This is a genomic window from Kitasatospora sp. NPDC088783 (genome assembly GCF_044750705.1).
GTDB lineage: Bacteria > Actinomycetota > Actinomycetes > Streptomycetales > Streptomycetaceae > Kitasatospora > Kitasatospora fiedleri.
In genome coordinates this window covers 734,245-843,938 of the sequence record NZ_JBIVKJ010000002.1, presented here as the reverse complement: position 1 = coordinate 843,938, position 109,694 = coordinate 734,245, and the positions used below count along the sequence as shown (strand labels likewise).

The window sequence follows — 109,694 nt, the reverse complement described above, 5'->3', positions numbered from 1 at the left end:
CGGACCAGGGCGCCCAGGGCGCTGCGGGGGTGCGCGTGGGCGTGCCGGAGGGCCTGGCGGCCGAGCCAGAAGCCGCCGCCCTCGTCGCCGAGCAGCCAGCCGAGTCCGCCGTGCTGTTCGACGGTGCGTCCGGCGTCGAGCCGGACGCAGATCGCGCCGGTGCCGGCGATCAGGACGGTGCCGGTGCCGTCGGTGACGCCGCCGGAGGCCAGCGCGGGCACGGTGTCGGGGACCAGCCGGACGGGCACGTCCAGGCGGAGGGCCGCACGGCAGCGGGCGGCGAGGGCCGCGGGGTCGGGCAGCGCCCGGTAGCCGGCCAGTCCGATCGTGCAGTCGGTGATCCGGCCGGGTGCCCGGTCGCCGAGGGCGGCGGCGGTGGCGGCGGCCAGCCGGGCGGTGACGGTGGCGGGGTCGGTGCCGGCGGCGTTGGCGCCGGGTGCGGTGCCGCGGCCGAGGACGGTGCCGGTCCGGTCGGTGAGGACGGCGCGGGTGTGGCTGCCGCCCGCGTCGATCCCGAGGCGGAGCGTCATCCGCCGGCCCCGGCCCGGGCGGCCGCGGCAGCGGGGTCACCCTCGATCAGGGCGCCGGTGGTGAGGGCGCGGACGGCGGCGAAGGGGCGGCCCCGGTGGGCGGCGAGGGCGGCGCGGGCCCGGGCGGGGGTGGCGCCGGTGGTGAGCGCGACCAGGGCGGTGGCGGTCTCCCCCGCGCAGGTGTCGAGGCAGGCGGCGGCCTCCTCGGCGGTGACCCGGCAGGAGGTGGTCAGGGTGCGGACGGCCCGTTCGCGGAGCTTCCCGTTGCGGGCGGAGGCGGCCACCATCAGGTTCGACCAGGTCCGCCCGGTGCGGACCATCAGCGCGGTGGAGAAGGCGTTGAGGGCGAGTTTCTGGGCGGTGCCCGCTTTCATCCGGGTGGAGCCGGTGACCACCTCGGGGCCGGTGGCCAGCACGACGAGCAGGTCGGCGTGGGCGGCGCCCGGCGCGTCGGGGTCGGCGGTGAGCAGCGCGGTGGCGGCCCCGGTGGCGCGGGCGGCGGCGAGGGCGCGCAGGACGTACGGGGTGCGGCCGCTCGCGGTGACGCCGATGACCAGGTCGTCGGCCCCGGGGCGGTTGGGGTCGGCCGGGTCGGGGCCGGTGTCCTCGGCGGGTTCGGCGGCCCGGCCGGCGGCGGTCGGGCCGCCGGCCAGGTGGGCGACCAGGGTCTCCGGGCCGACCCCGTAGGTGGGGCCGAGTTCCAGCGCGTCGCCGAGGGCGATCCGGCCGCCGGCGCCCGCCCCGTAGTAGTGCACCCGCCCGCCGCGGTCCAGGGCCCGGACGGCGGCGTCGACCAGGTCGGCGAGCCGGGGCAGGGCGGCGCGGACGGCGGCGGCGACGGTGGCGTCCTGGTCGTTGATCAGTTCCAGCAGGGCGGGGGTGTCGAGGGTGTCGAGCCCGGTGCTCAGCGGGTGCCGGTGCTCGGTCGGGGGGAGTGGACAGCGGGTGCCGGACGGGGTGGCCTCAGGCGGCGCGGGCTCGGACGACGTGGTCTCAGACGGCGTGGGCATCGAGGCTCCACAGCGAGTAGGCGTAGGCGGTGCCCCGGGTGGTGAGGTCGAGCCGCAGGTAGCGGCCGGTGCCGTGCAGGCCGGTGAGGTACTCGACGCCGCCGGTGCCGCCGGTCACGGTGCGCACGGTCGTCCAGGCGCTGCCGTCGGTGGAGAGCTGGACGCGGTAGGCGCTGCCGTAGCCGGTGTTCCACACCAGCCGGACGCCCTCGACGGTGCGGACGGCGCCGAGGTCGACGGTGAGGCTCTGCGGGTCGGCGTAGGCGCTGGCCCAGCGGGTGTACGGGCTGCCGTCGACCGCGTTGGGGCCGGTCAGGGTGGAGCTGTAGCTGCTGGAGACGGTGACCGGGCGGCCGAGGGCGAGGTCGGCGGCCGTGCCCTCGGGCCCGGCGGACCAGTCGAGGAACGCCCGGGTGGCGGGCAGCCAGCCCTGGCTGCCGGCGCCGCTCTGGCAGGCGGTGTCGCAGACGGCGGGGTTGGAGCCGCCCCAGATCACCGCGCCGGGCAGGCCGAGGTCGTGCAGGGTGGCGAGCTGGAAGGCGAACTGGGCGGCGGGCACCCAGGTGAGCGAGAGCGCGCCGGTGCCGTCGTGGTACTGCGGCCAGACGTAGGGCAGCACCGGGACCGCCGGGTCGATCTGCGCGGCGGCGGCCAGGTTGCCCTTCAGGGTGGTCAGCCAGCTGTCGTAGCCGGTGGCGTAGGTGTAGGCGGAGGGGAAGAAGGCGGTGTTGCGGTCCTGGGCGATCAGCTGCCGGTACAGGCCCTGGTGGGCGGTGGCGGTGTTGCCCAGCAGGCCGTACCAGCCGATGAGTTGGGTCGGCGCGACCTGGCGGGCCCAGGTCTGGAGGGTGGCCAGCCGGTTGAGGTGGTCGGCGGCGGTCGCGGCGTCCCCGGTGAGGTAGAGGCTCTCGCAGTCGAGCACCAGCGGCGCGTCGGGGTGGGTGTCGTACTGGGCGACCAGGGACTTCCAGGTCGCCTCGGCGGGCAGCGCGCCGCCGGCCACCAGCGGGGTGCAGACCCGGTTGGGCACCAGGTTGGCGGGGACGGCGCCGTGGCCGATGTCGACGCCGGCGTAGGCGGTGTCGTCGTACAGCGTGAAGGCGGCGGGGGCGGGGGCGGGGGCGGCGTGCGCCGGGTCCGGGGCGAGCGGCAGCAGGGCGGCGGCGACGGCCAGCAGCAGGGTCAGGACGCGGTGCGGCGCGGCGGCCGGGCGGGGGGTTCCGGTCGGGCGGGGGCTGGTCATCGGCGGTCTCCGTACGTACGGGGGAAGGTGGGCGAGGTCAGCGGGCGCGGCGCAGGCTGTGGCGGCGGACGGCGTCGTGGGCGCGTTCCAGGCCGTCCAGCATCCGGGCGTGGTCGTGCTGGGCGAGGGTGACGTAGAGGGCGTCCACGACGGTGAGTTGGGCGGTGCGGGAGGCGGTGCCGCCGCTGCGGAAGGCGGTCTCCCGGGCGGCGGTGAGCAGCACCAGGTCGGCGGCCTGGGCGGCGGGCGAGCGCGGGTTGCTGGTGACGGCGGCGGTGGCGGCCCGGGCGAGGCGGGCCTCCTCCAGCACCTCGACCACCTCGCGGGCCCGGCCGGAGTGGCTGATGCCGAGGGCGAGGTCGCCGGGTTCCAGCAGGGCGGCGGTCATCAGTGCGGCGTGCACGTCGCTGGCGAACACGGCGGCGTAGCCGAGGCGTTGGAGTTTCTGGGTGGCGTCGAGGGCGGCCAGTGCGCTGGAGCCGACGCCGACCACCAGGATGCGGCGGGCGCCGCGGACGTGGTCGCCGAGGGCGGCGAGGACGGCCAGGTCGAGGGCGGCGGCGGTCTCCTCGGCGGCCCGGGCGTTGGCCCAGCCGACCTTGCGGACCAGCTGCTCGGGGGTGTCGTCGGGGCCGAGGTCGGTGCCGAGGCCGAGGTCGGGGCGGGTGTCGGCGCGCAGCCGTTCGGCCTCGGCGGCCAGGCCGAGCCGCAGTTGGGCGTAGCCGCGCAGGTCGAGGCTGCGGCAGAAGCGGTGCACGGTGGTCTCGGAGGTGCCGGCGGCGCGGGCGAGTTCGGTGATGGTGCGGGTGGCGGCGGTGCCGGGGTCGGCGAGGACCAGGTCGGCGATGCCCCGTTCGGCCTTGGGGAGCAGGTCGCGGTGGTGGCGGATCCGGGCGAGCAGGTCATCGGGCACGGGTCGGTCCTTCCTGGGGGTGGTGCGGCGGGCGGGTGCGGGCCAGCCGGTCGGTGAGGACGTTCCAGCGGTCGGGCCCGAGGCCCTCGCCGGGGAACAGGCAGATGCTGCCCGATCCGGCGGCCAGGGTGTGGTCGAGCAGGGCCGTGAAGTCGGCGGTGTCGATCGGCGGCCCCCAGTCGGCGGGGCGGCCGAGGGCGGCGGCGGCGTCGGCGGTGGTCTGCACGACGGGCACCAGCGGGACGGGGAGGGCCGGGCCGCGCAGCAGCCGGGCGGGCCAGCGCGGGTCGCGGTGCAGGATGGCGTGGTAGGCCATCGGGAGCAGCAGGTCGAGCACCCGGGCGAGTTCGCGGGCGTCCTGGCCGACCTGGGCGCGGCGTTCGGTCTCGTCGGCGGCGGGGACCAGGAAGGCGCCGACGGGCAGGCCGGGGCGGGCGGTGCGGGCGGCGGCGGCGAGCAGGCGGGCGGCGCCGGTGACGGCGGCGGTGCGGAACTCCGTCCAGGCGTCGGCGTGGTGCGCGGCGATCCAGCGGGCCGCGGCGGCGCCGGGGCCGGGCGGGCGCAGGCCGGTGCGCGCGGTGAACTGCCGCAGTGTGTCGGGGTCGTAGGAGGCGGAGCGGGGCCGGGCGCCGGGGCGCAGTTCGAGCTCCCAGTGCAGCGGCCAGCGCAGGAAGTCCAGCAGCAGGCCGTCGACGGGGGCGGTGCGCAGCGCGGTGGTGAGCCGTTCGGCCAGGCGGGCGTTCCAGTCGGGGTCGTTGGGGCGTACGCCGGTGTACCACTCCATCGGCTGCCAGGGGCCGCCGTCCTGGTCGACGGCGGGCGGGCCGTCGGGGCCGCGGAAGCAGGCGAAGCTGCCGTGCAGGCGCAGGCCGCGGCGGCGGACCAGGTCGGCCAGGTCGGGGGTGACCGCTTCGAGCTTGGTGACGGCGGTGTCCAGTCCGGCCGCGGCGGCCCGGTCGAGCAGACGGGGCAGCCGCGGCGAGCCGGGGTCGAGGAGGTAGCAGGAGCGCACGGCGACCGACTCTAGTCAGCCGCCGGGAAAGTCGTAAATAACTTTCGCCCCGATCCGAAGGTTCGCAGGTCATCACGTAGCGTGGCGCAACACGGTGAAACATTTCCGCAATTCCAGCGGTGAAATCGAAAGATATTTACAGGATTTCGTTGACACCGGCCGAGCGGCGCGGCCAGGCTGAGGCCACCTCACCCCCTGCTCACACCGCCCGTTCGGGAGCTTCGCCATGCCCACGCACCGCCGCCCGTCCGCCCTCGCCCCGTCCGCTCCGTCCGCACCTTCCGCCTCGTCCGCTCCGTCCGCTCCGTCCGCCTCGTCCGTCCTCGCCCTCGGCGCCGCCCTGCTGGTCGCCGCCGCCCTCGGCGGCTGCGCCCCGAGCGCGGGGAAGGCCGCCCCGGCCGGGGCCGTCACCGCGCCGCTGCCCACCGCCGTACCGGCCGGCGTCACGCTGCGGATCGCCGACCAGAACGACCTGCTGAAGACCACGCTGGCCGCCGCCGGGCAGGACAAGGACCTGCCGTACCAGGTCAGTTGGTCCTCCTTCCAGGGCGGCCCGGCGGTGCTGGAGGCGTTCCGGGCCGGGGCCGCCGACGTCGGCTTCGTCTCCGACGCGCCGGTGGTCTTCGCCCAGGCGCACGGCCAGGACGCCCGGGTGGTCGGCGTGGTGCAGAACAGCCCGGACGCCGTCCACCTGTGGACCTCGCCCGGCAGCGCGGCCCGGACGGTGGCCGACCTGAAGGGGAAGAAGATCGCCTACACCGAGGGCACCACCTTCCAGCCCGCCGTCCTGACCGCGTTGAAGAACGCCGGGCTGAAGCCCTCCGACGTCACCCTGGTCAAGCTCAACCCGCCGGAGATCCCCGCCGCGCTGGCCGCCGGGCAGGTCGACGCGGGCACCCTGACCGAGCCGCTGGTCAGCAAGTACGGCACCGGCTACCAGGACAAGGGCGCCCACGAGCTGGCCGACGACAAGGCGCTCACCAGCGGCCTGCAACTGCTCATCGCCCCGGGCGCCGTCGTCGCGGACGGCGCCCGCAGCGCCGCCCTGGCCGACCTGGCGGCCCGCTTCACCCGCGCCGAGCTGTGGATCACCGCCCACAAGGACGCCTGGGTGCAGTCCTACTACGTGGACTCCCAGAAGCTGCCCGCCGAGGTCGGCCGGGCCGTGGTCGCCAACAACGGGACGGCCACCATCCCCGACTACACCACCGCCGCCGCCCGGCTGCAGCGGATCACCGACGTGCTGGCGGAGTCGGGCGCGATCGGGGCGCTCGACGTCTCCGCCGCCTTCGACCGCCGCTTCGACGCCGTCCAGGCCGCCGCGGCCAAGGGCTGAGCGATGACGACCACCACCACCGGGGCGCCCGCCGCCCGGCGCCGCTCCGCCCGGCCGCCCGGCCCGGGCGGCCGCCGCCGGGTCCCGTTCTCCCGCGCGCTCGGCCCGCTGCTGCTGCTCGCCCTCTGGCAGACCTGCTCCGCCACCGGCGTCCTGGACCCGCAGACCCTCGCCCCGCCCGGGGCGGTCGCCCGGCAGGGCTGGGAGCTGCTCGGCGACGGGCAGCTCGGCCACCACCTGTGGGTGTCGCTCCAACGCGCCGCCCTCGGGCTGGCCTTCGGCGGCGCCGCGGCCGTGCTGCTGGCGCTGCTGGCCGGGCTCTCCCGGCTCGGCGAGGCGCTGATCGACGGGACGGCGCAGCTGTTCCGGGCGCTGCCGATCCTCGCCCTCGTCCCGCTGGCCATCCTGTGGTTCGGCATCGGCGAGGAGGTGAAGGTCATCCTGGTGGCGCTCGGCACCTTCTTCCCGATCTACGTCAACACCCACGCCGCCCTCACCGGCCTGGACCTGCGCTGGGCCGAACTCGCCCGCACCGTCGGCCTGAACCGCCGCCAGTTCCTGCGCCGGATCGCCCTGCCGGGTGCCGCGCCCGGCTTCTTCACCGGCCTGCGGCTGGCCGTCACCGTCTCCTGGCTGGTGCTGGTGGTCAGCGAGCAGATCAACGCCGACAGCGGCATCGGCTACCTGATGGAACAGGCCCGCACCTTCGGCCAGACCGACGTCATCGTGGTCGGCCTGGTGGTCTACGGCCTGCTGGGCCTGGCCTCCGACACCCTGGTACGACTCCTGGAGAGGCGGGCCCTGCGATGGCGCACGACACTCGGCTGACCGACCCGGCCACGGCTCCGGCTGCGCCCCCGGGGCCGGCTCCGGCCACGACTCCGGCCGGCGGCGGGGTGCGGCTGCGCGGCCTGCGCCGCGCCTTCGACGGCCGCACCGTCCTGGACGGCGTCGACCTGGACGTCGCCAAGGGCGAGTTCACCGCCCTGCTGGGCCACTCCGGCTCCGGCAAGTCCACCCTGCTGCGGGCCGCCGGCCGCCTCGACGGCGGGGGCGAGGGCCTGGTCGAGGTGCCCGAGCCCAGCGCGGTGGTCTTCCAGGACGCCCGGCTGCTGCCCTGGAGCCGGGTGCTGGAGAACGTGGTGCTCGGCCTGCCCGGGCCCCGCTCCGCCGCGCTCGCCCGCGGCCGGGCCGCACTCGCCGAGGTCGGCCTGGCCGGCCGGGAGCGGGCCTGGCCCGGCACCCTCTCCGGCGGCGAGGCGCAGCGCGCGGCACTCGCCCGGGCCCTGGTGCGGGAACCGGAACTCCTGCTGCTGGACGAGCCGTTCGGCGCCCTGGACGCCCTCACCCGGATCCGGATGCACGCCCTGCTGCACGACCTGTGCGCCCGGCACCGCCCGGCCGTCCTGCTGGTCACCCACGACGTGGACGAGGCCCTGCTGCTCGCCGACCGGGTCCTGGTCCTCGCCGACGGCCGCTTCTGCCTCGACCTGCCCCTGCCCGGCCCGGCCGGACCGGACCGCCGCCGGGACCCGGCCTTCCCCGCCCAGCGGGAGCGCCTGCTGCGGGCCCTCGGCGTCCCGGAGTCGGAACCGGGGGCGGATCTCCCCTGACCGGCGGTCTTGACCGTTCGACCGGTGATCCTGACCGGACAAGAGCGCGCCCCCATCCGGCCGGGCAGCACCGGCGGCGCGCTGTCCTCCGCCGGGAGACCTCGACGGGTGAGGGGGCCGGCGGAGGTCGGCGCGGCCGGGCGGGTCCGGCGGCGCGGTCCGTCACGTGGCGGCGAGGGCGGGGATGTCGAGGATGGCGAGTTCGGCGGGGGTGGCCTGGCGTTTCCAGTCGGGGGCGAGGGCGGCGTAGGTCGTCACGTCGTGCCAGCAGCCCCGGGTGCGGAAGAGTTGGCGCAGGGTGGCTTCGCGGGTCAGTCCGGCGGCGTGCATGACGGGGGGCATGTGGTCGTGGTCGGTGCGGTGTCCGGCCCAGATGCGGTGCAGGCCCAGGGGGCCGAAGCCGTAGGCCATGAGGAGCCGGCCGGTCTCGTGCGCGTGGCCGACGACGGGTGATCCGGGAAGCAGGACGACGGAGGTCAGCATGGCGTTGCTGCCGTAGTCCTCGACCAGGAGTCCGGCGGTGCCGAGCATGGTGTCGTCGTCGGGTGCGCAGACGGCGAGGGTGTACGTGCGGCGGGGGCGGGCGAGGGGCTGGGCGAGGGCGGCGGCGAAGGCGTCGTGGGCCCGGGCGGCGTCCATCCGGTCGGTGCCGAGGTAGCGGGTGAGCACGCGGCTGGTCATGATCCGCTCGTAGCGCGGGTGGTCGCCCGCCCGGAGTTCGCGCAGCCGCAGGTGCTCGCCGTGCAGGTCGGGTACGCGGTTCACCGGGCGCCCGCCGGGTCCGCGGGGATCAGGGCTTCGAGGTCGACGTAGGAGCGGCCGGAGGGGACGGGGTGGCCGAGCAGGATGCGGCGGGCGGTGTCGGTGACGAGGGCGGCGCCGAGCATGACGCCGCTGGCCAACTGGGGCCAGCTGGAGAGGTCGGTGCCGATGCGGGTCAGTGCGTCGGTCATCGCCGGGCTCAGCTGTTCCCGATCGACGACCCGCAGCAGGAAGCGCATCTGCTCGCCCGGGTCCATCGCGCGCACGTCGTCGGCCGTCACGGCGCCTGCGCGGCCGTGGAAGAGCGGGCGCTCCGGTTCCAGGTCGAAGCGCTCGACGTCCAGCAGGCCGCGGTCGTTGGCGTCCATGAGGACGGGCACCCGTCGTTTCCGGGCGTGCTCGCGGGCCGCCGTCTTGACCCAGGGGGTGTCGCACTCCTCGACGAGCAGGTCCACTCCTCGGCCCTCGCCCCGGCACGGGGCGAAGAACTCCTCGATGCTCTCCTCGCTCACTCCGCGCCGGTGGACGGAGACGTCGAGGTAGGGGTCGAGCTCGTACAGGCGCCGCGCGCAGACGACGGTCTTCTCCAGGCCGATCTCGTGGACGCCGGCGCGCAGCCGGTTGAGGTTCGACAGGCTCAGCCGGTCGAAGTCGGCCAGCCGGAACGAGCCCCCGACGCCCTCCATCGCACAGGTCAGTGCCGCGCTGGAGCCCACCGACAGGCCGATGACCCCGATGCGGCGGCCCAGCAGGTGCCCCTGCTCCTCGCGGGTGATCTTGTCGCGGTTGCGGTCGGTGCGCACCAGCCGGAATTCGGCCTCGGGCAGGACCCGGACCAGGCGGCCCGACCACGGGTACCAGACCCAGGTCCCGTACTCGTCCGGCAGGAGGCCGCCGCGGGCCTCGTCGACGGCGCGCTCCAGGGCTGCGGGAGGAAACGGTTCTCCGGGGTTCAGACAGCGCACGAGCTCGACCAGCTGCTCGTCGACGCGGTCGTGGACCTCGCGCAGTGCGGGCGAGTCCAGCAGCTTCTTCAGTTCGGCGGCGTGGTCGGCCGAGGCCGGGTCGAGCAGGACGGGACGGAACGATTCGGCAGGCGAAACCGCCTGCCGGGGCCGGTCGATCGGGGCATCGGCGAGAGAGGGGGTGTGGGTCACGTCGTCCGACGCTAGCAACAACAAGATCGTCGGCCGCGGTGTCTTCACCCGCCCGGCGGCATCCCCACCAGTCCGTGTACGGGGGGACGTGTCCGATCGGGTGAAGGGGGTCGCAACTGCGCTCGAAGGGCGGGCGCGTGCGTGAGGCGGCCGGTCGTCGCCGCCGGCCGGGGGCGTCCGGGACCGTCCGGGACCGTCCGGGTCCGGAGCCCTCAGCGCAGCGGGGTGTCCCAGTCGAGCAGGCGCAGCAGCGCCTCGTCGGGGCGGCTGTCCGTCGGGCGGCGGGTGTCGCCGGGCGGGCGGGTGTCCTCGGAGGGGCGGGCGGCGGTCAGGCGGGCGCTGGCTGCCGTGTTCTGTTCGGCGCGGGGGCGGCGGTGGTGTTCGTAGCGGGCGAGCGCGGCCTCGGTGGTGGGGGTGTCCCGGAGTGCCTTGGCCAGGACGAGGGCGTCCTCCAGCGCCATCGAGGCGCCCTGTCCGGTGGCCGGGGAGGCGGCGTGCGCGGCGTCGCCGATCAGCACCGCGCGGCGGCTGCGCCAGCGGCCTCCGGGCGGCAGGTGGAGGGCGTCGGTGACCATGAGGTCGTCGCCCGTGGCCGCCACGATGTCCGCGCAGGGGGTGCGGTCGGGGCGCAGCAGCTCCTCCAGCCGGGCGCGCCACTGGGCGGGCGTGGTGCGGTCGCGCTCCTGCGGGCCGAGCGGCGGGCCGGGGACGCGGGCGAACCAGTGGGTGCGGCCGGCGGGCGGGACGAGGTGGCCGAAGGCGGCGGCGCTGCCGCGGACCATGGTGATCAGGCCGGGTGCGGCGGCGGGGCGCGGCGCGGTGTCGCTGTAGCCGTAGAAGACGCGCTGTCCGGCGTACGCGGGGCCGGGGCCGTCCGGGTCGAGCCAGGCCCGCACCGTGGAGTGCAGGCCGTCGGCACCGACCAGCAGGTCTCCGGTGTCCGCGCTGCCGTCGGCGAACCGGGCGGTGACGGCCCGGTCGGTCTCGGTGACGCCGGTGAGCCGGGCGGCGTGCCGCAGCACGATCCCGCGCCGGCGGGCCTCGGCCCGCAGGACGGCGGCGAGTGCGGCCCGGCGCAGGCAGCGGTAGCGGGTGAGCGGCCGGTCGTGCTCGCCGAGCGGTACGGACGCCAGTTCCGTTCCGGTCGCGTCCAGGACGCTCATCCGGGTGACGTCGAACCCGGTGCCGGCCACCGCCCGGGCGGCGTCGAACCCGGCCAGGGCGCGCATGCCGTTGCTGGCCAGGGTCATGAACGCGCCGATGTCCCCGTCGCTGTCGGGGTGCGCCTCGTGGACGACCGGCTGGTGACCGGCCTTGTGCAGGGCCAGTGCGGCCGCCGTTCCGGCGATCCCGCCCCCGACCACCACGATCCGCGCCATGGGCCGCCCCTCACCGTGTCCGCGCCGTCACCGACCGTCCCATCCTCGCAGAGCGGTCCGCGCGGACGGCGCCCCGGCGGGGACGGGAGGGAAGGACGGCCGAGAACCGGCCGCGCGCCCCGTCCGCTCCCGTCCCTCCCGGCTGCTCCCGTCCCTTGCTTCCCTTCCGTCCCTTCCGTCCGGGTCGGAGGATTCCGCGCGGGCTCCCTGGGCAACCGCTCGGCACGACAGGACGCGAGAGACGGACAACGCCCATGGCCGAGGTACCGAGCAGCCACCGCATGCTCACCATCTACCTGAACAACCACCTGGCCGGCGCCGAGGCCGGCACCCGGCGGGCCCGCCGGATCGCCGACGCCCACCCCGGCCCGGACCGGGGGGAGGCGCTGCGGCAGTTGGCCGCGGACATCGCCTGCGACACGGCGTCGCTGCGCCGGGTGATGCGGGAACTCGGCGTCCGCGAACGCCGCCCGTACGCCTGGCTGGGACGCGCCGGCGAACTGGCGGGCCTGGTCAAACCGAACGGCGCCGTGCTGCGCCGCTCCCCGCTGACCGACCTGGTCGAGCTGGAGGCCCTCCGGCTGGGCGTCCTGGGCAAGCGCCAGCTCTGGGCCGTGCTGGCCGACCGGTTCGGCGCCGACTCCCGCGTCGACCGGTCCCGGCTCGACGAACTCGCCGAGCGGGCCGACCGGCAGGCCCAGCTGCTGGAGGAGCTCCGGCTGCGCGCCGCCGGGGTGCTGACCACCCGGGCGTGACCGCGACGGCCCCGGCGGCGGGCCGCCCCGGGCGTTCCGGCGCGCGCGGGCGCCCCGCCCCCTGCCGAGCGGCGTGGCGGGGGCGGGGCGCCTGGTGCGGGCGGGGTCAGCTGCCGGGGACGGTGTCCTTGAACGCGGTGCCGGCCGTGCGGAGCGCGGCGACGTTCGTGGCGACCTGGGCGGGGCTGAGCACCTGGTCCTTGACGAAGTACACGTAGTCGACCTGCTGGTCGTACGAGCGCGGGGTGGTGGAGTACTGGCCCGCGAGGTCGATCAGCCAGTGGTTGAAGTCGATGAACTGCGGGGTCTCGGGCAGGTAGGGCTCGCCGTGGGTGGCGACGACCTGGCCGTCGATGTAGTAGGTGACGTTGCTGTTGTCGATGGTGAACTGCAGCAGGTGCCAGCCGTCGAAGGACTGGCGCTGCTCGCCGTGGGTGTTGACGGCGTTCCACGGGTCCGGGTTGTAGGTCTCCCAGGTGGTCTCGTACATGATGTTGCTCTGCTCGCCCCAGCCGCCGTTGGGCAGGTACTCGAAGTCCTGCTCGCTGTAGTTGGGGTCCATCGGGGCGTTGAGCGGGGTGAAGGCGAAGAAGGTCTGGTTGATGTGGTCGCCGTCGGGGCCGCTGTTGGGGGCGTCGGCGAACTTGACCCGGGCCGCGTAGGTGCCGTTCTTGAACTTGCGCGCGGTGGTCTGGATCTCGGTCTCCTTGGTGCCGGAGGCCGTGCCGTCGGTGGTCAGGCGCAGGTTGAGCACCTTGCTGCCGCCGACGGTGGGGAAGGTGACGTCGGCCGGGGACCAGGTGGCGCCGGAGACGCCGGGGCCGCCCTGGCCGGACTTGACGGTCCAGCCGTGCTGCTGGACGGCCGCGTCGGCGCTGGTGTTGTAGGAGAAGTCGTCGAACAGGACGGGCGCGTTCGGGTCGACCGGCGGGGTGGAGGTGGAGCCGGACGGCGACGGCGAGGGGGAGGAGCTCGGCGACGGGGAGGGGTTGTTGCCCGCGGGGGCGGTGCCCCAGATCAGCGCGCCGTCCTCCTGGAGGGTGACCTTCTGCCAGTCGACGTAGCTGGTCTGGGTGCCGCTGAAGGAGTAGTCGTCGGACTGGGTGAGGGTCTGCCAGTCGGAGCGGTAGAAGCGCAGCTGCATGTCGCCGGTGGACTGGCCGGGGGCGAGCGAGCCGGCGCCGGCGGTGAAGCCGATCTCCAGGTAGCGGTCGGCGGTGGCGGTGGGGTTGGCCAGGGTGCCGAAGGTGCCGGTGATGTTGCCGCAGCCCTTGACCGCCCAGGAGCAGGCGAAGCGGTAGCTGACCGACGGGCCGTCGGACTTGAAGTAGTAGCGCAGGGTGATCCGGTTGAGCGCGACGGTGCTGCTGCCGGTGTTGGTGACCTGGAGCCAGGGCTCGGTCTGGTCGGCGGTCGCGCCGGAGGCGCTGGTGCGGTACTGCACGCTGAACTTGTCGGCGGCGGACGCCGGGGCGACGGTCAGCGCGGTGGCGGCCAGGCCGGCCGCGGCGATCGCGGCGGCCGTGGCGAGCCGGGCGCGCCGGCTGGTCGTGCGGGGACGTGCGGACACGGTGGTTCCTTCCGTGGGGGGAGGGTGCCCCGCGGTGCGGCGGGGCGGTGGACGTTCCGGCGGTGCACGTGCGGGGTGCGGCCGCGGAGGTGGTCCGCGTGCTGCGGGCGGCTGCTGACGGTGGGTCGGCGGCCGGGTCTGTGGGGGCGCGCGCGGCGGGGCGCGCGCCCGGGTCACGCGTCCTGGGCGCGCTCAGGTGGTGAGCAGTTCGCGTTCGGCGTGGTGGATGCCGAGGGCGGCCAGGCGGGGGCGGTGCGCGGCGAGGGCGGGCAGGAAGTCCCGGGTGTAGTCGCTGTCGGGGTTCCAGGCCCGGTCGGCGATGGCGCACAGCCGGGGGTAGGCGAGGTAGTCGAAGTGCTCGGCGGTGGTGACGAACTCGCTCCACAGCTGGGCCTGGGTGCCGAGCACCCGGGCCCGTTCGGCCTCGTCCCAGTGCGCGGGGGCGGCCTGGTGGGCGTGCGCGGTGGGCAGGTCGACGACGTACTCGGCTTGGCCGAGCGGTTCGTCGGGGCGGTCGGACTGCGGGTAGTCGAGGTAGGTGGCGCGGTGCGGGGCCATCACGATGTCGTGGCCGCGGCGGGCGGCGTCCCGGCCGTGCTCGGCGTCCCGCCAGGGCATCACGGTGAACTCGACCGGCAGGGTGGCGCCGTCCGTCTCGGCCCAGCAGATCGGGACGCGGCCGGCGGCCAGCAGGTGCCGGCCGACCTCGCCGAGGAACCAGCCGCGCAGGTGGGCGGGGGCGGCGAGGCCGAGTTCGGCGGCCCGGCGGCGGGCGGCGGGGCTGGTCTCCCACTCGACGGTGGGGCACTCGTCCCCGCCGAGGTGGACGTAGCGGGAGGGGAACAGCTCCGTGGCCTCGTCCAATACGGCGCGGCAGAAGGCGAGCGCCTCGTCGTGCACGCCGAGCACGGTCTCGCACACGCCCCACTCGGTCCACACGTCGAGCTGCCGCTCGGGGTGGTTGCCCAGGTGCGGGTAGGCGGCGAGGGCGGCCCGGGTGTGGCCGGGCATGTCGATCTCGGGGACGACGGTGACGCCGCGTTCGGCGGCGTACGCCACCAGGTGCCGCAGTTCGGCCTTGGTGTACGAGCCCTGGTGCGGGAGCGCGTCGTACCTGGTGGAGCCGGCGTGGCCGACCATGCTGCGCTCGCGGCGGGCGCCGATCTCGGTGAGCCGGGGGTAGGCGTCGACGGGCAGCCGCCAGCCCTGGTCGTCGGTCAGGTGCAGGTGCAGGACGTTGAGCTTGTGCAGGGCGATCCGGTCGACGGCGGTGAGCAGCCGGTCGAGGGGCTGGAAGTGCCGGGCGGTGTCGATCATGAACCCCCGCCAGGCGTGCCGGGGCCGGTCGGTGATCCGGACGGCGGGCAGGCTCCACTCGACGCCGGCCACCGGCTGCGCCGAGAGCGCCTCGGGCGGCAGCAGTTGGCGCAGCGTCTGCACCGCGTGCCGCAGGCCGGCGGGCCGGGCCGCGAGCAGCGTCACCTGGAACGGGTCCACCGTCAGCCGGTAGCCCTCCTCCCCCAGCTCCCGGTCGTCGGGGGCGAGGACGAGCGCGACGGTGCCTTCCGCCCCGGGGGCCAGCGGCAGGCCGGTCGCGGGGCGCAGCAGGGTGCGCAGCAGGTCGGCGGCGGCGGCGGCTTCGCCGTCGGCGCGCACGGTGGTCCGTTCGGTCAGGGTGAACCGTCCGGCGGCGGGGACGAGTTCGACCGGGGTCGGCAGGATCACGGGGTGGTCTTCTTCCGGGGGTAGGGAGGCTGGCGGGCTCTGCGGACGGTGCGGGCAGGGGCCGGAGCCCGGCGGGCGGGGGCGGTGGGGGTCAGCCCTTGACCGCGCCGGCGGTCATGCCGGTGGTGACCTTGTTCTGCAGGAAGAGGAAGACGATCAGGACGGGGAGCATGAACAGGCTCGCGGCGGCCATGGTGGCGCCCCAGTCGGTGCCGAAGACGTTGGCGAAGGAGGAGAGCCAGACCGGGAGGGTGCGGGCGTCCTGGTTCTTGATGATCAGGGTGTTGGCGAAGGCGAACTCGTTCCAGGCGGTGATGAACCCGAACAGCGAGGTGGACAGGAGGCCGGGGGCGAGCAGCGGGAGGGTGATCCGCCGGAAGGCCTGCGGCCGGGTGCAGCCGTCGACCTGGGCGGCCTCCTCCAGCTCGGCGGGGACGGCGGCGAGGAAGCCGCGCAGGGTGACGATGGTGAAGGGCAGGGTGGTCATGAAGTAGACCAGGGTGAGCATGCTGAGGCTGTCGAGCATGTCGGTGTCGCGGGCGATCACGTACATCGGGATCAGCAGCGCCTCCCAGGGCGCCATCTGCGCGGTGAACACCAGCAGCAGGAACGCCCGGCGGCCGCTCCAGCGCAGTCGGCCGACGGCGTACGCGGCGAGCAGGGCGACGATCAGGGAGAGCAGGACGGCGCTGAGGGTGACGTACAGGCTGTTGCGCCAGTAGCCGCCGAAGCCGGGAGCGTGGATCGCGGTGGAGAAGTGCTCGAGGGTGGGGTGCAGCGGGAGGAAGGCGGGGGTGGCGGCCTGGATCTCGGCGGTGGGCTTGAAGGCGGTGACCACCATCCAGTAGACCGGGAAGGCGGCGGTGGCGAGGACGGCGAGCGCGGCGAGGTTGAGCGGCAGCCGGCGCAGTCGGCGGGGGGCGAGGAGCTTCACGCCTCGGCTCCTTCCTGGCGGTGCATCCGCCGGAGGGTGGTGACGAGCGCGGCGAGCAGGATCAGCACGGTGAGCGTGGAGGCCGCGGAGCCGAGGTCGTACTTGTGCAGGTTCTGGGCGATCTGGAAGGCGTAGACGGGCAGGGTGGTGGTGGCGCCGTTGGGACCGCCCTGGCTGACCACCCATATCTGGGCGAAGCACTTGAAGGTCCAGATCACCTCCAGCGAGGTGACCAGGGCGAACAGCGGCCGCAGCACGGGGACGGTGACCAGGCGGAAGGTCTGCCAGGCGCTCGCGCCGTCGATCCGGGCGGATTCGTAGAGCTCGGCGGGGATGGTGGTGAGTCCGCCGTACAGGGTGAGCGCGGCGAACGGGACGGACTGCCAGACCACCAGCAGCACCAGGACGGTGAAGGTGGCACCGGAGTGGGCGAACCAGGCGTAGTCGCGGTAGCCGTGCAGCCCCAACTGGTCAAGTGCCCAGTTGACCACTCCGAAACGGGACTGGAAGAGCCACTGGAACACGGTGGTGGCGGCGATCACCGGGGTGGCCCAGACCAGCACCAGGGCGCTCATCACGGCCAGCCGCATCCGCCGGCCGAGCCGGACCAGCATCAGCGCGACGAGCGTGCCGAGGCCGGTGATCAGCGCGGTGTTGAGCGCGGTCCAGCCGAGGGTGCGGAGGGTGACGGTCCAGAACTTGGAGTCGGAGAGCAGCTCGGTGTAGTTGTCGAACCCGACGAACGGGGCTCCGCCGCGGATCAGTTGGGCCAGCCGGAAGTGCTGGAAGGAGATCACCAGGTTCCGGGCGATGGGGTAGAGCAGTAGGTACGCCGCGCCCACCAGGGTCGGGGCGATGAGCAGGTAGGGCCGGATCCTGGTGCGGAGCGGCGGTGACGCGTTGGTGGGCACGGCGGGGTGTACTCCTGTTCGACGGTGGTGCGGACCCGGGGGGCCGGCGGGGGCGTGGGGGCCCGGCCGGGTCACTTGCCGCTGAGCGCCTTGGTGATGGCCTCGCTGGCGGTCTTGCCCGCGGCGGCCGGGTCGGCGCCGGTGAGGACCTGGGTCATGTACTGCTTGATCGGGTTGTCGGCCTCGACGGCGGCCCACTCGGGCGAGTTGGGGGTGGCGTGGCCGCTGACCGCGCCGGCGGCCATCGCGGCGGCGCCCTCGTTCCCGCTGAGCACGGAGGCCAGGGTGGTCCGGTTGGGGACGTAGTTCATCTGCTTGGCGATCTCGGTCTGCCACTTGTCGCCGGCCAGCGCCTTGACCACCTCGTAGGCGGCCTGCTGGTGGTGGGAGGACTCCGGGACGATCAGGTCGGAGCCGCCGGTGAACACCGCGCCGGGCTTGTCGGCGCTCTTGCCGGGGATCGGGAAGAAGCCGAGCTTGTCCTTGAGCGCGGGGTTGGCCTTGATGATCGCGTTGGCGCCACCGGGGGTGGAGATCAACTGCGCGGTGTGGCCCTGGGCGAACACCTCGGCCTGCGGCGGCTTGGCCTCGTCGGCGTCCTTGGGGCCCTTGCCGAGCGCCTGGAGCTGCTGGTAGAAGCCGATCGCGGCCTTGGCCTGCGGGGTGTCCAGGGCGCCCTTCCACTTGCCGTCGGAGCCCTTGGCGGCGAGGTCGCCGCCCTCGTCCCAGAGGAAGCCGGCCAGCACGTACCAGGTCTGGCCGGTCAGGTAGATGCCCTCGTTGCCGCCGGTGTTGAGCTTCTGGGTGTCGGCGATCCACTCCTCGCGGGTCTTGGGCGGGGTGGTGATGCCGGCCTGCTGGAACAGGTCCTTGTTGTAGATGACCACGCGGTTGGCGGCGTACCACGGGATGCCGTACTGCTTGCCGTCGATCTTGCCCGGGTCGGCGAGGCCGGGGATCCAGTCGGAGCCGTTGAGCTCGGCGGTCCTGTCGCTGAGGTCGTGCACGCCGCCGCTGGCCGCGTACTGGGCGACCTGGGTGTTGCCGACCTCGATCACGTCCGGGGCGTCGTTGCTGGCCAGCGCACTGGTGACCTTCTGGCCGATGCCGTCCCACTCCTGGATCTGCACCTTCAGGGTGGTGCCGGGGTGCGAGGACTCGAAGTCGGCCTTGAAGTCCTTCAGGAAGGTGTCGGTGACGCTGTCCTTCATGATCCAGACCGTCAGCTCGGCCGGTCCGGCCGATTCCTGGGAGCCCGAACCGGAGCCGGAGGAACAGGCGGTCAGGGTGGCCGCACCGAGCAGCAGGGCGATCGCGGAGCGCAGGACGGTCGGAAGTGCGGTGGATCTCACGGTGGGTGCCGCCTCAAGGTGACTGGGGATGCGTGTGGGGGTGGTTCCAAGGAGACCGACTTTTTACCAGTAGAGTGAACTGGTCCGGTCGGTGGTAAGAGAAGGTGGCACAGCCGGTGCAGCCCGTCAAGGCCCCCCGCACCCGCCCCGACCGGCCTCCCACCTGCAAAGGAACCTTCCAGTTCGGGGGTTCCGAGGGCGGGGCGAGCACTGGTAAGGTCCGCGAACTGGTCTGGTATGGTCTGACCAGTTCGGAGCGAAGGGATGGCACGATGGCGACGGATTCGTCCGGCGGGGCGGGATTGAAACGCGATCAGGTCCGGGAGTACCTGCGCGAACTGGTCGAGTCACTGACCCCGGGCGACCCGGTCCCCTCCGAGCGGGCGCTCTGCGCCCAGCTCGGCGTCTCCCGCCCGACGCTGCGCGCCGGGGTGGACGAACTGGTGGCCGCGGGCCTGCTGGTGCGCGAGCACGGGCGCGGCACGTTCGTCGCCCCCGCCAAGATCGTCCAGGAGCTGACCCCGTCCGTCGGCGGCGACCCGTCCTTCAACGTGCCGAGGGCGTCCGGCAGTTGGACCAGTCAGGTGCTGGAGTTCACCCCGCTGCCGGCCGGTGCGGCGATCGGCCGCAAGCTGCGGCTGTCCCCCGCCGCGCCGATCCTGCACCTCGTGCTGCTCCGGCTGGTCGACGGCGAGCCGATGGCCATCGAGCACCTGCACATCCCGGCCGACCTGCTGCCCGACCTGGCCCCCGCCGAGCTGGAGCACGGCGACCTCTACCAGCTCCTGGCCGCCCGCGGCGCCCACGTCCACGAGGCCGTCCAGGCCATCGAGCCCACCGTGGTCAACGACCGCGAGGCCCGCCTGCTGACCATCCCCGCCCTCTCCCCCGCCCTGCGCTTCGAGCGGCTCACCAGCGACGCCACCGGCCGCCCCGTCGAGTACACCCACTCGCTCTACCGCGGCGACCGCTACCGCATCGTCTCCCGCATCTCGCTCGCCGACCCCACCCCCGCCACCCCCGGCGACTCCCGCCACCACCCGGGCATCCCGCCGAACGACCTGACCACCCGCGGCACCGGCCCCACCGTCACCACCGGGGACATCCAGCCGCTGCTCTGACCCGGCCGGGAGCGGCGGCGCGGGCCCAGCGATGCGGGCCCAGCGGCGCGGAACGGGCTTAGCGGCGCGGGCCCAGTCGTGCGGGCCCAGTCGCGCGGGCGCGGGGCGGTCAGTCGCGCGGGGCGGTTCAGTCGCGCGGGGCGCTGTACCAGCGCCACCCGGTGGGCCGTTCGCGGCCCGGCAGGTCGCCCCGGCCGGTGGCCCACAGCAGGGTCGGCCAGGGGTCGGTGCCGGTCGGGGCCGCCGGGAAGAGCCGGGCCAGCACCCGGGCGCTGATCCCGGCGGGCGCCGTCCAGTCCAGGCCCAGACCGAGCGCCAAGTCCTCGGCGTGGACGAAGAGTTCGACCAGCCCCATGGCGGCGCTGCCCTCCGCGTCCGCCGTCCCGAAGCCGTGGAAGGCGCGGTCCTGCGGGCGGGCCGTGCGGACCATCGCCACCAGCAGCGCCCCGCACGCCTCCAGCACCTGGACCAGGCCCCGCGGCCCGGCCGCCCGCTGGGCGAAGACCACGCTGGTGGGCTTGCCCGGCGCCTCCTGCCGGTAGGCGAACGGCACGAACCCGTCCGCGGGGGGCGACTGCGGCCCGAGCTGGGCGGCGTAGGCGAACAGGTCGTCCGCCAGGTGCTCCGCGGTCTCCCAGCAGCTCCACTCCAGCGTTCCGGCGGGCCGGTCCCAGTCGGCCGCCGCCGCGTCCGGCCCGCTCAGCAGGGCGACGACCAGCCGGACGCCCTCGGCGAGGTCCTCCGCCGTCACCGGGCCGACGCCGACGGGGTGTTGCGCGCGTACATGATCAACCATGGGCCGAGCGTACCCGTCGGCGGCGCCGGCTCCGCCCCCTCATCGACACTACCTCTCGACATCAAGTCTCTTGATATCAAGAGACTTCTCGGGCAGAGTGCTCTCCGTACGGACGGACCACCCTCACACCGGACGGGGAGCACCATGGGCGAGCGGACGCGCGGCGACGGGCTGCTGGAGCAGTTGCGGCGGCCACCGGGCGGACGGGACGGGCGGGCGATGCTGCTGACGCTGTTCGTCGACCGCACCGGCACCGGCGTCTGGGCGGCGGCCTGCGTGCTGTACTTCACCGAGGTCGGGCGGCTGACGGCCGCGCAGGTCGGGCTGCTGCTGGGCGTCTCCTCGGTGGCGGGCATCGCGGGGACGCCGCTGGCCGGACGGCTGGCCGCCTCCTGGGGGGTGCGGCGGGTGCTGATCGGCTGCCACCTGCTGCGGGCGGCGGCGCTGATGGCGGTGCTGTTCTGCGCCGCGTTCACCCCGCTGCTGCTGGTGGTGGCGCTGGCCACGCTCGGCGACCGGGCGGCCCGCGCGATGGAGATGCTGTACGCCACCGAGGTCGCGGGCGAGCGCCGCTCGGCCTACCGGGCGCTGTCGCGCACCTCGATGAACGCCGGGTACGCGGCGGGTGCCGGCCTGGCCGCGCTCGGCCTGGCGGTGGGCACCCCGGCCGCGTACCGGGTGCTGGTGATCGCCGACGTGGCCTCCTTCCTGGTCGCCGCCGCCCTGGTGGCCACCCTCCGGGAGCCGGGCCGGGCCGCCGCGACCGCCGCCACGGCCGCCGCCACGGACGGTCCGACGGCGACGGTGGGCGGGGCCGCCGCCCCGGCTCCCCGGCCCAACCCCTGGCGGGACGCCGGGTACCTGCGCTTCGTCGCCCTGGACGCGATGCTCACCATCGACGACGCGATCCTCAACGTGGGCCTGCCGCTCTGGCTGATCCACTCCACCCGCGCCCCGCACGCGCTGGTCCCGGCCTTCCTGGCGATCAACACCGTGGTCGTGGTGCTGGCCCAACTCCGGGTCTCCGCCCTGGTCAGCACGGCTCGCCAGGCGGTCCGGGTGGTCCCGCTGTACGGGTTCGCCGTCCTGGGCTGCTGCGCCGCCGCCGCCCTGGCCCACCGGACGGGACCGCTGCCCGCCTCGGCCCTGCTGCTGCTCGCGGCGGTGCTGGTGACGCTGGCCGAACTGATCCGCTCGGTGGTCTCCTGGGAGCTGTCGGTGGCCCTGGCCCCGGAACGGGCCCGCCCCGAGTACCTGGGGGTGGCGGGCATGGCCCACTCCACCGAGAAGGCCGCGGGCCCGCTCCTGCTCACCGGCGCGGTCCTGGCCACCGGCCCCCTGGGCTGGCTGACCCTGGGCGCGGCCACCACCGCGGCGGCCTACGCCCAACGCCGCTACGGCGCCATCCGGTTGGCCCTCACGCCGTGAGACCGGCGACCGCCCCGGGCCTCACCGCGCGAAGCCGGCGCCGGCCGCGGGCCCGCCCCCGCGAGGCCCACGGCCGTCCCGGGCTTCACCCCACGAGATCGGCGACCGTCGCGGCCACCGTCCCGTACAGGTCTCCGACGGTGGCCAGCGCGGCGGCGTGCAGTTGGGCCGCCGGTACCACCCGCCCGTCCGGCCCCGGCAGGGACCGGGTCGCGCACGCCTCGGCGACCACCGTCGGCCGCCACCCGCCGCGGAAGGCGCCCTGCGCGGTGAAGGCCACGCACATGTGCGTCATGAAGCCGGCCAGCACCAGGTCGCGGCGCGGCCCGTACCCGTCCAACTCCTGGAGCACCTCGGCCAGTTCGGTCCCGTGGAAGGAGTCCGGGAAGGTCTTGACCACCACCCGCTCGCCCTCCGCCGGGGCGACCGGCGCGCTGATCGCCCCGATCTCGGCCCGGATGTCGTACGGCGTGCCCGGCCCGCCGTCGTTGACCACGTGCACCACCGGCGCGCCGGCCTCCCGGGCCGCCACCAGCAGGCGCGCCCCGGCGGCGAGGGCGGGTTCGGCGCCCTCCAGCGCCATCACGCCCTCCCGGTAGGTGTTCTGGTAGTCGATCAGGACCAACACCGAATCGGCGAGGCGCGGCAGCGCGTCGTCCAGTCCGATCACCGTGCGCAGCGTCGCGGACGCATTTTCCATGCTCATGTCACTCACCCTGTTCTGTCGGACCCGTGGTCGGACCTGTGGTCGGACCCGCGGTCGGATTCTTCGGTCGGATTCTTCGGTCGGGAAGAGGGGGCTCAGGCCCCGTCCACGCCCCGGGTCGCGCCGGGTTCCACCCGGAAGCGCCTGCGGTAGGCGGCCGGCGTGGTGCCCAGGCGGCGGCGGACCGTGCGGTGCAGGGTCTCGACGGAGCCGAGGCCGCTCGCGGCGGCGACCTGTTCGAGCGGCTGGTCGGTGCTCTCCAGCAGCCGCCGGGCGGCCTCCAGTCGCGCGGCCTCGACGTACGCCGCCGGTGTCGTCCCGGTCTCCTGCCGGAAGACCCGGGCGAAGTGGCGCTCGCTCAGGCACATCCGGGCGGCCAGCGCCCGGGCGGAGAGGTCGCCGTCCGGGTGGTCGGCGATGTGCAGGCGCAGTTCGTCGATGTCCCGGCGGGAGGTGGGCGGGCTGCTGAGCGGGACGGAGAACTGGCTCTGTCCGCCCTGCCGCTTGAGGTACATCACCAACTGCCGGGCGACGGCCATGGCGAGCTCCTCGCCGTGGTCCTCGGCGACGAGGGCCAGCGCGAGGTCCATGCAGGCGCTGATCCCGGCGCCGGTCCAGATCGCTCCGGAGCGGACGAAGATCGGGTCCGGGTCGACCGTCACCTCCGGGTGGTCGGCGGCGAGTTGGGCCGCCGTCGACCAGTGCGTGGTGGCGCGCCGCCCGTCCAGCAGCCCGGCGGCGGCGAGCAGGTGCGCGCCGACGCAGACCGAGGCGACCCGCCGGGCGGACGGGGCGGTCCGGCGCACCCAGGCGACCACCTCGGGGTCGATCCGGGCCCGGGGCCCGTCGGGGCCCGGTCGGACCGCGCCGGGCACCAGCAGGGTGTCCAGCCGGCCGTCGACCTGGTCGAACGTCAGGTCGACGGCCAGCCGGACGCCGGCCGAGGTGCGCACCAGCCCCTGCTCCGGACCGGCCAGTTCCACCCGGTAGCCGGCCCGGCCGCCGCTCTCCCGCTCGGCCAGTGCGAACACCTCGGCCGGGCCGGTGACGTCGAGCAGGTCGACGTCGGGGAAGACCGCGATCACGACGCGGCGGTTGCTGGGCATGCCCCCATCCTCGACCGCCCGGCCCGGTGTCCGCAATGACACCGTTCTGTCGGATCCGGCCATCCCCCCGGCACCGGCCGCCTCAGCGGATGTCGTGGTCCGGGTGGGCCAGGTCGTACGCGTGGCGGGCCTCGGCGATGGCGGCGCGGTGGTCGAGCGACCAGTCGGCGAGCGCCTTGACCAGGTGGGTCAGCCCGGCCCCGGTGTCGGTCAGGCGGTAGTCGACCTGGGCCGGAACGGTCGGGTAGACGGTGCGCCGCACGAGGCCGTCGCGTTCGAGCCGGCGCACGGTGAGGGTGAGCATGCGCTGGGAGATGCCCTCGACGGCGCGCTGCAGTTCGCGGAACCTCCGCGGCCCGCCCGCCAGTTCGACGATCACCAGCACCGACCACTTGTCGCCGATCCGGTCCAGCACGTCGCGGATGCCGCAGTCGGGGTGGTCGTGGCGTCCGCAGGGGTCGAGGTCGGCGGGGGTGGTTACCCCGGTGTGCGTGAGTGACACGGGACTGCCTCCTTGTGGCGGGTCGGCGGTGCGGCCGAGGATCAAGCGTAGTTACCGAAGAGAACCACGACGGAAGGCTGGGACGGACATGATCCTGGTGACGGGAGCGAACGGGAACCTCGGCGCGGCCACCCTGGCGGCGCTGCGCGCCCGCGGCGTCGCCGCGACGGGCGGCAGCCGCTCACCGGGCCCGGGGGCCCGGCGGCTCGACTTCGACGACCCCGCGGGCCTGGACCTCACCGGGGTGTCGACCCTGGTGCTGGTCTCCGCCGGCTACGCCGAGGACGACCGGGTGGTCGCCCGGCACGCGGCGGTCCTGGGCGCGGCCGTCCGCGACGGCGTCCGCCACGTCGTCTACACCAGCCTGACCACGGCCGGCGACCACCTCGGCTTCGCGCTCGCGCACCGCGCCACCGAGCGCCTCGTCCGGGAGAGCGGGCTGGCGTGGACGATCCTGCGCAACGGCCTGTACGCCGAACTCTTCGGCGGCCTGCTGCGCTGGTCCGGGGACGGCGTGGAGTCCGCGTTCGGGGACGGCGCACTGGCCGCGGTCGCGCGGGCGGACCTCGCCGAGGTCGCGGCACTGGTCGCGGCGGACCCGGCGGCGCACCGCGGACGCGTCCACGACCTGGTCGGCACGCCGGTCACGGCGGGTCGGGTCGCCGACCGGCTCGGGGTGCCGCACCGCACCATCGGCCTGGGCGAGTACCGGCGCAGGCTGCTGGAGGAGACGCCGGGGCTGCTGCCCTTCCAGCCCCCGATGCTCGTCTCGATCGCCACCGGCGTCCGGCACGGCTTCCTGGACGGCACCGACCCCACCCTGACCGACCTCCTCGGCCGCCCGGCCCTCGACCCCCTGACCGTGGCCGCGACCGCCGCCTCCGCCACCCGCCCGGTGGCGGGCGTCCGGTAGCGGGCGTCCGGTAGCGGCGCCGAGCGGTCGGGGCCGTCAGATCCGTCAGATCCGTCAGGTCCTGGAAGGCCGCGTTACCGCCTGCTGCACCTCGGTCGTCACCGCGAGCCCCTCGCGGCGGCAGGCGTCCGGGACCGTCACCGCGCCCCGGGCCCGGCACGGCCGGGTGCACCCGGCCGTGCCGACGGCACACCCGTTGGTCGATGGCCTTCGCGCACCCGCGACCTGATCCCTTCCGAGCGGCACGATCGGCACGCCCAGCACGCCCGGCACGGCGGCTGACCACCCGTCGGGGGCTCCGCCGTACGGCGCGGGGCCCCGGTGCGGGCGTGTCGCCGTCCGCGTCCGGGGCCCCGCGCCGTGTCGGGTGCGGCCGTCAGTGGCGCTCCTGTCCGAACAGGTCGACCCGGATCGGTTCGACGGCCGGGGTCCGGCCGTCCTCCGGGTCCTGCGGGGAGAGCGCGATCGCGATGCCCGCGACGGCGAGGACGACCATGATGCCGACGGCCAGCGGGAGGACGAACTGCGAGGCGGGCGTGCCGTCGCCGATCGGGCGGCCGTCGAGGGTGACGGTGACGGCGGCCATCGCGGTGTAGTGCATGGCGACCACCGCGACGCCGGCGATCAGGGCGGCGCCGAGCGCCGAGGGCAGGCCCTTGACGTTCAGTGTCATCCACAGCGCCGCGGTGGCCGCGGCGACGGCGATGGCCACCGAGGCGGCCACCAGCGGGACGGCGTAGGAGACCTCGCCCTCGACCTGCATCGCGGCCATGCCGAGGTAGTGCATGCCCGCGACGCCGCCGCCGGTCAGGACGCCGCCGGCCAGCAGGGTGCCGGTGCCCTTGCCGCGGTAGCCGACGAAGCCGATGCCCAGGCCGACCACGACGACCGCCACCAGCAGGCTGAGCACGGTGAGCGGGATGTCGTAGACCAGGGTGGAGGAGTCGACCATGAAGCCGAGCATCGCGATGAAGTGCATGGACCAGATGCCGCACCCGAAGGCCCCGGCGGCCAGCGCCAGCCAGCCGAAGCGCCGGTTCGGGCGCAGCGTCATGGCCCGTGCGGTGCAGCGCAGTCCGATCGCGGCTCCGACGCAGGCGATCAGGTAGGCCACGACCGGGTTCACCCACCCGTACTGGAAACCGTCGAGGTGGGCCGTGGTGCCGTGGTGCATGAAGGGTCCGATCGGGAACGACTGCGGGTGCGGGTTTTGCCTCCGAGACAATACCGTCCGGTAGGGATTGGTCCGTACCAACACCCCGCCATCCGTCCCGTCCGGACGTGGCAGGCTTGGTGTCCATGGAGCAGCCCGCCGGAACATCCCGCGTCCCGCACCCGCCCGTGCCGCCGCCGCTGCTGGTGGTGGACGGCGCGAACGTCGTCGGCTCCGTGCCGGACGGGTGGTGGCGGGACCGGCGGGGCGCGGCCGAGCGGCTGCGCGACGCGCTGGTGCCGGTGGCGGCGGCCGGGGTGCCGGGCGTGCCGGGCCCGTTGGCGGTGGTCCTGGTGGTGGAGGGCGCGGCGCGCGGCGTCGACGGGGTGCCGGAGGTGCGGGTGGTGTCGGCCCCGGGCAGCGGGGACGACCGGATCGTGGAGCTGGTCGCCGCCGAGTCCGCCGCCGCGCCGGGCCGCCGCCTGCTGGTGGTGACGGCCGACCGCGAGCTGCGCGGACGGGTCGCCGCACTGGGCGCGGAGCCGCTGGGCCCGCGCACGGTGCGCGGCAGCGGCAGCGGCAACGACGGCGGCAGGAACGGCGGCCGGGACCGGACGGACGGTGCCCGCGACGACTGACACCGCGCCAGGAACTTTGCCTCAGAGGCAGGGTGAGCCGCTGTCGAGGAGGTGACGGGACCTCAGGCCAGTCTGGTCCGGGTGGCGGCCGGGCGGGTGCGGCCGCGGGAGCTGACGGCGGGTCGGGTGGGGCGGCGGTCCGGCTTGGCGGGCCGTCCGTCGGCGGCCGGGGCGGGACGGGCGGCGAGCGCGGCCTTGAGCGCGCGGACGGCCAACAGGACGGCGACGGCGGCGAGTTCGGCGGGTTCGACGGTGCCCCGGGCGGCGGCGGCGCGCTGGCAGGCCGAGCACCAGACGGAGCTGGCCCGGCCGCCGTCGGGGTAGTCCAGGCCGAGCGGCACCAGGTAGTGGCAGCCGCAGTCCTGACAGACGAAGAGCAGCCTCATCGCTGCACCACCCCCGAGCCGCCGCACACCGAGCACGGCGACCAGTACCTGCGCTGCACCGGTCGCTGTCCCCCGCGCGGGTCGGTCTCCACCGAGTGCTCCGTCTTCTCCGTTCCGCGCGCCCCGCCGCAGCCGGGGCAGGTCTGCTGCTCAGCCATCGGTCACCTCCAGACCACAGACCGTAGCGCGCCGATCCCGTCCGCGACAGCGGTTCGCCACCGGACCACCCCCAAGCTTTGTCCGTACGCCTGACCGCCGCCCGGCACCTGCGTCCGCCTCCGGCCCAGGGGGCGCAGGTCGCCGCCGGGGGGCGCGGGCAGCGGGGAACACGCGCCGGGCGGGTGTCGGGGCGCGCCGCGGGCGGTGGCGCGCGCCGGGTCCGATTCCCGTCGGCAGGGCGGGCCCGCGGTGCGCGATGATCACGGCCATGACCACGAACCCCCCGGGCATCCGGATCGAGCACCGCGGCGCCGTCCCGCAGGTCCACCCCACCGCCTACGTCGCGCCGACGGCCACCCTGGTCGGCGACGTCCGGATCGGCCCGCGCGCCCGGGTGATGTACGGGGCGGTGCTGGACGCGGAGGGCTCCCGGATCGAGGTCGGCGAGGCGGCGGTGGTGTGCGAGAACGCGGTGCTGCGCGCCTCCGCCGTCGCCGCCGACCGGCCGGTCCTGCTCGGCGACCACGTCTTCGTCGGCCCGCACGCCACCCTGCTGGGCTGCACCGTGCGGCGGGCCTGCTACCTGGCGAGTTCGGTGCACGTGCTCCAGGGGGCCGTGGTGGGCACCGGCTCGGTGGTCGCGGTCGCGGCCCTGGTGCACGCCCGCACGGTGCTGCCCGAGGAGTACTTCGTCCCGCCGTACACCATGGCCGTCGGCGACCCGGTGCGGCTGCTGGCCCCGGGCGACCCCGAGGTGCCGCAGGTGCTCGGACGGCTCGGCTTCGCGGCCACGGCCTTCGGGGTCGACGCCTCCTGGACCGACCGCGTCGCCCGGCACGAGCGGATGGCCGAGGTCCGCGCGGCGGAGTTCGCGGCGCACCTGGACGACCGCCCCGCGACCGGCTGACCGGCCGACCCGCCGACCCCGCGTCCCGCCCGCCCCACCCGCCCCACCTGGGCCGGACGGGCCGGACGGGTCAGGACGCCGGACGGGTCAGGACGCCGGACGGCCGCGCGCCGGACGCGGCCAGTCCGCGGGGGACGCCTCGACGTCGTTGCCGCGCACCCAGACCGTGGAGACCCCGAGCATCCGGCGCATCACCGCGAAGCCGCCCTCCCAGCCGCCGGGCAGCCGCAGCCGGCCGGAGCGGACGGTCCCGGCGCTGAACCGGGTGTCCCCGCTCTCCAGCATGCCGGTCCAGCCGGGCAGGCCCACGTCCGGGACGTTGCCGGTCAGTTCGGCCTGGACCGGGATCTCCAGTCCGTCGGCCAGTAGCAGGGCGGGGCCCCGGTACACGGGTGAGGTCATGCCTAGAGGGTGCGGGAGGCCCCCGGAACCGCGCAAATCCCGCAATCCGGACGGAGTGGACCCGGCGGAGCCTCTCGGCGAACGGAACACCCCGCGCCACCCGCCCAGGTCGGCACAGCGGCTCACCCGCCGTCCCCGTCGTCGTCCTCCCCCAGCAGCCGCTCGACCAGCCCGTCGAGGTCGACGTGCTCCTGTTCGCAGCCGACCGGGACGACGCACTCGGTGCGCCGCAGGAAGTCGCGCAGGGTCCGGGCGGGCAGGCGGAGCAGGGCGTCGACCTCCTCGCCGTGCAGGGTGAGCAGGAGGTGTCCGCGGTCGGGGCCGTGGCCGGGCGCGACGGACATGTCGCCGAGGCCGGCGGGGCGGGTCAGGCCGGCCAGCAGGACGTCGCGGGAGAGCAACCAGGTGACGGGGTCGGGCAGGTCGACGTGGCTGTCCAGGTGGACGGTGTAGGGCTCGTCGGCGCCGTAGCGCAGCCGGGCGACGACCGGGACGTGGAGTTCGGGCGCGACGACCACCTCCAGGACGAGGTGCCGGACGACCCGGACGGCGCTGTCGCGCTGCGGCGGGACCTGCGGGTCCCCGTGCGCCTCGCCGGGGTTCACCGGGCCCCACCGCCCCGGGTCCGGAACCGCCGAGAACCGCAGAGCCGCCGAGAACCGGAGAGTCGCCGAGAACCACGGAACCACCGAGAACCGCGGAACCACCGAGCACCGCGGAGCCGCCGGGGGCTGCGGAGAAACGATTCTTCACTTACTGAGCAGCGACCCGCTGCGCGCCGCAGCGCCTCTCGAACGTGCACGCCAGGACAACGACGCCGGGCGCGTTCGGTGACACCCCGGTCGTTCCGCCCCCGAACGGACCCGCTACGCCCGGGCGAGCCGGCGGGCCAGCTCCTCCAGGTAGGCGTCCCCGTACGCGTCGGCCAGGTCGTCCAGGTCGATCATCGGGGGGATGTCGATGACGGGCTGACGCTCGATCAGGAACGCCACCGTCTCGTGCACGATCCGCCGCTCGTCGCCGTCGGCGAGGCCCGGCCGCTCCAGCACCGCGTCGGTGACCCGGACCCGCGTGGCGGCCTCGACCGGGCCGTCCTCGACCCGGACCAGGTACTCGCGGTCGCCCAGGGGCTCCACCCGGATGTCAACTGCCATGGCGCGGGCCGTCCTTCCGTCAGTGCTCAGCCGTGCGGCGGTGCCGACGCCGCGTCACCTGCCGGTTCCGCCGACGGGGCACCCACCGTTCCCCACCTTACGGCCTGCCCGCCGACGGCCCGCGCATGCCCGCGCCCCGGTGGCACCCGGTATCGCCGCACGTCGGCCGGGCGTCCGTCGGGCGTCCGCCGGGCGCTTGACGAACTCTTTACCCGACGCCCGGCGCGGCCGGGCCCGCCCCTAGGATGGGAGGACGAACTGTCCGAGTCGGGCGCGGGCGGCCGTGCCGGAGGGAGTCTCCCCATGGAGTTGGCGGGCGTCGACCCGGAACAGGGCGGGGGCGACGAGAGCGGGCGTCCGCGCCGTCGCGGGCAGGGCGAGCTGGCGACCGAGGTGCTGTCGGTGCTGCACCGGGCGCCGGGGCCGGTGACGGCGTCCTGGGTGCAGGAGCAGCTGGGCGGCGAGCTGGCGTACACCACCGTGATGACCATCCTGTCGCGGCTGCTGGCCAAGCAGGCGGTGGTGCGCAGCCGGGCGGGCCGGGCGTACGTGTGGTCGGCGGTGGCGGACGCGGCGGGGCTGACGGCCCGCCGGATGCGCCGGATGCTGGACACCGAACCGGACCGGGACGCGGTGCTGGCCTCGTTCGTGACGGCGCTGACGCCCGAGGACGAGCAGCTGCTGCGGTCGCTGCTGAACGCGGCGGAGCCCTCCCCGGGTGCCGGGGGCCGGGACGACGGGCGCTGAGCGATGGGCTCCTTCGTCTTCCTCCCGCTGGTGCTGCCGCTGACCTCGCTGCCGATCGCCCGGCTGGCCGAGCACCACCTGCACCCGCGCCACGCGGTGCGGCTGCTGTCCTGGATCGGCGTGACGATGGCGGTGTGCAGCACCCTGGCGCTGGGCCTGCTGTTCGTGGTGGGCACCGCGCAGATCCCGGGCAACCCGCTGCCGGACAGCTGGTCGGACCCGGAGATCCGCACGGCGGTGCCGTTCCACGAGGCGGTGGGCACGGCGGCGGTGGCGGGCTTGGTGACGGTGCTGACGGCGTGCTCCCGCTCGCTCCGCCGCCACCTGCGCATCCGGGCCCGGGCGCAGCGGGTGCTGGCCCCGATGCCGCCGGACTCCGACCTGGTGGTGCTGCCCGACGACGAGCCGTACGCGTACGCGGTGCCGGGCGCGCCGGGCCGGGTGGTGGTGTCGACGGCGATGATGGACAGCCTGGACGCGGACGAGCAGCGGGCGCTGCTGGCGCACGAGCGCTCGCACCTGGCGAACCGGCACCACCACTACCTGCTGGCGGCGCAGTTGGCGAGCTGCGTGAACCCGTTCCTGCGCCCGTTGCAGAAGGCGGTCGGGTACGCGACGGAGCGCTGGGCGGACGAGGAGGCCGCGGGTTCGGTGGGCGACCGGCGGCTGACCGCCCGGGCGGTGGCCCGGGCCGCCCTGGTCACCCGGGGCGCGGGCCCGGCCCCGTCCTTCGCGGCCTTCGCGGCGCCGGGCCCCGTGCCGCGCCGGGTCACCGCGCTGCTGAGCCCCGCGCTGGGCGAGTCCTGGCCGGCGCCGGCCTCCCCGGCGGGCCTGGCCGCGATGGTGGCCGCCGCGGGCACCGCGGTCTCGGCGGTCTCGGCCCTGAACGCGGCCGTGGCGCTGGTCCTGCTGGTCAAGGCCGCCACCCCCTGGTGACGGCGCACCGCCGACACACCGCCGACGCCCCGCCGCCACCGCCGACGCCCCTCGGACCTCCCGGTCCGGGGGGCGTTCCCGTCGTCCCCCGCGGCGGGTTCAGTCGACGCAGGGGACGCCGCCGGCCTTCACCGGCGGGCCCTGCATCTGGAGGGCGGGGGCGACGGCGGGGTCGGTGCTGTCACCGGTCGCACCGGTTCCGGTGGTTCCGGTGGTTCCGGCGGGGTCGGGGGCGGCGCGGTCGGCGCCGAGGACGACCTGGACCCGGCCGGGGGCGAGGGCGGTGGAGGCGGTGGCGGTGACGCCGTAGCGGGCGGCGATCCGCTGCCCGGCGTCCTGCGCACCGGTGCCGTACCTGACGGTGGTGGTGCGCGGGTGGCTGTCGGCGGTGCCGACCTTCCCGGCCCGGTAGCCGAGGGCGGCGAGCGCCTTGGACTCGTCGGCCGCCGCCCCGGCCACCGAGGACCCGTTGAGCACGTCGACGGTGGTCTCGGCGGCGGACGCCCCGGTCGGCGCCAAACTCGGACTCGGACTCGGGCTCGGACTCGGACCCGGCGCGGTGGCGGCGCTGGTGGCCGGAGTGAGCGCCGGGTCGGCGTCGAGCGGCTGTCCGAACAGCTGCTTGACGATCCGCCGGAGCTTCACCGGGTCGACCTGGTTGACCTCCTGGCCGCCGACGGTGGCGAACTTGTCGATCGGCAGGGTGTTGAACTCGACGTTGCCGCCGGTCAGGTTGGGCGCCTGCTGGACGAAGTCGAGCAGGCGCCACTGATCGTCGATCACCACGTCCTTCTTGACCACGTTCAGCAGGTCCTGCATCTTGCCGAGGTCCCCGATCACGCCCTGCTGCTTGAGCTTGTACTCGACGGAGGCGATGAACGCCTGCTGCCGGTGGGTGCGGTCGAGGTCGCCGTTGGTGAGGTTGTGCCGCTGCCGGACGAAGGACAGCGCGTCGGCGGCGTTCACCTGGCTGACCCCGGCCGGGAGTTTCAGCCCGGTGCCGCCGCCGGGCCTGACCACGTTGCCCTTGCTGTCGGTGACCCGGGAGACGATCGGGTCGTCGACGGCCTTGTTCAGGCAGACCGGGATCGGTTCGAGCGCCTTGGCGATGTCGTAGAAGCCGATCAGGTTGACCTCGGCGAAGTGGTCGATCGGGATGTCGAGCAGCTTCTGCACGGTCTGGATGGTGGCGGAGCGCCCGGCCTCCCGGCTCTGCTGCTCCAGGTCGGCGCCCTTGAGCCCCTTGGCGCGCAGCTTCTGCTCGGCGGCGTCCTTGGCGTAGCCGTAGGCCTCCTTGACCTTGTGCATCCTGCCCTCGGTCCCGTCGGCGTTGTACGTCTGCACCCAGTCGTCGCGCGGGACGGACACCGCCTGGGCCTTCCCGCTGGGCGGGATGTGCAGCACGATCAGCGAGTTGGTGTTGTAGCCGCCGATCTCGCTGGAGCCGGCGTGCAGTTCGTCCTGGACGAACTCCTTGGGCAGGTCGGTGCCGTCCATGTTCTTCCGGCTGTCGAGGCCGATCAGCAGGATGTTGACGGAGGCGTCGAGGTGCTCGGGGGCGTTCTTCCTGGCCTGGTCGAGGGCGTGCGAGCGGCTGACGCCGTTGAGCTGGTCGGTGGTGTACCAGGCGAAGCCGCTGACGCCCAGGACGGCCAGCGAGAGGGCGCAGGCGGCGGTCCGGCCGGCGATCAGCCCGGGGGCGGGGCGGCGGCCGAGCCGGCGCGGGCCGCGTCGTTCAGCCACGGCGGGGCCTCCGGGCGCGGAGCGTGCGCACGCCGACGGCCAGCAGGGCGGCGGCGAGCGCGGCCAGCATCCACGGGAACTGGCCGCTGACCAGTTTCAGGCCCTCGGTGCCCAGCCCGGCGCCCCGGTACTTGTCGCCGCGCGCCAGGCAGTCGACCCCGCCGGCGACGGCCAGCGTCACCACGGGGGCGCCGCTGACCACCCACCACCAGCCGGCCCGGCTGCTGACCAGCGCGGCCAGAGCGGCGCCCAGGACGGCGCAGGCCGCGTAGACCGGGCCCAGGCCGGGGGTGAGCAGTTCGTCGGCGAGCGCGCCGAGCACCGGCAGGCCGAGGGCGGGCAGGACGGCGGGCATCCGGTTCGACCCGGCGGCGGCCCCGTTGCGGGCGCCCTCCCGGCGGGCCGGAGGACGACGGCGCGGGGCGCTCCCGTCCGGCGCGGGCGCGCCGGCTGCCGGTCCGCCGCGCTCCGGTCCGCCGCGCTCCGGGCCCCCGCGCCCCGGGCCCCCGCGCCCCGGGCCGGCCGGTCCGGGGGTGCGCCGCCGCTCCCGGTGCGGGGTGCGCTGGGACGGGACGGGGTGGTCGGCCGTCTCCCGCTGGCCGGTCCGTCCGCGCGGCCCGCCCTGTTCGCCCGGCTCGTCCCGCCACAGCGGTGCGTCTCCGCGCGTGCCCGTCGGCCTTCGCCCCGTCATCGACACCTCTCGTCCTCCGCCGCGCCGCGCCTGCGGCGTCCGACCGTTCCGGGCTGACAGACGCGTGGCGCGGCCCCCCGGTTCCTCTACACGGCTGTAGAGGTTCGAGCGAAGCATACAAATCCGCTCCGGGTACGTAAGCTCGCCACAGGTCGCCACCCGGCACCGGGCGACATCCGACAGAACGCGACAACCCGGCGACAGGACACGGCCACCGGGCGTCCTCGGACCCGGCGGCCGGGACCGCGGGGGCGACAGCGGCGGCGGAGAGCGGCGGAAAACGACAGAAGGAGTCCTCCGGTGGCGGAACGCGGCGCGAAGTGGCCGTGGGTGGCGGTGGCCCTGGCCGTGCTGGGGATCTGGCTGTACGAGCGCGGCGGCGACCACACCCCGCCGCCCGACGCCGCCCCGTCCGCCCGCGCCACCGCCCCGGCCTCCTCCGGCGCGCCGTCCGGGTCGCCCGCGCCGTCCGGGTCCGCCTCCCCCACCGCGCGGGGCCCGGAGGACTACGCGCCGCCGCGGTTCGCGCCCGAGGTCGAGAAGTACGCGGCCGAGGCCGGGGTGAACCCGCAGCTGGTGATGGCGGTCCTGTTCAACGAGGCGTACAAGCCGCACGGGCCGGAGGTCGAGCGGGCCTGGCAGAAGATGAAGCCGGACGCCTCCTTCGGCATCGCCAACATGCACCGGGCGGCCTACGACGAGACCCGCCGCAACCGCCCGTTCGCCGACCGCCCGTGGGAGGACCTGCCGGACGACCCGGCGCTGGCCGTCCGCGCCGCCGCCTGGCACCTGCACGACCTGGGCGCCCAGCTGCCCGCCCACTGGTCCGGCTCCTACACCCGCGACGAGCTGATGGCCCTCGGCTACAACACCGGCGCCGGGAACATGCTCGCCTTCGCCCGCGGCGTCAACCCGGGCGCCGAGGCCCGCTCCTACCTGGACCGCCTGCACGACAACTGGGCCGAGTCCGCCGACGCCCTCGCCGCGCACTGACGGCCGGTCGGAACCGGGCGGCGGCACCCGGTATGCTGACGCTCCGTCAACCGCCGCCCACCGGAGGGTCACTGTGTCAGACGACCTGCTCATCGCCAAGATCAGCCACGGGTTCGACCACCTCGACGCCGACGGGGACGGGCGGCTCACCGAGCGCGACCACGTCCTGATGGGCCAGTCGGTGGCCCGCTCGCTGGGGCACCCGGCCGGGTCGCCCGAGGAGCAGCGGATCGTCGGGGCGTACGTGGCGATCTGGCGGGAACTGCACCTGCCGCACCTGGCGGCGGGCGCGGTGGCGATGGGACGGGCCGACTTCCTGGCCTCCACCGCCTCGCTGGCCGACGACCCGGAGGCCGCCGAGGCGGTCCTCGGGGCGCTCGGCCGGGCCTTCCTCGCGGTGGCGGACGCGGACGGCAACGGCGTGGTCGACGCGGACGAGTTCTTCGCCTTCCAGCACGGCCACTTCCCGCAGCTGCGGCGCAGCGACGCCGACACCGCCTTCGCGCACCTGGACCGCGACGGCGACGGCGCGCTGTCCGCCGAGGAGTTCGTGACCGCGATCATCGAGTACTGGACCAGCCGCGACCCGGACGCCCCGGGCAACTGGTGGACCGGCAGCCCGCAGGGCGACCCGGACCTCACTACGCTCTGACACCCCGCCGCGCGGAACCACCCGCCCGCGGCCCCACCGCGGCGGCGCGCTTCCCGGCGCCCCGCCGGACGGGGCTACGGGGCGCGGCGCCGTCCGGCGGGCACACTGGCGGCATGACCGCTTCCCGCGCCCAGGGCACGCCGCCCGACCCGCCACCGGACCACGACGAGGCGCACCACGGCGCGCTGGGCGGGCGGCTGAACTGGCTGCGCGCAGCGGTGCTCGGCGCCAACGACGGCGTGGTGTCGACGGCGGGCCTGGTGGTGGGCGTCGCGGGGGCGAACTCCTCGTCCCACGAGCTGCTGACGGCCGGTCTGGCCGGGCTGCTGGCGGGCTCGCTCTCGATGGCGGCGGGCGAGTACGTGTCGGTGAGCACCCAGCGGGACGCCGAGCAGGCGGCCCTGGCGATGGAGCGCCGGGAGCTGCGGCTGACCCCGGAGGCGGAGCTGGCCGAGCTGGCGGGCATGTACGAGGCGAAGGGCCTCGATTCGGAGCTGGCCCGGCAGGTGGCCGCGCAGCTGACCGCGCACGATGCGCTGGCCGCTCACGCGGAGACCGAACTGGGCATCGATCCGGACGAGTTGACCAACCCGTGGCACGCCGCGTGGGCGTCCTTCGCGGCGTTCACGGTGGGGGCGCTGCTGCCGCTGCTGGCGATCGTGCTGCCGCCGCAGTCCGCGCGGGTGTGGGTCACGGTGGTGGCGGTGCTGGCGGCGCTGGTGGTGACGGGCTGGTCGAGCGCCCGGCTCGGCGGGGCGGACCCGCGCCGGGCGGTGCTGCGCAACGTGCTGGGCGGCGGCCTCGCGATGGGCGTGACGTACGTGGTGGGGGTGCTGATGGGCGCGGCGGGGGACTGAGCCGGGGACACGGGCGTGCGCACGCGCGGGGGCCCGCGCCGGGGAGTTCTCCCGGCGCGGGCCCCGGTGGCGTCCGCCGGTGGCGGTGTCCGTCGGCGGTGCCCGTCAGCGGCGGTGTCCGTCAGCGGCGGTGCCCGTCGGCTCAGTAGCGCAGGTCGGCAGCGATCCGTCCGGCGTCGGAGAGGGTGCCGTCGGGGACGAAGCTGACGGTGGCGCCGGTGTCGAGGACGCGTTCGATGACCTCGTCGACGATGTCCTCGCGGGAGCCGGGCTCGCCCTCCTCGGCCGGGACCAGGTGGTCGCCGTCGTCGCGGACGGTGGTGCGGAAGTTCTCCTCGACCACCAGCAGGGCGATCCGGCCCTCGGCGGCGGTCTGCCAGACCTCGTCGAGCCCGGCGGCGAACGCCTGCCGGCCGCGGGCCTTGTCGAGGCGGGCCAGGGCCTCGGTGATCTCCTGGTCGGCGTGCGCGCGCAGGGCGGGCTCGACCACCTGGCGGACGGTCTCGGCGTTGCCCTGGGCGAGGCCGCCGTGCGGGATCTGCGAGGTGGTGGCCTTGGCGATCGGGCCGACGGCGTCCAGCAGGGCGAGCGCGGGGGCGTCGCCGACCACGTACAGCGGGCGGGGGTCGGCGGCGAGCACCTTGCCGATCGCCGTGTCGGCCTGGCGGAGGAAGGTCTTGGTCTCCTCGTCCTGGAAGGTGCTGGGGGTGTCGCCGATCCGCTCCTGGCGCTCGGGGTCGGGGTTGTCGTAGACCCGGACCAGCGGGAAGCCGTGGGAGGTCTCCTCGGTGACGCGCTCCTTGTCGCCGCCCCACAGGACCACCCGGTCGGCGGCGACCGCGAGCACCCAGTAGGGGCGTTCGGCGATCTGCGAGGCGACCAGGTTGCGGGTGAGGAAGGTGTCGGAGAGGACCACCCGGGCGGGGGCGGTACGGCCGAGTGACCAGACCTGGTGCTCGCCGGGCGCGACGAGGATCGCCAGGCCGTCCTCGGCGTGCACCAGGTCGACCTCGGCGAGCGCCCGGTCGAGCTGCTCCAGGACGTCGATCCGGTCGGCGCGCGAGACGTCGGGGTCGGCCTGGACCTTCTCCTTCGCCTCGGCCAGCAGGTTGCGCAGCCGGACCGGGTCCTGCCCGTTGTCCGGCTCGCGGCGGTGCGTGGGCATCAGGATGGACACCGCCGGATAGGAGCGGGGCCGGCGCAGCTCGGCGAGGACGGCGGGGCTGAGGGCGGGGTGCATGGAGACCCTTTCCGAAGGCGGCTCGGCCTTCTGTGCGTGGACGCGCGAAGCCTGGTTCTGCTCCCGAATGTCCCAAATGTACTCATTTGCCCGCGCGAGCGGCGACCCGCCGGACCGCCCACCGCCCCGTTCAGCCCCCTGCCCCGCCCCGCCCTGCGGCCGCCCGCCGTTCTGACGCCCCGTCCCCCGGGCTCTTCACCGCTCCGGACGGGCCCGGTCGCGCGGCGTGCGGCGGCCCGGCAGGGGGCGGGCGGAGCGGCGGACGGCTCGGCGGACGGCCAGGTGGGCGGCGAGCGCGACGGCCGCGCCGAGGGCGTAGCCGAGCAGGTCGGAGGCGTCGAAGGTGGTGCCGAGGACGAGTCGGGCGAGGCGGCTGCGGCGTCCGAGGTCGGCGGGCAGGCCGGTGAGCTGGAAGAGTTCCACCGCCCAGCTCGCGGCGAGCGCGGCGGCGCCGGCGCTCCGCGGGCCGAGGCGGGGCGCGGCGGCCATCAGCAGGGTGTACAGCAGCGCGGTGTACAGCGCCCCGCCGAGCAGCGCGGCCGCCCGGGCCGGTGCCAGGCCGGGCACGACCAGGCCGGACGCCAGCACCGCGACCGCCCCCGCCAGCCACCCGGCCCGGGCCCGCCACTCCCCCGGTTCCCTTGTCCCCACTCCCGCCGCCCCCTCCCGACTCCGCTCCCGTCCCGGCCCGGCCCTCCCGTGCGGGGCGGTGGCCCGGGTCCGCCCAGCCCATCACACGGGGTAGGTGCGGGCGGCGGCGGGGCCGGTCCTACGGTGGGGGCATGCGGACCATCGAGTTGACCTGCGATCCGGCGTTCGACCGGGCGGTGCGGACGGTGTGGCGGGAGTTGGCCGACGGCGGGGTGGACTCGCTCGCGGACAACCCGCACCCGACGCACCGCCCGCACCTGACCCTGGCGGCGTGCGGCGCGATCGCGCCGGAGCGGCTCGCGGAGATCGGCGAACTCCTGGGCGGAGCACTGCCGTTGGAGGTGCGCCTGTCGGGTCTGCTGTCGTTCAGTGCGCGCAGCCGCCGCCGGGTGCTGGCCTGGGGCGTGGTCCCGGTCCCGGCGCTGATCGACCTGCACCGCGAGGTGTGGCGGCTGCTGGCGGACGCCCCCGACCCCAACCCGCTCTACCTGCCCGGCCGTTGGATGCCGCACCTGGGCCTGACCCGCCGGGTCGAGCCGGACGGCCTGGCGCTGGCGCACCGCCTGCTGGGCCGCCACCCGGACCTGACCGGGGTCTTCGACGCGGCCCGCACCTTCGACGCCGAGGGCCAGCTGACCGCGCCGCTGCCCGGTTGAGCCGACGCGCAGTCAACTCCCTTTGTCCACATGGCCGTTCTCTTCTACCGCGCCGGGGCCGCCGCCAGCGCGGTGAAGAACGCCCGGACGTCGCGGGCGAACAGCTCGGGCACCTCCATCGCGGCGAAGTGGCCGCCGCGGTCGAACTCCGACCAGTGCCGGACGTCGTAGCGCCGTTCGACCAGCGGGCGCACGGCCAGGGTGATGTCGTGCGCGAAGACCGCGACGCCGAGCGGCACCGGGCAGGGCGTGCCGCCGCGCGGGGTCTCCCGGGTGAGGCGGGCGGAGGAGGCGGCGGTGGCGGTCAGCCAGTAGAGCGAGACGTCGGTGAGCAGGCGTTCGTCGTCCACGGGGGTGGCCGGGTCGGTCCACTGGGCGAACCGTTCGGCGATCCAGGCGAGTTGGCCGACCGGGGAGTCGGTGAGCGCGTAGCCGAGGGTCTGCGGGGTGGCGGCCTGGAGGGCCTGGTACGGGGGCCGGTTGGCCTGGAGGTGGCGGACCCGGTCGAGTCGGGCCTCGTCGGCGGCGGACAGCGGGCCGGCCTCCGGGTCGGGCGGCAGCGGCTGGTAGGTGACGTGCACGCCGACCACCCGCTCGGGGGCGTGCGCGCCGAGGGCGGTGGAGATGCCCGCGCCGAAGTCGCCGCCCTGGGCGCCGTAGCGCCGGTAGCCGAGGCGCTCCATGAGGGCGGCCCAGGCGCGGGCGACCCGGGGGACGTCCCAGCCGCGTTCGGTGGTGGGCCCGGAGAAGCCGAAGCCGGGGATGGACGGGACCACCAGGTGGAAGTCGCGGCGCAGCGGTTCGAGGACGTCCAGGAACTCCAGGAAGGAGCCGGGCCAGCCGTGGGTGAGGATCAGCGGGAGGGCGTCCGGGCGGTCGGCGCGCAGGTGCAGGAAGTGGATCCGCTGGCCGTCGATCTCGGTGGTGTACTGCGGCAGTTCGTTGATCCGGGCCTCGTGGGCGCGCCAGTCGTAGCGGGTGCGCCAGTGTTCGGCGAGCTGCCGGAGGCGGGCCAGCGGGAAGCCGTAGTCCCAGCCGGCGCCGTCGATCTCGTTGGGCCAGCGGGTGCGGGCGAGGCGGTCGGCGAGGTCGTCGAGGTCGGCCTGCGGGACGTGGATGCGGAAGGGCTCGATCACCGGGTTCCCCCTGGGGTGCGGCGGGTTCGGGTGCGGTGGGCGGCGCATTCGTTAGCGCCATAAACGTTCGTCGCACTAACGAAGGTAGACTGTTAGTGGCACTAACGCAACAGTGGAGGACCCGCCCATGAGCCCCGCCCCCGAGGAAGCCACCCCCGAACGGCTGCGCGCCATCCCCAGCCGCCTGCTGGCCGGGGCCGCCGCGGCCGCCGACCGGCTGGTGGCCGAGCGGCTGGCCGCCGAGGGCGCCCGCAAGTGGCACTTCGCGGCCCTGGTCGCGCTCGCCGAGACCGGCCCCGTCAGCCAGGCCGAGCTCAGCCGCCGCACCGGCATCTACCGCAGCGACCTGGTCGCCGTGCTGAACGAACTCGCCGACGCCGGCTTCCTGGTCCGCGACCCCGACCCGGTCGACCGGCGCCGCAACGTCATCACGCTCACCCCGGCCGGCCGGGCCCGGCTGCACCGGCTGGACGCCCTGGTCGACGCCGCCCAGCAGGACCTGCTCGCCCCGCTCACCCCCCACCAGCGCGCAGAACTCACCGCCCTGCTGGCCCGGTTGACCTCGTACCACCGCCCCGCGCACGAGGCCGACCACGGCTGAGCCGCCGCCCCTCCGAGCCGAGGGCCGGGGCGGCCGGGGGCACGGGAAGCACCGGGAGCGCCGCAGCGCGCCGAGGTGGCCGGGGGCGCGCGTCAGCTCCGGCGCGCGCTCCGGGCCGGGACGGCGAGGCGGACCGGCCGTTCGACGGGGGCGGCGAGCAGGTCGTCCAGCTGGCCGGTGACGGTGGCGCGCAGTTCGTCGTCGTCGGTGAACTCATGGTCCTGGAAGAGCGAGTGGCCGGTCCACATCAGGTTGGCGCAGATCCGGGCCGGGACCCGGCCGGTCTGCGCGCCGAGGCCGACCAGGGCGACCGAGGCGATGCTGCCGGGGGTGGCGGCGTTCTGCCGGTGGACGGCCTGGAAGGCGGCGGCGCAGGCCAGCGCGACGTTCAGGGTCTGGCTGACGTCCTGGCCGGAGGTGCGCATGGTGGGGGTGGAGATCAGGAAGCGGGGCACGGCCGCGCCGGAGGGCACGCACACCGCGCTGCCGACCCTCAGCTCGCCGCCGTGGCCGTCCCGGACGGCGCGCTGGACGCGCAGCTGGATGCCCGCGCCGAGGTGCCGCTTGATCACGGCGTCCAGCCCGCCGTCCATCCGGCCGCGGGAGTTGGTGGGGGTCACCCAGGCGTCGACGTCCACGTCCAGGATCGAGCCGGTGCGGACCTCGACGCCGGGGGTGTCGGCGAACGCGGCGCGCCAGGCGGCCACCACGTCGGGGTTGAGGTCGGTCAGCACCACGCGCAGCGGCTCGGGGGCGTGCTTGACGGTCATGCGGGCGAACTCCGTTCGGCCGGGGGCTCGTTGTCGGTTCCGACCCTATCGGCGGGCACCGACAGCCCCGGGCTGACGGTCTGTCGGCGGCCCGGTCTAACGTGATCTTCCGTTCGCGTCCCCCGCGTCCCTGCCGCCCCCTCGCCTTCGTTGGAGCACCGTCATGGCCGAGTCCACCCCGCCCCCCGCCGCCCCGGACGACCCGCTGGCGCTCGCCGAGCTGTTCGCGGGCGGCGGCGAGGACTGGCTGCCGGTGCTGGGGCCGGTGATCGCGCGGCACCCGGACGCGGCCTCGTTCATCGGGCCGGGCCGCCCGCAGGACGTGGTGCCGGTGCGGGAGTTGACGTTCCAGGCGCTGAAGCCGAACCCGCCGGGGAAGTGGAAGGTCGTGGTGTTCGGGCAGAACCCGTACCCGCGGTCGGAGAGCGCGACCGGCATCGCGATGTTCGACAACACCTTCCACGACTGGAAGGACAGCCAGTTCGGCCGGGTGGTGAGCATCCGCTGCATCATCAAGGCCGCGGCGATGTGGAAGTACGGCATCCCGAAGAAGACCCCGATCGCCGACCTGCGGGCGCTGCTGGCCCAGCATGGCACCGTGCAGCCGCCGGAGTGGTTCCAGGCGATGCTGACCCAGGGCGTGCTGCTGCTGAACGCGGCGCTGACGGCGAGCAGTGACGGTTCGACCGGCCCGGCGGCGCACACCGGGTTCTGGAAGCCGGTGGTGGAGAAGGTCGTGGAGGAGGTGCTGCGGGCCAAGCAGGAGGGCCCGGAGGAGGACCGCGGCGTGGTGTTCGCCTGGTGGGGGGCGCACGCGCGGGCGCTGAGGACGGTGGTGCGGCGGCTGGAGGGGAAGTACCCGGACGTGCGGGTGGAGCACATCGACCACCCGAACCCCGCCGCGCAGGGCGACGTCTTCTGCGACGGCGCGCACTTCGCGGCGGTGAACGCGGCCCTGGAGGGCCTGGGCGCGGACCCGGTGGACTGGCTGCCGAGCACCGGCTGGCAGGCCGCGGCGGCGGCCGAGGGCCGCACCGACGCGGGCACCGCCTCCCGGATGGGCGCGTTCATCGCCTCCACCATGGAGCTGCACCAGCTGTACCTGGAGCGGCTCGCCTCGGTGAAGGACGAGGGTCTCGAACTCCCGCCCGTCACCGGGGTGTTCGACCTGGAGCGGATGGGGTTCCGGGAGGCGGTGGAGCCGGTGGCGGCGCTGCTGCGCGGGCTGGAGCGGTGCGTCGGGTCGGCGCACGAGTTCGGCAAGCGGTACGCGGACGCGAGGGCCGGGGCGGGCACGGGCACGGGCACGGGCGCGCTGGACGCGGAGGCGGTCGCGGCGCTGCACCTGTACACCTGCGAGTCGTCGTTCTACCGGGAGCTGAACGCGGCGCTGCGGCACCCGGACCGGGCCGGGCTGACCCCGTACCTGCCGTACCTGCGGCTGCTGTTCGACGCGGTGGACCGGCTGCCGGCCCGCCCGGAGCCACTGTGGCGCGGCGTGGCGCTGGACCTGCGGGCGCAGTACCCGCTGGGGCGGACGGTCACCTGGTGGGGCGTGTCCTCGTGCACCTCGCGTCCGGCGGTGGCCCGTTCGTTCCTGGGCAGCCGGGGCCGGCGCACGCTGTTCGAGGTGCGTCCGGCCCGGGCGGTGGGCATCCGGGAGTTCTCGGCGTTCACCGAGGAGGAGGAGTTCATCCTGCTGCCCGGCACCCGGCTGACCGTCACGGACGTGGTCGCGGAGCGCGGCGGGCTGTGCACGGTGACGCTCACCGAGTCGGCGGAGCGGCCGCTGGTGTCCTGACCGGGCGGCTCGCGGCGTGCGCCGGGCCGGGGTCCGCCGCGGCGTCGCGGGCCGGTGCTCCCGGCGTCGCGGCCGGGGCGGCGTGGTGCGCCCCCCGGCCCGGCGTACGCCCCTTGTCCTGCCCCGTGCCGTCCCCGGGATCTTCCCTGACGGGGGCAGGTTTGATTGACTGCGCGTCATGACCTCCCGTGTGTTCGAGTCCGTGCCGCCCGATCCGATCGCCTACCTGGACCGGCTGGCCGTCTCCGAACTCGGCCGGGAGTACAAATCGGTGATGCTGGCGGCGCTGGCGGTGGAGCGCGGGCAGACGGTGGTCGACCTCGGGTGCGGCCCGGGCACCGACCTGCCCGCGCTGGCCGAGGCCGCCGGGCCGGAGGGCACCGTCCTGGGCGTAGACCACGACCTGGCGGCCGTGGACACCGCCGCCGAGCGGACCGCCCACCTGCTCCAGGTCGGCGTCCGGCTCGGCGACCTGCACGAACTCCCGCTGGCGGACGCGAGCTGCGACCGGGCCCGGACCGACCGGGTGCTCCAGCACGTCGCCGACCCGGGCCTGGCCCTGCGCGAGGCCCGCCGGGTGCTGCGACCGGGCGGCCTGCTGGTGCTGGGCGAGCCGGACTGGGGCACCCTGACCGTCGACCACCCGGACCCCGCGCTGACCGCCGCCTACACCCGGTACGTCACCGACCAGGCGGTGCGCAACGCCCGGATCGGCAGCCAGCTCCCGCGCCTGGCCGCCGACTCCGGCCTCGACGTGGTGGACGTCCGCCCGCTCACCCCGGTCTTCCGCGAGGTCTCCACCGCCGACCGCGTCCTGGGCCTGCAACGCGTCACCCGCCGGGCCGTGGCCGCCGGCTACTTCTCCCCCGACGACGCCGACCGCTGGCTCACCCACCTCGCCACCGGCACCTTCCTGGCCGCCGTCACCTTCCACGTGGTCACCGCCCGGGCCTGAGACCGAGGGCCCGCCCGGGCCCGGGGTCCGGCTGTGGACCGCCGCGGCGGTCCGCTCCGGCGGGCCGCTCCGGCGGGCCGCTCCGGCGGGCCGCTCCGGCGGGGGTTCAGCTCCCGCCCGCGGCCTCGATCTCCCGGATCAGGCGCTTGAGTTGGGCGACCTCCTCGCGCAGGGCCCGTTCGCCCTGGGGGGTGAGGGTGACCCAGGTCCGGGGGCGGCGGCCCTCGTAGCCCTTCTCGATGGCGACCAGCCCGGCCTTCTCCAGCACGGTGAGGTGCTGGCCGAGGTTTCCGGCCGTCAGGTCGAGGGTGGTGCGCAGGAAGCCGAACTCGGCGCGCCGGGCCTGGTGGGCGACGGTGAGGATGCCGAGGCGGATGCGCTGGTGGACGGTGTCGTCGAGGGCCTTGGCGGGGTGCTGGTCGGCGGCCTCCCCCGATCCCGCGTCGGCCCCCGCGTCGGCCCCCGTGTCGGCCCCGGCACCGACTCCGGCTCCGGCTCCGGCTCCGGGACGGGTTCCGGCCGGGCTCACGCGTCGGCCTGCGGGCGGGCGCGGCGGGTGGCGAGGCCGAACAGGAGCGCCCCGGCGAGCAGGTAGAGCGCGGGGAGGGCCAGCCGGGACGCGCCGGACCAGGGACCGGCGGCCAGGCCCCACCAGCCGGAGGTGACGGGGGCGAGTTCGAGCAGCAGGTAGCCGAGGGCGAACAGCAGCAGGGCGCGGCTGCGTTCGATCCGGGCCAGCACCAGCAGCGGCACGCCGATCGCGGCGGCCCCGCCGAGGAACTGCTGGAGCAGCAGGGTGCCGCGCGCGTTCGCGGCCAGGTGCCGGCCCCAGAGCTCCAGGTCGGCGCCCGGCCCGGGCTGGGAGGCGCCCCACCAGGTGGTGGCGGTCAGCGCGACGACGGCGGCCAGCCCGGCCAGCACGTACGGGCGGACGGGGGTGCCGACGCCGCGGCGGCGGGAGCGGTGCAGGTACCACCAGGCGGTGGCGGCGTAGGCGGCCAGCAGGCCGACCGTCCAGTAGAGGGGCGAGCCCTGTCGCATCGCGGCGCAGAGCCCGCCGGGGGCGGCCGGGCCGCCGGGGCAGGGGACGGTCTCGCGCCGGAAGGTGAGCCGGTCGACCAGGATTCCGCCGGTGGTGAGCAGGCCGAACAGCAGCAGCGGGATCCACGCGTCGCGCTGGACCGCCCGCACCCGGCGGGTCAACTCGCCGAGGCCGGACAGGACTTCACGAGGGGTGCCGGGCAGCGGCACCGAGGCGTCTGTCATGCAGCAAGCTTTGCATCACAGACCTGTTGCCGCAAGAGAGTCAGTGCGACCGGCCGCCTCTCGTCCTTGGCGACCGGGTGACCGGGCGGCCCGGCGGCCCCGCGGCCCGGCGGCCCCTCAAGCCCGGCAGGACCGCCAGGACCGCCAGGACCGCCAGGACCCGCGACCCGTCAGGCCCGGCCCAGGGCGCGGTCGACGGCGATCTCGATCACCACCCGCTCGGGGTTCTCCCGGGGCTGCCGGTAGCGCTCGGTGTAGCGGCGCTCGGCGTCGGCGACGGAGGCGGCGTCCTGCCGGATCACGGCCCGGCCCTCCAGGGTGGCCCAGCGGGCCCGGTCGACCTGGCAGAGCGCGACCCGCTGCCCGGCCTCGCCCGCGGCGAGCACGTTGCGGACCTTGCGGCTGTCCCCGCTGCTGATCACCCGGGCGGTGCCGGTCTCCGGGTCGAAGGTCGCGCCGACCGGGACGACGTGCGGGGTGCCGTCGGGGCGCAGCGTGGTGAGGGTGCACAGGTGGCGTTCGCGCCAGAAGTCGAGGTAGGCCGGGTCGAGGTGGTGGATGTCGTGTGCCATGTCGGCATGCTACGGGCGGCCCCGCCGGGCCCGGTGGACGGACCCGCCCGCGTCCGGACCGGCCCGGCCGGGTAGCGTCACCGCTGGTGGGGGCGGTCCCCGCCGCGGTCGGAGGGGAGTGCGGGTGTCGGCGGTGGAGGCGTGGGCGGAGGATCCGGCGGCTTCGGAGGCTCCGGGGGCCCCGGGGGTGGCGGACCGGTTCGGGGGCCCGGCGGGTGCGGGGCCGGTGGCGGTGGTGGAACTGCCGTCTCGGTCGCGGGAGTTCGCGGTGGAGGGCTTCGCGGGGGACGCCTCCGCAGTGCCCGCCCGCCCGTCGGCGGTGCTGCTGGAGCTGGACGCGGTCGCGCGCGGGGAGGGTCCGAAGCGGCGCGGCAAGCTGCTGCGCGAGCGGGTGCCGCTGGAGTCGCACGCGCGGCTGGTGCTGTCGGCGTCCCGGCCGGAGGTGGTCGCGGCGGTGGAGTCGGCGAACGCGGGACGGCTGGCGCACCTGGTGCCGCTGCGGGTGGGCCGGATGGCGGCGTCGCCGTTCGCGTTCCTGCGCGGTTCGGCGGGCCTGATGGCGCACGACCTGGCGACCACGCCGGTCAGCGGTGTGGCCGCGCAGCTGTGCGGGGACGCGCACGCCGCCAACTTCGGCCTGTACGGGGACGCCCGGGGCCGGCTGGCGCTGGACCTGAACGACTTCGACGAGACGGTCTCCGGCCCGTGGGAGTGGGACCTCAAGCGGCTGGCGGCCAGCCTGGTGCTCGCGGGCCGGCAGGCCGGGGCGGACGAGTCCGCCTGCCGGCAGGCGGCGTTCGACGCGGCGGCGACCTACCGGCGGACGGTGCGGCGGCTGGCGAAGCTCCCGGCGCTGGACGCCTGGAACGCCTGGGACGCCATCGCGGACCACCAGTTGGTGGAGTTCGCGGGTGCGCACGAGCTGAGCGAGCTGCTGGCGGCGGTCTCGGCGAAGGCGCTGCGCAACACCGGGGCGAAGTTCGCGGCGCGCTCCACCGTCCTTACCGGGGAAGGGGGTTGGCGGTTCGTCGCGGCGCCGCCGATCCTCATCGAGGTGACGGACCGTCAGGCTGAGCTGGTGGCGGGGTCGTTGGCGTCCTACCGGCACACCGTTCCGGCGGAGCTGCACCCGCTGCTGGCCCGGTTCCGGGTGCAGGACGTGGCGTTCCGGGTGGTGGGCACCGGCAGCGTCGGCACCCGCTCGTACGTGGTGCTGCTCACCGACCGCCGGGGCGGGCCGCTGGTGCTGCAGGTGAAGGAGGCCCGGGCGTCGGTGCTGCTGCCGCACCTGGTGCGGGCCGGGTTCCCGGTGCCGCCGGAGGGCGGGCACGAGGGGCGGCGGGTGGTGCTCGGGCAGAAGCGGATGCAGGTGGTGTCCGATCCGCTGATGGGCTGGACCAGTGTCGCCGGACTCCCCTACCAGGTACGGCAGTTCCGCAACCGCAAGGGCAGTGTCGACCCGGCCGCGCTGTCGCCCGCCCAGCTCGACGACTACGGCCGCCTCACCGGCGCCCTGCTGGCCCGCGCCCACGCCCACACCGCGGACGCCGCGCTGATCGCCGGTTACTGCGGCAAGGACGACCGCCTGGACGACGCCGTCGCCCGGTTCGCGGTCGCCTACGCCGACCGGTCGGAGGCCGACCACGCGGCCCTGCTCGCCGCGATCCGCACCGGCCGCCTCGCCGCGGAGCCCGCGCCGGGCGCGTGAACCGGCCGCCGGGGTGGCGGCGATCACGGCGGTCCCACGTGTGCGCACAATGGGAGCATGCGCATACGTGAGGCCCGGGCCGGGGAACTGCCGCTGCTCCAGGAGATCGAGCGGGCGGCCGGACGCTGCTTCCGCGAGGTCGGCATGGACGTGATCGCGGACGACGAGCCGCTCTCGGTCGAGGAGTTGACGGCGTTCCTGGACGCGGGCCCGGCCCTGGTCGCGGTGGACGGCGCCGACCGCCCGGTCGGCTACCTGATCGCCGAGCGGATCGACGGCGCGCTGCACGTCGAGCAGGTCTCGGTGCACCCCGCGTACGCCCGCCGGGGCATCGGGCGCGACCTGCTGGAGCACCTGGCCGCGTTGGCCGCCGCCGAGGGGCTCCCGGCGCTGACCCTCACCACCTTCGCCGAGGTGCCGTGGAACGCCCCGTACTACGCCCGCTGCGGTTTCCGCCCGGTGCCACCGGACGCGCTCGGGCCGGGCCTGCGCGAGGTCCGGGCCCGCGAGGCGGCCCACGGCCTGGACCGGTGGCCGCGCCTGGTGATGCGCCGCGACCTCTGACGCCCCCGCCCGGGTGCTCCCGGCCCGCCGGTCTTCCGGGCGCGGGCAGGCGGGGGGCGCTACCACCGTCCTGGCGCATGGACCCAGAAGTGCCGCTGCCCGTCGGGGAACCGCGGGGCGGGGAACCGCCGTTGGCGCGCGAGGTGTACCCGGAGCTGGTCCGGGAGCTGGTCGCGCTGCCGGCGGCCGAGGGCGAGTCCTGGCCGGTGCTCGGTGTCCGGGACGTCCGGCTGGTCGCGCCGTGCCCCTGCCGGGACGACCTCTGCCAGAGCTTCGCCACCGCCGCGCACGACCCCGGCACCCCGTACGGCCCGGGGCACCGCTGCGTGCCGCTGCTGTCGGAGCGGGGTGAGCTGGTCCTCGACGTCGCCGACGGGCGGATCGTGCACGTCGAGGTGCCGTTCCGCCCGCCGCTGCACGACGCCCGACGCCCGGCGGCGGGCGGCGGGACCGGTCGTCGGCTGATGCCGGGGCCGGCCGTCGGCTGATGCCTGGGCCGGTCGCCGGCTGGCACCGGCGGAAAACCCGTGGCCCGGGTCGGCGGCGGCAGGGCAGGATCGCGGGCATCTCCCCCACCGGCACCGGCCCCACCCTGCTGCTCGCCCCCCGGATCAACGAGACCGGCCTGCAGCTGCGCACCGCCGCCGGGCGGCGCGGGCTGCGGGCGTGCACGGCGGCGTCCTGGCGGGCACCGCGGGAGTTGGCGGGGGCGCGGGTGCACCTGTACGGCGGGCCGCTGTTCGCCGACGCGGTCGGGCGGGAGCTGGGGGTGGCCCCGCTGGAGCCGGTCCAGGGCTGGCTGGCCGCGCTGCCGCGCGAACTGACGCTTCGCCGGGTCGAGTTGACGACGCTGGCGGAGGCGCGCGGGCGGTCCGGCCCGGCCTTCGTGAAGGCCCCGGCGGACAAGCACTTCACCGCCCGGGTGTACGGGGACGGCCGCGGCCTGCCCGGGCCCGAACTGCTGGACGACGGCACGCCGGTGCTGGTCAGCGAAGTGCTCCGGTTCGAGGCCGAGTTCCGCCTGTTCGTGCTGGACGGCGCGGTGCGCGCCGCGTCCCGCTACGCCCTGGGCGGTGAACTCTCGGTCGCTGCGCCGGAGTCGGACGCCCCGGAGCTGTCGGCCTTCGCCGCCGACGTGCTGGCCGCGGCCACCGGCCCCGCCGCGCTGCCGAGCGCCGTCGTGGTCGACCTCGGCCGCACCGAACGCGGCTGGGCCGTGGTCGAGGCCAACGCCGCCTGGGCGAGCGGCGGTTACGCCTGCGACTCGGACGCCGTGCTGGACGTGGTGCTGCGCGCCGCCGGTCCGCTCGCCGGACTCCCGGCCGCCGACCGCCCGTTCCTGCGCCCGCTGCCCGAGGTGGTCGGCTGACACCTCCCCGCCCTGAACCGAACTCTCCTACTCGGCAGGCCACTTGACCGCCCGCTCGGGTGCGCGGCGGCCGTGGGCGGGGAAACTCCGGTGCGCCCGGGGCGGGGGTGGGTGAGGATGACCGCCATGAGCACTTCTCACCTCACCCACATCACCGAGCCGCCGGGCGTCGCCCCCGGCACGGGCTACACCCAGGTGGTCACCGGGACGGGCCGGCTGGTCCAGGTCTCCGGGCAGGTCGCGTTCGACGAGCGGGGCGACCTGGTCGGCCCGGGCGATCCGGCGGCGCAGGCCCGGCAGGTGTTCGAGAACCTGCGGCGCTGCCTGGCGGCGGCCGGGGCCGACTTCTCGGACGTCGTGAAGTTCACCGTGTTCGTCACCGACGTGGCGTACCTGCCCGCGATCCGCGAGGTCCGGGACGAGTACGTCGACACCGCGCGGCCCCCGGCGAGTTCGGCCGTCCAGGTCGCGGCGCTGTTCCGGCCGGAGGTGCTGATCGAGATCGAGGCCCTGGCCGTCGTCGCCGACCGAGCCGCCGCCACCGGCTGAGCGACCGTCACCGGCCGAGCCACCAGCTCCCGCCGCGGGCCGGGGACGGGAACCCCCGGCTCCCGGACCCGGCCCCCGATCCGCACCAACATCCGCTCCTCGAACACCAGTTGGAGGATCTCCGGGTCCGGCGGTGGCTGATTTGCGTTCTACTCCCGGGCGGGGTCGGCCGCATACGGTCGGGGGACGAGGAGCCGCCGCCCGGCGGCGTCCTCGGCCCGTGCAGGTGCCTTGCAGGAGGACGGATGACCACCGACGCGACCACCGACGCGACCGCCGCCACCACCGGAGCCCCCGGCACGCCGCCGCTGGTGCCGCTGCACTGCCTGCTGCGGGCCGAGGCCGGCCCGCCCCGGCTGGCCGCGCTGCCGACCGGGACGCCGGTGTGGGTGCTGACCCGGCACGCGGACGTCCGGCAGGCCCTCGCCCACCCGGACCTGGGCCGGGCCACGCTGTACGCGCCGGACGCGCCGCCGACCACCCTGACGCCGAACATCCTGGACGACCCGTCCTCGATCCTGAACAGCGACGGGCCCGACCACCAGGCGATCCGCCGCACCGTGCAGCGCGCGTTCACGCCGCGGGCGATCGAGCGCTGGCGGCCCTGGGTGGACGGGGTGGTGCGGGAGCTGGTGGACGGCCTGGTCGCCTCGGGGTCGCCGGTCGAGGTGATCGGGGCGCTCACCAAGCCGCTGCCGGTGCGGGTGATCAGCCGGCTGATGGAGCTGGAGGGGCTGGACACCGAGCGGCTCGGCTACTGGAGCGACCACGCGCTGTCCACCACGGCGTACGGCGCCGAGGAGATCCGGGCCGCGATCGAGGAGTTCGGCGCGTTCGGGCAGCAGTTGGTGCAGGAGCGGCGCGAGAACCCGGGCGAGGACCTGGTCAGCTCGCTGGTGCTGGCCGCCGACCGGACCGGCGGCATGACCGAGCGGCAGATCACCTCGCTCACCATCGGGCTGGTGATCGCCGGGCACGAGACCACCATGACCAGTTTCGGCAACGCCCTGGTCTACCTGCTCGACCCCGAGCGCGCCGAGCAGCCGGAGCACGCCGGGGCCTGGCGGCGGATCGGCACCGACCCGGCGGCGGCGGTCGCCGCGACCGAGCAGATCCTGCGCACCGTCCCGCTCGGCGACCGCACCAACGCGCCGGGCGCGCTCCGCCGGGCGACGGCCGACCTGGAGATCGGCGGCGTGACCATCCCGGCGGGCGCGATCATCGCCGCCGACACCACGGCCGCCAACGCCGACCCGGAGGTCTACCCGCCGGGACCGCTCGACCTGTTCGCCCCGCTCGGCACCCCGTCGCTGACCTTCGGCGCCGGTCCGCACCACTGCCTGGGCGCCTGGCTGGCCCGGATGGAGCTCGAACTGGGCCTGCACCACCTCGCCCGCGCCCTGCCCGAGCTGCGCCTGGCCACCCCGGTCGACCGGATCGAGTGGCGCACCGGCCTGCTCACCCGCAGCCCGCTGCGCCTGGAGGTGACCTGGTGAGCGACGCCCCGCAGCTGGTCGTGACGGTCGACCGGGTCCGCTGCATCGGCAGCGGCCTGTGCGCCCGCACCGCCCCCGCCGACCTCGCCCTGGCCCCCGACGGCCGGGCCACCCCGGTCCGGCCGTCCACGGCGGGCTCCGAGCAGCTCACCGAGGCCGCCGAGATGTGCCCGGTCGAGGCCATCACCGTCCGCGACGCCACCACCGGAGACCTGGTCGCCCCCGCCTGGTGACCCGCCGTCGGCCCCCGCGCACCAACGGTCGGCGCACCAACGGTCGGCACGGCGCGCGGGGCCGACGCGATGCCCGGGGCCGACGCGGCGCGCGGGGCCGGGCGGCGGCCCTCAGCGTCCTTCCGGGCGCGGTCCGAGTGCCAGTTCGCCGACCCGCTGGTCGCCGCTGGTCTCCCCGGTGGGGCGGAAGCCCAGGCGCAGGTAGAAGCGCTCGGGGCCGTCCTCGCCGACGTACCAGGTGGTGGTGAGCCGGGTGCCGCCGCGTTCGCGGATCTCGGCGGCCACCGCCTCGACCGCGAAGCGCCCGTAGCCGCGGCCCTGTTCGCCCGCCGCGATGGTGAGCCGCCACAGGCCCGAGCGGAGGTCGGCACCGGTGCCGTCGCCCGCGAAGTCGATGCCGAAGAAGGCCATCAGGAACCCGACCGCGCGGTCGCCGTCCAGGATCAGCCGCGGCCGGGCCACCCCGGGGTGGACGTACGCCTCGGCGAGCGACTTCACCACCGGCGCCACCAGGTGCTCCTGTTCCGGCCGGACCTTCAGGGCGAGCGCGGTGTCGAGGTTGGCGGCGGTGACCGCTTCCAGCCGGAGTGTGCTTGTCATACGGAAACCGTCATCAGCCGATCAACCGATTTCCCGCCCCGGAACGGCACGGCACGGCCCGGCACGGCACGGCCCGGCACGGAACCGCCCAGCCCGGAACGGCTCGGCCCGGAACCGCCCGGCCGCCCGGCCGCTGGGGCAAAACCTTGGTCAAACCCCCTGGACAGCAGGTATTTCCCGCTGCCATCCTCACCGCCGTGCTGATCTTCGTCATCCTGGCCCTGTTCCCGCTCGGTTTCTTCCTCTTCGGCCTCGCCCTGTTCACGGACTTCCGCGGCGTCGCCACCCACTACACCGCCCGCAACCGCGCGGTCGTCGAGGAGATGGCCCGCAACGGCCAGGACGCGCGCGCGTTCCTGGTGCTCGGCAACAACCGCCGGATGGGCCCGCTGCTGATGGTGCTGAGTGCCGGGGCGGTCGCCTTCATCGTCTTCCAGATGATCAGGATCGCGCAGGACGGCGGCTGACCGCGCGCCAGTCTCCCGTTCAGGCGGACTGGCGCTCGATCAGGGTCGGTTCGAACAGGACGGTGGTGGCGGCGCGGCCGGGTCGGGCCAGGTGGTCGAGCAGGACGCGGGTCATCTCGGCGGCCATCTCCTCGACCGGCTGGCGCACGGTGGTCAGGTGGGGGCGGCCGGCCGTCGCGGCGGAGGAGTCGTCGAAGCCGATCACCGCGATGTCCTCGGGGACGCGGCGGCGCTGCTCGGCCAGGACGGCCAGCGCACCCTGGGCCATCAGGTCGTTGGCGGCGAAGACGCCGTCCAGGTCGGGGTAGCGGCGCAGCAGCGAGGTCATCGCGCGCTCGCCGTCCTCGCGGGTGAAGTCGCCTTCGACGTGCGGGAGTTGGTGGATGCCGTGGTCGGCCATCGCCTCCCGGAAGCCGGACAGCCGGTCGCGGGCGGCGCGGACGCCGAGCGGGCCGGAGATGGCGGCGACCCGGCGGCGGCCGCGGGCGGTGAGGTGGTCGGCGGCGATCCGGCCGCCCTCGCGGTTGTCGAGGTCGACGCAGGAGAGCGAGAGCGGCGTCGGGGGGCGGCCGAACAGGACGGTGGGGATGCCGGCGGCGAGCAGTTGGGCGGGCAGCGGGTCGCGGCTGTGGGTGGAGACCACCATCGCGCCGTCGGCGTTGCCCTGCCGGAGGTAGGTGAGCGCCTTGTCGCGGGCCTCGCCGCTGTCGGCGAGCATCAGGACGGGGTGCAGGTCGAGCGGGCGCAGGCCGGTGAAGACGCCGCTGACGACGCGTCCGAAGAACGGGTCGGAGAAGATCTCGCCGCCGACGTGGTGGTCGGGGGTCTCGGGGGCGTCGCTGCCGGAGATCACCAGGGCGAGGGCGCCGGTGCGCCGGGTCACCAGGGAGCGGGCGGCGCTGTTGGGGACGTAGCCGGTGCGGGCGATGGCCTGGCGGACGGCTTCCTGGATGGCGGGGTCGACGTTGCGGACGCCGTTGATGACGCGGGAGACGGTGGCACGGGAGACGCCCGCGACCCGCGCCACGTCCTCCAGGGTGGTGGCGCGCTTGAGGGCTTCGCTGCTCATGAGGCCCTTTATAGCACGCTCGGAGAGCGCTCTCCCAACACGTTCCGAAGCGTGATCCGCGCCCCGGCCCGCCGGGTGCTCCGGCGCGCGCTGCGGCCCGCGACCGGGGACGGTCCCCCGGTCGCGTCCGGTCGGCAGCGGGCGTCCGCGTCCGGTCACGAACTGTGCTCCTTCCAGCAGATCATGACGGTGGTGGCGGTCATCACGGCGACGTCGGCCCGGCTGCGCGGGGGCGTGCCGAAGGTCTCGGGCAGCTTGGCGACGTCGACGGTGAGCACGAAGCCGTCCTTGCGGACCACGGTGGTGCCGTCGGCGCGCTTGTAGGCGGCCTCGCCGAGGCCGTTGAGGTCGGTGACGGCCCCGGCGCTGCCGCGCAGCCCGTCGTACTGGGCGAGCGCGGTGGCGGGGTCGGGGAGTTCCTTGACCGAGAGCGTCATGCTGCCGGCGGGGTAGTGGTACTCGCAGCTGTAGACGCGCTTCTCCCAGCTGGGGGCGAGCGGCCGGTCGATGTCGGTGCCGAGGGCGCCGGCGAGTTCCTGCCGGAAGTACGGGTTGCAGATCATCGAGGTGGCGTCGGAGGGCCGGTCGGACGCGGCGGCCCCGGCGGAGGCTCCCGCGGCGGCGGACGGGCTCGCGGGCGCGCCCGTGGCGGGGGGCGCGGCGTCGGAGCCGGGGCTGCCGGCTGTTCCACAGCCGACGGCGGTGAGCAGCAGGAGCAGCGCGGCGGTGCGGCGAAGCCTCATCGGTGGTCCTCCGTGGGGGTGGTGCGCGGGCCGGCCCCGCCGCCGGACGTGGGGGTCCGTGGCGGCGGGGCCGGTGTCGCGCGTTCGGGCTACGGCTCGGTGCTACGGCAGAAGGTACTGCTCGTTGAGCGCGGCGCCCTTACCGGGCTGGTTCTCGTCGTAGCCGCGGGCGTTGCACTGGAGACCGCCGACGATGCAGTGGTTGACCAGTGCGGCCAGGGTCGGCGCGTCCCAGGCGTTGAAGAAGTCGTAGTGGAAGGAGAAGCCCCGTCCGCTGGAGAGGTGGAGCTGGGCGAGGTTGTTCAGGTTGGCCGGGAAGGCCATCTTGAACTCGATCATCGGCAGCGCGACCGGGTGGTCGGCGGGGCAGACCCCGTCGATCGGGTAGGCCATGTGGCTCTTGTGGTCGGGCGTGTCGAGGTACAGGCCGTTCCAGCAACTGGGCGCCTGGAAGCGGATGTTGAGCGCACCGCCGCCGGGGCAGCTGGTGGGCAGGTCGGAGGTGTGGTAGCTGGTGCCGCACTCCCAGCCGGCCACGTACCCGGGGTGGGTGGTGAAGTCGGTGGCGCTGTCGTTGGGGCTGGCGACCAGGAACCGCAGGCCGGGCGGGAACGGCCGGACGGCGGTGTAGTCGTTGATCGCGCTCTTGTAGTAGATGGTCTGGAGGCCGACCGGGTCGACGGGGGTGTTCCCGTCGTACATGGTGGGCATCCAGTAGCCGGACTTGTCGCCGGGGGCGATGCAGGTGGTGCCGCCGGCCTGCAGCGAGGCGAGCGTGGAGTTGGCGTTGGTGGTGGTGTTGCCCATGAAGGTGTGCATGTGCGAGGCACCGGACTGGCCGGGGAAGACGATCGGGTCGTCCGGCAGGTCGTGGTTGGCGGTGCAGTTCGCCTGGAACTCGTGGAAGTAGGCGTGCGGCGGGTTCCCGGTGGCCGGGGTGGCGCCGGTGACCTGGGGGTTGGCCAGGACGTAGCCGTTGCCGGGCGTGGTGACCTGCCCGTAGACCTTGAACTCCTCCAGCGAGTACCCGTACTGGGTGCCGCGCTTGGTGAGGTTGAGCCGGATGTAGCGCCCGCCGGCGTTGAGGTCGATCTGCTCGGTGCCGCCGGTGCCGCCCGCCTTGGTGTAGACGGTGTTCCAGCTGGTGGCGTCGCTGCTGGTCTGCACCTGGTAGCCGCTGGCGTACGCGGCCTCCCAGTCCAGTTCGACGTGGCTGATGGTGGCCGTGCCGCCGAGGTCGATCTGGACCCACTGGGAGTCGGTCCAGGCGCTGGCCCAGCGGGTGGCGAGGTTGTTGTCGGCGACGGCCGCGGCGGGGAAGCTGGCGCTCTCCACGGACGAGGCGGTGACCGGCTTGGACTGGCTGATCAGCGGGTCGGACGCCGCGGCGGCCGACTGGGTGAGGACGCCGCCGGTGAGGGCGCCGGCCGCGAGGATCGCGGCGACGGTCCCGGCGAGTGCGGTGCGGTGGGGCGCGCCGCGGGACGTGCGGTGTTTCATCGGACCTCCGGATGAGGAACGGTGGGTGGGGGGACCCGGTGCCGCGCGGCGCTCCCTGCCGCGCGGCACCGGGGGCTCATCGGGGGGGCGTCCGTTCCGGTGGCACGGGCCGGACGCCCCCTGCTCGCCGGTGCCGGGTCAGGCGTAGACGCCGAACTCGTACAGCGAGTCGCCGTAGGCGGTGCCGCGCTGGGTGATGTTCACCCGGACGTAGCGCCCGCTGCCGTTGACGTCGAAGTCGTCGATGCCGCCGGTGCCGTTGGCCTGGGTGTACACCGTGGTCCAGTTGGTGCCGTCGTTGGAGGTCTGCACCTGGTACGCCTTGCCGTAGGCGGACTCCCAGCCGAGCTGCACGTGCTTGAACGAGGTGGTCTGGCCCAGGTCGACCTGGATCCACTGCGGGTCGGCCCACTCGCTGGCCCACCGGGTGGACCAGTTGCCGTCGGTGGCGTTGGACGGCGGGTAGGGGGCGCCGTTGCCGACGGCCTGGTAGGTGGAGGCGGTGGTGGCCTTGCCCTTGGCGACGTTGGTGCCGCTCGGGGTCGGGGCGACGGTGCGGAAGGACTTCGACTCGATGCCGACGTTGCCGTGGCCGTCGTAGGCGTAGACGTAGACCTTCCAGACGCCGAGCGTCCTGGGCGCGGTGACGGTGAACTGGCCGTCGCCGGTCTGGGTGAAGCGGACCTGGCTGAAGCCGGTGCCGCCGTCCACGTACTTGGAGCTGTAGTACAGCTGGTAGCGGACCAGGTCGCCGTCGGGGTCGGTGGCGGGCGAGCCGAGCGTGAAGGTGCCGCCGGCCGGGACGTCGGTGGTCCGGCTCAGGGTGACGCTGTTCATCACCGGCGGGGTGTTGCCGCTCTTGGCGCTGCCGCCGTAGGACTTGGCGACGGAGTAGTACGCGGGCTGCTTCCAGCCGCCGGGGATCAGGTTGAACCAGGTGCCGCCGAAGTCGTTCTCGGTGCCGTAGTTGAAGATGGTGGCGCCGAGCGCGACGCCGGTGTGGCCGGCGATGCAGTTCCAGGCGCTGGTGTAGCCGTCGCGCTTCTGGGTGTCGGTGGGCTGGGTCGGGACGCCGTTGGCGTCGTTGGGGACCTCCCACTCGCCGGCGTCGCCGGTCTCGGTGACGATGTACGGCTTGGTGTAGCCGCCGTTGATCCAGTCCTGCTTGACGTTGCAGACCGCGCCGTAGGAGTTGACGGCCAGCAGGTCGAGGCTGGGGGCGTACTGCTTGTAGTACGTCCAGGCGCCGGTGTAGGCGTCGGTGGAGGTGACCGGGTGGTCGGGGTCGATGGCGTGGATGGCCTGGGTGACCTGCTCGACGAACTTGGCGTAGGCGACCCGCTCCTGCTCCACCGTGGCGCCGTTGTAGGCGTGGTCCTGGGTGGTGAGGATGACCTCGTTGCCGACGTCCCACATCAGGGTGCCGGGGTGGTCCTTGTAGGTGGTCACCCACTGCTTGATCGAGTCGAGGGTGCTGTTCTTGTAGGCGGTGTCGTTGACGTAGTCGGCGCCCTGGTTGAGCCAGAAGCCGTTGACCACCTTGAGGCCGTACGCGGCGGCGGCGTCCAGCAGCGGCTTGCTGCTGGCGTCGGTGCCCCAGGTGCGGACGGTGTTGACGCCCAGCGCCTTGAGGTCGCGCATGTGCGCGTCGGCGGTGGACTGGGCCGGGCCCCAGGTGACGCCCTTGAGCTGGTAGGGCTGGCCGTTGACGCTGAGCGCCCAGTTGCCCTGGCCGCCGGTGACCTTGACGGTGCTCTTGCCGGTGGCCGCGGGCGGGTCGGCGAGCGGGGCGGGGGCGGTGCCGGTGGTGGTGGCGACGGTGACGGCGCCGATGGAGAGCGCGCCGCCGGAGGTGGTGGTGGCGCTGGGCGTGGTGCAGCCGCAGACGCTGTCCGGGAAGGAGCCGCCGATGGCGAGGTTGAAGACCAGCTTGAAGCCGTGGTCGACGGCGTTCTTCCAGTCGGTGGTGCCGACCTGGGACTCGTTGACCTGCCAGATCTGTTTGCCGTCGAGGTACCAGCGGATCTGCTCGTCGCTGACGGTGCGGTCGATGACCTGGCTGTAGGTGTGGTAGTCGCTCTGGCAGCCGGGGCAGGAGGCGAGTCCGCTGGTCATGCCGTTGTACTCGTTGCAGTTGCCGCCGGGGGCGGTGCCGCAGTGCAGGGTGGCGGAGGTCTGGCTGCGGCCGTTGACGTCCTCGAGGATGTCGGTCTCGCCGGTGGCGGGCCAGCCGCCGCTGCGGTCGTTGGCGCCGATGGCGCGGAAGGACGGCCAGTAGCCGGTGGCGTCGGCGACGCCGGGCTGCTTGATCTGCGCGGAGATCAGCAGCTGTCCGCCGGCGGGGGCGGCGAAGTCGCCGCGCTTGCTCTCCACCCGGCCGGAGGTCCAGTTGCCCGCGCCGTCGCGCACGGCGGTCAGGTTGAGGTGGTGGTTGCCGTCGAGCGCGACGTTGGCGGGGTTGGCGGTGTCGGTCTGGACCTCGCCGGTGCCCCAGTGGGCGGCGCCGCCGGGCTCGGAGGTGCCGGTGCGCACCGTCCAGTTGGCGGCGGAGGGGGCGCCGCCGCTGCCGCCCGCGAAGTCGTCGCTGAACACGGTGGTCCAGTTGCCGGGCGGGGTGGTGCCGGTCGGCGGCGGGCTGGTCGGCGGGTTGCTGGTCGGCGGGTTGCTGGGCGTGCCGGTGGAGCCGCCGCCGGCGGTGAAGACCTGGAACTCCCAGACGGAGTAGCCGTAGCCGGTGGCCCGGGCGGTGCCGTACAGCCGGACGTAGCGGGCGGTGCCGGAGACGTTCTGGGTCTCGGTGCCGCCGGCGCCGTTGGCGGTGGTGTACGCGTCGGTCCAGGTGGCGCCGTCGGTGGACAGCTGGATGCGGTACGCCTTGGCGTAGGCGCTCTCCCACTTCACCGCGGTGCCGCAGACGTTCTGCGCGGAGCCGAGGTCGACCTGGAGCCACTGCGGGTCGGAGTTCGCCGAGGACCAGCGGGTGTTCGCGTCGCCGTCGACGGCGTTGGACGCGGGGGTGCCGTAGTTCTCGGTGCTGGAGGCGGTGGCGGCCTTGCCCTGGGCGGCGTTGGCGGTGCCGCAGCCCTGGGTGCCGCCGCCGTCGGCGCCGTAGACCTGGAACTCCCAGAGCGAGTAGCCGTAGCCGGTGGCCCGGGCGGTGCCGTACAGCCGGACGTAGCGGGCGGTGCCGGTGACCGGGACGGTCTCGGCGCCGCCGGCGCCGTTGGCGGTGGTGTACGCGGTGGTCCAGGTGGCGCCGTCGTTGGACAGCTGGATCTGGTAGCCCTTCGCGTACGCCGCCTCCCACTGGAGGGTGACGGAGCTGAGCGCGGCGGGCGCGCCGAGGTCGACCTGGAGCCACTGCGGGTCGGAATTCGCCGAGGACCAGCGGGTTCCGGTGTTGCCGTCGACGGCGTTGGACGCGGGGGTGCCGTAGTTCTCGGTGCTGGAGGCGGTGGCGGTCTTGCCCTGCGAGAGCAGGACGGGTGCGGCCTGGGCGCGGGTGGCGGGCAGCAGCAGGACCAGGGCCGCGACCAGCGCGGCGGCCAGGGCGGCCGCCAGGGTGCGGGTCGGGGGTGCGGTGCGGACCGGCCCGGTGGGCCGTGGGGTGCGCAGGGGCGGGGCGGGCATCGGGGCTCCCGATCGGGTGGGGTGGGGGCGGCACCGTCGAGGGCCGGTGCCCGGATCAGGGAGAGCGCTCTCTCACTACGCCAGTGATGGTTGCCCCGTTGTTTCATCCGTGTCAAGGGCGGCGACCATTGGTTCGCTGGCGAAACTCTGCCAAACCCCTAGTCCGCCAGTGATGTTCTACGTCCGGACCCCTTGACGGGACCGGGGTGGAGCGACCAAGCTCCGGTTGCCACCCCGGGAGAGCGCTCTCCCACCCGAGCGTCCCGGGGCTCACTCAGCCATCCCCCGCGAGGAGCCGTTCCATGCCCGTTTCCCTGCCCCGCACCGGCCCCAGAAGCCGCCGCCTGCTCGCCGGCTCGGCGCTGCTGGTGCTGGCCCTGACCGCCGTGACCTCCTGCTCCAGCAGCGGCGGCGGCTCGTCGGCGGACGAGGACCCCAACGCCAGGATCACCCTCACGGTGAACCTGTTCTCCGACTTCGGCTACGCGGACCTGTACAAGGAGTACGAGCAGGCCCACCCGAACATCACCATCAAGGAGAACCGCGCCGACATGGGCGCGCACCACCAGAACCTGCACGCCCACCTGATGGCCGGTTCCGGCACCGCCGACATCGAGGCGATCGAGATCGGGCAGGTGGCCGGCTTCCAGCCGGAGGCCGGGAAGTTCCTCAACTTCCTGGACAACGGCGTCAGCAAGGACCAGTGGGTGCCGTCCAAGACCGCGCCCGCCTCCAGCCCGGACGGGAAGGTGCTGTTCGGCCTGGGCACCGACATGGGCGGCATGGCGCTGTGCTACCGCAGCGACCTGTTCAAGGCCGCCGGGCTGCCCACCGACCGCGAGCAGGTCGCGGCGCTGATGAAGGACTGGCCGTCCTACCTGGCCGCGGGCAAGCAGTTCCTGGCCAACAGCCCGAACAAGGACGCCCGCTGGTTCGACAGCGGCGGCAACCTGTTCAGCGCGATCCTGGCCCAGGCCCCGCAGGGCGTCTACGACGCCGAGGGCAAGGTCGTGGTGACCTCCAACCCGGCCGTCAAGCAGTCCTTCGACCTGGTGGCCGGCGCGATCAAGGACGGCGAGTCGGCGGGCATCCAGGCGTTCACCCCCGCCTGGGACACCGGCTTCCAGAAGAGCCAGTTCGCCACCGTCGCCTGCCCGGCCTGGATGAGCTACGAGTTCAAGGCCAACCCGCCCACCGACGGCGGCACCTGGGACCTGGCCCGGATTCCCGGCGGCGGCGGCAACTGGGGCGGCTCGTACCTGTCGGTGCCGAAGTCCGGCAAGCACACCAAGGCCGCCGCCGAGCTGGCCAAGTGGCTGACCGCGCCCGAGCAGGAGGCCCGGCTCTTCAAGGAGAAGGGCTACTTCCCCTCCGACCAGGCGCTGTGGACCCAGCCCGACATCGCCGAGCACACCGACCCGCTGTTCAACAACGCGCCCACCGGCAAGATCTTCTCCCAGTCGGCCCGGGACCTGAACCCGCAGCCGCTCGGCGCGCACGGCGCGGAGATCGGCACCGCCCTGGGCAACGCGCTGACCTCGGTCGAGCAGGGCCAGGCCGACCCGGAGGGCGCCTGGAAGAAGGCCCTCGCGGACGTCGACAACATCGTCAACTGACGCTCCGCCCCCCGTAGCCGCGGTGCCGGTGCGGACCTGACGCCGCACCGGCACCGCGATCACCCCTTCTCCCCCGCCCCGCCGCTTCTGCCCCTGGGAGCTCCCCTTGGCCGCATCGACCGCCGCCGCGCCCGGCGCCCGCGCCCCCGCCCGCACCGCCGGCCACCGCTGGCACCGGCTGGACCGCACCGTCTCGCCCTACCTGTACCTCTCCCCGTTCTTCCTGGTCTTCGGCGTCTTCGGCCTGTTCCCGATGCTGTACACCGGCTACGTCTCGTTCACCGGCTGGCGCGCCGACCGCCCCGGCAGCTCGGGCGACTGGGTGGGGTTCGAGAACTACCGCAAGCTGCTGGACGACCCGTTCTTCTGGAACGCCGTCAAGAACACCCTGGGCATCGGCGTGCTGGCCACCGTCCCGCAGCTGCTGCTCGCGCTGGGCCTGGCCCACCTGCTGAACTACCGGATGCGCGGGCGCACCCTGCTGCGGCTGGGCGTCCTGCTGCCGAACGTCACCTCGGTGGCCGCCGTCACGCTGATCTTCGTCCAGCTGTTCGGCCGCGACTTCGGCATGATCAACTGGTTCCTCTCGCTGTTCGGCGTCGACCACGTCGACTGGCAGGCCGGCACCCTCTCCTCCTGGACGGCCATCGCCTCGATCGTGACCTGGCGCTGGACGGGCTACAACGCGCTGCTCTACCTGGCCGCGATGCAGTCCGTCCCGTTCGAGCTGTACGAGGCGGCGGCGCTGGACGGGGCCGGCCGCTGGCGGCAGTTCCGCTCCATCACCGTCCCGATGCTGCGGCCGACGATCCTGTTCACCGTCATCGTCTCCACCATCGGCGCGCTCCAGCTCTTCGGCGAGCCGATGCTGTTCAGCCAGCAGCAGGACCCGACCACCGGCGGCTCCCAGCACCAGTTCCAGACCCTGGCGCTGTACTCCTACAACCAGTTCTGGGGCCGCTTCAAGTACGGCTACGGCGCGGCCATCTCCTGGGCGATGTTCCTGCTGATCGTGCTGGTGGCCGCCGTCAACTTCCTGGCCGCGCGCCGGATGCGAGGTGCCGAATGACCACCACCGCCCCGGCTCCGGTCCCCCCGGTCCCGGCCCCGGCCTCCCCGGCGCCCCGGCGCCGCCGACAGCGGAGCAACCGGCAGCTGACCGCCGGGCGCGGCGTCTACGTCGTCCTCGGCGTCGCCGTCCTGCTCTCGCTCTTCCCGCTGTACTGGACGCTGGTCGCGGCCTCCCGCACCAACACCGAGATCCACCGGATGCCCCCGGTGCTGCTGCCCGGCGGCCGGCTCTGGCACAACCTCACCCAGGTGTTCGCCCAGACCGACCTGCGCCTGGCCATGGTCAACTCGCTGATCGTGGCCGGCACCGTCACCGTCAGCGTGGTCCTGACCAGCACCCTGGGCGGCTTCGCCTTCGCCAAGCTGCGCTTCCCCGGCCGCGGCCCGCTGCTCGCCTCGGTGGTCGCCACCATGATGGTCCCCACCCAGCTCGGCATCATCCCGCTCTACATCATGATGGCCAACTGGTTCCACTGGGCCGACCACCTCCAGGCCCTGATCGTGCCGGCCGCCGCCAACGCCTTCGGCCTGTTCTTCATGCGCCAGTACCTGATCGGCGCCGTGCCCGACGAACTCCTGGACGCCGGCCGGATGGACGGCTGCACCACCCGCGGCCTGGTCTGGCACGTCGTGCTGCCCGCCGCCCGCCCCGCGATGAGCGTCCTGGGCATGCTCACCTTCATGGCCGCCTGGAACGACTTCTACTGGCCCAAGGTCGTCATGACCCAGCAGAACCCCACCGTCCAGCTCACCCTCTCCGAGCTGGCCAGCGGCTACATCAAGGACTACTCGCTGGTCCTCACCGGCGCCCTGGTCGCCAGCGCGCCCGTCCTGGTCGCATTCCTCCTGATGGGCCGCCAGATCATCGACGGCATCATGCAAGGAGCCACGAAAGGATGACCCAGCTCTCCATGCCACCTCAACTCACTTCGCCCGCGGCCCAGTCGGCGCCCCCGGCGCACCACGTGCTCGACCTGGAGCGCAAGGCCCGGCTGGTCTCCGGCGGGGACACCTTCCGGACCAGCGGGGAGCCGGCCGTCGGGATGCACCCGATCGTCTGCTCGGACGGGCCGGTCGGGGTGCGCGGCGAGCGCTGGGACGAGGCGGACACCGCGCTGCTGCTGCCGTGCGCGACCGCGCTGGCGGCGTCCTGGGACGAGGAACTGGTGTCCCGGATGGGCGGGTTGCTGGCGGCCGAGGCCCGGCGCAAGGGCGTGCACGTGGTGCTGGCGCCGACGCTGAACCTGCACCGCTCGCCGCTGGGCGGGCGCAACTTCGAGTGCTTCTCGGAGGACCCGCTGCTGACCGCCCGGATCGGGGCGGCGTACATCGCGGGCGTGCAGGGCGGCGGGGTCGCGGCGACCGCGAAGCACTACGTGGCGAACGACTCGGAGACCGAGCGGCTGACGGTGGACGCCCGGGTGGACGGGCGCACCCTGCGCGAGGTGTACCTGGCGCCGTTCGAGGCGGCGGTGCGGGCCGGGGTGTGGGCGGTGATGTCGGCGTACAACCGGGTCAACGGCACCTCGATGGTCGAACACCCGCTGCTGGCCGAGCCGTTGAAGGGCGAATGGGGCTTCGACGGGCTGGTGGTCTCCGACTGGGGGGCGGTGCACGAGGCGGACGGGCCGGGCGCGGGGGGCTGCGACCTGGCGATGCCGGGGCCGAACCCGGCCTGGGGTCCGGCGCTGGCGGCGGCGGTGCGGGCCGGGCGGGTCCCGGCCGCGGTGCTGGACGACAAGGTGGAGCGGCTGCTGCGGCTGGCGGGCCGGGTCGGCGCGTTCGACCCGCCGGCGGCGGGCGGCCCGGCGCCGGTGCCGGTGGACCCGGCGACCCGGGGCGCGCTGCGGGCGGCGGCCGTGGCGGGCACCGTGCTGCTGCACAACCCGGACCGGCTGCTGCCGCTGGACGCCCCGGCGCTGCGCCGGGTCGCGGTGCTGGGCCCGAACGCGGCGACCGCCCGGGTGCAGGGCGGCGGCAGCGCCTCGGTGTTCCCGGCCGCGCCGGTCTCGCCGCTGGACGGGCTGCGGGCGGCGCTCGGCCCGGCCGTGGCGGTCACCCACGCACCGGGGGTGCGCACCGGCCTGCGCCCGACGCCGCTGACGGCGGCCGACTGCGTGCTCCCGGACGGCTCGGCGCCGGGGGTGCTGGTGCGCTACCTGGCCGCCGACGGCTCGCTGGTGCACGCCGAGCCCCGGTCGACGGGGCGGGTGCTGGAGCCCTCGGCGGAGGTCGACCTGGCACCGGTGCGCACCATCGAGGTGGCGACCCGGTTCACCGCGCCGACCCCGGGCCGCTGGCGGCTGGGCGTGGTGGGCCTGGGCGCGCTGCGGCTGGAGGCGGACGGCGAGGAGCTGCTGGCGGAGTACGTCGAGCCGCTCTCGGACGACCCGACGTACCTGCACGTGACGCCCTCGTTCCGGCAGGTGGAGCTGGAGCTGGCGGCCGGCCAGCAGGTGGCGCTGCTGGCCCGGCGGACGGTGGAGTCCGCGCACGGGCGGGTGCTGGTGCTGGCCGCCGACCCGCCGGAGGCGGAGCTGGAGCGGGAGTTCGCGCACGCGGTGGAGCTGGCCGCGGCGGCGGACGTGGCGGTGGTGGTGGTCGGCACCACGGACGAGCACGAGAGCGAGGGCTTCGACCGCTCCTCGCTGCGGCTGCCGGGCCGCCAGGACGAGCTGGTAGCGGCGGTGGCCGCCGCCAACCCGCGCACGGTGGTCGTGGTGAACACCGGCAGCCCGGTGCTGCTGCCCTGGCGCGAGCGGGTCGGCGCGGTGCTGACCTGCTGGTTCCCGGGCCAGGAGGGCGGCGACGCACTGGCCGAGGTGCTGCTGGGCCGGGCCGAGCCGGGCGGGCGGCTGCCCACCACCTGGCCGGACGCCGCCGAGGACTGCCCGGTCTACGCGACCGCCCCGACCGACGGGCGGCTCGACTACGCGGAGGGCCTGCACCTGGGCCACCGCGGCTGGCTGCGCGCCGGGCGCGCCCCCGCGTACTGGTTCGGGCACGGCCTGGGCTGGGGCGAGTGGCGCTACCTCGCGCTCGGCGCGCCCTCGGCCCCGGCGGCGGACGGCTCGCGCACGGTGCGGGTGACGCTGCGCAACGAGGGGCCGCGCCGCTCCCGGGAGACGGTGCAGCTGTACCTGTCCCGGCCGGGCTCGGCGGTGGACCGGCCGGTGCGCTGGCTGGCCGGGTTCACCGCCGCCGAGGCGGGCCCGGGCGAGCAGGTCGACGTCGAACTGACGCTTCCGGCAAGGGCGTTGGAGCACTGGTCGGCGGACGGGACCGGCTGGGAGACCGAGCCGGGCGCCTTCGTCCTGCGGGTCGGCCCGCACTGCGGCGAACTCCCGCTGACGGCGGCCCTGACCGTCGGGCCCTGACCGTCGGGCCCCGGCCCTCGCGCCCCGCGAGCCCTGCCCCGACCCCGCTCCCCCGGGGTCGGGGCAGTACGCCTTCCGGCCCCGGCTACTCGACGACCTCGGCGCTGACCAGCACCACGTCCTCCTTCGGGACGTCCGCGTGGCCGCCCTTGGAGGTGGTGGGCACCGACTTGATCGCGTCCACCACGTCCTGTCCCTCGACCACCTCGCCGAACACCGTGTAGCCCCAGCCCGGGCCGTTCTTGGCGGTGTGGTCGAGGAAGGCGTTGTCCGCGACGTTGACGAAGAACTGCGCGGTGGCCGAGTGCGGGTCCGCGGTGCGGGCCATCGCCACCGTGTAGCGGGTGTTCTTCAGCTCGTTGTCGGCCTCGTTCTGGATCGGCGCCCGGGTCTCCTTGCGGCGCAGGCCCGGCTCCATGCCGCCGCCCTGCACCATGAAGCCGTCGATGACCCGGTGGAAGACGGTGCCGTCGTAGAACCCGTCCTGCGCGTACTGCAGGAAGTTCGCGACCGTGGCCGGGGCCTTCTCGGCGTCCAGCCGGATCACGACGTCGCCGTGGTTGGTGCTCAACTTGACCTTGGACAAGGCAACCTCACTGTCTGTCTGCTGGTGGGGACGAAGATCGTCACCCCCATTGTCGCAGCCCGTCCCCGCCCCCCGGCCCCGCCACCCCGGCCCCGGACGGCGGGCCGCCCGCGCAGGCCCGGGCGGACGGTCTGGTCCCGGCCCGGCGGGGGCTGGGCGTCGGCACGGTGGGCGAGGGGGACGTCGAGGTGACGGTGGAGGTCTTCGTGGCGGAGCCCGCGGCGGATCACGGGGCGTTCGAGCAGGTGGTGGAGGCGACGATCGAGGCCACCTCGGGCCGGATCGCCGTGCTCTCGCCCACCGGGCACCTGCCCGACGCGGAGTTCTTCGACCTCCCGCCCGGCCCGGTCCGGGTCCGCGCCTCCCGTGCCGCGCCGGCGGCGGGGCGGGGTGCGGCGGAACGGCTGCGGGTCCGGCTGTGGCCGGTGGCCGGGCACGGGGCCCCGCGGGTGTTCCGCCGCCGGGGCTGAGCGTCCGGCGGCGCGGGGGCGCCGGCGGGTCGGGGCCCGGGGCGGGGCGTTCGGTGGGGTCGGTCTCGGGGCATCGCACTCCGCTGGCCTGGTCGGTTCCGGTGGGCGGCCTGTCCGTCGCTTCCCCGGCGGCGGATAGGGTGGCGCGACGGCGTGTCTGCGGAGCCGGGCACCGTCCTCATCCTTCGGGTTCGTGCGGGGCGGCGACAAGGTGTTGCCTGTTGCCAGCGCCGGGTGTCAACACCTCCGGGCTCCGCGCGCCGCCGGGCAGTGACAGCACATCAGGAAGTGGGGGGCCGGGGCCGGTGACGTTCGGCGAGCGGCTGCGGGGGTTGCGGGAGGAGCGCGGGATCTCCCTCGCTGAGCTGGCCCGGGCCACCAGTTACAGCAAGAGCTACCTGAGCCGGGTGGAGACCGGTCGGCGGCCCGGCAACGCGGCGCTGGCCGCGGCCTGCGCCCGGGCGCTGGGCGTCGACCCCGACCGGCTCGGCCCGCCGGACGCCCCCGGCACCGGTGTTGCCGGCCCTGGCAACACCGTCGCCGCCGGGTCCGCCGCCCCGCCGCCCCCGGCCGTCCCGGTGCAGCTGCCGCCCGCGCCGGGCGTCTTCGCCGGGCGCGAGGCCGCGCTCGCCGAGCTGGACGGGGCGCTGTCCTCGGCCCGGGCCCGGTGGGGCGAGGGCGGGCCCCGGGTGTGGGTGATCGACGGGATGGGCGGGATCGGGAAGACCGCGCTGGCCGTGCGGTGGGCGCACCGGGCCCGGGACCGCTTCCCGGACGGGGTGCTGTTCAGCGACCTGGCGGGCCACGGCAGCGCGGGCGCGCCCCGGGAGCCCGGCGAGGTGCTGGACGGTTTCCTGCGGGCGCTGGGCACCGACACCGGCCTGATCCCGCCCGGGGTGGCCGACCGCAGCGCGCTGCTGCGCACCCTGCTGGCCGAGCGCCGGGTGCTGCTGGTGCTGGACAACGCGGCGGCGCCCGCCCAGGTCCGCCCGCTGCTGCCGGGGGCGCCGGGCTGCGTGGTGCTGGTGACCAGCCGGACCAGGATGGCGGGCCTGGTGGTGCGGGACGGGGCCCGGCGGGTGACGCTCGACCCGCTGCCGGAGGAGCAGGCCGTGGAGCTGCTGCGCCGCACGCTGGGCCCGGAGCGGGTGGACGCCGATCCGGCGGCGGCCCGCGAGCTGGTGCGGCGCTGCGGGCGGCTGCCGCTGGCGCTGCTGGTGGCGGCCGAGCGGGCGCTGTCCCGGCCGGGCCTGACGCTGACCCGGGTCAACGAGGAGCTGCGTTCGGACCGCACCCGGCTGCACGTGCTGGCCGCCGCGGCCGACGGCGACTCGGCGCTGCGGGTGGTGTTCTCCTGGTCGTACCGGGCGCTGGCCCCGGAGCCGGCCCGGGCGTTCCGCCTGCTGGCCCTGCACCCGGGGGCCGCACTGACCGCGGAGAGCGCCGCCGCGCTGCTGGGCACCACGGCGGGCAACGCGGGCGAGCTGCTGGACCTGCTGGCCGACGTCCACCTGCTGGAGCTAGAGGCCCCGGAGCGGTTCCGCTTCCACTCGCTGCTCCAGGTGTACGGCCGGGAGCTGGCGGAGAGCCAGGACCCGCCGCGGGACCGGGCGGCGGCGCTGGACCGGCTGTACGACTGGTACCGGCAGGGCGCGGACGCGGCGGGCCGGCTGCTGGAGCCGGGGGCCCGCCCGGCGGGGGCGGCGCCGCTGCCGGGGGTGCGTGCGCCGGTCTTCGGGGGCGTCCCGGACGCGGTGGCCTGGTGCGAGGCGCACCTGGCGGACCTGCTGTCGGTGATCCGGTACGCGGCGCTGGCCGGCCGTCCGCCCGCCGCCTGGCAGCTGCCGTTCGCGCTCTGGTCGTTCTTCCACCGGCGCCACCACCGGGCGGAGTGGCTGAACGCGGCCCGGATCGCCGTCGCGGCGGCGGCCGACAGCCCCGACCCGCGGGCCCTGACGGTCTCGCTGGTCCTGCTGGGCACCGCCCAGGTGCACGCCGGGCGGCCGGTGGAGGCGGAGATCCACCTGCGGCGGGCGCTGGAGCGCTGCGCCGCCGACCGGAGCGACCCGGAGAGCGAGTGCGCGGCCCGCAACCACCTGGCGGAGCTGATGCTCCGCCAGGGCCGGGCCGCGGAGGCCCTGGAGCTGCTGGAGCCGGCCCTGCCGCTGGGCCGGACGATCGGCCACCGCTGGGCGGAGCGGGTCACCCTGACCAACCTGGGCGACGCCTCGCTGCGGCTGGGCCGGCTGGCCGACGCGGAGCGGCTGCTGCTGGAGGCGCTCTCGCTGCGTCCCACCGGCACCGACCACCGCACCGAGGGCCTGGCGCTGCTCCACCTGGGCACCGTGCACCGGGCGCTGGGGCGGCTGCCGCAGGCCGTCGGCTGCCTGCGCCGGGCCCTGGAGCTGCACCGCGCCGCGGGCGACCGGTGGGCGCAGGGCCGCACCCTGGAGCAGCTCGGCCACGCCTTCGCCGCCCTGGAGCGGCCCGCGGACGCGCTGCCGCTGTGGCAGGAGGCGCTCGACCTGATGACCGAGACCGGGGACCCGCGGGCCGCCACCCTCACCGCCCAACTGGCCGGCGCCCGGGGCGGACGGGAGCTGCCGCCGCCGGGGGCGCCGGGCCTCAGGCGTTGGCGAGGAAGCGCTCCTGGACGCGGTTGAGGGTGCGGAAGTCGTCGATGGTGACGTCCTGGAGGTCGATGTTCTCGCCGGTGAGGTCCTCCAGGAGGTCGATGAACTCCAGGAAGTCCATCGAGTCGATCAGGCGGGCCTCGATGAGGTCCTCGTCGGGGCCGATCGGGCCGTCGAGGTCGGGGTTCTTCTCGTGCAGCCAGGCGGCGATGCGGTCCATGCGCGTGGTTCTCCTCTGCGGAAGGGGGGGTGGACGTGGCGGGCGGCCGGGCTCGGGCGCCCGGGCACCAGGCAGGTCAGGCGCTCAGGCCCGGGTGGCGGTGTGGAGCACGTCGAGGGCGGCCTCGGCGCTGCCGTGGGCGAGCTTCATCGCGTGCACCCAGCGCTCCAGGCCGAAGGCGACGCACGCGCTGTGGGCGGGGCCGTGCTCGCCGGCCCGGATGTCGAGGCGCTCGCCGAAGAAGTTGCGATGCCGGTTGACGGAGGCGATGGCGGTGCCGTCGGGGGCGCTGAACTCGTGCTTGACGGGGTCGAGCTTCATCAGCTTGGCGCGCGAGCCGCCCTTGTCGTAGAACGGGTCGTCGGCGGCGGCCCGGGTCAGTTCCAGGCCGAGCTGCTCGGCGGTGGCGGTGATGAACCGGGCGCCCTGGTCGAGGTGGTCGACGGCGCCCTGGTGGGTGCCGAGGTAGAGCACCTCGCGCATGTGGAAGCCCCACAGTCGGCGCAGCCCGTCGTAGTGGGTCTCGTTGCGGAAGCAGCGGCCGACGGCGGACAGCCGGGCGCCGTCGCCGACGTCCTGGCCCTCCAGGGAGAGCAGCAGGCCGTAGCAGGTGGCGGAGGGCAGCAGGTGGCCGGTGGGTTCGAGGGGCTGTCCGGCGGGGGCCCGGCCGGCGGCGAGCCCGGCGTGGGTCTCGGGGGTGAAGCGGCCGGCGCTGACGCCGAGGTGCGGGAAGTTGCGGAAGTAGTCGAGCTTGGCGAGGCCGTCGGCGGCCAGCAGCGGCGGGCCGAGCACCTCGGGGGCGGCGAGCCGCGCGGCGAGGCCGGTGAGGAGCTGGTCGAGGCCGCGGAAGAGCGCGGTGTGGACGGGGTCGAGGGTGACCAGTCCGGGTCCGGGGTTGGCGAGGCGGATGCCGGGCTCGGCGGTGGTGCTCATGGCGGAGGTTCCCTCTCGGCGGGAGCGGTCGGGGTGCGGCGGCGGACAGCACGGCGCGGGACGTGGGCGTCCCGTCGGGTGCGGGGCCGCGGGGAGCGTGCGGGGCGGCGCGGGTGCGGGACGGCGTCGGCGGGGGCGCGGCGCAACGGGAGGGGCGGCGCGGGCCAACGCTCCGTCAGGGACCGGAGCCGATTGGGAGATTAGGACAGCCCCGCGCCAATTGTCTAGACCAGATCGCCGCCGCACCGGATCCGACCCGCGGTCACGGCGGGTCCGGACCGCCGCCGGACCGCCGCCGGACCGCCGTCGGCCCGTGGTCGGCCCGCTGGCGGCCCGGGTTACCGATCAGGAACTTGACAACATTTGTGGTCTGGACCAATGTGGCGACCGGAGCGACCGCGGCGCCCTCTTCGGCGCCGCCCTTCCCCGTCGCCCCCGCCTCTTGTGCCGGCCCCGCTGCGGGGGCCGTCCGCGCCCGGCCGCCTTCCCGGCCCGGGGCGCGTCCCTGTCCCGCTGCCGCACCCCCGTCCGCCGGGCCCCTCCGGGCCCGCGCCGCCGACGGGCGGGGCGGCCGTCCACCCGCCTCCCGCTTTCTCCTCAGGAGGGGCTGTCCCATCATGACGTCCGCACCGTCCCGCCGCGCCCACCTGTTCCGGGCCGCGAGCGACCGCCCGTACTTCAGCAACGACGGCGAGTCCTACCTCGCCCAGCACACCCTGCGCGAGCTGTCCAAGTCCCGTCCGCTGCGCGTGCTGTCCGAGGAGGACTTCGCGCACTGGCAGACCTACGGCTACGTGATCGTCCGCGAGGCGGTGCCCGCCGAGCACGCCCGCCGGATGCTCGACTTCGCCTGGGAGTTCCAGGGCCTGGACCCGCAGGACCCGGCCAGCTGGTTCGCCGACCGGCCGTTCCGCTCCGACCTGGACCAGCAGCTGCACATCTACGGCTTCGTCGAGGCGTACCACCACCAGCTGCTCTGGGACAGCCGGCAGAACCAGCGGGTCTACGACGCGTTCGTGGACGTCTGGGACTGCGAGGAGCTGTGGGTCACCCTGGACCGGCTCAACCTCAACCCGCCCAACCGCGGCAACCGCGACCGGGCGCTGATCGACCCCACCGACCGCGGCTTCGACATCGAGCTGCACTGGGACATCGACACCACGCTGGGCGTGCCGCCGCAGCGGGTGCAGGGCATCATCGCGCTCAACGACACCACGCCGGAGACCGGCGGCTTCCAGTGCAACCCGGAGCTGTTCCGGCGGTTCGAGTCGTGGAAGCTCGCCCAGCCGGCCGACCGGGACCCGATCCGCCCGGACATCGACCGCGCCGAACTGCCGGTGGTCCGCCCCGAACTGCACCCCGGCGACCTGCTGATCTGGAACGGCCTGCTGGCGCACGGCGTCGCCCGCAACCTGTCCGAGCGGGGCGTGCGCGCCGTGCAGTACCTGTCGATGATGCCCGCCCTGGAGGAGCACGAGCGGCTGCGCAAGTCCCGCGTCGACTCCTGGCGCCACCTGCGCACCCCGCGCTGGAACCGCACCCTGGTCGGCGACCCGGTCCTGCACGAGTCCAAGCGCTACCCGACCGCGCAGCTGACCGAGCTGGGCAGCAGGCTGCTCGGCCTCAGCTCCTGGCACGAGCCGGCCGAGCGGTCCGCCGAGGCCGCCGCCGTTCCCGGGGCGGACCAGTGCGCCGCGTCTGCCTGACCCTGCCCACCAACCGCGCCTGCGCCCCCGCCCTGCTCGGCCTGCTCGACGAAGCGGCCTACGGCGCACGGGAGTTCGGCGTCGAGGTGGAGGTCCTGGTGCTGGACTCCGCCTCCGCGCCGGTGGTCGCCGAGCACCGCCGGGTGCTCGGCGGCCGGCCGGCCGCGCCGGGGGTGAACGTCCACCACCTGGACGAGGACGCCCAGCGCGCCGTCCTGGCCCGGGCGGCGGCCCGGGCCGGGGTCCCCGACCCGGACCGCCTCCTGGGGCTGCTGCTGCCGGACGCCGTCTCGTACGGGGCCTGCACCGACCGGGCGTTCCTGCTCGCCGAGGCCCTGGGCTGCACCTCCGTGCACCGCCGCGACTCCGACAGCCGCTACCAACTCCTGCACGGCGCACCGGTGTTCCCGATCCACCAGGAGCTGGCCGCGATCGGCCTCCCGGCCGGGGAGGTCGCCGGGCGGATCGGCCGGGGCCGCCTGGCCCGGCTCGGCCCGGACGCCGCCGAGCTGCCCGTCGCGGTGGTCGGCGCCTCCTTCGTCGGCGAGCTCTCGGTCGACCTCGCGGAGATCCTGGCGCTCGACCCCCGGGCGCACGGCGAACTCGTCGGCCTGGCGCTGCCGCCGTCCACGCCCGCGCTCTGGCGCGAGCAGGCGATCCGGGAGGCGTTCCGCGGCGCCGGGACGGAGCCGTTCCGCGCCGACCGGGCCCAGCTCGGCGCGGTCGCCCCGAACCGGATCGACATGTGCAACCTGGCGCTCTCCCGCGAGCTGTACGGCCGCGTCCCGCTGCCGCCCGCGACCGAGACCATCGGCACCGACTACTTCCTGCTGCACGTGGCCCAGCACGCCGCCCTGCCCGGCGTGCTGCACAACCGGCACATCGTCAACTTCCACACCGGCGAGCGCCGCACCGACTCCGGCCGGCTCGCCTACCACCTGCGGCTGGCGAAGTTCCTGCTGCTGTCGGGGCGGCTCGGCGACCTCTACGCCGCGATGGCCGCGACCGGACCGGCCCTGCTCGCCGAGCCCAGACGGCTGGCCGCCCTGGTCCGCGCGGCGGCGGCCGACCCCGCCCCCGACGACCCGCACCGCCTCACCAGCGTCGAGCACGCCTACCGCCGCCTGGGCCCCGCCTGGGCCCCGGTCGCCGACGCCCTGGCCGCCCGACGCACCCGGCTCCTGCACCGCGCCCGCACCGACCTGGAGGACTTCGCGACCCTCCTGGACGCCTGGCCCGCCCTGCTGGACGCGGCGGGGAGCGCCCCGCGGACGCCCGCCCCGGCGCCCTCCTCCCGATGAACGCCGTCCCGAACGCCGCCCCGAACGCCTCTCCATGAATGTAGGTGCCCTCGTGTCTCCCTCCCCCTCCCGGGTCGTCACCGTCCGCTGGGCGGGCGGTGACGTGCGGCGCGGACCGCTGACCCTCGGTCAGGCGAACATGGTGCGGTGCATCCTGCGGGACGGCGCCGCGGACGTGGACATCCACGACGTGTGGGCCGTCCCGGCCGGGGTGTCCGTCGCGGCGGTGCTCGACGCGCTGCGGGCGCTGACGCTGCGGCACGAGGCGCTGCGGACGGTGTTCCCGCACCCCGAGGGCGCCCTCCCCGAGGAGCAACTCGTGTGCTCCGAGGGTGAGTTCACCGTCCGGGTGGTCGACCACGACCCGCTGCCCGAGGATCCGGCGGCCGTCGCCGACGCGCTGGCCCGGGAGATCCGGCTGGCACCGTTCGACCTGGGCCGCGACCACCCGCTGCGGGCCGTGCTGCTGACCGGCGGCGGGGTGCCCGTGCAGCTGGGGCTGGTGGCCGGGCACGCCGCCGCCGACGGCAGCGCGCTCTCGGTGCTGCGCGAGGAGTGGCTCGACCTGCTGCACGGCCGTGGACTGCCGCCCCTGGAGGACACCCTGACGCCGCTGGAGCTGGCCGCCGAGGAGGCCGCCCCGGCCGGGCGGCGCAAGGCGGAGGCTTCGCTGCGGTACTGGGAGCGGGTGCTGCGCACCGGCCCGCAGGCGATGTTCGCCGAGCCGCGGGCGCTGGTCGCGGGCGGCCCGGCGCCGCGGTTGACGCTGCGCTCGGCGCGCGGCGGCGCGGCGCTGGCCCGGGCCGCGGCCCGGCTGGGGGTGCCGGGTTCGACGGTGCTGCTGACCGCGTGGTGCGCGCTGGTGGCGCACCGGGCGGGGCAGGACGCCTACGTCGGCGCGGCCCCGACCGCCAACCGCTACAAGTCCGCGCTGGCCCGCACCGTCACCCCGCTGTCGCAGGACGCGCTGCTCCACCTGGAGGTGGCGCGGGCGGCCGGCTTCGACGCGCTGCTGAAGTCCGCGTGGGCGGCGGCGCTGAACGCCTACCGGCACAGCCGGTTCGACGCGCTGGAGCTGTGGGCGATGATCGACCGGGTGACCGCCGAGCGCGGCAGCCGGTTCGGGCGGGACGTGGTGTTCAACGACGTGTCCGGCCTGCCGGGGGCGCTGCGCCCGGCCGCCGGGACGGCCGACCCGGAGCCCGGGTTCGAGCTGACCTGGGGCCCGGAGCAGGTGCTGCCGACCGCGCTGCTCTGCTTCGTCCACCGCCTGGAGCCGGTGCTGGAGCTGGCACTGTGGCCGGACCCGCAGCTGTTCGACCGGGACGAGGCGGCGGGCTTCCTGGCCGGTCTGGTCCGGCTGCTGGAGGCGGCGGCCGAGGGCGACGTCCCGCTGGCCGCGCTGGGCGAGGTCACCGGCGTCCGCCCGCCCGAGCGCGGCGGCGACTGGCGCCTGCTGGACGGCTGCTGGGTCTCCCCCGCGGCGGTCGCCGCCGCGCTGTCCGCCGCCCTGGACGGCCGCCCGGTGCACGTCGACGCCGACCTGACCGCGTACCTCCCGGACGCGGCGGGCGAGTTGACGCCCGAGCTGGCGCACGCCGCCCTGCTGCGGCACCTCCCCGAGCGGCCGGGCGTGCTCGCCCCGCGCCGCTACCTGATCGTGCCGGACGCCCCGGCCGAGCCCGGCCTCCCCCTGGCCTGGCAGCAGCAGCCGACACTCCTGGAAGGAAGCGGCCGCCCGGCGGCCGACCCGCGATGACCCTTGACGATGACCTGACGGCGCGTCCCCCGTCCGACTCCCCCTCCGAGCCGTCCGACTCCCCCTCCGAGCCGCCGTCCGGCGCCGGGTCCGGCACCCCGCCGAGCCCCTGGCGCTCGCACCGGTTCCGGATGCTGTTCGTGGCCCGCAGCTCCTCGCTGCTGGCGGACGGCATGCTGATGGTGTCGCTGACCGCGGCCGTGCTGCGGACGGGCTACGGCGAGAGCGGGGTCGGCTACGCGCTGGCCGCGTGGATGGCTCCGATCGTGCTGCTGGTGCTGTTCGGCGGCGTGCTGGCGGACCGCTTCACCCCGCAGCTGATGATGGTCGGCGCGGACGCCGTCCGGATGCTGGCCATGCTGGCGCTGGCGCTGCTGCTGGCCACCACCGACGTGACGCTGTGGCAGATCATGGCGCTGATGGCGCTCTCCGGCGCGGCGACGGCGATGTTCCAGCCGGGCCTGGCGGGCCTGGTGCCGCGGGTCGCCGAGGACGTCCAGCGGGCCAACGCGCTGCTGCGGATCTCCGAGGCGGTCTGCACGCTGCTGGGCCCGGGCCTGGCGGGCCTGGTGGTCGGCTACTGGAACGTGGCCGGCTCGTTCACCGTCATCGCGGCGGCGTTCGCGCTCAGCGCGCTGGGCCTGCTGCCGCTGCGCAACCTGGGCGCGGACAAGGGCGCGGAGGAGCCCGCCGCGCCGATCTGGCAGCGGTTGGCGGTCGGCTGGCGGGAGTTCAGCTCCCGACCGTGGCTGTGGGGCGTGATCGCGGTGTGGTCGGTGTACGGGCTGCTGGTGTTCGGCCCGTCGGTGCCGCTGGGCGCGGTCGCGCTGACCGACCAGCACGGCAGCTCCGGCTACGGCTGGATCGCCTCGGCGGACGGCGCGGGCACCATCGTCGGCGGCCTGCTGGGCATGCGGGTGCGCCCGGCGCGCCCGCTGGTGGCGGGGGCCTGCGCGATGCTGTTCTTCTCACTCAACCCGCTGGCCCCGGCGCTGCACTGGTCGTTCGCGCTGACGGCGGCCACCGGGCTGGTCGCGGGCTGCGGCTTCGCTTTCTGGGGCGTGATGTGGTCGACCAGCGTGCAGACCCACATCCCGCTGAACGTGCTGAGCCGGGTGTCGGCGTACGACGTGGCCGGTTCGATCATGGTGATCCCGGTCGGCCGGGCGCTGTCCGGGCCGGTGGCCGCCGCGTTCGGCATCGACCGGGTGCTGCTGTTCGCCGCGCTGGTGGGCCTGTTGCTGCTGGGGCTGATGATCGCGCTGCCCGCGGTGCGCGGCCTGGGCCGGACGCCGGTGGCCGCCGCCGACTGACCCGCAGGGCCCGGGCCCGGGACACCGACCGGCGGACGGGGGTCCGGCCGCGCCGCCGCGCGGTCGGGCCCCCGTCCGTCCCTCCGCTCCGCCCTTGCGTTCAGCCGCGGCCGGGCAGGGCCGGGGCCAGCGACTCCAGTGCGGCCAGCGGGTCCGGCCCGGCCGGGGTGAGGACCACGCAGGTGGCCCCGGCCGCGTGCCGGGCGGCGATCGCGGCCCGGGCCTGCGTGGGCGTACCGGTGACGGTGAGCGCGCGGACCCACGCGGCGGGCATGGTGCGGGCGAACCGGGCGCCGTCGGCGGCGGCGGCCCGGTGGGCGCGGAACTCGGCGGCGAACGGGAGCGGGTCGATGTGCGGCGCCCAGTCGGGTTCGCCGATCGCGGCCAGCCCGTCCCGGACCCGCTCGACGGCGGCCTCCCCGTCCCCCTGCCCGTCCCCGTCCACGGCCGCGACGTCGTAGGTGATCACCTCGGCGTCGCGGCGGCCCAGGTGCGCCAGCGAGGCGGCGACGTAGGCGGGCGCGGCGGGCTCGGCGAGCAGCAGCCCGTCGGCCGTCTCCCCGGCGAGCGCCTGCGACCTGGGGCCGCGCACGCCCAGCACCACGGGCGGCACCACGTCGGGGGTCTCGGTCAGCCGCACGTCCCGGCAGCGCACGTACCGCCCGTCGGCCGGGCCGGACTCGCCGCGCAGCAGGGCGCGCAGCGCGGTGGTGTACTCGCGCAGCAGGGTGAGCGGGCTGGCGGGCCAGGCGCCGCCGGACTGCTCCATCCAGGCGCGCATGCCGTGGCCGACGCCCGCGGTGAGGCGGCCGGGGTGGAGCTGGGCGAGGGTGGCGAGCTCCATCGCGGCGAAGCAGACGTTGCGGGCGCCGGCGGGCAGGATGCCGATGCCGACGGTGATCCGGCGGGTGGCGGCGAGCACGGTGGCGGCCTGGGCGATGCCGCCGCGCCAGCCGAGGTCCTCGACCACCCACAGCTCGTCGAAGCCGAGTTCCTCGGCGCGGCGGGCGTACGGGAGGATCTGGCGGACCGGCAGGTCGCGGGGCAGCATCACGCCGACCCGGGCGCGCGGGCGGTCGGTGTCCGTCATCGAGTGCTCCTTCGGGGTGCGCGGGGCCTCCCGCACGAGGGGCCCCCGAGCGCCTCATCAGATCATCGACCGCCGGTCCGCGTCGAGGACGTCCCCGGGACCACCGGGGCGGTCACCGCGTCAGCCCGCCGCGGCCGCCGGTTCCGACGGCTCCGCCGCCACCGGCCGGTCCGCGACGGCGACGGCCGCCGGCCCGCGCCGGTCCGCCGCCCAGGACACCGCCGCGATCGCGAACCCGAGCAGCGACAGGCCCGCGCCGACCAGCGACGGCGAGGTCAGGCCGTACCCGGCGTCGAGCGCCAGTCCGCCGAGCCAGGCGCCCATCGCGTTGGCCAGGTTGAACGCGCCCTGCACGGTGGCGGAGGCCAGCGTCGGCGCGGTGCGCGCCTTCCGGATCACCAGGGTCTGCACGGTCGGGACGGTCGCGAAGCCCGCCGTGCCGATCAGCACCACCGTCGCGGCGGCCGACCAGCGGGCGTGCGCGGTCAGCGCGAACAGGGCGAGCGCGCCGGCCATCGCCAGGAAGGCCGCGCAGATCGACGGGCGCAGCGCCCGGTCGGCCGCGTAGCCGCCGATCACGTTGCCGAGCGTCATGCCGACGCCGAACAGGGCCAGCACCAGGGTGACCGAGCCCTCGGCGAACCCGGCGACGTCGGTGAGGGCGGGGGTGATGTAGGTGTAGCAGGCGAACAGTCCGGCGCAGCCGAACACCACGGTGGTCAGCGCCAGCCAGAGCTGTCCGCTGCGGAAGGTGGCGAGTTCGCTGCGCAGGCCCGCGCCGGGGTGGCTGGGCAGGTGCGGGACGAGGCGGGCGATGGCGGCGGCGCCGAGCAGGCCGATCGCCACCACGACGAGCATCGCGGCCCGCCAGCCGAGGTGCTGGCCGAGCAGGGTGGCGGCGGGCACGCCGAGGATGTTCGCCACCGTCAGCCCGGAGAACATCACCGACACCGCCCGGGCCCGCAGGTGCGGGGCGACCAGTTCGGCGGCGGCCACCGCGCCGGCCCCGAAGAACGCGCCGTGCGGCAGCCCGGTGATCAGCCGGGCCGCCGCCAGGAAGGCGAAGTTCGGCGCGATCGCGCACAGCAGGTTCCCGAACGTGAACAGCCCCGCCAGGCCGATCAGCACCGTCTTGCGCGGCAGCTTCGCGGCCACCGCGGTCAGCAGCGGCGCCCCGATCACCACGCCCAGCGCGTACAGCGAGATCAGCCAACCCGCCTGCGGGATGGTCCGGTCCAGGCCGTCGGCGATCTGCGGCAGCAGCCCCATCGCGGAGAACTCGGTGGTGCCGATCGCGAACGCGGTCACGGCGAGGGCGACGAGCGCCAGGGGCATGCGGGTGCTCCAGCCAACGACAGGGGACGGGAACCGTCCGGAACGACGCACCGACCGGGCCGCCAACCCCGATGTCAACGTTGTCAGTGCCCCCCGATCCTACCCGCCCCGCGGTCCGCCCGGTCTGCCCGGTCCGCCCGGTCCGCGCGGTCCCGCCGTCCGCACGGTCGGACGGTCGGCAGCAGGTCGCTCGCGCGGACGGTGCACGCCCAGCGGGTGCGCGCTGCCGGGGAACAGCCCGTCCGACGCGGCCGGCCGGTCCGGCCCGCCGGGCGCGGTCTCAGCCGGTCGCCAGGGCCCGGATGCGGCGCACCTCGGCGGCCACGCCCGCGAGTTCGGAGGGCAGTTCGGCCGGCAGCGCGACGGCGGGCGTCCGGGCGGGGGCGGCGGTCGGGCCGGGGCGGTCGAGGGCGTCGGCGGCGGCGGCGAGGTCCCGGGTGAGGGTGCGGACGGCGGGGGCGGCCGGGGCGGGGGCGCCGTGGTCGCGTTCGACGGCGTACGCGGTGGCGGCGTCGGCGAGCCGTTCGGCGTGCACGGTCAGGCGCAGCCAGTCCGGCCCGGCCGGTCCGCCGGGGCGGAGTTCGGCGGCGGCGGTCTCGGCGGCGGCGCGGGCCTGGGCGAGGGTGCGGTAGGCGGTGCGGCGCAGTTCGGCCCGGTCGGCGGCCGGGGCCCGCTCGCCGTGCCGGTCCCCCGGACCGGCCAGCAGGACGTGGTCGAGGTAGCGCTGGGTGTGCCGGAGCGCGTGCGCGGCGCGCTGGCCGACCCGGGCCCGGGTGTCGGCCAGGCCGGGGAGGTGGCCGACCAGCAGGACCAGGGCGCAGGCGAGCGCGGTGTCGGCGAGCCGGGCGGGGGCGGCGCCGTGGTCGCCGCCGGTGGTGGTGAAGGCCAGCACGGTGACGGTGATGACGGCGGTCTGCGCGGCGAAGTGCCGCTGGGCCACGGGTATCAGCGCGCCGGTGGCGGCCACCGCGGCGACCGGCCACCACGGGCCGGACAGCACCGGCCCGAGCAGCGCGACCAGCAGCACGCCGGCGACCGTCCCGGCGAAGCGGTTGACGACCCGGGAGAACAGCGGCCCCAGGTCCGGCTTGACCAGGAACGCGGCGGTGACGGGCAGCCAGTACCAGTGCCCGGTGCGCAGCGCGAGCGCGAGCGCGGTGCTCGCCGCGACGCACACCCCGACCCGCACCCCGTACGCCCGGCCGGCCCGGCCCCACGGCCGCACGCCCGGCACCGGGCCGCGCCGCTCCCCCGCCGGCGCGCCCAGCACCAGCGCGGCCAGCGCCCGTCGCAGCCCGTGCCCGCGCGTCCGGCCGCGGGCGGTGCCGGGTCCGGCCGGTCCCGGCGTCCCGCCGAAGGCGAGGGCCGCGTGCAGGACGGCGCGGTCGAAGGCGGCGGTGGCCGGGGTCTCGGCGGCGGGGACGGGCAGCGGGCCGGGGAGGCGGTCGGTGCGGACGGCGGCGGCCAGGCGGCGCGGGCCGGCGGCGAGGCGGGCGGGCAGCGGGCGGGCGGCGCGCAGCAGGGCGACGCTCGCCTCGCACAGGGCGGACGCGGCGGCGAGCCGGGTGCGCAGAGCGTGGTCGTGGCCGGTGCGCAGCTGTTCGCCGGCCCGGTCGAGGGCGGCGGTCAGCCGGCGGCGGGCGTTCTCGGCGCGGTCGGTCCCGGCGGCGTCCAGGGCTTCGGCGAGTGCGTCGAAGACCGCGGCGACGGCCTGCCGTTCGGCGTGCAACGGCCTCGGGTGGCTGGTGAGTTGACGCAGCAGCAGGAGCCAGGCGGCCCCGGCCAGGTAGCAGCCGGCCCGGGCCCAGCCCGGCAGCGGGACGGGCAGGCCGCAGCCGAGCACGGTGAGCACCATCAGCTGCACGGCGGCGGCGGAGGCGACCGGCCCGGCGACGCTGATCGCCCCGCAGAGCACCCCGACCGCGCCGAGCAGCGGCACCGCCCACCACCCCCCGGCGGCACCGACCAGCAGGCCCAGCGCCCCGGCGAACGCGGGAACGGCCTGCTGCACGGCCCCGGTCCGCCGCCCGGCGGGCCGGTCGTTCACCCCCGCGAACATCGCCCCCAGCCCGGCCAGCACCCCTTCGGCGGGCCGCCCGGCAGCCAGCGCGACCCCCAGCGGCACCGCCATCCCGGCCGCGCCCCGCACCGTCGCCGCCCAGGGCACCGGGCCGCGCTGCCAGCGCAACGGATGGGTCAGCCAGTCCGGTCGCGCCTGTCGCCTGTTCGTGGGAACTCCCTCCACCGATGAGCCTGCCCCCGCAGCCTAGGCCCGCCTCTTGTCACGCCCGCTGCACCCGCGTTACGCCCGGATGACACCGGTGGGGGCGGGCCTGCGGGAACCCGGTTGCCCCAACCGCCGGAAGCAGGCATCATCCGCCGGATGAGCGATCCGTCCTCCGCACCGGCAGCCCCCTTCCTCGTCCTGCGCCCGGGCGACGTCCCCGAGCGCCTCGATGCGGAGGGGCTGGTCCTGCGGCGCTGGCGGGCGGCGGAGGAAGGGGTGCGCTACGCGGCGATCGCGGCCTCCTTCGCGCACCTGAACCCCTGGGCGGGCTGGGCGGAGCGGCTGCCGACCGAGCGGGAGCACGCGGAGCGGTTCGCCCGTTCGCTGGCCTGGCCGAATGCCGGGGGCAGCTACTCCTTCGGGATCTTCGCGGCCGACGACCGGACGGCGCTCGGCATGGCGGGCCTGCACGACCGGTCGGGCGGCGGCGCGGTGGAGATCGGGTACTGGTGCCACGTCGACCACCTCGGCCGGGGCGTGGCCACCCGGGCCGCCCGGGCGCTGACGGCCCTGCTGGCGGGGCTCCCGACCGTCGACCGGGTCGAGATCCACTGCGACGAGGCGAACCTGCGCAGCGCCGCGGTGGCCCGTCGGCTCGGCTACCGGCTGGACCGGGTCGAGGCGGCTGGCGTGCGGGCCCCGGCGGAGTCGGGCCGCGGCATGGTCTGGGTGTGGGACTGCCCGGGCCGCCCCGCCGCCTGAGCGCGGCGGGCACTGGCGGGCACTGGCGGGCGCTGGCGGGCGCTGGTGGAAAAACCGTGTGCGCGGGGGATCGGCCGCCGGTTAGCCTCGCGGTTTGGGCGGAGACCGGGTGCGAGGGGTGGAAGGCCGTGGGGGGCAAGGGTGGTGGCCGTGGGCTGGGGCGCGGCTTCGCCTCGCTGTGGTCGGCGGCGGCGGTGTCCGCGCTGGGGGACGGGATCGTGGCGGCGGCGGCACCGCTGCTGGTGACGTCGCTGACCAGGGATCCGGTCCTGGTCGGCCTGGCGGTGTTCGTCCAGCAGGTGCCGTGGCTGCTGCTGGCCCCGGTCAGCGGGGTGCTGGTGGACCGGGTGGACCGCCGGCGGCTCGCGGTGGCGGCGAACGCGGCGCGGGCCGCGCTGACGGCGGTGCTGGCGCTGGCGGTGTACGCGGACACGGTGTCGCTGCCGCTGGTCTACGCGGTGGGCCTGCTGCTGGGCGGTTGCGCGGCGCTCGGTGACAACGCGTCCGCGGCGCTGCTGCCCGCCGTGGTCGGCTCGGCGGACCTGCCGCGCGCCAACTCCCGCATGTTCGGGGCCGAGTCGGTGCTCAACCGGCTCTGCGGCCCGCCGCTCGGCGCGGCCCTGTTCGGGGTCGCGGCGGGCCTGCCGCTGACGGTCGACGCGCTGAGCTTCACCGGCGCCGCCGCCCTGCTCTCGACGCTGCGCCTGCTGCCCCGCGCCGGGACCCCGACCCCCGCCCCGGCGGAGCGGGAGCCGATGCGCCGTCAGTTCGCCGCGAGCGTCCGCTGGCTGTGGGCGCAGCCCGCGCTGCGCACGCTGACGCTGGCGCTGTGCCTGATGAACGTGACGCTGGTGGCGGGCTTCTCGGTGATGGTGCTGTACGCCCGCGAGCACCTGGGCCTGTCGGAGTTCGGCTACGGCGTGCTGCTGACGGCCTCGGCGGTCGGCGGCCTGGCCGGGGCGCTGGTCGCCCCGCGCCTGCAGGCCCGGTTCTCCGCCTCACTGCTGCTGCGGGTGGGCCTGGTGCTGGAGACGCTCACCCACCTCGGTCTGGCCCTGGCGGGTTCCCCGTGGGTCGCGGGCGCGGTGCTCGGCCTGTTCGGCGTGCACGGCGCGATCTGGATCGGCGTCGACCGGACGCTGGTGCAGCGCGCCGTCCCGGACGGGCTGCGCGGCCGGGTCAACAGCGTCTTCATGGCCCTGGCGGTCGGCGGCTCCGCCCTCGGCGCCCTGATCGGCGGCCCGCTCGCCCGCGCCTTCGGCCTCACCGGCCCGTTCTGGTTCTCCGCCGCCGTGATGACCGTCCTGACCGCCTTCGCCTGGCGCCCCTTCGGCCGCCGCATCGACACCGCGCCCCCGGCCCCCGCCACCGCCCCCGTCCCCGCCACGGCCGTCCCCACCGCCACCTGACCGTCCGCCACCCGCCATCCGCTGCTCCGGCGCGCCCTCCGCTCCCCCGTCCTCCCGCCTGCGGTATACCTGCTGGCAACGGCGACGAGAGGCGGGTGGCGGGTGATCCGGCGGCGGGTGCTGGTCTCGGGCACGGTGCAGGGCGTCTTCTTCCGCGACTCCTGCCGCCGGACGGCCGCCGGGGCGGGCGTGGCGGGCTGGGTGCGCAACCTGCCGGACGGCCGGGTGGAGGCGGTCTTCGAGGGCGATCCGGCGGCGGTGGAACAGCTGGTCGCCTGGATGCGGCACGGCCCGTCCCGCGCGGTGGTCGAGCACGTCGAGGTGGTCGAGGAGCAGCCGGAGGGCCTGCTGGTCTTCGCCGTCACCACCTGAGCCCGCTGTCCGGTCGGTCGGGCCCCGCCGTCACCGGAACGACGGCGGAGGGCCGGTCGGAGGCGGAGGGGGCGTTCGGTCGTGCGCTGTGCTCGCGCCGGTCGCCTTCGGGCCGTGCGGGCGGCCGGGGTCAGTTGCAGGTGACGCCGGCGGACTTCCAGGTGGTGGCGTCGACCATGGTGGTCGGGGCGAAGGCCTCCTTCGGGAAGTCCTTGCCGTTCTTGAGCTTGTCGTACATGGTCTGGACGGCCAGCGCGCCGACGTCCTTGCCGTTGATGAACAGCGCCGCCTTCATGCCCGACGGCTTGCTGCCGCTCCAGTCCTTGCAGGCGAGGTAGGCACCCAGGCCGACGCCGATCACGTCGTCGGCACCGATGCCGGCGTTCTCCAGCGCGGTCACGCCGCCCTGGACGTTCTCGTCGTTGCAGCCCCACACCACCCAGTGCTTGACGCCGGCGTTGGCGGTGACGGTCGCGGCGATCTTGTCCTGGGCGCCGGTCGGGGTGTTGTCGGTCGCCACGTCGATGCTCTGGATCTGGGCGCCTGATCCGGCCGCGAACGCCTCCTTCGCGGCTTTCACCCGGTCGCCGCAGACGGTGACGTCCTGCTTCCAGGCGGAGACGATCCGGGTGTCGGCGGGGTTCCAGCCGGTCTTCTTGAACTCTTCGGCGGCCCGCTTGCCGACTTCGCCGCCCATCTGGGCACCGGAGAAGCCGATCCGCGGCACCAGTTGCTCCTTGGCGCACGACGCCGGGTCCGGGCCGGTCGCGCAGATCTGGTCGTCCGAGGTCAGCAGCGCCACCTTCGCGTCCTTCGCGGTCTGCACCACCTGCGGGCCCACCGCCGGGTCCGGCACCACGATGATCAGACCGTTGCTCTTCTGCGCGATGGCCGACTGCACCTCGCTGATCGTCTTGTTCGCGTCGTTGCCCAGGTTGACGACCTTCAGGTCGATCCCCAACTCCGCGGCCTTCGCCTTCGCACCGTCCGCCTCACCGATGAAGTACTCCTGATCACCCTGCTTCTGCAGGTACGTCAGGGAGATCCTGCCGTTCACCGGGGCCGCGGGCGCGCCGTCGGACTTCACCGACTCCTTGCCGGTGGAACAGGCGGTGGCCAGGCCGAGGGCGAGCAGCAGGCCGGTGGCGGCGGCGGCCCGGCCGGCGGTGGTGCGGAACATGGTGGCTCCTTGAGCATGTGCCGGGGTCGGCAAGGGGGTGCGGGGACAGCGGTGGCAGCGGGTGGGACCGGTCCGGGGGCTTCGCGGGCTTCGGCGACTCGCGCCACCAACAACGGACATCTTCCAACGAGATGCAACACATGACACTCTTGTCATGCACTTCCGTCAAGGGGGAGGACAGGCCCGTCTCCCCTTGCGACCACCGGCCCGCGCCCCGGACGGCGGGTGCCGCCGGGTGCGGGCGCAGGGGGCTCAGGCCACGGCCGACGACGGCGTCCAGCGCTGGTTGACACCGCCGTTGCAGGTCCACAGGACCAGCTGGGTACCGTCGGTGCTGGAGAAGCCGGGGTCGTCCAGGCAGCGGCCGGAGACCGGGTTGCGGTAGCCGCCGTTGTACGGCTGCCACTGCTGGTTGGCGCCACCGGTGCAGTCCCACAGCTCGACCTCGGCGCCGTCGGCGGTGCCGCCGGCGGTGGCGTCCAGGCACTTGCCGAGGGCGTTCAGGGTGCCGTCGGGGTTCGCGCTCCAGTTCTGGGCCGGTGTGTTGTTGCAGGACCAGATCTGCACGGCGGTGCCGTTGGCGCTGCTGCCGGCGTTGACGTCGAGGCACTTGCCGGCGATGCCGGACCGCACCGGGCCGCCCACCGTGACCGGGGCGCCGATCCAGCCGGCGCCGTCGGCGGCCTGGACGCCGCTGTTGAAGGCGGTGGCCATCTTGGCGAAGCCGCTGTCGTTGGGGTGCAGCGCGTCGGAGAGGTCGGCGGTGGTCAGGGTGCCCAGGTCGACCAGGCGGACGTGCCTGCCCGCGGCCTGCTTGGCCTGGACGATGCCGGGGAGCTTGGCGTTGAAGGCCGGGCGGTTGGGTTCCTCGGTGGAGCTGGTGGAGACGATCAGGGTGCCGACCAGCACGGTCGCGTCGGGGGCGTCCCGGTTGATCTGGTCGATGAGCGCGGAGAGGCGGTCGGCGGCGGTGGCGACCTGGTAGTTCTGGTTGAGGTCGTTGGTGCCGATCTCCAGCGTGACCACGTTGGGCCGGTAGCGGGCCAGCACGGAGTCGGCGATGCCGGCGATCTGGTCGATGCGCCAGCCGGAGTGGCCCTCGTTGTCCGGGTCGGACAACGAGCCGTTTCGGACCGAGCCGACGAAGTCCTCGGGGTGGCCCTCGGCGGCCAACTGGTCCCACAGCGCGGCGCGGTAGCTGTTGCCGCTGCTGGTGCCGACGCCCCAGGTGATCGAGTCGCCCAGCGGCAGCAGGCGGAGGGTGGCGGGCGCCGCGGCGGCCCGGCTCGTCGCAGTGGCCGTCGCCGTGGCCGTGGCCGTGGCCGTCGGCCCATCGCTCGCCGCGGCCGGCAGCGCGGTGCCCAGGGTCAGGGCCAGGGCGGCGATCAGCGGGGTGAGTGCGGTGGCGGTGGTCGCCGTGCGCGTCTTCATGAGCGGTCCTCACGGAGTGGGGGGATCAAGCCGGTTCCGGCGGAAGCGACTTGGCGGACCTCGGGTTCGGCGGCCGGTACGGCCGCCGGTCACACCGGCCGCCGCCCGCCGGCGGGGAGGTGCGCGGGCCGCGGCGGCTTCGCGGTGGTGGTGCGGTGGACCGCCGGGGTCACGGCACGGTCGGCAGCGTCGTCCAGCGCGGGTTGACGCCGCCGTTGCAGGTCCACAGGGCCAGCCGGGTGCCGTCGGCAGTGGCGAAGCCGGGGTCGTCCGGGCAGCGGCCGGACAGCGGGTTGCGGTGACCGCCGTTGTACGGCTGCCAGCGCTGGTTGACGCCGCCGGTGCAGTCCCACAGCTCGGCCTCGGTGCCGTCGGCCGTGCCGAAGCCGGTCACGTCGGGGCAGGTGCCCGGCGCGCGCAGCGCGCCGTCCGCGCGGAGCGTCCACCACTGCGCGCCGCCCGCGGTGCAGACCTGGAGCTGCGCCGCGGTGCCGCTGGCGCTGCCGACGCCGTTGACGTCCAGGCACTTCCCGCCGCCGCCGAGGCCCGGCCGGACCGGGCCGCCCGTTCGGTGCGGGGGGGGTTGATCCGGCCCGCCTCGTCGGCGGCCACCGGGGCTGCGTTGAAGGCGTCGGCCACCTTCCGGTAGCCGGCGTCGCCGGGGTGCCCGCCGTCGGCAGGGCCGTCATGGTGGCCGCTCCGATTCTTCTCATCGTGAACCTCGTTCCGGTGGGGTGGGGCTCCCCGCCGGCCGGGGCGGCCACGGCCGGCGGGGAGGGCGTCACGTGGTGGAGGGGGCGTCACGTGGTGGGGACGGTCCAGCGCTGGTTGGTGCCGGTGTTGCAGTCCCAGATCTCCAGCTGGGTGCCGTCGGTGGTGCTGAAGCCGGGCACGTCCAGGCAGCGGCCGGACTGCGGGTTGACCAGGGCGCCGGTGGAGGCGTTGTAGCTCCACTTCTGGTTGTTGCCGCCGTTGCAGTCCCAGATCTCGACCAGGGTGCCGTTGGCGGTGCCGCCGTTGCCGGTGACCTCCACGCACTTGCCCAGCACCCGCAGCGTGCCGTCGGAGGCGACGGTCACCTGCTGGGCGGCGGAGTTGTTGCACGTCCAGATCTGGACCTTGGTGCCGTTGGCGGTCGAGGCCGTGTCGTCGTCCAGGCACTTGCCGCCGTTGGCCGACACCACCGGCCCGGTCCCGCCCGGGGTGCCGCCGGTGCCGCCGCCGGTGCCGGGGGTGATGGACAGGTTGTCGAACTGGTCGGTGCGGTAGCCCTGGATGCCCAGCCCGGCCTGTCCGCTGGCGAAGGAGTTGTCGGTGACGGAGCCGAACTGGGCGCCGTCGAGCTTGGCGCTGATGGTGGCGTCCTGGAAGGTGAGGGACAGGTTGTGCCACTTGCCGGTGCCCAGCGCGGTGGTGGTGCCGGTGGCCAGGGTGTGGTTGGAGCCGTCGGTGTACATCTTCTCGATCCACCACTGCCCGGTGTCGCGGATGCGCAGGTAGTACGCGTTCATGTGCGACTGCGGGCGCTGCTGGGTGTTGGCCCGCCCGATCAGTTCGGTGGTCCCGGCGCCGCGCAGGTACACGTCGGAGCTGACGGTGTAGTTCGCCCAGGTGGTGTCGCCGATCAGCGCGTAGCTGTCGGAGTCGTCCTGCCACTCGATCGGCTTGACCGGCGCCATCTGCTGCACGCACTGGCCGGAGCGGCCGGTGCAGGGCTGGACCTCGAAGGAGCCCTGCATGTCGGAGAGGTACTTCGCCTCGGCGCCATTGCCGTAGCCGTCGAAGGTGTCGGAGTACGGCAGTGCGAGGGCGTGCGCGGCGGGCGGCGCGGCGGTGCCCTTGCCGCCCCCGGCGACGGTGGTGGCGGTGTAGACGTAGCCGGGCTGCAGGGTCAGTGAGTACGCGCCGTTGTTCGGCGTGATGTCCTGGGTGTGGAGGAACGAGGTGGCGCCGCTGGGGTTGTTGACGTTGGTCGCCCACACGTGCACCGTCCCGGTGGACAGGCCGCCCTTGACGGCGAGGTTCACCGTCTGCGCCGAACCGGCCGTGGTGGTCTCCAGGATCGTCGAGTAGTCCGCGGACGTGTTCGACCGGACGGTAACGTAGGTGCCGTTGGACTCGGCTCCGCCGAGGTAGCCCGAGGCCGAGTCGATGAACCGCCACCCCGGCTTGGTGAACTGGGTGACCTGCGCGGTGGCCCAGGTGCTCGCGCCGATCGTGTAGGTGCCCGACCAGGGGAAGTTGGCGGTCGCCAGGCCCACCGTGTTGTAGGGCAGGTTGGGGTAGATCGCCGCCAGCAGCGGCCAGTTGAAGTAGCTGACCATCTTCGCGTCGACGTAGCCGCGGGTGATCGCCCGGATCAGCGCGGGCGCCCCGGTGTTCATGTCCTGCGAGCCGTTCTCGCTGTCCCACAGCGGCTTGCCGTTGTTCTTCGCCGCGGTGCTGCTGGAACAGGAGTTGGCGTTGCCGCCGTCACCGCCCTCGCAGGAGTAGTGCGCCCCGATGATGGACACCGCGTTGTTGAACGCCGCGTTGGTGGCCATGTCGTCGGCCACGCCCCAGCCGCTGTCGTCGGCCACCAGCTTGACGCCGGAGTAGCCGGCGTTGTTCAGCGCCGAACGCAGCTGCACGAACCAGTTGGCGTCGTGGCCGCGCTCGTTCCAGCCGCCGAGGTAGCTGATCGTCAGGCCGTGCTGCTTGGCGCAACCCAGCCAGGAGATCAGGTAGTCGATCGTGTCGGTGGACCAGAATCCGCCGTTGATCCACCCCGGCGCCGCCCAGGCCAGGCCGTACAGGCCGATGTCGGGGTTGCGGGCCTTGGCCTGCTCGGCGAGCCAGAACTCGTACCCGGCGTTGCAGTTGACCGTGCCGCGGGAGTGCTCGACGGACGGCTCGGAGCCGTCGGTGGAGTTGGCGTCGCCGCCGATCTCCAGCTTCAGCAGTTGGAGGTTCGCGCCGTACCCGGGCTTGAACAGGTAGTCCAGGATCTGGGCCTGCTGCGCCGCCGGATAGTCGGTCAGCAGCCGGGAGTTGCCGCCGCCGCCGCTGATCGCGCCGATCCCGTCGAACGTCCGGCCGCCCTGCGTGCCGTCAACGGTGACGGACGTGGTGGCCGCCTGCGCGGGGACGGTGCCGACCGCGAGCACGGCCGCCAGCAGCGTGAGCACCCACAGCGGGGCGAGTCTCCATAGTCGTGGCATGAGTGACATCCTTCGCCGGAGGGATTATCGCCTAGCGTTCATTCATGTGCGATTGCTCATCAGATCGCGCAAAAAGTAGGCGTGACCGAACATGCCGCGCCGGTCGGCTTGCGCAGGGCCGTAGCAGGGTCCATCCCGCCGCCATTCCCTGCGGCTCCCGCCGGGGAAGCAGATGAGACAACGTTGTCAAGCATCGGCAGCCTGAACGGCCGACAGGCAGGAGGGCTGCCCGCCGGAGCGTCGCGGTGAGGGGGCGCTTGACAGGAGAGAGCGCTCTCCGAAGTTAACCAGCAGCTACGGTCGCGTCAATGGTCTGGACAAGGGAGGAAGCAGCCCGAAACTAGCCAGCAACCATGACCGCGTCAATGGCCTGGACCGGCGATCGCGCCCCACCCCCGTCCACGCCGGGGCTGGCACCCGATGGCCGCGCCCTCCAGGTGACTTGACCAGAGCCCGGATCCGGCCCTCCCATCCGATTCCACGCCGTCTCCAGCAGCCCACCGCACCCGTCCCGACCTGCGGTCATGAGTGGGACGGCCGCAACGGCGCGCACCACGCCCCGCCCTTCGGTGCCGCTTGACCACTTCCCGCGGGCGCACCACCACACTCGAACAGCATCCTGGCCGCGCCTGTTGATTGTTGTTGCGATTTCGGCCCGGAGCGTTGACAGGTCTTCCGCAACTGCCTTTTGCTGTGCGGGACTTGCCACCCCACCCCCACCCCCCACCGGCGCCGCGACAGCCGCGCCGCCCGCATCGGGAGCCGCACGTGAAACGATGGCGCATCCCCCTGGCGAGCTGCCTCCTCCTGCTCGGGTTCGCCGCCCCCACGACCACCGCCGAGGCCGCCGCACCGGCCGCGGTGTCCGACCCCGCCGGCCTGGTCAACCCGCTGCTGGGCACCTCCAACGGCGGCAACACCTTCCCCGGCGCGGTCACCCCGTTCGGCATGGTGTCGTGGAGCCCCGACACCTCGTCCCGACCGCCCGGCGGCAACTACGCCTACTCCGACAACGTCGTCACGGGATTCAGCCTCAACCACATCTCCGGGCCCGGCTGCGGGGCGATGGGCGACATCCCCGTCCTGCCGACGCTCGGCGGCGTCGACGGCGGCGCCACCCAGACGTTCAGCCACGGGAACGAGTCGGCGGGCGCCGGTTCGTACGCGGTGACCCTCGGCAACGGAGTGCGGACCGAGCTGACCGCCACCGCCCGCTCCGGCATGGCGCGCTTCACCTTCCCCGCCACCACCCAGGCCAACCTGCTGTTCAAGCTGAACGCGGACAAGGCCACCAACCTGCACTTCAACCGGGTCAGCAGCACCGAGGTCAGCGGCTCGGTCGACGCCGGCCTGTTCTGCGCCTCGGCGCCCTCGTACACCGCCTACTTCGACATGGTCTTCGACCGGCCGATGACCTCCAGCGGCACCTTCAACGGCGGCGGTTCGGTCACCTTCGACACCACCGGCAACCAGGTGGTGCAGGCCAAGGTCGGCCTGTCCTACGTCTCGATCGCCGGGGCCGCCGCCAACCGCGCCGCCGAGAACGGCGGTTGGGACTTCAACGGCACCCGCACCGCCGCGCACGACGCCTGGAACTCCGTGCTCGGCCGGATCGCCGTGGCCGGCGGCACGTCCGACCAGCAGCGGGTCTTCTACACCTCGCTCTACCACTCCCTGCTGCACCCGAACCTGCTCAGCGACTCCGACGGCCGCTACCGGGGCTTCGACCACCAGGTGCACACCGTCTCCGGCAGCCAGCGGGCCCAGTACGGCACGTACTCCGGCTGGGATATCTACCGCACCCAGGCGCAGCTGGAGGCGCTGGTCGCCCCTCAGCAGGCCTCCGACAGCGCGCAGTCGCTGGTCAACGACTACGCCCAGGCCGGCTTCTTCCCCAAGTGGTCGCTGAACTCGGCCGAGACGCAGGTGATGAACGGCGACCCGGGCCCGGCGATCGTCGCGGACTACTACGCCTTCGGGGCCCGGAACTTCGACACCGCCGCCGCCAAGGCCGACATGGTCAAGGAGGGCACCACGGCCAACCCGATCCGGATGGGCCTGGACCTGCAGACCAAGTACGGCTACCTGCCCTCCGACGGCAGCTACCCCAGGGACTTCTACGGCTCGGCGGCCACCCTGGTGGAGTACAGCGCCCAGGACTTCGCCACCTCCGCGTTCGCCAAGGCGCTCGGCGACACCACGACGGCCGCGCAGTTCGCCAACCGGGCCCAGGACTGGAGGAACGTCTTCAACCCCGCCAGCGGCTTCATCCAGCCCAAGCAGGCCAACGGCGCCTGGAAGGGCGGCTTCGACCCGACCAGCAGCGACCAGTTCGTCGAGGGCACCTCCTGGCAGTACACCGGCGCGGTGCCGCACAACATCCGCGGCCTGGCCGATGCCATGGGCGGCAACGCCAGGTACGCGGCCTACCTGGACAGCGTGCTGTCGGACGTCCACGGCTCCGGCGGCGCGCACGCCGACCTCGGCAACGAGCCCTCCATCGAACTGCCCTGGGAGTACGACTACGTCGGGCAGCCCTGGAAGACCCAGAAGCTGGTCCGCCGGGTCCAGGACCAGCTGTGGCCGAACGACCCGGCCGCCTGGGGCGTCGGCAACGACGACCTGGGCACGATGAGCGCCTGGTACGTCTGGTCGGCCATGGGCTTCTACCCCGAGACCCCCGGCACCGCCGACCTCGCCCTGGGCAGCCCGCTGTTCACCTCCGTCGACGTGACCCTCGGCAGCGGCGGCCACCTGGTCGTCAACGCCCCGGCCGCCGCCGACAACGCCCCCTACGTGCAGAGCGCCAGGCTCAACGGCGCCGCCTGGAACAACGCCTACCTGCCCGCGTCCTTCGCCACCGGCGGCGGCACCCTCGACCTGGTCCTGGGCACCGCCGCCAACACCGGCTGGGCCACCGCCGCCTCGGCCGCCCCGCCCTCCTACAACGGCGACGGCGGCGCCAAGCCGCCCGGCCCGCCGGTGAACTCCACCGGCCCGGTCACCTCCGACAACGGCGGCAAGTGCCTGGACGACAACACCGGCTCGACCGCAGACGGCACCCGCATCCAGATCTGGTCGTGCAACAACTCCGCCGCCCAGCAGGTCACCGTGGGCGGCGACGGCACCCTGCGGATCGTCGGCAAGTGCGTGGACGTCAGCTTCGGCGGCACCGGCAACAACACCCTGGTGCAGCTGTGGGGCTGCGACGGCACCGGCAGCCAGCAGTGGACCTACGACCGCGCCACCAAGGCCCTGGTCAACCCGCAGTCCGGCCGCTGCCTCGACGTCCCGAACTCCAGCACCACCGACGGCACCCAGCTGCAGATCTTCGACTGCAACAACACCGACGCCCAGCGGTGGAACCTCCCCTCCTGACCGTTCCCCTCCCCCGCGAGAGGCGGGAGGACCGATGAGCACCTCCACGCCCGAACGGCGGCCGGCGCGGGCGGTGGCCGCCGCGGTCGCGCCGAGCACGGTGCTGACGCACGAACAGGCCACCGGCGACCGACAGTACGACTACGCGGTCTCCGGCGCGTTCGCCAAGAACGGCAACTTCACCAACGAGCACATCGACGACACCGGCTGGTGGGCCCTGGCGTGGCTCCAGGCCTACGACCTCACCGGCGACACCGCCTACCCGGACACGACCAGGACCGCGACCGACCACATGCACGGCTACGGGGACGGCAACGGCACCGGTGCCCAGCAGTGGAGCCTGCGCACCGACGGCACCGTCGTCAACCCCGCCTCCGGCGAGTGCCTGGACGCCACCGCCCACGGCACCCCGCTGGAGATCCGGACCTGCCACGGCGGCCCCCACCGGAAAGGGAGCCGGACGTGAGCCACCACTGAGCCCTTCCGCCCGGCGACCGGCCGACACCCGTGGTGCCGGCCGGGCCCGGCGCGGCCTCGTCGCCGCGGGCCGGGGCGGTCGGGCGATCGGCCGCACCGACGTGTTCCTGCCGCTCGACCGGCCCGAGGAGCGCCAGGACCTGACGCGCCTGCGCCGGGCCGTGACCGCCGGACAGGCCGACCGGATCGCCGCGCCGGGCGCCCGACGGGCCGTCAGCCGAGCCGCCCGCCGGCTCCGTCCCCGTACGGCCACACGTCGTCCGCGAACACCCGGGCGAACCAGTGCGGTTGGACGTCGCGCAGGCGCAGGGTGCGCCAGCGGCGCGGGTCCTCGGGGAGCGGGACGCCGACCTCGACGTCGGGTCCGTGCGCGAACAGCCGTTCCTGGCAGACGCCGCAGGGGGCTAGCACCCAGAAGCCGCGGTCGCCGTCGGCAGCGGTGACGCAGACCGAGGCGACGACACGGCGGCCGAGCTTGTGCGCCTCGCAGATCGCGCCGGTCTCGTGGCACAGCCGGACGGCGCCGTTGGGTGCTTCGGGCGCGGTACTGGTGAGGACGGTGCCGTCGTCCAGCCGCAGGGCGGCCGCGCCCGCCCAGTCCCGGTCGGGGAAGCGGCGGCGGGTCAGTTCGATCGCGGCGTCCACGAGGGCGGGGTCGATGGCCATGGCCGGGACGCTACCGGCCCGGGCCGGGGCGGCGAAAACGGTTTGCGGACCGGCCCGGACGGCGGCCAGACTCCGCGCATGACGGAGACGGACGACCGGCTCGCCGCGACCAAGCGGGAGTTGAAGCTGTACCTGCAGGACGCGCGGGACGCGGTGGTGTGGAAGCTGGAGGGCCTGTCGGAGTACGACGTCCGGCGCCCGCTGACCCCGACCGGGACGAACCTGCTGGGGCTGGTCAAACACCTGACGGGTGCGGAGGCGGCGTACTTCGGCGCCACCTTCGGCCGGCCGTTCGAGGGCGGTCCGGGGCTGTGGGTGGCGGGCGCGGCCGAGCCGAACGCCGACCTGTGGGCCCGGCCGGAGGAGGGCCGGGAGTTCCTGCTCGCCGAGTACCGCCGGGTCTGGGCGCACGCGGACGCCACCGTCGACGCGCTGCCGCTGGACGCGCCCGGGAAGGTCCCGTGGCCCCCGCACGGCGAACTGACGCTGGGCCGGGTCCTGCTGCACGTGGTCGCGGAGACCCAGCGCCACGCGGGCCACGCCGACCTGGTCCGCGAACTGCTCGACGGCGCCACCGGCCTGCGCCCGACCGGCGCGGTCCTCCCGGAGGGCGACGCCTCCTGGTGGTCGGCCCACCGCGCCCGGGTCGAACGGGCCGCCCGCACGGCGGCCACCGCCGCCGGCGAGTCCGTCCCCGGCTGACCGGACGACGGCCGCCGTGCCGGACGGCCACCGCCTCTGGAATGATCTTCCGGGGGGCGGTGACCGTCCCCCGGACGCCCACCCCGCCGAAGGGAATCCGTCTCCGTGTCGATCGACCTCGCCGAGGCCCTGGCCGCCCACCCGTACCCGGGCCGGGGCGTGCTGCGCTGCCGCACCGCCGACGGCGCGTCGGCGGCCGCCTATTTCCTGACCGGCCGCAGCCCCGCCTCCCGGGCCCGCGCGCTGCGCGCGGGCGCGGACGGCACCCTGGCCGTCGTCCCCACCGACGTCCGCGCCCACGACGACCTGCGGCACTATCCGGCGGTGCGGCGCGGCGGCGGACGGGTGGTGTACGGCAACGGCGAGCAGGTGGCCACGGTCGCGGACCGGTTGGACGCGGGGCTGTCTCCGCTGGAGGCGCTGGACGGGCTGGACTACGAGCCGGACCCGCCGGTCTTCACCCCGCGCCTGACGGTGGTCGCGGACGTCCGCCCGGACGGCCCGACCTGGTTCGGCGCGGCCCGGCGCGGTGCCGCCGCCCGCACCGCCACCGATCGCCTCTTCCTGCGGCTGGACGCCCTGCCGCCCGGCGAGGGCGTCCTCCTGACGACCTACCGGGGCGCCCCGTCCGCCCCCGCCACCGGTGCCCCCTACCTGGAGGTGTCCACTCCGTACCCGGACGCCGCCGCCCTGCTCGACCGCCTCTGGTCCGCCCTGCCGCCCGCGTACCGGGTGGCCGCCGCGGTCTTCGACCCGGCCGCCTTCCCGGAGGTCCTGCTGCGGCACGCCGCGGACTGAGCCGAGGGGAACTCCGGCGCACCGCACGGCTGTTCACCGGAGGAACGCTGGACGAACGGCGAGTCGGCCGCTCACGATGGCGGTATGTCGGAGAGTGGTCGGACGGAAGAGCCGCCGGAGGCGGGGAGCGGGCGCCGGGCGCTCGACTGGGGGGCGGTGGCGGCCCTGTCGGGGGTGGTGGCGGCGCTGGTGGCGCTGGTGGCGTACCTGTTGCCGCCGGACGCGCCCCGTCCCGCGCCGAGCCCGCTGCCCGTTCCGGTGGCGGAGTCCTCGCCGGAGCGGACGTCGGCGCGTCCGCACAGCCCCGCGCCGACGCCGACGCCGACGCCGACGCCCACGCCGACCGAGTCATCGGAACCGGAACCGGAACCGGAGCCCGATCCCGCGCCGGGGTCCTCGCGGACGGCCGACGTCCCGGCCCCGCTGCCCGCGGTGGTGCCGGCGGGGTGCCGGGAGGCGTCGGCGGCGGTGGCCGGGTACCGGCGTGACCAGGGGTCGACCCGGGGGGCGCAGGCCGACGCGGCGAACCTCGCCTACCAGGGGCTGATGCGGGCGGGCGCCGACGCGGACCCGCCGGTGCGGCCGACGATCGTGCGGCTGGCGCAGGAGTTCCAGGAGTTGGGCTTCCGGCTGAGCGGCATGGTGCTGGCGGACCCGAACGAGGTGGTCGCCGACATCAACGCCGACCTGCCGGTCCTGGACCGGCAGTGCGCGGGCGGCTCCTGACCCCCGGCCACCGACGCCACCGACGCCACCGACGCCGACGCCGACGCCGACCACGCGCCGCTGCCGCCCGTCCGCACACCGTGCGGGCGAGCGGCAGCGGCGGCCGGTCGGCCGGGGTCAGCTGTCGAAGCCGAGGCCGAGCTTGTCCATGGTCTTGAGCCACAGGTTGCGGCGGCCGGCGTTGCGGTCGGCGCGGTCCAGGGACCACTTGGTGATGCCGATGCCGGCCCAGCGGACCGGCTCGGGCGGGAAGGGCAGCGGCTTGCGGCGGACCATCTCCAGCGCGGTGCGCTCGGTGGGCTTCCCGGCCAGCAGGTCGAGCATCACCTCGGCGCCGAAGCGGGTGGCGCCGACGCCGAGGCCGGTGTAGCCCGCGGCGAGGGCGACCTTGCCGTGGTAGGCGGTGTCGAAGAAGGCGGAGAACCGGGTGCAGGTGTCGATCGCGCCGCCCCAGGCGTGGGTGAAGCGCAGGCCCTCCAGCTGGGGGAAGGTCTGGAAGAAGTGCCGGGCGAGGGTCTGGTAGGTCTGCGGCCGCTGGTCGTACTCGGCGCGGACCTTGGCCCCGTAGTGGTAGATCGCGTCGTAGCCGCCCCACAGGATCCGGTTGTCGGCGGACAGCCGGTAGTAGTGGAACTGGTTGGCGCTGTCGCCGATGCCCTGCCGGCCCTGCCAGCCGATCGCGGCGAGCTGCTCGTCGTCGAGCGGTTCGGTCATCAGCGCGTAGTCGTACACCGGCACGGTGTAGGGGCGGATCCGCTTGACCAGCGAGGGGAAGACGTTGGTGCCGAGGGCGACCTGGCGGGCGAAGACCCGGCCGTAGGGGGTGCGCACGGCCATGCCGGAGCCGGACTCGGCGATGTCGAGTGCCTTGGTGTGCTCGAAGACCCGCACGCCGAGCTGCTCGCAGGCCCGCTTGAGGCCCCAGGCGAGCTTGGCGGGGTGGAGCATCGCCACGCCGTCCTTGTCCCAGAGCGCGCCGAGGTAGGTCGGCGAGTCGACCTGGGCGCGGACGGCGTCGGCGTCCAGGAGTTCGTAGTCGCCGTACTCCTTGGCGAGTTCGTACAGTTCGGCGAGTTCCTCGACCTGGTGCGGCTCGGTGGCGACGTCGAGTTCGCCGGTGCGCTCCCAGTCGCAGTCGATCCCGTACGTCGACACCGCGTCCTCGATGGAGCTCAGGTTGCGGGCGCCGAGCTGTTCGAGCGCGGCCAGCTCGTCGGGCCAGCGCTCCAGGCCGTTGCCGAGGCCGTGGGTGAGGCTGGCGGCGCAGAAGCCGCCGTTGCGGCCGGAGGCGGCCCAGCCGGTCTGCTCGGCCTCGATCAGGACCACGTCGCGCCCGGGGTCCCGCTCCTTGGCGATCAGGGCCGTCCACAGGCCGCTGTAGCCGCCGCCGACGACCAGCAGGTCGCAGCGGACGTCGCCGGTGAGGGCGGAGTTGGCGGCGGGTCGGCCCGGGTCCTCCAGCCAGAACGGGGTGGGTTTGGCGTCCCGCAGGGCGTGTACGGGGTCCATGCTCTCGGTTCCTTGCCTCGGGGGGTGCGGCCCGGCCGTGGGGGCGGCCGGGCCGTCGGGTGTGTCCGGGTTATCGGTCCTCGCCCTCGGCCGCCTCCGGGCCGAGGTTGATGGTGTAGACCTTGCGGAGCGTCTCGTGGACGGTCCAGGTGGTGCGGTCGCCCTCGCGGAGCACGGCGAGGTCGCCGGGGCCGAGCTCCAGGACGGGCCCGTCCTGGAAGGCGACGGTGGCCCGGCCGCTGAGCACGACGAACATCTCGTCGGCCTCGGTGTCGGTGACCACGCCGGGGGTGATCTGCCAGATCCCCCGGATCTGGCGCCCGTCGGCGGACTCCCAGACCACCTTGCCGGTGACCTCGGGCGTGCCGGAGACGATCTGCTCGGGGTCGAGCGGCTCGGGCTCCAGTTCGGCGTCCGGGACGTGCAGGGCGAAGCTGTTGATCATGCCTCGACGCTATCCGTTCCGGTGCCGGTGGCGGCCCTGTCACTGTGTGCCGAGTCCGGCCGCCACTCTGACAGCCCGTACGCCTTGGTCCCGGCCGCGGCGATCGCGACGGCCCGTTCGGCGTCGGCCTTCTCCCGGGCGGCCTTGCGGGCGGCGAGCAGCGGGTAGAGCAGCAGGGAGGCGCCGACCACGATCAGGCAGTAGACGACTGCCTTGGTCCCCTCCTCGTTGTACTGCTCGATGGCGGCCCAGGCGCTGACGGCGGTCAGGCAGACGGTGATCAGGCCGATGCTCCACCAGCCGCCGGGGATCTTGTAGGGGCGCTCCAGCTCGGGTTCGCGGACCCGCAGCGCGATCAGCGCGGCGACCTCCAGCAGGATGCCGATGTTGGTGAGGAAGACGTCGAAGATCACCAGGTTGGCGAAGCTGGAGAAGCAGAACAGCGCGTAGATGACGGAGGAGCCGATGATCGAGGCGATCGGCATCTTGTAGCGCTTGCTCTCCTTGGAGACCCACTTGGGCAGGTAGCCGTCGTGCGAGAGCGAGGAGGGCAGCCGCGAGTAGGAGGCGAGCAGCGCGGAGAACATCGCGACCGAGGCGAACAGGCCGCCGATGGTGACGGTGTACTGGAGCCAGGGGCCGGCCAGTTCGCCGGCGATGTCGGAGAACGAGCCGTCCTCCCACTTCCGCCAGCCGTTGTCGCCGTCCGCGCCGACCGCGAGGGCGGCCAGCGAGGGCAGCAGGTAGCCGACGATGATCAGCAGGACGGACCAGAACAGCGCCTTGGGCAGGTGCTTCTTCGGGTTCTCCATCTCGCCGGCCACGGTGGAGACCGAGTCCCAGCCCGAGTAGTTCCACATCACGATGAACAGGCCGGAGCCGAAGGCGTTCCAGGTGGACTGGCCCTGCTCGGCGGTCATCGAGGAGACCGGGTTGGTGCCGTCGGTGATCAGGTGCCAGCCGCCGATGGCGGTGAGGATCAGCATCGGGGTCAGACAGATGATCGCGAACGCCACCGAGGAGTCGCCGACCCAGCCCGCGCCCATCAGGTTCAGCAGCGTGAACAGCACGATGACGCCGACGCAGATCACCCAGTTCAGGTCGACCTGGACGCCCAGGAGCTCGAACAGCACGTGCTTGCCGGGGGCGACGGCGCTGATCAGGCTCGACAGGTACGAGGTGAACATCACCGGGTACAGCGCCATGTCCACGAAGCTGCACACCCACTGGAGCACGCCCTGCTGGAAGGCCCAGAACCGGCCGAGACCGCGCTTGACCCAGTGGTAGTAGCCGCCCTCGACGGGGATGGCGGTGCCGAGCTCGGCGCAGACCAGGGCGTGCGGCACGCTGTAGATCAGCGGGGCGACCAGGATCAGCAGGATGCCCATGCCGGGGCCCGAGGTCGAGAACAGCGGCTCGATGCCGTAGGCGCCGCCGGAGACGCTGAAGAAGATCAGCGCGACCAGCGGGACCAGGCTCACGCGCTTGGGCGTCGCCCACCGGTTCTCCGGCGGGGCCACGGGGATGGCGGTCATTTTCACCTTGACAATCGGGTGTCGGCACGGATGCGTCGGGGGTTGAGGTGCACGAGTCTTGTCGTCCCGTTGACGTAGGGCAATCATTCAATCTGTCAGCCGTCTTGTTGCCCCTCTGACACAGTGCAGGCCCCGCCGACGGATCGGCGGGGCCCACATCGTGCCAGGTCAGACGGTTCTCACCCGTTGCCGGGCGGGTTTCAGGCGCTGCAACCGGTGTCGGCGACCACGTAGTAACCGGCCGAGGTCTCCTTCAGCGTGTGCGTGACGAACAGGTTCCACAGCCCCATGTTCTGGTTCGACCCGTTCGCGTACGCGTACCCGCCGCTCTGGTGCGCCCGGCCCGCGGCGACCTGGTTGTAGTTGTTGTCCGTCCAGCACCCCAGCGGCCGGGTCGACGGGGAGGCGGAGGGCGAGGGCGAGGAGGACGGGGATGCGGACGGGGACGCGGACGGCGACGGGGAACCGGACGGGGACGGGGACGCGGAGGAGCCGTCCAGGCCCCAGAACAGGCCGGTGTAGTACGAGGAGCAGATGGTGTTCAGGAAGTACGCCCCGCTCTGCCCGCAGTTCGCGGTGCCGCTGCCGGGGCTGACCGGCAGGCCGTGGCCCATGCCGGAGACGCTGTACAGCTGGACGGCGGGCCTGCCCGCGCTGTCGTTGTAGACGCTGAGCGTGGTGTTGCCGGGCAGCGACTGGGTCGCGGAGGCGCTCTGCCCGATGCCCCACACGTTGGTCCACTGGTCGCGCAGCTCGGTGGCGTTGACCGGGGCGACGGTGGTGTCGGAGCTGCCGTGCCAGATCGCCACCCGCGGCCACGGGCCGGTGTAGCCGGGGTAGGAGGCGCGCACCTTGTCGCCCCACTGGGCGGGCGTCAGGTTCTGGTGGGAGTTCTGGCAGCCGGAGGCGGCGGCCTGGGTGGTGGCGCACTGCGCGGGCAGGCCGGAGGCGATCGAGCCGCCCGCGAACACGTCCGGGTAGTCGGCGAGCAGGTCGGCGGCCATGCCGGCGCCCGCGGACAGGCCGGTCACGTACACCCGGGACGGGTTGCTGCCGTACAGCGCGACGGCCTTGTCGACCATCTGCTTGACCGACAGCGCCTCGCCCTTGCCGCGGGTGTCCTTGCCGCTGTCGAACCAGGAGAAGCAGGACAGCGCGTTGTTGGAGGAGCTGGTCTGCGGGAAGACCACCGCGAAGCCCCAGCGGTCGGCGAGCTGCGCCCAGCCGGAGTTGTTGTAGTAGTCGGTGGCGGTCTGGGTGCAGCCGTGCAGCGCCACCACCAGCGGCTTCCCGGTGGGCAGTGCGGTCGGGACGTAGCTGTACATCGCCAGGTTGCCGGGGTTGGTGCCGAAGCCGGTGACCTGCCCGAGCCCGGCCGCGGACGCCTGCGGCGCCCCGGTGAGCAGCCCGCCGGCGATCAGCGCGCCCGCTAGCGCCGCGCCCGCCCGGCGTCCGAGGCCCGCGCGCCGCCCGGGCCGCCCCGGGTCCGCCGCCGTCCGCCGTCCTGCCCGTACCAGTCCTGTCAGTCCTGCCAGTGCCATGTGGGGGCTCCGCTCTCTTCGGGTGCTCGCGTGCCGGGTGGGGGTGGCCGAGCACCGTTCGCGGTGAATCATCGGCGCGGGTCCGGCGGCGGCCCATGGGGCGGTGCACCACCGGCGGGGCCCGGGGCATGGCGGCGGCGACCATTGAACGGGCGCCCGACGATGATCACGCACCCGCCCGCGCCTCCCACACCGGGGCGGCCCGCGCGGGTAGCGTGCACCTGGTCATGCCCACCATCACCGACGACTCCGACTCCCACCGGTCCCGTCCGATGCTCGGCACGGTCGTCCGGCTGTCGCCGTTCCTGCTGATCGCGCTGTCGGCGGCGGCGGACGCCGAGACCCCGGCCGGGCAGCGCTACGACCGGTTCGTGGTGGCGGCGCCCGCCCTCGCGGCGGCGACCTGGGGCCCGCTGGGGACACTGCTGATCGGCCTGCTCGCGGTGGTCGCCGAGGTGGTGCTGGCGCTGATCCGGGACGACCAGGTCGGCGCGGCGGCGGCCTCGGTGATCGCCGCCACCGTCACGGTCACCCTGGCCGCCTCGTACACCTCCGGGATGCGGGTGCGCCGCGAACGCGACCTGGCGCTGGTGCGCTCGGTGGCGCGGACCGCCCAGCAGGTGGTGCTGCGCCCGCTGCCGGACCGGCTGAACGACGTCGACCTGGCGCTGTACTACAGCGCGGCGGCGGAGCAGGCGCAGATCGGCGGCGACCTGTACGAGGCGGTGCGCACGCCGTTCGGGGTGCGGATCATCCTGGGCGACGTGCAGGGCAAGGGCCTGCCCGCGGTGGAGATGGCGGCGGCGCTGCTCGGCTCGTTCCGGGAGGCCGCGTACGACGCGAAGGACCTGCCCGCGCTGGCCCGCCGGCTGGAGACCGGCCTGCAACGGTACGCCGAACGGGCCTCCTCGCCGGACGCGGCGGAGCGGTTCGCCACCGCCCTGCTGCTGGAGATCCCGGCCGACCGGCCGGAGGCGCACCTGCTGAACTGCGGCCACCCGCCGCCGGTGCTGCTGCGGGCGGACGGCGCGGTGCTGCCGGTCGAGCCGGAGGTGCCGCTGCCGCCGCTGAACCTGTCGGCGCTGCTGGCCAGCGACTACCGGGCCCGCACCCTGCCGTTCGGGCCGGGCGACCGGGTGCTGCTGTACACCGACGGCGTCAGCGAGAGCCGGGACCGGCGCGGCGAGTTCTACCCGCTGACCGAACGGCTGGCCCGCTGGAGCGCCGAACCGGGCACGGTGCTGCTGGAACACCTCCGCGGCGACCTGCGCCGCTACGCGGGCGGCCCCGCCGACGACGACGTGGCCGCCCTGCTGGCCACCCGCCTGCCCCCGCCCACCGGCACGGCCGTCCCGGACCCCTGACCGCCGCCCGTCGGGGCCCGCGACCGCCGTCGACGCCCGAGCGCCTGCCGGTGCCCCGGGCCGACGCCGACACCGACGCCCGATCATCCGTCAGGTTCCGCAGTCTTCCCCCATCCCTCGACACCCGACCACCTGCCGAGCCCCGGGCCGTCCCCCCGGTCCGGTCCGCAGTCGGCGGGCGGTACCCTCTGGGCTCTGTCGCTGACGCCGTTGTCGAAGGAGCCGCCGGTGTCCGAGAATCCCGTGAATCCCGCGAATTCCGTGAATCCCGCGCTGCCGCTGCGGATCGCCGTGTTCGGGGCGGGCAGCATCGGCTGCCGGCTGGGCGGGGCGCTGGCCGCCCGGGCCGACGTGACGCTGATCGGGCGGCCCGCCGCGATGGCCGAGCTGGACCGGGCGGGGCTGACCCTGACCGGGCCGGGCGACCGCCGGCTGCACGCCCGGCCGCGCACCGCCGCCGACGCCTCGGCCGCGGCGGGCGCCGACTACGTGCTGGTGACCGTCAAGTCCGCGGACACCGCGGCCGCGGCCCGGCTGCTCGACCCGCACCTGGACGGCCGGACCACCGTGGTCAGCTTCCAGAACGGCCTGCACAACGCGCGGGTGCTGCGCGAGGCGCTGCCCGGCCGGACGGTGCTGGCCGGGATGGTGCCGTACAACGTGGTGCGGACCGGTCCGGCCTCGTTCCACCAGGGCACCGGCGGCCAGCTGGTGCTCGAACGGGCGGACGCCGCCCGGCGGTTCGCGGCGGTGGCGGGGTCGGCCGGGCTGCCGGTGGGGCTGCGCGCGGACATGCCGCGGGTGCAGGCCGCGAAGCTGCTGATGAACCTCAACAACGCCGTCAACGCGCTCTCCGGCCGGCCGCTGCGCGAGCAGCTCGGCAGCCGCCCGTACCGGCTGGTGCTGGCCCGCTGCCAGCGCGAGGCGCTGGCGGTGTTCGCGGCGGCGGGGCTGTCCCCGGCCCGGTTGACGCCCGTCCCGCCGGAGTGGATGCCGTCCGTCCTGGGCCTGCCGGACGCGGTGTTCCGCCGGGTCGCGGCGGCGAGTCTGCGGGTGGACGCGCGGGCCCGCTCCTCGATGTGGGAGGACCTCCAGCGCGGCCGTCCCACCGAGGTGGACGAGCTCCAGGGCGAGGTCGTCGCGCTGGCCGGGCGCCACCGGCTGCCGGCTCCCGCCAACCGGTGCCTGCTCGACCTGGTCCACGCGGCCGAGGCCGCCGGTACGCCGCCCGCATGGTCCGGTGCCGAACTGCTCGCGGCCCTGGACGCGCTGCCGTAGTCTCGTCTCCCCCCTTCCCACCCGAGGGAGTTGACCCGCCGCCATGACCACCCGGTGGACCACCCACGGCGTCGACCTGCTGCCCGGCTCCGTGCGCAAACGCTTCCGGACCGACCCGCACGGCGCCCCGCCCGGCGACCCGGGCTGCGAACCGGAACGGGAGTGGCGGGCGCTGACGCTGCTCGACCGGTACGCCCCCGGGCTGGCGCCCCGGCCGCTGGCCCGCGAGGACGGCACGCTCACCATGTCGCGGCTGCCGGGCCGCGCGCTGCGCGGCACCGTGCTGACGGACGAGCACCTGGACGCGCTGGCCCGCGCGGTGCGGCGGCTGCACCGGGCGGTGCCCGCCGAGCTGGTCGCCCGGCTGCCGAACCGGCGCTGGGACGTCCGGCAGTCCGCCGAGACGATCCGGGACCGGGCCGCCGGGGCCGCGGCGGTGGGCGGCGACGCCCCCGAAGTGCTGCGGGCCCTGACGGCGGGCCTGCGCTGGCTGGACCGCGCGCAGGCCGGGCTGTGCGCGGACGGCCCGGCGGCGGCGCCCGTGCTGGGGCAGGCCGACGGCAACCTGGCCAACTTCCTCTGGGACGGCACCGGCGTTCGGCTGGTCGACTTCGAGGACTCCGGGCGCTCCGACCACCCGTACGAGCTGGCCGAGGTGGTCGAGCACGTCTCGTCCTGGGTGGACACCGACCTGGACGCGGCGGCCTTCCTGTCCCGCTTCGACCTCTCCCCCGCCGAGGACCGCCGCCTGCTGGAGTGCCGCCGCCTGCTGGCCCTGCTCTGGCTGGTCTTCCTCGCCGGCGACCCCGCCACCACGCTCCGCAACCCGCCGGACACGCCCGCCCGCCAGGCGCGGCGCCTGCTCGCCCTGCTGGACGCCGCCGAGCCGTCCGGCTGAACGGGACCCTCCCGGTCTGCCCGCCTCCCCGCCTCCCCGCCTCCCCGCCTCCCCGTCTCCCCGCCTCACGACAGCGGGAGGGTCTTCTCCAGCACCACCGAGGTGTAACGGACCGTCATGCCGACCTTGAGGTACAGGTCGAGCGCGCCCGTGCCGGAGTGCGTCCACAGCGTGCAGTGGCTCAGCCCGGCCTCCCGGCAGGCCCGGAAGGCGTGCTGCAGCAGGTGGCGGGCGATGCCGCGGTTGCGGTGGTCGCGGTCGACGGCGAGGCTCTCCACGTACCCGTCCCCGCTGCCGGGCTGGTCCAGCGACAGGGCCGCGCCGACCACCCGGCCGTCGGCCTCCGCGACCGCGAGCGGGGAGCGCTCGGGGGTGAACGTCTCGCGGTGGACGGTGTGTTGGGCCCACTCCGCGAAGTCCATCCGGCGCGCCTTCCAGTCCGCGAAGGCGTCCTCGACGACCCGGTGCGCCGCGCGCGCGTCCCGCGGGTCGTCGGGGCGGAACGGGCGGACGGCGATGCCCGCGGGGGCGGGCCCGGGTTCGGGCAGGTCGGCGAGGGGGATCTCCAGCAGCCAGCTGGCGCCCTTGGGCCGGTAGCCGTAGGTGCGCAGCATGGTCAGGCCGACCGGGTCGAGGTCGGCGACGACCTGGACGAGCTTGCCCACGCCCTGCTCGACGGCCCGGCTCTCCATCCAGCCCAGCAGCGCGGTGCCGATCCGGCGGCCGCGGTGCGCGGGGTGCACCCGGCACTCGCAGCGCCGGTCGCTCCACGCCCAGGCGGCCAGCCGCCCGTCCGGGGCGTGCACCAGCAGCGTGTCGGCGGCGGGGTCGAAGCCGGGGCGGGCCAGCACCGCCGCGACCTCGCCGCGGTCGGCCTCGGTCGCCCCGGCGCCGTGCAGGGCCCACTCACAGGTGGTCAGCAGGTCGAGGACGTCGAGCAGGTCGCGCTCAGGATCGAGCGCCCGGGCGGTGTAGCCGGCGGGCAGGACGAGGGGCTGGGCCATCGGCGGAGGGTCCTTCCTGGTGGACGGCGGGCGGCGGACGGAAGGCGCGGTGCGCGCACGATCAGCCAGTGGCACCCGGTTCCAGCCGCTCGCCGGGCTTCCCCACACCGTTCGCACTTCCCGCCCGGGCAGCCTACTGAACGCGGGCCGGTCCACCGGTCCGGGGCGGCAAAGGTTGCCGAAAGTAGTCGCAAAAGGTTTTTGACTGCGCAAAGTGATGGAAATGTCGGCAACCCCTCCAATCGGCCCGAACGATGCGAAAGCGTTACGTTACATAGAGTGACATGTCCGTTTTGTCCGATGTGGAGATGCTGTAATTAATTCGAGGTCGATCTGAATAGGCCGCCATGTCATGGCGAAGTTCATTCGGACCCTCCCGCGTCGGACCGACCGGCCAGACGCCCTGTCTTCATATTTTTTACAAGATTTCCGGAAGTCGATAGCACATGAATCCCATGCGATCCGCGCGGACCCTCCTCGTCGGAGGGGCGACCGCGATCCTGGTCGGCCTGGTGGCGGCGCCCGCCGCTCAGGCCAATACCGCCTTCGAGAACCAGTGGAGCCCGGAGGCGTGTAAGAGCAACGTCGACAGTGGATTCAAGTTCACCCTCTGGTACAACTCGTCCTACGCGGGGACGTACCGGAACATCGGCTGGTCCGTCTACGACTTCGCCGATGAGAACGAAGGCGGCACGGCGCACGGCGCCCAGCCGCTGAACTACTGCAACACCGGTGCGGCCGGCAGCGGCCAGGGCATCAAGAACAACGCCGCTTCCGCCCAGAACCGGAACACCGGCCTCAGCGCCAAGGTGTACTACAACAGCGGATACCGGGGAGCGGTGGATGTGCTCACCCCGTTCAGCAGCTGGTTCCAGCTGAAGAACACGTACAACGAGAACGCCTCGTTCCTCTGGGCCTGAGGCCCGGCCCATGGTGCCGGAATTCGGCATCACCGAATTCCGGCACCCACCACCCTTCCTTCTCACGACATCCCGGACGAGCCGCATCTCGCCCGGTATTTTGTCTGCGGTCTTTTCAGGAGAAATACGATGCGTTCCTCTCTCGGACTCCGGAGGGTCGCTGCCCTTGCCCTCGCTGCTGCGGCGGGCACCGCGGTGTCCGCCTGTTCCGGGCCGTCGGTGGAGCGGGCCGCGAGCCCGGCCGTTCCGTCCGGGACGGCCGGGCCGGCGGCGGCGGCCTTCGACCCTGCGGATCCCGCGACCTGGAAGCTCCCCCTGGAGGCCTACCTGCCGACGGAGGACGAGGAGGGCCAGCTACGGCGTGCGCTGGGCTCGTTGGTCGAGGAGTGCGTGCACCGCGCCGGGTTCAGCGACTGGCACCCGGCGGCCACACTGCCGAAGCTGGGCCCCAAGACGCTGACCGACTGGCGTTACGGGATCCACGACGCCGAACTGTCCGCGACACGGGGCTACCACCCCGATGCGGCCGAGCAGGCCGCCTACGACGCGGTGGTCCAGGAGGCGGCGCTCGACGGGGGCGACAAGGCGGACTCCGCCACGCTCTTCAGCTGCGGACAGCAGGGCGCCGAGAAGCTCGGGCGCACCGACAAGACGGTCGGCGAGTTGGCCCAGCGCCTCGCGAACGAGTCCTTCACCCGTTCCAAGCAGGAACCCGCCGTCGTCCGGGCCTTCGCCCAGTGGTCCGCCTGCATGAAGCAGAGCGGCTACGACTACAAGGAGCCGTTGGACGCTAGCGACGACCCGAAGGTCAACGGTCGTGACGTCACCCCGGCCGAGATCGACACGGCCATGGCCGACCTGGGGTGCCGTGAGCGCACCGGCGTCGCCCGGACGTGGTACGACGCCGAGGTCGCGCTCCAGAAGAAGGCGGAGGAGGACAACGCCCAAGCGCTGCGCGAGGAGCGCAAGCAGTTGGACGACGTTCTGAAGACCTCGGCCAAGACCATCGCCGGCGGCCGGTGATGACCACCTCTCAGGACTCCCGCGGTGCGGCCGGTTCCGACCTGGCCGAACCGGGCGGCACGTCCTCCTCCTCCCCATCGGACCGCGGCAGCGCGACGATGCGCCGGCGCAAGCGCGTGCTGGCCGCGTTGGTCGCCGCGGCCGTGGTCACCGGCGGTGCCGGCGTCGCCGCCGGAACAGTGCTGAAGTCCCCGGCCCAGGTGGCTGCCGAGACACAGGCACCGCCCGCCGATGTCCTGACCGCTTCCGTCGAGCACAGGGTGGTGGCGGACACCTTGATCACTCGCGGTACCGTCAGCCCCGCCGTCTCGGTCGAGGTCGGAGGGACGGGCGCGGCGGCCGGGGCCGCCCGGGCCGTGGTGACGAAGGTAGAGGTCGAGCAGGGCGAGACCATCCAGTTCGGCAGCGTCCTGTTCGAGGTCTCGGGCCGCCCGGTGTTCGCCCTGCAGGGGAAGATCCCGGCGTACCGCGACCTGCGAGCCGGGATGACGGGGGACGACGTCGCCCAGCTGCAGAAGGCGCTCGCCGCGGTCGGCCACCCGGTGGCACCGGACGGCAGCGGCACGTTCGGCTCCGGTACGGAGCGTGCCGTCGAGTCGTTCTACCGGTCCATCGGCTACCGCCCGATCCGCGCGGCCGACGACACGGCCGACGGCAAGGCTTCCGGCGGGAGCACCGCCGCGGGTTCGACCGGCGGCAGGGCCCCGGCCGGGGGAACGGGTGCTGCCGGCGGCGGTGTGTCCGGTGCGGCTGGCGCGGAGCAGGAGTCCGGGCCCGTGGTCGTGCCGGTCTCCGAACTGGTGTACCTCGCCGGGGCGCCCGCCCGGGCGGGCGCGGTCGCCGCGAAGGTCGGTGACGCGCCGACGGACAAGCTGATGAGCGTCTCCATGGGGGCGCTGGCGGTGCGCGGCGAGGTCACCGCCCGGCAGCGGGGCATGCTGCGGCCCGGTCAGCAGGTGGAGATCCTCGACGAGGGCACCGGTACGGTGGTGGCGGGCAAGGTGGCCTCGGTCGCCGACGTTCCCACCGCGGCGAAGGCCGGCGCTGCGGAGGCCCAACCGGGAAGCTCCACGTACACGGTGGAGATCGCCCCCGAGCAGCCGCTCGCACCGGAGTCGGCGGGCCGGGACGTCCGGTTGACCATCACCTCGGCGTCCTCGTCCGGGAAGGTGCTCGCCGTGCCCGCTGCCGCGCTGTCCACCGGCGGCGACGGCCGGGTGAGCGTCGGCGTCCGGGCCGAGGCGGGTGTGGTTCGCCGGGTCGAGGTGCGCGTCGGCGCGTCCGGCGGGGGTTTCGTGGAGGTGTTCCCGGTCGGCGGCGGGCAGTTGACGGCGGGCGACCGGGTCGTGGTCGGTGACGCTCCCGCCGCGTCGAACGGCGGGCGGCAGTGAGCACCGCGCCGGTGATCGAGTTGCGGGCGGCGGGGCTGACGTACCCCGGGCCGCCGGCGGTGCACGCCCTGCGTCCCTGCGGGCTGACGGTCGGTCGGGGCGAGTACGTCACCGTGGTCGGTCCGTCGGGGGCGGGCAAGTCGACGTTCCTGAACATCATCGGGCTGCTCGACGTCCCGACCACCGGCCGCTACCTGCTCGACGGGTTCGACGTCGCCACGGTGAGCGACCGGCACCGGACGGCCCTGCGGGGCACCCGGATCGGTTTCGTGTTCCAGTC

At 74.9% G+C, this 109,694-nt stretch carries 103 protein-coding genes and 2 pseudogenes (2 of these 105 only partly in view); 51 read left to right on the top strand and 54 right to left on the bottom strand.

The window, feature by feature from the left end; translation table 11 throughout:
- The 5 genes in view from ACIP60_RS08100 to ACIP60_RS08080 are tightly spaced (at most 37 nt apart) and all read right to left on the bottom strand, a layout consistent with a single transcriptional unit that may run on beyond the window.
- On the bottom strand, positions 1-530 hold the 5' portion of the coding sequence (locus ACIP60_RS08100) for an N-acetylglucosamine kinase (protein WP_400681303.1). Its footprint begins 352 nt before the window's first position; only the first 530 of its 882 coding nucleotides appear in the window; it begins with the start codon at positions 528-530; its stop codon lies beyond the left edge, outside the window.
- The gene (locus tag ACIP60_RS08095) at positions 527-1,540 is read right to left on the bottom strand and encodes an N-acetylmuramic acid 6-phosphate etherase (RefSeq protein WP_400681301.1); all 1,014 of its coding nucleotides are present in this window, start codon (positions 1,538-1,540) and stop codon (positions 527-529) included. The genes ACIP60_RS08100 and ACIP60_RS08095 overlap by 4 nt, the downstream gene beginning before the upstream one ends.
- Complete coding sequence (locus ACIP60_RS08090) at positions 1,524-2,783, bottom strand: discoidin domain-containing protein (protein WP_400681298.1); 1,260 nt, start codon at positions 2,781-2,783, stop codon at positions 1,524-1,526. The genes ACIP60_RS08095 and ACIP60_RS08090 overlap by 17 nt, the downstream gene beginning before the upstream one ends.
- A 37-nt stretch (positions 2,784-2,820) precedes the next feature.
- Positions 2,821-3,696 carry a MurR/RpiR family transcriptional regulator gene (locus ACIP60_RS08085; protein WP_400681295.1) on the bottom strand — a complete coding sequence of 292 codons (876 nt, stop codon included), beginning with the start codon at positions 3,694-3,696 and terminating at the stop codon, positions 2,821-2,823.
- Positions 3,686-4,708, bottom strand: a complete 1,023-nt coding sequence (locus ACIP60_RS08080) for a hypothetical protein (RefSeq protein ID WP_400681293.1) — start codon at positions 4,706-4,708, stop codon at positions 3,686-3,688. Before ACIP60_RS08080 ends, ACIP60_RS08085 begins: the two co-directional genes overlap by 11 nt.
- 226 nt (positions 4,709-4,934) lie before the next feature.
- Between ACIP60_RS08080 and ACIP60_RS08075 the strand changes: the two genes are divergently transcribed.
- The 3 genes from ACIP60_RS08075 to ACIP60_RS08065 are packed head-to-tail and all read left to right on the top strand — an operon-like array spanning position 4,935 to position 7,657.
- Positions 4,935-6,044 (top strand): ABC transporter substrate-binding protein, encoded by a 1,110-nt coding sequence (locus ACIP60_RS08075; protein ID WP_400681291.1) that lies wholly within the window; start codon positions 4,935-4,937, stop codon positions 6,042-6,044.
- A gap of 3 nt (positions 6,045-6,047) precedes the next feature.
- On the top strand, positions 6,048-6,872 hold the full coding sequence (locus ACIP60_RS08070) for an ABC transporter permease (protein ID WP_400681290.1): 825 nt from the start codon (positions 6,048-6,050) through the stop codon (positions 6,870-6,872).
- Entirely contained in the window at positions 6,851-7,657 is an 807-nt protein-coding gene (locus ACIP60_RS08065) for an ABC transporter ATP-binding protein (RefSeq protein ID WP_400681287.1), read from the top strand. The genes ACIP60_RS08070 and ACIP60_RS08065 overlap by 22 nt, the downstream gene beginning before the upstream one ends.
- Before the next feature lie 162 nt (positions 7,658-7,819).
- On the opposite strand, the gene ACIP60_RS08060 is transcribed toward ACIP60_RS08065, so the two are convergent.
- The 3 genes from ACIP60_RS08060 to ACIP60_RS08050 form a co-directional block, all read right to left on the bottom strand.
- Positions 7,820-8,422 carry a GNAT family N-acetyltransferase gene (locus tag ACIP60_RS08060; RefSeq protein WP_400681284.1) on the bottom strand — a complete coding sequence of 201 codons (603 nt, stop codon included), beginning with the start codon at positions 8,420-8,422 and terminating at the stop codon, positions 7,820-7,822.
- Positions 8,419-9,576, bottom strand: coding sequence for a ThiF family adenylyltransferase (locus ACIP60_RS08055; RefSeq protein ID WP_400681281.1), 1,158 nt, complete (start codon positions 9,574-9,576; stop codon positions 8,419-8,421). Before ACIP60_RS08055 ends, ACIP60_RS08060 begins: the two co-directional genes overlap by 4 nt.
- 212 nt (positions 9,577-9,788) lie before the next feature.
- Positions 9,789-10,955 carry an FAD-dependent monooxygenase gene (locus ACIP60_RS08050; protein ID WP_400681278.1) on the bottom strand — a complete coding sequence of 389 codons (1,167 nt, stop codon included), beginning with the start codon at positions 10,953-10,955 and terminating at the stop codon, positions 9,789-9,791.
- Positions 10,956-11,209: 254 nt separating this feature from the next.
- On the opposite strand from ACIP60_RS08050, the gene ACIP60_RS08045 reads away from it, so the two are divergent.
- Positions 11,210-11,710, top strand: coding sequence for a hypothetical protein (locus ACIP60_RS08045; protein WP_400681275.1), 501 nt, complete (start codon positions 11,210-11,212; stop codon positions 11,708-11,710).
- A gap of 106 nt (positions 11,711-11,816) precedes the next feature.
- Here the strand turns inward: ACIP60_RS08045 and ACIP60_RS08040 are convergent, their stop codons facing one another.
- The 5 genes from ACIP60_RS08040 to ACIP60_RS08020 all read right to left on the bottom strand — a co-directional run bounded on the left by ACIP60_RS08040 (position 11,817) and on the right by ACIP60_RS08020 (position 18,202).
- On the bottom strand, positions 11,817-13,280 hold the full coding sequence (locus ACIP60_RS08040; protein WP_400681274.1) for a cellulose binding domain-containing protein: 1,464 nt from the start codon (positions 13,278-13,280) through the stop codon (positions 11,817-11,819).
- Between the two features lie 192 nt (positions 13,281-13,472).
- Positions 13,473-15,005: a beta-N-acetylhexosaminidase gene (locus tag ACIP60_RS08035; protein ID WP_400681271.1), complete on the bottom strand. Its 1,533-nt coding sequence runs from the start codon at positions 15,003-15,005 to the stop codon at positions 13,473-13,475.
- Positions 15,006-15,096: 91 nt separating this feature from the next.
- On the bottom strand, positions 15,097-15,939 hold the full coding sequence (locus tag ACIP60_RS08030) for a carbohydrate ABC transporter permease (protein ID WP_400681270.1): 843 nt from the start codon (positions 15,937-15,939) through the stop codon (positions 15,097-15,099).
- Entirely contained in the window at positions 15,936-16,850 is a 915-nt protein-coding gene (locus tag ACIP60_RS08025; protein ID WP_400681269.1) for a carbohydrate ABC transporter permease, read from the bottom strand. Before ACIP60_RS08025 ends, ACIP60_RS08030 begins: the two co-directional genes overlap by 4 nt.
- 71 nt (positions 16,851-16,921) lie before the next feature.
- Positions 16,922-18,202 (bottom strand): extracellular solute-binding protein, encoded by a 1,281-nt coding sequence (locus ACIP60_RS08020; protein ID WP_400681268.1) that lies wholly within the window; start codon positions 18,200-18,202, stop codon positions 16,922-16,924.
- A gap of 272 nt (positions 18,203-18,474) precedes the next feature.
- Between ACIP60_RS08020 and ACIP60_RS08015 the strand changes: the two genes are divergently transcribed.
- The gene (locus tag ACIP60_RS08015) at positions 18,475-19,323 is read left to right on the top strand and encodes a GntR family transcriptional regulator (protein ID WP_100834439.1); all 849 of its coding nucleotides are present in this window, start codon (positions 18,475-18,477) and stop codon (positions 19,321-19,323) included.
- A gap of 127 nt (positions 19,324-19,450) precedes the next feature.
- On the opposite strand, the gene ACIP60_RS08010 is transcribed toward ACIP60_RS08015, so the two are convergent.
- On the bottom strand, positions 19,451-20,119 hold the full coding sequence (locus tag ACIP60_RS08010; protein ID WP_400681266.1) for a hypothetical protein: 669 nt from the start codon (positions 20,117-20,119) through the stop codon (positions 19,451-19,453).
- A gap of 144 nt (positions 20,120-20,263) precedes the next feature.
- Here ACIP60_RS08010 and ACIP60_RS08005 point away from each other — a divergent pair, with 144 nt between their 5' ends.
- A complete protein-coding gene (locus ACIP60_RS08005) occupies positions 20,264-21,547 on the top strand; it encodes an MFS transporter (RefSeq protein WP_400681264.1) in 1,284 nt (427 codons plus the stop codon).
- Positions 21,548-21,632: 85 nt separating this feature from the next.
- On the opposite strand, the gene ACIP60_RS08000 is transcribed toward ACIP60_RS08005, so the two are convergent.
- The 3 genes from ACIP60_RS08000 to ACIP60_RS07990 all read right to left on the bottom strand — a co-directional run bounded on the left by ACIP60_RS08000 (position 21,633) and on the right by ACIP60_RS07990 (position 23,861).
- Positions 21,633-22,253 (bottom strand): cysteine hydrolase family protein, encoded by a 621-nt coding sequence (locus ACIP60_RS08000; protein WP_400681261.1) that lies wholly within the window; start codon positions 22,251-22,253, stop codon positions 21,633-21,635.
- Positions 22,254-22,348: 95 nt separating this feature from the next.
- Positions 22,349-23,359 carry a GlxA family transcriptional regulator gene (locus ACIP60_RS07995; RefSeq protein ID WP_400681259.1) on the bottom strand — a complete coding sequence of 337 codons (1,011 nt, stop codon included), beginning with the start codon at positions 23,357-23,359 and terminating at the stop codon, positions 22,349-22,351.
- An 82-nt stretch (positions 23,360-23,441) separates the two neighbouring features.
- On the bottom strand, positions 23,442-23,861 hold the full coding sequence (locus ACIP60_RS07990) for a winged helix-turn-helix transcriptional regulator (protein WP_400681257.1): 420 nt from the start codon (positions 23,859-23,861) through the stop codon (positions 23,442-23,444).
- Positions 23,862-23,949: 88 nt separating this feature from the next.
- Between ACIP60_RS07990 and ACIP60_RS07985 the strand changes: the two genes are divergently transcribed.
- On the top strand, positions 23,950-24,774 hold the full coding sequence (locus ACIP60_RS07985) for an NAD(P)H-binding protein (protein WP_400681254.1): 825 nt from the start codon (positions 23,950-23,952) through the stop codon (positions 24,772-24,774).
- 376 nt (positions 24,775-25,150) lie between these two features.
- Here ACIP60_RS07985 and ACIP60_RS07980 read toward each other — a convergent pair whose 3' ends face one another.
- Positions 25,151-25,948, bottom strand: coding sequence for an MHYT domain-containing protein (locus tag ACIP60_RS07980; protein ID WP_400681251.1), 798 nt, complete (start codon positions 25,946-25,948; stop codon positions 25,151-25,153).
- Positions 25,949-26,073: 125 nt separating this feature from the next.
- On the opposite strand from ACIP60_RS07980, the gene ACIP60_RS07975 reads away from it, so the two are divergent.
- Entirely contained in the window at positions 26,074-26,565 is a 492-nt protein-coding gene (locus ACIP60_RS07975) for an NTP pyrophosphohydrolase (RefSeq protein WP_400681248.1), read from the top strand.
- 62 nt (positions 26,566-26,627) lie between these two features.
- Here ACIP60_RS07975 and ACIP60_RS07970 read toward each other — a convergent pair whose 3' ends face one another.
- Positions 26,628-26,951: a hypothetical protein gene (locus ACIP60_RS07970; RefSeq protein WP_400681246.1), complete on the bottom strand. Its 324-nt coding sequence runs from the start codon at positions 26,949-26,951 to the stop codon at positions 26,628-26,630.
- Complete coding sequence (locus ACIP60_RS07965) at positions 26,948-27,109, bottom strand: hypothetical protein (protein WP_159072917.1); 162 nt, start codon at positions 27,107-27,109, stop codon at positions 26,948-26,950. The genes ACIP60_RS07970 and ACIP60_RS07965 overlap by 4 nt, the downstream gene beginning before the upstream one ends.
- Before the next feature lie 269 nt (positions 27,110-27,378).
- Here ACIP60_RS07965 and ACIP60_RS07960 point away from each other — a divergent pair, with 269 nt between their 5' ends.
- Positions 27,379-28,017 carry a gamma carbonic anhydrase family protein gene (locus tag ACIP60_RS07960; protein ID WP_400681244.1) on the top strand — a complete coding sequence of 213 codons (639 nt, stop codon included), beginning with the start codon at positions 27,379-27,381 and terminating at the stop codon, positions 28,015-28,017.
- A gap of 87 nt (positions 28,018-28,104) precedes the next feature.
- Here ACIP60_RS07960 and ACIP60_RS07955 read toward each other — a convergent pair whose 3' ends face one another.
- From ACIP60_RS07955 to ACIP60_RS07945, 3 genes are all read right to left on the bottom strand, one after another.
- Complete coding sequence (locus ACIP60_RS07955) at positions 28,105-28,419, bottom strand: hypothetical protein (protein ID WP_400681241.1); 315 nt, start codon at positions 28,417-28,419, stop codon at positions 28,105-28,107.
- 122 nt (positions 28,420-28,541) lie between these two features.
- A complete protein-coding gene (locus tag ACIP60_RS07950; protein ID WP_400681239.1) occupies positions 28,542-29,024 on the bottom strand; it encodes an SsgA family sporulation/cell division regulator in 483 nt (160 codons plus the stop codon).
- 261 nt (positions 29,025-29,285) lie between these two features.
- Positions 29,286-29,573, bottom strand: coding sequence for a hypothetical protein (locus ACIP60_RS07945; protein ID WP_400681237.1), 288 nt, complete (start codon positions 29,571-29,573; stop codon positions 29,286-29,288).
- Between the two features lie 303 nt (positions 29,574-29,876).
- On the opposite strand from ACIP60_RS07945, the gene ACIP60_RS07940 reads away from it, so the two are divergent.
- Positions 29,877-30,320, top strand: a complete 444-nt coding sequence (locus ACIP60_RS07940; protein WP_400681236.1) for a BlaI/MecI/CopY family transcriptional regulator — start codon at positions 29,877-29,879, stop codon at positions 30,318-30,320.
- 3 nt (positions 30,321-30,323) lie between these two features.
- Positions 30,324-31,256 carry a M56 family metallopeptidase gene (locus tag ACIP60_RS07935; protein ID WP_400681234.1) on the top strand — a complete coding sequence of 311 codons (933 nt, stop codon included), beginning with the start codon at positions 30,324-30,326 and terminating at the stop codon, positions 31,254-31,256.
- Positions 31,257-31,355: 99 nt separating this feature from the next.
- Here the strand turns inward: ACIP60_RS07935 and ACIP60_RS07930 are convergent, their stop codons facing one another.
- Together ACIP60_RS07930 and ACIP60_RS07925 are read right to left on the bottom strand one after the other, a co-directional pair.
- Positions 31,356-32,999 (bottom strand): LCP family protein, encoded by a 1,644-nt coding sequence (locus ACIP60_RS07930; protein WP_400681233.1) that lies wholly within the window; start codon positions 32,997-32,999, stop codon positions 31,356-31,358.
- Positions 32,992-33,354, bottom strand: coding sequence for a DUF6542 domain-containing protein (locus tag ACIP60_RS07925; protein WP_400681231.1), 363 nt, complete (start codon positions 33,352-33,354; stop codon positions 32,992-32,994). The genes ACIP60_RS07930 and ACIP60_RS07925 overlap by 8 nt, the downstream gene beginning before the upstream one ends.
- Positions 33,355-33,990: 636 nt before the next feature.
- On the opposite strand from ACIP60_RS07925, the gene ACIP60_RS07920 reads away from it, so the two are divergent.
- The 3 genes from ACIP60_RS07920 (at position 33,991) to ACIP60_RS07910 (ending at position 36,192) form a co-directional block, all read left to right on the top strand.
- On the top strand, positions 33,991-34,683 hold the full coding sequence (locus ACIP60_RS07920; protein WP_400681228.1) for a lytic transglycosylase domain-containing protein: 693 nt from the start codon (positions 33,991-33,993) through the stop codon (positions 34,681-34,683).
- A 73-nt stretch (positions 34,684-34,756) separates the two neighbouring features.
- The gene (locus ACIP60_RS07915; protein ID WP_400681226.1) at positions 34,757-35,335 is read left to right on the top strand and encodes an EF-hand domain-containing protein; all 579 of its coding nucleotides are present in this window, start codon (positions 34,757-34,759) and stop codon (positions 35,333-35,335) included.
- Positions 35,336-35,448: 113 nt separating this feature from the next.
- Positions 35,449-36,192, top strand: a complete 744-nt coding sequence (locus ACIP60_RS07910) for a VIT family protein (RefSeq protein ID WP_400681224.1) — start codon at positions 35,449-35,451, stop codon at positions 36,190-36,192.
- A gap of 142 nt (positions 36,193-36,334) precedes the next feature.
- Here ACIP60_RS07910 and ACIP60_RS07905 read toward each other — a convergent pair whose 3' ends face one another.
- Both ACIP60_RS07905 and ACIP60_RS07900 read right to left on the bottom strand, forming a co-directional pair.
- Positions 36,335-37,432 carry a chemotaxis protein gene (locus ACIP60_RS07905; protein WP_400681222.1) on the bottom strand — a complete coding sequence of 366 codons (1,098 nt, stop codon included), beginning with the start codon at positions 37,430-37,432 and terminating at the stop codon, positions 36,335-36,337.
- A gap of 195 nt (positions 37,433-37,627) precedes the next feature.
- Positions 37,628-38,083 (bottom strand): DUF2809 domain-containing protein, encoded by a 456-nt coding sequence (locus ACIP60_RS07900; RefSeq protein WP_400681220.1) that lies wholly within the window; start codon positions 38,081-38,083, stop codon positions 37,628-37,630.
- A gap of 131 nt (positions 38,084-38,214) precedes the next feature.
- Between ACIP60_RS07900 and ACIP60_RS07895 the strand changes: the two genes are divergently transcribed.
- On the top strand, positions 38,215-38,739 hold the full coding sequence (locus ACIP60_RS07895; RefSeq protein ID WP_400681218.1) for a 2'-5' RNA ligase family protein: 525 nt from the start codon (positions 38,215-38,217) through the stop codon (positions 38,737-38,739).
- 44 nt (positions 38,740-38,783) lie between these two features.
- Here ACIP60_RS07895 and ACIP60_RS07890 read toward each other — a convergent pair whose 3' ends face one another.
- Positions 38,784-39,875 carry an epoxide hydrolase family protein gene (locus ACIP60_RS07890; RefSeq protein ID WP_400681216.1) on the bottom strand — a complete coding sequence of 364 codons (1,092 nt, stop codon included), beginning with the start codon at positions 39,873-39,875 and terminating at the stop codon, positions 38,784-38,786.
- A 127-nt stretch (positions 39,876-40,002) separates the two neighbouring features.
- Between ACIP60_RS07890 and ACIP60_RS07885 the strand changes: the two genes are divergently transcribed.
- Positions 40,003-40,476, top strand: a complete 474-nt coding sequence (locus tag ACIP60_RS07885; RefSeq protein ID WP_400681215.1) for a MarR family winged helix-turn-helix transcriptional regulator — start codon at positions 40,003-40,005, stop codon at positions 40,474-40,476.
- A gap of 92 nt (positions 40,477-40,568) precedes the next feature.
- Here the strand turns inward: ACIP60_RS07885 and ACIP60_RS07880 are convergent, their stop codons facing one another.
- Complete coding sequence (locus tag ACIP60_RS07880) at positions 40,569-41,246, bottom strand: macro domain-containing protein (protein ID WP_400681212.1); 678 nt, start codon at positions 41,244-41,246, stop codon at positions 40,569-40,571.
- 163 nt (positions 41,247-41,409) lie between these two features.
- On the opposite strand from ACIP60_RS07880, the gene ACIP60_RS07875 reads away from it, so the two are divergent.
- Positions 41,410-43,047 carry an ADP-ribosyltransferase domain-containing protein gene (locus ACIP60_RS07875; RefSeq protein WP_400681209.1) on the top strand — a complete coding sequence of 546 codons (1,638 nt, stop codon included), beginning with the start codon at positions 41,410-41,412 and terminating at the stop codon, positions 43,045-43,047.
- Between the two features lie 178 nt (positions 43,048-43,225).
- Entirely contained in the window at positions 43,226-44,002 is a 777-nt protein-coding gene (locus ACIP60_RS07870) for a methyltransferase domain-containing protein (protein WP_400681206.1), read from the top strand.
- Between the two features lie 106 nt (positions 44,003-44,108).
- On the opposite strand, the gene ACIP60_RS07865 is transcribed toward ACIP60_RS07870, so the two are convergent.
- From ACIP60_RS07865 to ACIP60_RS07855, 3 genes are all read right to left on the bottom strand, one after another.
- On the bottom strand, positions 44,109-44,531 hold the full coding sequence (locus ACIP60_RS07865) for a winged helix-turn-helix domain-containing protein (RefSeq protein ID WP_400681204.1): 423 nt from the start codon (positions 44,529-44,531) through the stop codon (positions 44,109-44,111).
- Complete coding sequence (locus ACIP60_RS07860; protein WP_400681203.1) at positions 44,528-45,268, bottom strand: hypothetical protein; 741 nt, start codon at positions 45,266-45,268, stop codon at positions 44,528-44,530. Before ACIP60_RS07860 ends, ACIP60_RS07865 begins: the two co-directional genes overlap by 4 nt.
- Before the next feature lie 170 nt (positions 45,269-45,438).
- Positions 45,439-45,840 carry a TIGR03618 family F420-dependent PPOX class oxidoreductase gene (locus ACIP60_RS07855; protein WP_100834468.1) on the bottom strand — a complete coding sequence of 134 codons (402 nt, stop codon included), beginning with the start codon at positions 45,838-45,840 and terminating at the stop codon, positions 45,439-45,441.
- A 232-nt stretch (positions 45,841-46,072) separates the two neighbouring features.
- Between ACIP60_RS07855 and ACIP60_RS07850 the strand changes: the two genes are divergently transcribed.
- The 7 genes from ACIP60_RS07850 (at position 46,073) to ACIP60_RS07820 (ending at position 51,759) form a co-directional block, all read left to right on the top strand.
- Positions 46,073-47,548 carry a DUF2252 domain-containing protein gene (locus ACIP60_RS07850; RefSeq protein ID WP_400681583.1) on the top strand — a complete coding sequence of 492 codons (1,476 nt, stop codon included), beginning with the start codon at positions 46,073-46,075 and terminating at the stop codon, positions 47,546-47,548.
- Positions 47,549-47,605: 57 nt separating this feature from the next.
- Positions 47,606-48,112 carry a GNAT family N-acetyltransferase gene (locus tag ACIP60_RS07845; protein WP_400681199.1) on the top strand — a complete coding sequence of 169 codons (507 nt, stop codon included), beginning with the start codon at positions 47,606-47,608 and terminating at the stop codon, positions 48,110-48,112.
- A gap of 77 nt (positions 48,113-48,189) precedes the next feature.
- Complete coding sequence (locus ACIP60_RS07840; RefSeq protein WP_400681197.1) at positions 48,190-48,600, top strand: hypothetical protein; 411 nt, start codon at positions 48,190-48,192, stop codon at positions 48,598-48,600.
- Positions 48,600-49,481 (top strand): ATP-grasp domain-containing protein, encoded by an 882-nt coding sequence (locus ACIP60_RS07835; protein ID WP_400681195.1) that lies wholly within the window; start codon positions 48,600-48,602, stop codon positions 49,479-49,481. Before ACIP60_RS07840 ends, ACIP60_RS07835 begins: the two co-directional genes overlap by 1 nt.
- A gap of 126 nt (positions 49,482-49,607) precedes the next feature.
- Positions 49,608-50,030, top strand: coding sequence for a RidA family protein (locus tag ACIP60_RS07830; protein ID WP_400681193.1), 423 nt, complete (start codon positions 49,608-49,610; stop codon positions 50,028-50,030).
- 245 nt (positions 50,031-50,275) lie between these two features.
- The gene (locus ACIP60_RS07825; protein ID WP_400681190.1) at positions 50,276-51,526 is read left to right on the top strand and encodes a cytochrome P450; all 1,251 of its coding nucleotides are present in this window, start codon (positions 50,276-50,278) and stop codon (positions 51,524-51,526) included.
- Positions 51,523-51,759 (top strand): ferredoxin, encoded by a 237-nt coding sequence (locus tag ACIP60_RS07820; protein ID WP_111554634.1) that lies wholly within the window; start codon positions 51,523-51,525, stop codon positions 51,757-51,759. The genes ACIP60_RS07825 and ACIP60_RS07820 overlap by 4 nt, the downstream gene beginning before the upstream one ends.
- Positions 51,760-51,870: 111 nt before the next feature.
- Here ACIP60_RS07820 and ACIP60_RS07815 read toward each other — a convergent pair whose 3' ends face one another.
- Positions 51,871-52,359, bottom strand: coding sequence for a GNAT family N-acetyltransferase (locus ACIP60_RS07815; RefSeq protein WP_400681187.1), 489 nt, complete (start codon positions 52,357-52,359; stop codon positions 51,871-51,873).
- A 197-nt stretch (positions 52,360-52,556) separates the two neighbouring features.
- On the opposite strand from ACIP60_RS07815, the gene ACIP60_RS07810 reads away from it, so the two are divergent.
- Positions 52,557-52,826 carry a hypothetical protein gene (locus tag ACIP60_RS07810; RefSeq protein WP_400681184.1) on the top strand — a complete coding sequence of 90 codons (270 nt, stop codon included), beginning with the start codon at positions 52,557-52,559 and terminating at the stop codon, positions 52,824-52,826.
- Between the two features lie 19 nt (positions 52,827-52,845).
- On the opposite strand, the gene ACIP60_RS07805 is transcribed toward ACIP60_RS07810, so the two are convergent.
- From ACIP60_RS07805 to ACIP60_RS07785, 5 genes and pseudogenes are all read right to left on the bottom strand, one after another.
- Positions 52,846-53,895, bottom strand: a complete 1,050-nt coding sequence (locus tag ACIP60_RS07805; protein ID WP_100834475.1) for a LacI family DNA-binding transcriptional regulator — start codon at positions 53,893-53,895, stop codon at positions 52,846-52,848.
- A 155-nt stretch (positions 53,896-54,050) separates the two neighbouring features.
- Positions 54,051-54,638, bottom strand: a complete 588-nt coding sequence (locus ACIP60_RS07800; RefSeq protein WP_400681181.1) for a hypothetical protein — start codon at positions 54,636-54,638, stop codon at positions 54,051-54,053.
- 102 nt (positions 54,639-54,740) lie between these two features.
- Positions 54,741-55,619 (bottom strand): annotated as a pseudogene (locus ACIP60_RS07795) (DUF1996 domain-containing protein); the annotation flags it as partial.
- 96 nt (positions 55,620-55,715) lie between these two features.
- Positions 55,716-56,138, bottom strand: a pseudogene (locus tag ACIP60_RS07790) (discoidin domain-containing protein); the annotation flags it as partial.
- A 138-nt stretch (positions 56,139-56,276) separates the two neighbouring features.
- Positions 56,277-59,768, bottom strand: coding sequence for a discoidin domain-containing protein (locus ACIP60_RS07785; protein ID WP_400681178.1), 3,492 nt, complete (start codon positions 59,766-59,768; stop codon positions 56,277-56,279).
- A 302-nt stretch (positions 59,769-60,070) separates the two neighbouring features.
- On the opposite strand from ACIP60_RS07785, the gene ACIP60_RS07780 reads away from it, so the two are divergent.
- The 4 genes from ACIP60_RS07780 (at position 60,071) to ACIP60_RS07765 (ending at position 65,832) form a co-directional block, all read left to right on the top strand.
- On the top strand, positions 60,071-61,384 hold the full coding sequence (locus ACIP60_RS07780; RefSeq protein ID WP_400681175.1) for an extracellular solute-binding protein: 1,314 nt from the start codon (positions 60,071-60,073) through the stop codon (positions 61,382-61,384).
- 106 nt (positions 61,385-61,490) lie between these two features.
- A complete protein-coding gene (locus tag ACIP60_RS07775) occupies positions 61,491-62,453 on the top strand; it encodes a carbohydrate ABC transporter permease (protein ID WP_400681172.1) in 963 nt (320 codons plus the stop codon).
- Positions 62,450-63,355: a carbohydrate ABC transporter permease gene (locus tag ACIP60_RS07770; RefSeq protein WP_400681170.1), complete on the top strand. Its 906-nt coding sequence runs from the start codon at positions 62,450-62,452 to the stop codon at positions 63,353-63,355. The genes ACIP60_RS07775 and ACIP60_RS07770 overlap by 4 nt, the downstream gene beginning before the upstream one ends.
- Positions 63,352-65,832 (top strand): glycoside hydrolase family 3 C-terminal domain-containing protein, encoded by a 2,481-nt coding sequence (locus ACIP60_RS07765; RefSeq protein WP_400681168.1) that lies wholly within the window; start codon positions 63,352-63,354, stop codon positions 65,830-65,832. The genes ACIP60_RS07770 and ACIP60_RS07765 overlap by 4 nt, the downstream gene beginning before the upstream one ends.
- 85 nt (positions 65,833-65,917) lie before the next feature.
- On the opposite strand, the gene ACIP60_RS07760 is transcribed toward ACIP60_RS07765, so the two are convergent.
- Entirely contained in the window at positions 65,918-66,418 is a 501-nt protein-coding gene (locus ACIP60_RS07760) for a peptidylprolyl isomerase (protein ID WP_400681166.1), read from the bottom strand.
- A gap of 167 nt (positions 66,419-66,585) precedes the next feature.
- On the opposite strand from ACIP60_RS07760, the gene ACIP60_RS07755 reads away from it, so the two are divergent.
- Together ACIP60_RS07755 and ACIP60_RS07750 are read left to right on the top strand one after the other, a co-directional pair.
- Entirely contained in the window at positions 66,586-66,888 is a 303-nt protein-coding gene (locus tag ACIP60_RS07755; RefSeq protein ID WP_400681163.1) for a hypothetical protein, read from the top strand.
- 305 nt (positions 66,889-67,193) lie between these two features.
- Positions 67,194-69,551, top strand: coding sequence for an ATP-binding protein (locus ACIP60_RS07750; RefSeq protein WP_400681161.1), 2,358 nt, complete (start codon positions 67,194-67,196; stop codon positions 69,549-69,551).
- On the opposite strand, the gene ACIP60_RS07745 is transcribed toward ACIP60_RS07750, so the two are convergent.
- Together ACIP60_RS07745 and ACIP60_RS07740 are read right to left on the bottom strand one after the other, a co-directional pair.
- Positions 69,514-69,741 (bottom strand): phosphopantetheine-binding protein, encoded by a 228-nt coding sequence (locus ACIP60_RS07745; protein WP_400681158.1) that lies wholly within the window; start codon positions 69,739-69,741, stop codon positions 69,514-69,516. The genes ACIP60_RS07750 and ACIP60_RS07745 overlap by 38 nt on opposite strands.
- 84 nt (positions 69,742-69,825) lie before the next feature.
- The gene (locus tag ACIP60_RS07740) at positions 69,826-70,674 is read right to left on the bottom strand and encodes a hypothetical protein (RefSeq protein WP_400681156.1); all 849 of its coding nucleotides are present in this window, start codon (positions 70,672-70,674) and stop codon (positions 69,826-69,828) included.
- A gap of 617 nt (positions 70,675-71,291) precedes the next feature.
- Here ACIP60_RS07740 and ACIP60_RS07735 point away from each other — a divergent pair.
- From ACIP60_RS07735 to ACIP60_RS07720, 4 genes are read left to right on the top strand one after another with little or no spacing between them, the layout of a single operon-like run.
- Positions 71,292-72,380, top strand: a complete 1,089-nt coding sequence (locus ACIP60_RS07735; RefSeq protein WP_400681154.1) for a phytanoyl-CoA dioxygenase family protein — start codon at positions 71,292-71,294, stop codon at positions 72,378-72,380.
- Positions 72,362-73,681: a DUF6271 family protein gene (locus tag ACIP60_RS07730; RefSeq protein ID WP_400681153.1), complete on the top strand. Its 1,320-nt coding sequence runs from the start codon at positions 72,362-72,364 to the stop codon at positions 73,679-73,681. The genes ACIP60_RS07735 and ACIP60_RS07730 overlap by 19 nt, the downstream gene beginning before the upstream one ends.
- Before the next feature lie 34 nt (positions 73,682-73,715).
- A complete protein-coding gene (locus tag ACIP60_RS07725) occupies positions 73,716-75,440 on the top strand; it encodes a condensation domain-containing protein (RefSeq protein WP_400681151.1) in 1,725 nt (574 codons plus the stop codon).
- Positions 75,437-76,753, top strand: a complete 1,317-nt coding sequence (locus ACIP60_RS07720; protein WP_400681149.1) for an MFS transporter — start codon at positions 75,437-75,439, stop codon at positions 76,751-76,753. The genes ACIP60_RS07725 and ACIP60_RS07720 overlap by 4 nt, the downstream gene beginning before the upstream one ends.
- 100 nt (positions 76,754-76,853) lie before the next feature.
- Here ACIP60_RS07720 and ACIP60_RS07715 read toward each other — a convergent pair whose 3' ends face one another.
- The 3 genes from ACIP60_RS07715 to ACIP60_RS07705 form a co-directional block, all read right to left on the bottom strand.
- Complete coding sequence (locus tag ACIP60_RS07715) at positions 76,854-77,843, bottom strand: LLM class flavin-dependent oxidoreductase (RefSeq protein ID WP_400681148.1); 990 nt, start codon at positions 77,841-77,843, stop codon at positions 76,854-76,856.
- A gap of 120 nt (positions 77,844-77,963) precedes the next feature.
- Positions 77,964-79,178, bottom strand: a complete 1,215-nt coding sequence (locus tag ACIP60_RS07710) for an MFS transporter (protein ID WP_400681146.1) — start codon at positions 79,176-79,178, stop codon at positions 77,964-77,966.
- Positions 79,179-79,458: 280 nt separating this feature from the next.
- On the bottom strand, positions 79,459-81,366 hold the full coding sequence (locus tag ACIP60_RS07705; RefSeq protein ID WP_400681144.1) for an FUSC family protein: 1,908 nt from the start codon (positions 81,364-81,366) through the stop codon (positions 79,459-79,461).
- A 195-nt stretch (positions 81,367-81,561) separates the two neighbouring features.
- On the opposite strand from ACIP60_RS07705, the gene ACIP60_RS07700 reads away from it, so the two are divergent.
- The 3 genes from ACIP60_RS07700 to ACIP60_RS07690 all read left to right on the top strand — a co-directional run bounded on the left by ACIP60_RS07700 (position 81,562) and on the right by ACIP60_RS07690 (position 83,948).
- The gene (locus ACIP60_RS07700; RefSeq protein WP_400681143.1) at positions 81,562-82,167 is read left to right on the top strand and encodes a GNAT family N-acetyltransferase; all 606 of its coding nucleotides are present in this window, start codon (positions 81,562-81,564) and stop codon (positions 82,165-82,167) included.
- Positions 82,168-82,295: 128 nt separating this feature from the next.
- On the top strand, positions 82,296-83,576 hold the full coding sequence (locus ACIP60_RS07695) for an MFS transporter (protein ID WP_400681140.1): 1,281 nt from the start codon (positions 82,296-82,298) through the stop codon (positions 83,574-83,576).
- A 102-nt stretch (positions 83,577-83,678) separates the two neighbouring features.
- The gene (locus ACIP60_RS07690) at positions 83,679-83,948 is read left to right on the top strand and encodes an acylphosphatase (RefSeq protein ID WP_199528150.1); all 270 of its coding nucleotides are present in this window, start codon (positions 83,679-83,681) and stop codon (positions 83,946-83,948) included.
- A 130-nt stretch (positions 83,949-84,078) separates the two neighbouring features.
- On the opposite strand, the gene ACIP60_RS07685 is transcribed toward ACIP60_RS07690, so the two are convergent.
- From ACIP60_RS07685 to ACIP60_RS07670, 4 genes are all read right to left on the bottom strand, one after another.
- Complete coding sequence (locus tag ACIP60_RS07685; RefSeq protein ID WP_400681137.1) at positions 84,079-85,128, bottom strand: substrate-binding domain-containing protein; 1,050 nt, start codon at positions 85,126-85,128, stop codon at positions 84,079-84,081.
- 252 nt (positions 85,129-85,380) lie between these two features.
- Entirely contained in the window at positions 85,381-86,559 is a 1,179-nt protein-coding gene (locus ACIP60_RS07680) for a ricin-type beta-trefoil lectin domain protein (RefSeq protein ID WP_400681134.1), read from the bottom strand.
- 169 nt (positions 86,560-86,728) lie between these two features.
- Entirely contained in the window at positions 86,729-87,082 is a 354-nt protein-coding gene (locus tag ACIP60_RS07675; protein WP_400681580.1) for a ricin-type beta-trefoil lectin domain protein, read from the bottom strand.
- Positions 87,083-87,359: 277 nt separating this feature from the next.
- Complete coding sequence (locus tag ACIP60_RS07670; protein ID WP_400681133.1) at positions 87,360-89,759, bottom strand: ricin-type beta-trefoil lectin domain protein; 2,400 nt, start codon at positions 89,757-89,759, stop codon at positions 87,360-87,362.
- A 768-nt stretch (positions 89,760-90,527) separates the two neighbouring features.
- On the opposite strand from ACIP60_RS07670, the gene ACIP60_RS07665 reads away from it, so the two are divergent.
- Together ACIP60_RS07665 and ACIP60_RS07660 are read left to right on the top strand one after the other, a co-directional pair.
- Complete coding sequence (locus ACIP60_RS07665) at positions 90,528-93,137, top strand: lectin (protein WP_400681130.1); 2,610 nt, start codon at positions 90,528-90,530, stop codon at positions 93,135-93,137.
- A 34-nt stretch (positions 93,138-93,171) separates the two neighbouring features.
- On the top strand, positions 93,172-93,603 hold the full coding sequence (locus tag ACIP60_RS07660) for a hypothetical protein (protein WP_400681128.1): 432 nt from the start codon (positions 93,172-93,174) through the stop codon (positions 93,601-93,603).
- 224 nt (positions 93,604-93,827) lie between these two features.
- Here the strand turns inward: ACIP60_RS07660 and ACIP60_RS07655 are convergent, their stop codons facing one another.
- Positions 93,828-94,280: a cytidine deaminase gene (locus tag ACIP60_RS07655; protein WP_400681126.1), complete on the bottom strand. Its 453-nt coding sequence runs from the start codon at positions 94,278-94,280 to the stop codon at positions 93,828-93,830.
- Between the two features lie 78 nt (positions 94,281-94,358).
- On the opposite strand from ACIP60_RS07655, the gene ACIP60_RS07650 reads away from it, so the two are divergent.
- From ACIP60_RS07650 to ACIP60_RS07640, 3 genes are all read left to right on the top strand, one after another.
- Entirely contained in the window at positions 94,359-94,982 is a 624-nt protein-coding gene (locus tag ACIP60_RS07650) for a DinB family protein (RefSeq protein ID WP_400681123.1), read from the top strand.
- 105 nt (positions 94,983-95,087) lie between these two features.
- Positions 95,088-95,780 carry an IMP cyclohydrolase gene (locus tag ACIP60_RS07645; RefSeq protein WP_400681121.1) on the top strand — a complete coding sequence of 231 codons (693 nt, stop codon included), beginning with the start codon at positions 95,088-95,090 and terminating at the stop codon, positions 95,778-95,780.
- Positions 95,781-95,864: 84 nt separating this feature from the next.
- Complete coding sequence (locus ACIP60_RS07640) at positions 95,865-96,506, top strand: hypothetical protein (protein ID WP_400681118.1); 642 nt, start codon at positions 95,865-95,867, stop codon at positions 96,504-96,506.
- 117 nt (positions 96,507-96,623) lie between these two features.
- On the opposite strand, the gene ACIP60_RS07635 is transcribed toward ACIP60_RS07640, so the two are convergent.
- The 4 genes from ACIP60_RS07635 to ACIP60_RS07620 form a co-directional block, all read right to left on the bottom strand.
- Entirely contained in the window at positions 96,624-98,015 is a 1,392-nt protein-coding gene (locus ACIP60_RS07635; protein WP_400681116.1) for an NAD(P)/FAD-dependent oxidoreductase, read from the bottom strand.
- 70 nt (positions 98,016-98,085) lie between these two features.
- Positions 98,086-98,460: a cupin domain-containing protein gene (locus ACIP60_RS07630; protein WP_100834503.1), complete on the bottom strand. Its 375-nt coding sequence runs from the start codon at positions 98,458-98,460 to the stop codon at positions 98,086-98,088.
- The gene (locus ACIP60_RS07625) at positions 98,457-99,995 is read right to left on the bottom strand and encodes an APC family permease (RefSeq protein WP_400681114.1); all 1,539 of its coding nucleotides are present in this window, start codon (positions 99,993-99,995) and stop codon (positions 98,457-98,459) included. Before ACIP60_RS07625 ends, ACIP60_RS07630 begins: the two co-directional genes overlap by 4 nt.
- A gap of 200 nt (positions 99,996-100,195) precedes the next feature.
- Entirely contained in the window at positions 100,196-101,536 is a 1,341-nt protein-coding gene (locus ACIP60_RS07620) for an alpha/beta hydrolase family esterase (RefSeq protein ID WP_400681112.1), read from the bottom strand.
- A gap of 227 nt (positions 101,537-101,763) precedes the next feature.
- On the opposite strand from ACIP60_RS07620, the gene ACIP60_RS07615 reads away from it, so the two are divergent.
- The 3 genes from ACIP60_RS07615 (at position 101,764) to ACIP60_RS07605 (ending at position 105,076) form a co-directional block, all read left to right on the top strand.
- Positions 101,764-102,900: a PP2C family protein-serine/threonine phosphatase gene (locus ACIP60_RS07615; RefSeq protein WP_400681110.1), complete on the top strand. Its 1,137-nt coding sequence runs from the start codon at positions 101,764-101,766 to the stop codon at positions 102,898-102,900.
- A 228-nt stretch (positions 102,901-103,128) separates the two neighbouring features.
- Complete coding sequence (locus tag ACIP60_RS07610) at positions 103,129-104,178, top strand: 2-dehydropantoate 2-reductase (protein WP_400681108.1); 1,050 nt, start codon at positions 103,129-103,131, stop codon at positions 104,176-104,178.
- Positions 104,179-104,221: 43 nt separating this feature from the next.
- On the top strand, positions 104,222-105,076 hold the full coding sequence (locus tag ACIP60_RS07605) for a phosphotransferase (protein ID WP_400681107.1): 855 nt from the start codon (positions 104,222-104,224) through the stop codon (positions 105,074-105,076).
- A gap of 65 nt (positions 105,077-105,141) precedes the next feature.
- Here the strand turns inward: ACIP60_RS07605 and ACIP60_RS07600 are convergent, their stop codons facing one another.
- Positions 105,142-106,080 (bottom strand): GNAT family N-acetyltransferase, encoded by a 939-nt coding sequence (locus tag ACIP60_RS07600; RefSeq protein ID WP_400681104.1) that lies wholly within the window; start codon positions 106,078-106,080, stop codon positions 105,142-105,144.
- Between the two features lie 455 nt (positions 106,081-106,535).
- Here ACIP60_RS07600 and ACIP60_RS07595 point away from each other — a divergent pair, with 455 nt between their 5' ends.
- From ACIP60_RS07595 to ACIP60_RS07580, 4 genes are all read left to right on the top strand, one after another.
- The gene (locus tag ACIP60_RS07595; protein WP_400681102.1) at positions 106,536-107,000 is read left to right on the top strand and encodes a hypothetical protein; all 465 of its coding nucleotides are present in this window, start codon (positions 106,536-106,538) and stop codon (positions 106,998-107,000) included.
- A 129-nt stretch (positions 107,001-107,129) separates the two neighbouring features.
- Complete coding sequence (locus ACIP60_RS07590) at positions 107,130-108,023, top strand: hypothetical protein (protein ID WP_400681099.1); 894 nt, start codon at positions 107,130-107,132, stop codon at positions 108,021-108,023.
- Positions 108,023-109,414: an HlyD family efflux transporter periplasmic adaptor subunit gene (locus tag ACIP60_RS07585; RefSeq protein ID WP_400681097.1), complete on the top strand. Its 1,392-nt coding sequence runs from the start codon at positions 108,023-108,025 to the stop codon at positions 109,412-109,414. Before ACIP60_RS07590 ends, ACIP60_RS07585 begins: the two co-directional genes overlap by 1 nt.
- Positions 109,411-109,694, top strand: partial view of an ABC transporter ATP-binding protein gene (locus ACIP60_RS07580; RefSeq protein ID WP_400681094.1) — the beginning only. Its footprint extends 424 nt past the window's final position; only the first 284 of its 708 coding nucleotides appear in the window; it begins with the start codon at positions 109,411-109,413; its stop codon lies off the right edge, out of view. Before ACIP60_RS07585 ends, ACIP60_RS07580 begins: the two co-directional genes overlap by 4 nt.

What these genes read in the sequence shown, in the direction of transcription:
- ACIP60_RS07995 (WP_400681259.1), bottom strand. Translation starts at nt 23,359, where the DNA reads ATGCCCAGCAACCGCCGCGTCGTGATCGCGGTCTTCCCCGACGTCGAC.
- ACIP60_RS07895 (WP_400681218.1), top strand. Translation starts at nt 38,215, where the DNA reads ATGCGGACCATCGAGTTGACCTGCGATCCGGCGTTCGACCGGGCGGTG.
- ACIP60_RS07710 (WP_400681146.1), bottom strand. Translation starts at nt 79,178, where the DNA reads ATGCCCCTGGCGCTCGTCGCCCTCGCCGTGACCGCGTTCGCGATCGGC.
- ACIP60_RS07785 (WP_400681178.1), bottom strand. Translation starts at nt 59,768, where the DNA reads ATGCCCGCCCCGCCCCTGCGCACCCCACGGCCCACCGGGCCGGTCCGC.
- ACIP60_RS07880 (WP_400681212.1), bottom strand. Translation starts at nt 41,246, where the DNA reads ATGACCGTCAAGCACGCCCCCGAGCCGCTGCGCGTGGTGCTGACCGAC.
- ACIP60_RS07585 (WP_400681097.1), top strand. Translation starts at nt 108,023, where the DNA reads ATGACCACCTCTCAGGACTCCCGCGGTGCGGCCGGTTCCGACCTGGCC.
- ACIP60_RS07975 (WP_400681248.1), top strand. Translation starts at nt 26,074, where the DNA reads ATGGAGCAGCCCGCCGGAACATCCCGCGTCCCGCACCCGCCCGTGCCG.
- ACIP60_RS08070 (WP_400681290.1), top strand. Translation starts at nt 6,048, where the DNA reads ATGACGACCACCACCACCGGGGCGCCCGCCGCCCGGCGCCGCTCCGCC.
- ACIP60_RS07640 (WP_400681118.1), top strand. Translation starts at nt 95,865, where the DNA reads ATGTCGGAGAGTGGTCGGACGGAAGAGCCGCCGGAGGCGGGGAGCGGG.
- ACIP60_RS07630 (WP_100834503.1), bottom strand. Translation starts at nt 98,460, where the DNA reads ATGATCAACAGCTTCGCCCTGCACGTCCCGGACGCCGAACTGGAGCCC.
- ACIP60_RS07855 (WP_100834468.1), bottom strand. Translation starts at nt 45,840, where the DNA reads ATGGCACACGACATCCACCACCTCGACCCGGCCTACCTCGACTTCTGG.
- ACIP60_RS07745 (WP_400681158.1), bottom strand. Translation starts at nt 69,741, where the DNA reads ATGGACCGCATCGCCGCCTGGCTGCACGAGAAGAACCCCGACCTCGAC.
- ACIP60_RS07875 (WP_400681209.1), top strand. Translation starts at nt 41,410, where the DNA reads ATGGCCGAGTCCACCCCGCCCCCCGCCGCCCCGGACGACCCGCTGGCG.
- ACIP60_RS07980 (WP_400681251.1), bottom strand. Translation starts at nt 25,948, where the DNA reads ATGCACCACGGCACCACGGCCCACCTCGACGGTTTCCAGTACGGGTGG.
- ACIP60_RS07615 (WP_400681110.1), top strand. Translation starts at nt 101,764, where the DNA reads ATGCCCACCATCACCGACGACTCCGACTCCCACCGGTCCCGTCCGATG.
- ACIP60_RS07860 (WP_400681203.1), bottom strand. Translation starts at nt 45,268, where the DNA reads ATGACAGACGCCTCGGTGCCGCTGCCCGGCACCCCTCGTGAAGTCCTG.
- ACIP60_RS07970 (WP_400681246.1), bottom strand. Translation starts at nt 26,951, where the DNA reads ATGAGGCTGCTCTTCGTCTGTCAGGACTGCGGCTGCCACTACCTGGTG.
- ACIP60_RS07940 (WP_400681236.1), top strand. Translation starts at nt 29,877, where the DNA reads ATGGAGTTGGCGGGCGTCGACCCGGAACAGGGCGGGGGCGACGAGAGC.
- ACIP60_RS07625 (WP_400681114.1), bottom strand. Translation starts at nt 99,995, where the DNA reads ATGACCGCCATCCCCGTGGCCCCGCCGGAGAACCGGTGGGCGACGCCC.
- ACIP60_RS07735 (WP_400681154.1), top strand. Translation starts at nt 71,292, where the DNA reads ATGACGTCCGCACCGTCCCGCCGCGCCCACCTGTTCCGGGCCGCGAGC.
- ACIP60_RS07715 (WP_400681148.1), bottom strand. Translation starts at nt 77,843, where the DNA reads ATGACGGACACCGACCGCCCGCGCGCCCGGGTCGGCGTGATGCTGCCC.
- ACIP60_RS08075 (WP_400681291.1), top strand. Translation starts at nt 4,935, where the DNA reads ATGCCCACGCACCGCCGCCCGTCCGCCCTCGCCCCGTCCGCTCCGTCC.
- ACIP60_RS07800 (WP_400681181.1), bottom strand. Translation starts at nt 54,638, where the DNA reads ATGAGGCTTCGCCGCACCGCCGCGCTGCTCCTGCTGCTCACCGCCGTC.
- ACIP60_RS07600 (WP_400681104.1), bottom strand. Translation starts at nt 106,080, where the DNA reads ATGGCCCAGCCCCTCGTCCTGCCCGCCGGCTACACCGCCCGGGCGCTC.
- ACIP60_RS07945 (WP_400681237.1), bottom strand. Translation starts at nt 29,573, where the DNA reads ATGGCAGTTGACATCCGGGTGGAGCCCCTGGGCGACCGCGAGTACCTG.
- ACIP60_RS07590 (WP_400681099.1), top strand. Translation starts at nt 107,130, where the DNA reads ATGCGTTCCTCTCTCGGACTCCGGAGGGTCGCTGCCCTTGCCCTCGCT.
- ACIP60_RS07605 (WP_400681107.1), top strand. Translation starts at nt 104,222, where the DNA reads ATGACCACCCGGTGGACCACCCACGGCGTCGACCTGCTGCCCGGCTCC.
- ACIP60_RS08000 (WP_400681261.1), bottom strand. Translation starts at nt 22,253, where the DNA reads ATGAGCATGGAAAATGCGTCCGCGACGCTGCGCACGGTGATCGGACTG.
- ACIP60_RS07725 (WP_400681151.1), top strand. Translation starts at nt 73,716, where the DNA reads ATGAATGTAGGTGCCCTCGTGTCTCCCTCCCCCTCCCGGGTCGTCACC.
- ACIP60_RS07905 (WP_400681222.1), bottom strand. Translation starts at nt 37,432, where the DNA reads ATGCACCCCGCCCTCAGCCCCGCCGTCCTCGCCGAGCTGCGCCGGCCC.
- ACIP60_RS07815 (WP_400681187.1), bottom strand. Translation starts at nt 52,359, where the DNA reads ATGACAAGCACACTCCGGCTGGAAGCGGTCACCGCCGCCAACCTCGAC.
- ACIP60_RS07840 (WP_400681197.1), top strand. Translation starts at nt 48,190, where the DNA reads ATGGACCCAGAAGTGCCGCTGCCCGTCGGGGAACCGCGGGGCGGGGAA.
- ACIP60_RS07770 (WP_400681170.1), top strand. Translation starts at nt 62,450, where the DNA reads ATGACCACCACCGCCCCGGCTCCGGTCCCCCCGGTCCCGGCCCCGGCC.
- ACIP60_RS07765 (WP_400681168.1), top strand. Translation starts at nt 63,352, where the DNA reads ATGACCCAGCTCTCCATGCCACCTCAACTCACTTCGCCCGCGGCCCAG.
- ACIP60_RS07960 (WP_400681244.1), top strand. Translation starts at nt 27,379, where the DNA reads ATGACCACGAACCCCCCGGGCATCCGGATCGAGCACCGCGGCGCCGTC.
- ACIP60_RS07635 (WP_400681116.1), bottom strand. Translation starts at nt 98,015, where the DNA reads ATGGACCCCGTACACGCCCTGCGGGACGCCAAACCCACCCCGTTCTGG.
- ACIP60_RS08065 (WP_400681287.1), top strand. Translation starts at nt 6,851, where the DNA reads ATGGCGCACGACACTCGGCTGACCGACCCGGCCACGGCTCCGGCTGCG.
- ACIP60_RS08090 (WP_400681298.1), bottom strand. Translation starts at nt 2,783, where the DNA reads ATGACCAGCCCCCGCCCGACCGGAACCCCCCGCCCGGCCGCCGCGCCG.
- ACIP60_RS07700 (WP_400681143.1), top strand. Translation starts at nt 81,562, where the DNA reads ATGAGCGATCCGTCCTCCGCACCGGCAGCCCCCTTCCTCGTCCTGCGC.
- ACIP60_RS08095 (WP_400681301.1), bottom strand. Translation starts at nt 1,540, where the DNA reads ATGCCCACGCCGTCTGAGACCACGTCGTCCGAGCCCGCGCCGCCTGAG.
- ACIP60_RS07955 (WP_400681241.1), bottom strand. Translation starts at nt 28,419, where the DNA reads ATGACCTCACCCGTGTACCGGGGCCCCGCCCTGCTACTGGCCGACGGA.
- ACIP60_RS08015 (WP_100834439.1), top strand. Translation starts at nt 18,475, where the DNA reads ATGGCGACGGATTCGTCCGGCGGGGCGGGATTGAAACGCGATCAGGTC.
- ACIP60_RS07620 (WP_400681112.1), bottom strand. Translation starts at nt 101,536, where the DNA reads ATGGCACTGGCAGGACTGACAGGACTGGTACGGGCAGGACGGCGGACG.
- ACIP60_RS07780 (WP_400681175.1), top strand. Translation starts at nt 60,071, where the DNA reads ATGCCCGTTTCCCTGCCCCGCACCGGCCCCAGAAGCCGCCGCCTGCTC.
- ACIP60_RS07870 (WP_400681206.1), top strand. Translation starts at nt 43,226, where the DNA reads ATGACCTCCCGTGTGTTCGAGTCCGTGCCGCCCGATCCGATCGCCTAC.
- ACIP60_RS07835 (WP_400681195.1), top strand. Translation starts at nt 48,600, where the DNA reads ATGCCTGGGCCGGTCGCCGGCTGGCACCGGCGGAAAACCCGTGGCCCG.
- ACIP60_RS07885 (WP_400681215.1), top strand. Translation starts at nt 40,003, where the DNA reads ATGAGCCCCGCCCCCGAGGAAGCCACCCCCGAACGGCTGCGCGCCATC.
- ACIP60_RS07720 (WP_400681149.1), top strand. Translation starts at nt 75,437, where the DNA reads ATGACCCTTGACGATGACCTGACGGCGCGTCCCCCGTCCGACTCCCCC.
- ACIP60_RS07650 (WP_400681123.1), top strand. Translation starts at nt 94,359, where the DNA reads ATGACGGAGACGGACGACCGGCTCGCCGCGACCAAGCGGGAGTTGAAG.
- ACIP60_RS07670 (WP_400681133.1), bottom strand. Translation starts at nt 89,759, where the DNA reads ATGCCACGACTATGGAGACTCGCCCCGCTGTGGGTGCTCACGCTGCTG.
- ACIP60_RS07910 (WP_400681224.1), top strand. Translation starts at nt 35,449, where the DNA reads ATGACCGCTTCCCGCGCCCAGGGCACGCCGCCCGACCCGCCACCGGAC.
- ACIP60_RS08005 (WP_400681264.1), top strand. Translation starts at nt 20,264, where the DNA reads ATGGGCGAGCGGACGCGCGGCGACGGGCTGCTGGAGCAGTTGCGGCGG.
- ACIP60_RS07825 (WP_400681190.1), top strand. Translation starts at nt 50,276, where the DNA reads ATGACCACCGACGCGACCACCGACGCGACCGCCGCCACCACCGGAGCC.
- ACIP60_RS07925 (WP_400681231.1), bottom strand. Translation starts at nt 33,354, where the DNA reads ATGCCCGCCGTCCTGCCCGCCCTCGGCCTGCCGGTGCTCGGCGCGCTC.
- ACIP60_RS08045 (WP_400681275.1), top strand. Translation starts at nt 11,210, where the DNA reads ATGGCCGAGGTACCGAGCAGCCACCGCATGCTCACCATCTACCTGAAC.
- ACIP60_RS07660 (WP_400681128.1), top strand. Translation starts at nt 93,172, where the DNA reads ATGAGCACCTCCACGCCCGAACGGCGGCCGGCGCGGGCGGTGGCCGCC.
- ACIP60_RS07685 (WP_400681137.1), bottom strand. Translation starts at nt 85,128, where the DNA reads ATGTTCCGCACCACCGCCGGCCGGGCCGCCGCCGCCACCGGCCTGCTG.
- ACIP60_RS07740 (WP_400681156.1), bottom strand. Translation starts at nt 70,674, where the DNA reads ATGAGCACCACCGCCGAGCCCGGCATCCGCCTCGCCAACCCCGGACCC.
- ACIP60_RS07830 (WP_400681193.1), top strand. Translation starts at nt 49,608, where the DNA reads ATGAGCACTTCTCACCTCACCCACATCACCGAGCCGCCGGGCGTCGCC.
- ACIP60_RS07845 (WP_400681199.1), top strand. Translation starts at nt 47,606, where the DNA reads ATGCGCATACGTGAGGCCCGGGCCGGGGAACTGCCGCTGCTCCAGGAG.
- ACIP60_RS07805 (WP_100834475.1), bottom strand. Translation starts at nt 53,895, where the DNA reads ATGAGCAGCGAAGCCCTCAAGCGCGCCACCACCCTGGAGGACGTGGCG.
- ACIP60_RS07595 (WP_400681102.1), top strand. Translation starts at nt 106,536, where the DNA reads ATGCGATCCGCGCGGACCCTCCTCGTCGGAGGGGCGACCGCGATCCTG.
- ACIP60_RS07985 (WP_400681254.1), top strand. Translation starts at nt 23,950, where the DNA reads ATGATCCTGGTGACGGGAGCGAACGGGAACCTCGGCGCGGCCACCCTG.
- ACIP60_RS07655 (WP_400681126.1), bottom strand. Translation starts at nt 94,280, where the DNA reads ATGGCCATCGACCCCGCCCTCGTGGACGCCGCGATCGAACTGACCCGC.
- ACIP60_RS07935 (WP_400681234.1), top strand. Translation starts at nt 30,324, where the DNA reads ATGGGCTCCTTCGTCTTCCTCCCGCTGGTGCTGCCGCTGACCTCGCTG.
- ACIP60_RS07965 (WP_159072917.1), bottom strand. Translation starts at nt 27,109, where the DNA reads ATGGCTGAGCAGCAGACCTGCCCCGGCTGCGGCGGGGCGCGCGGAACG.
- ACIP60_RS08010 (WP_400681266.1), bottom strand. Translation starts at nt 20,119, where the DNA reads ATGGTTGATCATGTACGCGCGCAACACCCCGTCGGCGTCGGCCCGGTG.
- ACIP60_RS07680 (WP_400681134.1), bottom strand. Translation starts at nt 86,559, where the DNA reads ATGAAGACGCGCACGGCGACCACCGCCACCGCACTCACCCCGCTGATC.
- ACIP60_RS08050 (WP_400681278.1), bottom strand. Translation starts at nt 10,955, where the DNA reads ATGGCGCGGATCGTGGTGGTCGGGGGCGGGATCGCCGGAACGGCGGCC.